Origin of the sequence: Lawsonibacter sp. LCP25S3_E2 (assembly GCF_052117285.1) — a bacterium.
Lineage (GTDB): Bacteria > Bacillota > Clostridia > Oscillospirales > Oscillospiraceae > Lawsonibacter.
On the sequence record NZ_JBQKJL010000007.1, the window covers coordinates 57,672 to 161,393 of the forward strand.

The following is a 103,722-nucleotide window of genomic DNA, read 5'->3' on the forward strand; positions in this document are numbered from 1 at the left end:
GTACAGGTCCTCCACCTCGGCCAGTGTGGCAGCGGAGTCGATGGCGGCGGAGAGCTCATCGGTGAGCTTCCCCTGGTTTTCAATGGAGGACTTTACCTCGCTTTTCCGTGCCTCCAGATTGCGCAGGTATTGCAGCCGGTCGGCGAGCTGGCGCAGAAGCTGGTCATCCATGGAGCCGTGAAGCTCCTTGCGGTAGCGGGCGATGAAGGGGATGGTGGCCCCCTCGTCAATGAGCTTGACCACGTTTTCCACCTGCTGCTGAGTGCGGCCCAACTCTTGGGCCAGGGTTTCGATCATGGGGTCCATGGGGCATTCTCCTTTGCTCGGGCGTTCCAGCCCTGGAAATTTCCATTTCAGTTTAGCGGAAAGAAGGGAAAAAGTCCAGCGCAGGTTTTCTACCAGCGCACTTCCATCTCCCAGCAGTCCAGTTCCGGGTTAAAGCTGGGGGTGAGAGTGGTATCAGACTTCAGATTATTCACCGGGTTTGCATGTTGGACATCAACCGCATAGGTAATGGAGAAGGAGTCGGAGTTGAGAATGGTGATCAAAAGCTCACGATTGGAAAAACCGCATCTGCTGTGGTAAGAGCAGAACCGGGGCGGAGTACTGGCGTGGGCGGGAAGACGGACATAGGCAAGGTGCCGGGAGGGAAAGGATTGCTGGAGCAGGCCCTTGTATTCCCATTGGGAATCCTCCTGGGCCAATACGTAGGGGGAGAGGAGGACGACGGCGCCGGTGGAGAGGCTCCAGAGGTAGGGCTCGTCCCATTTGGTTATTCCCCGGCACAGGGGGCACATCAGCTTTGGGAGGATTACAAGGTAGAAGGCGATCAGCACCGTGATGAGTGTGGCGATGCACAGAACCCGTTCCAATTTGCTGCTTTTGGAAAATAGATGTTTCATAGTCTTTACCTCAATTACATATTTATATAATTTCAATGCCTTAATATGATTATAATTACATAATTATGGTTTTCAATACCTGATAAAAAGAAAATGAAAAGTGTACACTGTAACCAGAGTGAGGTGAGGCCCATGAAAGAGTCTTATCATAGCCTTTATCGCACGATGGGACTGAACATCATGTATTATCGGAACCTGCGCGATTTCAGCCAAGATGAACTAGGTGCTATGGTAGATAAGGATCAAAGTCATATTAGCAAAATTGAACGGGGAAGCGTTGGAATCTCGTTGGACACCCTATTTGACATCGCCAAAGCCCTGAATGTGGACCCCTATCTGCTATTAAAACCCAAGGAATAGGCCTTTGCCTGACGAAAACAGGCGAAGGCCCATTTTTTATCCGGCATACCGTGTAATAAGCTACCAGATAAATGTTACATTTCTGTTAAAATTCACAAAATCCATTGACAGACAAATGGAATCGGTTTACAATAACAATATCCACTGGGGCACACCCCAAAAGTGGCCTGGCTTTGTGATTTTATTGTCTCAGGAAAAGAAATTCTCACTTCTGAATCATTTTTTTGCGAGATTTCATATTCCTGACCTGTGCGGTAAAATTGCGGCCGGTGAAAAGGGTATTCCTTTACAGCCTTTGAAAGAAAAGAATCTTGTTCGATCAAAACTGCCAAGAGGGAGAGAAGCACTAAAATGATTCGCTGGAATTATGTTAAGTACCGTACCCCCTACCAATCAGACGAATGGATTTCCTGTGTTGTATCCCGCTGAGGATAGCTCCATACACAAGCCTCCATCGTTTGTCTGGCAGACGATGGCTTTTTTATACCCTTTTTGAAACAAACAGAGAGGAGGCGACAAGCATGACGATGCCGAAGTATGACGTCAACAACATTTGGTCCAGAGTTCGCAGTGATGTAGATGTGGACGATCTGATTTTTGACGCTGAGGGTTACAGCGCCAAGGAGGACGACAAAGTATGCAGCGACCGGTGACGGCCGAATGTGGTCAGCGTGCGGCTGACGAAGAAAAGTAAACACCGCAGCAGAGCTTCTCACGATCTGCTGCGGTGTTTTTTTGCACTTTTACGGGGGGAGAGAGGAGGGGCAGGGGAGATATTTCTCTGTCCGAAAGAGCACGATTACCCAAAAAGAAGCCTCGATTATTCCACGGGAAGGGGTTGCTTTCTTGGGAAGATTATACTAAAATAAAAAACAAGTGACGATAATCTACTCCCGCAAGAAAATTGCTCGGGGGAGCACTATGGAGGTCGATCAACATGAGAAAAGTTCAGTTTACCGAGACCGTTCTGCGTGACGCGAACCAGTCGCTGATCGCAACCCGTCTGCCTTACAGCAAGTTTGAGTCCATTCTGGAGACCATGGACAAGGCCGGCTATTACTCCGCCGAGGTCTGGGGCGGCGCCACCTTTGATGTGTGCCTGCGTTACCTGCAGGAAGATCCCTGGGAGCGCCTGCGCAAGATCCGGGCCAAAATGCCCAACACTAAGCTCCAGATGCTCCTCCGTGGCCAGAATATCCTGGGCTATAAGCACTATCCCGACGATGTGGTGCGCAAGTTCGTGGAGTATTCCGTGAAAAACGGCATCGACATCATCCGTATTTTCGACGCTCTGAACGATGTGCGCAACCTGGAAGTGGCCATCGACGAGACGGTCAAGCAGGGCGCCCACGCCTCCGGTACCATCTGCTTCACCACCAGCCCCGTGCACACCCTGGAGAAGAACGTCCAGATGGTCAAGGACCTGAAGAGCATGGGCGTCAAGTCCATCTGCATTAAGGATATGGCCGGCATCATGGGCCCCAAGGAAGCCTATGACCTGTCCGCCGCCATCAAGGACGCGGTGCCTGAGCTGCCCCTGGTCATCCACACCCACTGCACCACCGGTCTGGCCTTTATGACTTGCCTGAAGGCGGTTGAGGCCGGTGCCGACGTGCTGGACACCGCCATCTCCCCCATGTCCGGCGGCACCGCCCAGCCTGCCACCGAGACCCTGGCCTATGCCCTGCGCGGTCTGGGCTATGAGGTGGACCTGGACGACAAGATCCTGGTGAAGATGGCCGACTACTTCAAGGGCGTCCGGGCCGATTTCCTGAAGGACGGCACCCTGGATCCCATCTCCATGGCTACCGACACCCAGTGCCTCAACTATCAGATTCCCGGCGGCATGCTGTCTAACCTCATTTCCCAGCTGAAGATGATGAACGCCATTGACAAGCTGGACGAGGCTCTGGCTGAGACCCCCAAGGTCCGTGCCGACATGGGCTATCCTCCTCTGGTCACCCCCACCAGCCAGATGGTGGGCTCCCAGGCCGTGCAGAATGTGCTGGCCGGCGAGCGCTACAAGGTGGTCGGCAAGGAGATCAAGGCCTATTGCCGCGGCGAGTACGGCCGTACTCCTGCCCCCATTGACCCCGCCATCCAGAAGAAGATCCTGGGCGACACTCCCCTGGTGAAGGGCCGCTTTGCCGACTCCCTGGAGCCCGAGTTTGAGAAGACCAAGAAGGAGCTGGCCGGCGTTGCCAAGAGCGACGAGGATGTGCTCAGCTACATCGCCTTCCCCCAGGTGGCCATGGCCTTCTTCAAGGACCGCGAGGCCGGCTTCCCCAAGAAGGAAGCTGCCAAGAAGCCCGCTGCTCCTGCCGCCCCCAAGAAGGAGGATCTGCCTCCCATGCCCGCCTGGCAGGGCCACGTGTACTACACCAACACCCCCGCTGTTACCAGCGCCGGGTACACCGCCCGTCCCATCCAGCCCTTTGCCGCCAGCTATCAGCCCCCCCACCTGGTGATGGGCGCCCGTGATAACTGCCCCGGCACTTACACCATCACTATCGACGGCAAGTCCTATGAGGTGGCCATCGCCTCCGCTGACGGCGCCGCCCCTGCTGCTCCGGTTGCCGCCGCTCCCGTGGCTGCCGCTCCTGTGGCCGCCCCCGTGGCTGCTCCTGCTGCTGCCCCCGCTCCGGCTCCCGCTCCCGCTCCTGCCGCCGCCCCTGCTGCTGCTCCTGCCGCTGTGGCTGCCGGCGAGACCGCTGTGAAGAGCCCCATGCCCGGCAACATCTTTAAGGTGGAGTGCTCCGTGGGTCAGAGCGTTAAGGCCGGCGACGTGCTGGTGGTGCTGGAAGCCATGAAGATGGAGATCGAGGTCTCCGCTCCCGTGGACGGCACCGTGAAGGCCGTGTCCGCCGCTGTGGGCACCGCTGTGAACACCGACGACCTGCTGGTCACTCTGGGTTAAGGCTTTCGATTATTTCAGGCTCTCCGGGAACTCCGGAGAGCCTGCTTTTTTTCCTTGAAAATACCAATTGCCCGTGATACAATTTAAGGTGCGGAATAAGGGAGTCGGAGAAAAAACGGCTCTTTTTTCCCATTTTTCAAACGAAGGATGAAATAAGGAAACGGTTATGCCGTGAAAGGAGGCCCTCCATGAAGGGAATTGTTCTGGCCGCCGGAAAGGGTACTCGGCTCTATCCCATGACCAAGCCGGTGTGTAAACCCCTGCTGCCCGTCTATGATAAGCCGCTGATCTATTATCCCATTGCCATTTTGATGCAGGCGGGGATTTCTGAAATTCTGGTCATTGTCCCTCCCGGTGAGACCAACACGTTCCGGGCCCTGCTGGGCGGCGGAGAGCAGTATGGGCTGAAAATTTCCTATGCGGAGCAGCCTGTGGCCCGAGGCATTGCGGATGCGCTGCTCATCGGCCAGGAATTTGTAGGAAACGACCGGGTGTGCCTGGTGCTGGGAGACAATATTTTCTATGCGCCCACCCTGGGAGCGACCCTGAAGCGGGCTGCCGCCAATGACCGCGGCGCTACGGTTTTTGGCTATTGGGTGGAGGATCCCCGGCCCTTTGGCGTGGTGGAGTTTGACAGGGACGGAAGAGCCATCTCCATTGAGGAGAAGCCCCGTTACCCAAAGAGCAATTATATTATTCCAGGCCTTTACTTCTATGACCACCAGGTGATGGATATTGCCCGGAATTTAAAGCCCTCTGCACGGGGGGAACTGGAAATTACCGATGTGAACCTGGAATATCTCCGCCGGGGACAGCTCCAGGTGGTGCCCCTGGAGAAGAACTTTACCTGGTTGGATGCCGGTACTGCAGACAGTCTGCTGGAGGCGGGTCAGACCATCCGACACATCCAGGACAGCACCGGGCGGTATGTGGGCTGCCTGGAAGAGCTGGCGCTCTATGAAGGCTGGGTCAATGAAGCGCATGTCCATGCCATTGGAAATGAGCTGTCCATGACGCTTTACGGAAAATACTTGCAGTGTCTTTGAGATAGGCGGGGAAGGGGAACATTTTTATGAAGATCATCGGTGCATATTTCAGTCCCAGCGGCGGAACAAAGCGGGCGGCAGAATTGGTTGCCGGGCTGTTTGGTGACTATGAAACATTGGACCTCGGGGGCCGTGAGCGTGCTGCGCGGCATTTTGGTCCGGACGAGCTGCTGGTACTGGGACTTCCGGTGTATGCCGGACAGATCCCGGCGGTACCGGGACTGCTGGAAGGCCTGTCCGGTGAAAATACCCCTTGTGTACTCCTTGCCGCCTATGGAAACCGGCATTATGATGATGCGCTGGCCCAGATGAAAGAGCAGATGGGAAAGCGGGGGTTCCGGTGCGCCGCTGCAGCAACGGTGATTACTCCCCACATTTTTGCGCCCTCTCTGGGCATGGGGCGTCCGGATGAGAAGGACGAGGCGGTTTTGAAGGAACTGGTCCGCAAGGTACAAGAGAAGCTGGCGGGGGAGAACTGGTCTGAGGCTCAGGTGCCCGGAAATCCCAACCCCGCCCCCAAAAAGGCGATACCCGTGCCCAAAGACCGGGACTGGGATACCTGCCTGGGCTGTGCCATCTGTGCCAAAGCCTGTCCCACCGGAGCCATGGATCTAAGCTCTCTGCTGTGGGAGGACAGCAAGTGTATCAGCTGCATGGCCTGCGTTTCCGCCTGTCCCACCGGAGCGTTAGGCTTCAGCGCCGCCCAGCTGGCAGAAAAGCTGACGGCCAATTTCTCCGACCGCCGGGAAATTGAGACCTTTGTAGAGGGCTGAGAACGCATGAAAAAGGTCCTCATGCTGGCCACCGGAGGGACGATCGCCTCAAAAGACAGCGGCCAGGGGTTGACACCGGCCATTACCTCAGAGGAGATTTTAAGCTATGTGCCCGCCATTGGAACGCTGTGTCAGGTGGATGCCATCCAGCTTATGAACCTGGACAGCACCAACATTACCCCGCGTCACTGGCTGGAAATGGCCCAGGCGGTGGAGGAGCACTACGATGCGTATGATGGCTTTGTGATCACCCACGGCACCGACACCATGGCCTATACTGCCGCCGCCCTGTCCTACCTGATCCAGTATTCGCCAAAGCCCATTGTCATTACCGGGTCCCAAAAGTCCATCTGCCTGGAAAATACCGATGCCCGGCTGAACCTCTACAACAGTTTCCTCTATGCCTCTGACAGCGGCTCCCACGGTGTGAGCCTGGTCTTTGACGGCAAGGTGATTCTGGGAACTCGGGCGAGGAAGGAGCGCACCAAAAGCTTCAACGCCTTTTCCAGTGTGGACTACCCCGAGCTGGGGGTGATCCGGGACGGAAAGCTTATCCGTTACCTGGCCGAGCTGGAGTACCGGCCCAGACCGGTTTTTTACCACCGGCTGGAGGAGCGGATTTTGCTGCTCACCCTGATTCCCGGTATGGGAGCCGATGCCCTGGAGGCCCTGCGGGACCGGTATGAGGCAGTGATTTTACAAAGCTTTGGCGTAGGCGGCCTGCCCGGCGGTGCATCGGGTTCGCTGGCCCAGGCCATAGAGGCCTGGCTGGAAGAGGGCAAGACCATTTTGATGATGACCCAGGTGCCCTATGAGGGCAGTGATATGACGGTCTATCAGGTGGGTTACCAGGTCAAGGAGAAGTACCAGCTCCTTGAGGGATATAACATGACCTTGGAGGCTGCGGCTACGAAATTGATGTGGGTCCTGGGCCAAACGCGGGAGAGCGAACAGGTACGCCAGCTCTTTGAGCAGCCGGTGCAGTTTGACCTTATTCGCTGAGCCAATATGTTTCGTTGATTTTTATAGGAAATCGTATGTTCAAGAGCGGAATTCGGGTGAGAAATCCCTGATTCCGCTCTTGCGCATTTGCCTGATTTGTGGCACAATATTGTTCAATACAGTACATTGCCGTGGGAAAGGAGAGAAGGGGATGAAACGATTTCGCGCCGTAGCCGCTGTGCTATTGGTCCTTTTGTGTGTTGCTGCCTTTCTTCCAGGAGCAGCTGCAGAGGGAGAAATCCGGGAAACTACCGTCCTCTTTACCCACGATCTTCATTCTCATTTTCTGCCCCAGGGAGACGGGACGGGAAAGGAGACGGGAGGATATGCCCGCCTGATGACGGCATTGGAGGAGGAGCGCCAAGCGCACTCCAATGCCCTGACGCTGGACGGAGGCGACTTTTCCATCGGTTCCCTCATCCAGACCCTCTATACCACGCAGGCCGCAGAGCTGCGCACCATGGGAGCTATGGGGTATGATGCTGCCACGGTGGGCAACCATGAGTTTGACCACGGAGGAATGGGCTTTGCCCAAATGCTCGCCGCCGCCGTCACCAGTGGTGACAAGCTGCCCGCCTTGCTCATGGCCAACTATAAACCGTCTGCTGACAATCCCGACCAATTGGACATCCAGCGCTCTATGGCTGCCTATGGTGTTCAGGATTACATGCTTCTGGAACGGGGCGGAGTGACCTATGGGATCTTCGGCCTGATGGGAGAGGATTCCCATGACTGTGCGCCTACCTCGGGCTTTACTTTGGGGGACCGGGTGGAACATGCCCGCCGCTGTGTGGAAGCCCTGGAAAAACAGGGAGCCGAATTTATTATCTGCCTGTCTCACTCGGGCACCAATGAAACTGTAAAAAAATCGGAGGACGAACAGCTGGCGAAGAAAGTGGAGGGGATCGACCTGATCGTCTCCGGCCATACCCACACCACTTTGGCGGAGCCTATTTTGGTGGAGGATACCTATATCGTCTCCGCCGGGCCGTACTGCCAGAACCTGGGTTCCATCACTCTCCGCTGGGACGATTCAGGGGAGAAGGAACTGGTAGATTACCACTTGACGCCCATTGACCAGACCATTTCAGAAGATCAGGACATTTCACTTATGGTAGAGGACTGGAAGCGGCAGGTAGGGGGGACCTACCTGGCCCGGTACGGCTTTGGCTATGATGAAGTCCTCACCACTGCGGGATTTGATCTGCCCACTCCAACGTCTGGCGTTCAGGAAGGCAATGCTTTAGGAGAACTGGTGGCTGACGCCTATCTTTGGGCGGTGGAAAATCTGGAGGCAGACAGTCCCGATGTGGAGACGGTGACCGTGAGCGCAGCTGGTGTACTGCGGGCCCCACTTTATGCCGGGGACCTTACCGTTTCCCAGGCCTTTGATGTGCTGTCCATGGGAGTGGGGACCGACGGGACCTCAGGTTATCCGCTGGTATCCTGCTACCTCACCGGAAAGGAACTGAAAGCGGTGGCTGAGGTGGATGCCTCGGTAACTCCGCTGATGCCCCCGGCTCAGCTTTATATGGCTGGAATACAGTATAGCTTCAATACCAACCGGATGTTTTTCAACCGGGTGACGGAGGCACAGCTTTTCAACGGATTGGTGGATACCAAGATCGAAAACGACAAGCTCTACCGGGTGGTCTCGGGGATGTACTCTGCCCAGATGCTGGGGACCGTGAAGGAAAAGTCCTTTGGCCTGCTGTCCATCACCCCGAAGGATGAGAACGGTACGCCTATTACGGACTTTTCTACACGGGTCCTCCGGGACAAAAATGGCAATGAGATCAAAGAGTGGTACGCCCTGGCGGCCTATCTGGAGCACTTTGGACCGGATGGCCTTTCTGATCTCTATGCCAGCAGTGACGGACGCAAAGAGGTCAGCCACAGCTTAAATCCCATCGAGCTTTTGAAACACCCCAACTGGATTACCTTGGTGACCTTGCTGGTGATCATTCTGGTGGTCACTCTGGTGGTCGTTCTGGTACGGCGCTTTGTCTTTGGAAAACGGCGGCGCTATCGGGGCTGGTAAATCTGTGATCTGAGCGGGAAACCGCAGTTCCATATTAAGAATGGAGAAAAGGATGCCGGGAAGAGCGGTTCCGGCGAGCAACCATTAAGGAGGAGAAGCAGTGAAAAAGTATGAAATCGCAAAGAAAAAGACGCTAACCGCTGAAATCAGTCAGATTTCGGTGTATGCGCCTCTGGTGGCTGCCAAAGCCAAGGCGGGCCAGTTCATCATTCTCCGTGTGGATGAAGAGGGTGAGCGGATTCCTCTGACCATCTCCAGTGCGGAGAACGATTTGGTTACCGTGATTTTCCAAAAGATCGGCGGCACTACCCTGGCCCTGGATGAGCTTCAGGAGGGAGATTGCCTGCATGATTTTGTGGGCCCTCTGGGTGTCCCCACCCACGTGGAGGATCTGGGCCGGGTGGCTGTGCTGGGCGGCGGCTTGGGCTGCGCCATTGCACTGCCGGTGGCCCGCGCCCTGCATGAGGCGGGCAACCAGGTGGACCTGATCGGCGGCTTTAAGACGAAGGACATCGTCATCCTGGAGGAAGAGATGAGCAAGGCCTGCACCGACCTGCACATCTGCACCGATGACGGTACCTATGGCTATCATGGCTTTGTCACCGGCAAGCTGGAGGAGCTTATTCAGAGCGGGGTCAAGTTTGACCACGTCTTTGCCATCGGCCCTCTGCTGATGATGAAGTTTGCCTGCAAGCTGACTGAGAAGTACAACATCCCCACCACCGTGAGCATGAACCCCATTATGATCGACGGTACCGGCATGTGCGGCTGCTGCCGCCTCACCGTGGACGGCGAGGTGAAGTTTGCCTGTGTGGACGGCCCTGACTTTGACGGCCACAAGGTGGACTTTGACGAGGTCATTGCCCGGAACAATACCTACAAGGAACAGGAGGCCAAGGCGAAGGAGAAGCACCTGTGCCGCCTGGGAGGAGGTGCCATGAATGGCTAACATGCAGATGAACAAGACCCCCATGCCCGAGCAGGATCCCAATGTTCGCAACCGCAACTTTGAGGAAGTTGCCCTGGGCTATACCCTGGAGCAGGCGCAGAACGAGGCCCAGCGCTGCCTGAACTGCAAGAACAAGCCCTGTGTCAGCGGCTGCCCCGTGGGCATCCCCATTCCGGAATTTGTGGGCAAGGTGGCCGAGGGTGACCTGGCCGGGGCCTATCAGCTCCTGTCCGATGCCAACGCCCTGCCCGCCATTTCCGGCCGTGTCTGCCCCCAGGAGACCCAGTGCGAGGGCAAGTGCGTCCGGGGCATCAAGGGTGAGCCCGTGTCCATCGGCCGCATCGAGCGTTTCGTGGCCGACTGGGCGGCAGAGAACGGCCTGGCCAATGTGGCCACCGCCCCCAAGAATGGCCACAAGGTGGCAGTCATTGGCTCCGGCCCTGCCGGACTGACCTGTGCCGGGGAGCTGGCCCGCATGGGCTATGAGGTCTCTGTGTTCGAGGCATTCCACACCCCCGGCGGCGTGCTCAGCTACGGCATTCCCGAGTTCCGTCTGCCCAAGGCTATTGTCAAGCGTGAGGTGGCCAACCTGGAGAAGATGGGCGTTGATATCGAGCTCAACATGGTCATCGGCAAGGTGCTCACCATCCCCGAGCTCTTTGAGCGGGGTTACGAGGCGGTGTTCATCGGTTCCGGCGCGGGCCTGCCCATGTTTATGAAGATCCCCGGCGAGTCCCTCATCGGCGTCTACTCTGCCAACGAGTACCTCACCCGTATCAACCTGATGAAGGCCTACAAGGAGGGGGCGGAGACCCCCATCCTCCACAACAAGAAAGTGGCCGTGGTAGGCGGCGGCAACGTGGCCATGGACGCGGCCCGGTGTGCCAAGCGCCTGGGTGCCGATGTGCACATTGTCTACCGCCGCTCGGAGGCTGAGCTCCCCGCCCGTGCGGAGGAGGTCCACCACGCCAAAGAGGAGGGCATTGTCTTTGACCTGCTCACCAATCCGGTATCCATTGAGGGTGACGAGACAGGTCATGTCCAGTCCATCACCTGTGTGAAGATGGAGCTGGGTGAGCCGGACGAGTCCGGCCGCCGCCGTCCTGTGGTGATGGAAGGCAGCGAGTTCAAGATGGAAGTGGATGCTGTCATCATGGCTCTGGGCACCAAGGCCAACCAGATGAGCTACGGCGGCACCCCCGGACTGGAGCAGACCCGGAAGGGCTGCGTAGCCGCCGATGAGAACGGCTGCACCTCCTGCCCCAACATTTTTGCCGGCGGTGACGCTGCTACCGGCGCCGCCACGGTCATCCTGGCTATGGGCGCGGGCAAGCACGCGGCCAAGTCCATTGACCAGTACATCAAGAGCAAGCAGTAAGAGGAAACAAACAGCGCCGCATGGTTTTTCATGCGGCGCTGACCATTTCAGTCCGGTTTTTGGGACTGTTTCCGGGGTAGCATTGGTGCAGGAGGAAGGAACATGGTTTATTTGGAAGAATTTCAGCTGCCCAATGAGGAGCAGCAGGCCCGCTTTTTGGCCGGTGACAGCGAGAACAAGCGTACCTGTTACGGCAGCCGCTATCCCTTCGGGCTCTTTCTGAACCGGGTGGTGCCCCCATTGAAGCTGGAGGAAATCACCATATTCTGCGGCGGCAACGGGAGTGGAAAAACCACCATTTTGAACCTGATGGGAGAGAAGCTGGGGCTGGAACGAAAGGCAGTGTTCAACCGCAGCTCCTTTTTCGAACGTTACCTTGCCCTGTGCGATATTAAAGTCAGCCGCAGCTTTACCCCGCAAGTGCAGTCGGGGAGTAAGGTCATTACCAGCGATGATGTTTTTGACTATCTGCTGGACCTTCGCTGTATCAATGAGAACATCGATACCCGACGCCGAGAGCTTTTGGAGGAGTATACGGACGCCCGGTACGCCAATTTTCAAATGCGTTCGCTGGAGGATGTGGACCGGCTGCGGCAGGTGGTGGAGGCCCAGCGCCGCAGCGGCTCTCAGTACGTGAAACGCCGCATGATGAAGGACATACCGGGAAAATCCAACGGGGAGAGCGCGTTTCTCTATTTCACACGGGAAATCCAGGAGGACAGCCTCTATCTGCTGGACGAGCCGGAAAACAGCCTGTCGCCCCAGCTCCAGCAGGAGCTGATGCGCTTTCTATTGGACTGCGTCCGTTTTTACCGCTGCCAGTTTGTCATTTCTACCCATTCTCCCTTTTTGCTGTCGATGCCCAGGGCCAGGATTTACGATTTGGATGGTGATCCTGTGGCGGTGCGGCCGTGGACCCAGCTGGAGCATGTGCGGATCTATTACGAGTTTTTCAAAGCGCATGAACATGAGTTTACATAAAAATGCCTCCGTTCTCAGAAGAGAACGGAGGCATTTCCGTTAGTTCTGGGAGTGCTGTTCCAGCCATCGGACGGCATAGGAACAGGTGGCTTCTGCCTGCCCGCCGTTTTCCTTGATCTGATCCAGCGCGGCCTGAACCAGCTGTCCCGCCGCGCCCTGGCCCCGGAGGGAGGGGGCAACAAAGGTATGGTCAATGGTGTATACGCCAGGTTCGGTCATGGGGAAGGTGATTTCGGCAATCAGTTTGCCGGAATCGTCCAGAGCGTAGATGCGGGTGGTTTCACGGGTCAGTTCCATCATAACGATCCCCCTCATCATAATGAGAGTACTCTATTTTGGCTTACGTTGATCTTGAAATGAGATGTTTTGCGTATTCATAATCCTTTTTATGAACATAGATTTTGTACTCATAGGAGCGATCAGAATCCGTCCGCAGCGAACCTCGGCTGGCTCGTTGGCTGGAATTTTGAAGATTTGTCGTTTTAATTTTATAATCGATGTCATTTGCACTGAGGATCGCACGGATAGCTGCCTGCCGCTCCATTGACAGCGTCAAAATCAATTCTCTGCGGTTCAAAATGGTTACCATAGAAAGCACCTCCCGATTGTCCGATCACATTTGCTGTTTTATGAGATATTGGCAAAGGGAGAAGATGTGCTGTTGAAAGCGGGCAAACAGGCGGAACGATCATTTGACCCGCAGCCGTTTCGCCAGCTCCCCATCCGGGGCGACCTGGGCCGTCTCATAGGTGGTGTAAATGACCATGCCCGGCCGGGCTCCACCGGGCTTTTTTACATAGCGCACCGGGGTGTAGTCCACCGGGACCTTGCCGCTGTCCCGGCCTTGGGAGAACCAGGCGGCCAGTATGGCGGCCTCATTGAGGCTTTGCAGGTCCGGCTGGCTGCCGTCCGTCCACAGGATGACATGGGAGCCGTGAATCTTTTGGGTGTGGAACCAGATGTCGTTCTTTCCGGCCAGCTTACAGGTGAGCAGGTCATTTTGGGTGTTGTTTTTGCCCACGGAAATGCGCATGCCCGTGGAGGAGCGAAACTCCATGGGTTTGGAGGCAAGACGTTTCGTTCGCTCTCTGGCTTTGCCCTGCCGGCGAAGGTAGCCGGTGTCGGTAAGCTCCTGCCGGATTTCCAAAAGGTCCCGTTCTCCTTCGGCCAGGGCGATGGACTCCAGCACGCTGTTCAGATAGTCCAGCTCCTTGCGGCCCTTTTCCAACTGAATGGTGAGCATGGCCTCGGCGGTTTTGGCCTTGTTGTAGTCCTTGTAATATTTGGCGGCATTTTGCTGAGGGGTGAGGAGGGGGTCCAGCTTGATGTCAATTTCCTTCCCCTCTGGATCATAAAAGTCCACCGCCCGCAGCCGGGTCATGCCCCGCTCCATCTGATAGAAGTTGCTGGTGATGATGTCACCCAGCTCCCGCAGCCGGTCCCGGTCCAGAGTGGCGGTAAGCTCCTTCTCCTGGTTGGCAATTTTCCGCCGGGTACGGTCCCTGGCATTGCTGACCGAGCGGATGAGGTCCTGGCCTTTTTGTTTCACCCGGTCCAGCCGTTCCCGCTGCTCATAGAACGAATCCAGAAGCTGGGAGAAGGAGGGCTGAGGCTCTGCCTGAGCGGCCCCCTCGTATTGCAAAATAGGGAGGAACGTAAAGTCCTTTGCCCGCCCATCCATTGAGATCAGAGTGGGTGTATAGGAATTTTCCCTTACAAGTTTCTGCAGCATTTCCACCTGATCCAGCAGCCGTGCACGGCCCTGCGGCCCCATAAGATGAAGGCGTGCATCGGTCTCGCCTCCTGCGCGGTAGGCCAGTTCCCGGCAGATGAGCGGGGAGAGACCGCCAAAGGTATCCAGCAGCCAGCGATCGGCCTGACTCTCTTCCGGGGCCTGGGCCAGGAGCTGCTCCAGCTTTTCCCGGTCCAACGCCAGTGGGTCGGCCTTGGGCTGCGCAGGGGGAAGGCGGTAAAACATCCCCGGCTGAAGGATGCGGCCCATCTGTCCCGTATGGGGATCCAGGCCGGAGTCCACCCTGCGGATGCAATCCAAAATCCGTCCGTCTCCATCCAAAAGAAGCAGGTTTGACTTATGGGTGATGGCTTCCAGCACCAGGGCACGTTCTACCCGGTCCCCCAGTTCATTGAGCGCCTCAAAGCGGAACCGTGCCACCCGTTCCAGCGGGACCTGCTCCACCGTCAAAAGCCTGGCTCCGGACAGGTGCTTTCGCAGGAGCATACAGAACATAGGGGGCTTGTCCGGGTTTTCCAGGGTGAGCTGGGTGAGATGGGCCCTGGGCTGGGCAGGGTTGGCGGAGAGAAGAAGGCGCACATTCCCCTGGACAGGGGAGCGCAGGGCCAGTACGACCTCATCCCGGCCGGGCTGATAGATTTTATCCACCTTTGCCCCCGACAGGGCGGTATTGAGTTCGGATATGACGCCGGACAGACAAAGTGCGTCCAATGGCATGAGTGATCACCTCAAACTTATGGGTTTTGATGGAGCTCCTGGTCCATCATGGCGTGAAACAGCTCATTGAGCCGCTCCGTCCGGCCCTGGAGATAGAGCCATCCAAACAGAGCCTCCAGCCCGGTAGCTGCCTGATAGTCTCCCCGGCTGGCCGCCTTGGGGATGGAATGGGGGGCCGTGTTTCGCCCGCGGCGGAATACGTCCTCCTCCTCCTGGGAGAGGAGAGGGAGAATGCGCTGAAGCAGCCGGGCCTGGGCGGGGGCGGCCACATACTGTACCGTGGCGCGGTGCAGATCCTTTGCCTTGGCCTTGCCCTGAAGGATCAGCCAAGAGCGGACCATTACCTCAAATACGCTGTCTCCCAGATGGGCCAGCCCAAGGGAGGAAAGGGACAACAGGGCGTCCCGTTCCAGGTCCAGATGAAAGAAATCGGTCATGAAAAGACCTCCATTTTGCTTTAAAAGTAACTTTTATCATAGCATAGTTCCCGAAAAATGGCAAGGGAGGCGGTAAGCAGCAAGGAGCGCTTGAAAAATAGGGCATATCGTGGTATTCTAAGTCGAACAGGAGGGGAAGGAGGAGAATGTCCATGCGGGTGCTGGCGACAGGGGCATTTTCCTTTTCTGCCTCCATTTTTGCCGCTGTCTATTTGGAGCTGGATGAGCTGCTGCTGCCTCTTGCGGCGGGGAGTGCGCTTGCGGCGGCAGTGGCAGCCTTTGCTTTGGGAAAATGGCCCATGGCTCAGCAGCGTCTGGTTTTGATCTCCTTTGGACTTGCGATCGGCTTTCTTTGGACCTGGGCCTATACCCAGCTGTGTTTCCAGCCTGCGGTCACGCTGGACAACCGGACGGTAGTACTCCATGCTACGGTAACCGATTACCCGCAAAAGGCTTCTTATGGCGGCTACACCCTGCCTGCACGGGTGGAGGCAGATGGCCTCATACGTCCGCTTGCGGTTCTTTATGTGGATGAGCAGGGAGCGAATCTGCGGCCTGGAGATGAAATCACCACGGTGGCTCACTGCACTTTGGCAGACCGTACCTTTTCCGGAGAGGAGATCACCTACTACACCGCCAAAGGTATTTTCCTGCAGGGTGAGGCCTATGGACGTCTGGAGGTTGACCGTCCGGACCGGATTGCGGTCCAATACTGGCCTGCAGTGATGGCAAGGGCCCTGAAAGAAGGCATTGTCCGCGCCTTTCCAACGAAGGAGGCAGGCATTGTCCAGGGGATCGTGACCGGAAACCGGGACAATCTTACCGATGCCTTTACCAGTTCTTTGCAGCGGGTGGGAATGAGCCATACGGTGGCGGTGTCCGGAATGCATCTGGCTTTTCTGGCCCAACTATTGGTTACCCTGCGGGGCAGAGGGCGGCGGTCCACTGCGGTACTGACCATTGTGTGGGCAGTGCTGTTTAGCGCGCTGTGCGGACATACCCCTTCTGTGGACCGGGCGGCCATGATGATCGTGCTGCTCCAGATCGCGCCTCTTTTGAACCGGGAGCGGGATCTTCCCACCTCCCTGAGCGCCGCCCTGATGGTGCTGTTGTTTTTCAATCCCTTCGCGGCGACCCACACCGGACTTCAGCTCTCTTTTGCGGCAGTGGCGGGAATCGCACTGGTCTCCGACCAGATTCAGGACTGGCTTCTGGGCAAGCTGCATTTGAACAAATGGCCGAAGAGCGGGGTAAGAAGGCGTTTGGAGAAGATTCCCCGTTTCGGTGTTTCCACCCTGTCGGCCACTCTGGGAGCATCGGTGTTAACGGTGCCTCTGGTGGCAGCCTATTTTAATACCTGTTCCCTCATTTCCCCTTTGGCGAACCTGCTGACCCTCTGGGCGGTGGGCTTCATTTTTGTGGGCGGGCTGCTGGTGGGGACGGTGTCCATCGTTCTGCCGGGGCTGGGACAGATCCTGGCTCTGCCGGTGATAGGACTTGTGCGGTATGTGGAAGGCGTGGTCAGGCTGCTGGCCATTCCCAATGTATCTGCTTTGTCCATGGAGTGTTTGCTTTACCGGGGATGGATCGTTTTTGTCTATCTGTTGCTGCTGGCAGCGCTCATTTGTAAAGGAAAAAAGAGATTGGGAATTCCCCTGTACGCAAGTGTCTTTACCTTGTCCCTGTCCATGATTGCCGTTGGAATCAGCGCCCGAATGGGAGATATGCAGGTGGCGGTTCTGGATGTGGGACAGGGCCAGAGCGTGGCGCTGAGCCAGAAGAATCTCTATGCCTTGGTTGATTGCGGCGGCGAGCAGGAAAACGCCGGCGATGTTGCCGCCGACTATTTTCAAACCCGAGGGATAAGCCGGCTGGATTTCCTGATCCTGACCCATCTCCATGATGACCATGCCAATGGGGTCCCACGCCTGTTGGAGCGTTTGAAGGTGGAGAACATTCTCCTGCCGGAGGAGGACAGTCCCCTGTTGGACGAGATTCTCAAGCTGGCCCAGGAGAAGAACATTGCAGTGCACAGGGTGACCGAGGACCTGTGCATTGAGACCGAGGACAGTCAGACCCTCAAGGTTTATGCGCCGGTGGAGGAGACCGGGGAGACCAATGAGCGGGGCCTTTCCATCCTGGCGGATGGGGAAAGCTTCCGAACGCTCATTACCGGAGACATGGGCGGGACAGGAGAAGAAAATCTCCTGAAGCTTACCGGCTTACCCCAGGCAGAGGTGCTGGTAGCCGGTCACCACGGCTCGAATACCTCCACCACCCAGGCACTGCTGGATGCCATAAAGCCGGAGTATGCACTCATTTCCGTGGGAGAGGGCAATCTCTACGGTCACCCTGCCCAGGAGACTCTGGAACGGTTGGAAGCAGCAGGGGCGGAGGTATACCGCACCGATTGGAACGGAACCATAGAAATCAGGAAATAACAGGAGGACGTGCCTATGCCGCCCAAAGGAAAGCCGGATACTGCCGGTTACCAAAAGCTGAAAAAAGATCTGTCCGGCAAGAATCCGGGGCAGTTATATATTTTCCACGGGGAGGAGACCTACCTTCGGGACCATTACCTGGGCAGGCTGCGGGAGATGCTGCTGTCTGGAGGGATGGGGGAATTTAATCTCCATGAGATTGCCGCCAAGGATATGTCGCCCCATGCCTTAGAGGAGGCGGTGGATTGTCTGCCCATGATGGCCGAGCGTACCCTCATCCAGGTCACAGACTATGACCTCTTTAAAGCAGGGGAGAAGGACCGTGAGGAATATATCCATATCCTCTCTCAACTGCCGGAGTACTGCTGTGTGGTGTTCGTCTATGATCTCATTGATTATAAGGGAGATGCCCGAACCAAGCTGGCTGCCGCTTTGAAGGCCCACGGGACGGTGGTCAACTTCATCCGCCAGGACCAGGGGGATCTGGTGGACTGGGTGCGCCGGCGGTTCCATGCCCTGGGCAAGGAGATCGACTCCCGGTTGGCTCTGGACCTCATCTTCCTGTGCGGAGACCTTATGCATAACCTCATTGGGGAGATTGAGAAGATTGCAGCTTATGCCAAAGGCCCCCATATCACCTGGGGAGATATTGAGGCAGTGGCCACGCCCCAGCTGGATGCGGTGGTCTTCCGTATGACCGATGCCATCGGCGAGGGTCAATTTGATAAGGCTATGGGGGTGCTGGGAGAGCTCTTCCAAATGCAGGAGGCCCCCATTAAGATCATGTGGTCTCTGGGCCGGCAGATGCGTCAGCTCTACTCCGCCCGCCTGGCTCTGGAGCGGGGAAAGGGGACAGAGTTTGTGGCCGGGCTTTGGAACCTGAAGCCCTATCCGGCAGATAAGCTGGTGCGCAGTGCCAAACGCTTCAGCCTTCCCTGGTGCCGCCGGGCGGTGGTGCGCTGCGGCCAGGTGGATTTGGCCATGAAGTCTACCGGACAGGACGGGAAGGAGCTGCTCACCGGCCTTATGCTGGAGCTGGCCAACCCTGTGAAGAAGTGAGGAAGCCGCTATGCTGAAAATCAAAGAGGCCATTGTGGTGGAGGGCCGGTATGACAAAAATACCCTCTCCCAGGTGGTGGACACCCTGATTTTAGAGACGGGGGGCTTTCATATTTTCAAGGATCCGGAGCAGATGGCCCTGCTGCGCAAGGCGGGGGAGCGCCGGGGGCTCATTGTCCTCACCGACTCCGATGGAGCAGGGTTTGTTATCCGAAACCGTATCCGGGGTTCCATCCCGGCCCAGTATGTGAAGCACGCCTACATCCCCGATGTATACGGCAAGGAGCGCCGCAAGCGTCAGCGGGGAAAAGAGGGCAAGCTGGGGGTGGAGGGGATGCCGCCCCAGGTGTTGGAGGAGGTCCTCCGCCGGGCCGGAGCTACGTTCCTGGAGGAGAGTTCCCAATCGGAGCAGAGCGGTACCTCCCTTACCAAAGCCGACCTGATGGCCGCCGGACTTACCGGGCGGCCGGACAGCGGGGAGCGGCGTCTTGCGCTGCTTCGGAAGCTGAACCTCCCCGAGCACATGAGTGCCAACGCCCTGCTGCAGGTCCTTAATGGCTGCTACAGCCGGGAAGAGGCAAAAAAACTGTTGGAAGAACAAGCATAAAAAGGCTGTGACCGTATTGGTCACAGCCTTTTGTTTCAGTAAACTTGACTATGTCACCATTTTTGACAGTAAGTCCAGGTGGTCCTCCAACCGTTCCACCCCGCCGTAACGGAAAACGGCCACCTTGCCGCCCTTGCCCACTGCCGCCATCTGCCAGGGTTCATCCTTTACGGTGGCCAGGATCACAAAGTCCAGGCCGGGATGAGGAATCTCCTCATATTCCCACCAGAGGTTTACCAGGCGGTAGCTGTCCATCTGGGCCCGTGCAACAGGCTTGGCCAGGGTGGGGATGAGCAGATGGAAACAGGTCATGTCCAGGCTGGGGGAGTAACGGTACTTCCCGCCCTGGGGATCCGGGGAGTAGCCCTCATAGTGCCCCCCTTCGGCCAGGCAGCTGTCCTGACTCACCTCGTACCAAGTGGGGGAGAGAAGGGAGAAGTGGTTGATTCCCTCGTTTTCCCCTTGGTGGAAGATGGAGTCGCCGAACACTTCTTGGGAACCGACCAGCTCGACCCGTTCCAGCTCCTGCAAGGCTACATAGGGACGGGAAAAGTCCTCCACCGGTATCGCCAGGTCCCTGTGGGTTTCTGCACTTAACAGGATCCAACCGATCACAAGAACGGGAATGAGAATCAGGATGAGGCGCTGTTCCCGGACGATGGCCCGGCTGGAACCGGGGGAGGGAGGCGGCGGCAGGCCGGCTTTCAAAGCCCGGCAGGTGTTTTTCAGAGCAGCTCGGTTCCGCCGCCAACGCCGGAAGGTCAAAGCTGCCCAGAGTAAAAACAGCAGGATTACGGGATGAAACAGCAGCAGCAGAACCATGGGCAAACGGGCAAAGCTTACGGGCTGTACATCGTGGCTGCTCCATGGGATGATCAGGGAGAGCAGAATCCCTGCTGGCAAAAGAGCCCAGCGGGTCATCTTGAGCCCGGAGTAGATCCGGGTCTCTTTCTCCAGCCGTTCCAGGGACATTCCCCGGCTCTCCCAATCGGTGTAAAGTTCTACCGCATCCGGATCAGTGGTGTAAAAGAGAACGTAGGGACGGCAGAGGATGGCTTTATATTCCCAGCCCGCCTGGCGGTAGAGCTCCAGCTGCTCCGGCGGGGGCTCGTTTCCCATCTTGCCCCAGGGCTCCAGCCGGAACCGGGTGCCCGGTACGCCGGTGTCCTCAAAGGTGGCCCAGAACCCCAGGTGAGTGGGGAAGAGACCCTGGTTGGCCTGCTCCTCCAGCCAGGCCTCCAGTCCGGGGATGTCATAGAGGGAGACGGGAATCAGCTTCTGCACGGTTTTCATCAAAGACACCTCCAAATCACGCGATCATGTTAACGATCTCGGTCAAATGGTCGGATAAATCCCCGTGCCCGGTGTATTGGACCACCACGACCTTGCCGTCCAAAGTGGCGGCGGCGGTCTGGAAGGGGGTGCCTTCCCGGTGGGCTACCGCCAGATAGTCCGCCCCGGCCTGTGGGTACTGGGTGACGCGCCAAGTGCCGATTTCGTCCTCCGGGGTAACCCACCAGATGTCCTCGTCCAGGGCCATGGAGTGGTCCAGCTGCTCCTTAGCCATTGGCTGAGCCAGGAAGGAGAGAGGGGCAGGAAGATCATACCAGCGGACTTCCATCCGGTTCCAGGTCCCATCCTCGTCCCATTCTCCGGTCTGTACTGCCTCCCAGCTGTTCCAGCACAACAGATAGTGCTCCTGCCGGGCATAGTTGGCGTAGTCCACATAGCCGTTGCTGGACATGGTATAGGGGACAAAATCCTCCCCTTCCACCTGGGCCAGGGACAGAAGGGGAAAGTCCTGGAGTGCCGACAGAGCCTGCAGGTTTCCCCCGGTGAGGGGCAGGATACATTGGGACAAAATCAGCGCGATCCACAGCAGGACAACGAGGGCGAAATATGCTGCGGAACCTAGGTTCCGTTTTGGGTAAGGAACCCGGTGCTCCAAAGGAGTACCGTCCTCCAGCTGCTGCAGGATAAGCTCCAGGTCCCTTTTTTTCAAAAATACGGAGGGGATATTTACCAACAGGCAGATACAGAGCAACACCACGAGGAGAAGCGAAGAAGTGATGAAGTTGGTGATGGGAATGCCTTGGTCAAAAAGCAGAACTCCTGCGCACGAAATGACAAACAGTGTGAACAGGGGAGTTATGACCGTATCCCTCCGGGCTCTTTTATAAAGTTTCTTCCATTGTTCTCCCTGGATGGCCGGGTCTGTGTGAAGTTCCGGAGCGTTTTCGTCCTGGGTTGAAAAGATGAGCATTTCCCGGTTGATGTCTCCCACGCACTCCCAGCCGTATTCCTCATAGAGATCCAGCATGTCGCAGGGCAGGTCGTCATCCACGGCGCGGCGGCAGGGTTCGATCCGGTACCGGGTTTTTCGGGCCGGACCAGGGGTGAAAGTGCAGAACAGGGAGCGGTACTTTTTCAGATATAGTCCCCGCAGGGCCATGTCCTGAAGCCAGCTCTCCGTCCCCTGAATATCGTAGTCGGAGACGGGAGTGAGCTTATAGACGGATTTCATGCTTTGGGCCTCCTTTCAGGCCAATTTTATAGGATCAGCTCTCCGCTTCCAGCCGTTCCAGGAGCAGGGAGAGAGCGGTATCTGCATCGATTACGCCGGAGCAGTTCAGGACGAACATCCGGTCTCCTGCAAGGCCGATATATACCGTGTGGGCAGCTTTTGTGTCGGAATATTGGTAAGTAAAGCGGGTCAGGCCATCCAGAACGGAGGGGAGCGACTCCTCCTGGAGAAAGTCAAAGGCGTTGGTGTGATCGTGGATAAACGGGGTGTTTTCTTCCCAATTTTTCCGGTACTGCTCCAGGGAATGGCGGTGCTCCTCCACCCGGCCCTCATAGACCAGCCGGGCCAGAGCGGGGGAGAGGGCACGCACATGCTCCTGAGAGAGCCGGGTGTCCGTTTTTGTCCCGTCGGAAAGAGTTACCTCGCCCCCCTGGACTACATCGTACTGCTCCGGGGCCAGGGCCGACCAGGATAATTCATCGTAGTGGAGAAGCTCCTGGTTGTTGTAAAGACGAATCTGTGCACTTGCCGGGATGAGCTCTTCCAGTGTGACGTGGGGGAAGGCCCATTCCTCGGGTCCGGACAGCCGTCGGGAATTAGAGGGGTTGAACCAGAGAAGCGTAAGGAAAAACCCCACGGCCGCCAGTGTCGCCAGCAAGACCAATGCCAAGCTCCGCAGCTCCGGGTAGCTCCTACGGCCCGGAGACGGCCATTCCCCACGCTTGAGGATGGACTGTGTACGGTAGATGCCGCAAAAGACACCCAAATTTGTGGAGATCACCGAAAGAGCCAGGATTACCATGAGGGCATAGATGGGAAGAAGGGTATCTGAGCGCAGGATCATGGACATCAAAAGGGATGCCGGCCGGGTGAAGAGCAAGACCCACTCGTCCCAGAAGGCCGCTCCCAGCCAGAGGACCAGGAGAAAGAGGCTGAACCACACCCGTTTGCGCTGACGTCTCATGGCCAGGGCCATACTGAAGGCATCGTTGTAAAGATCGGGGGCCTGAGGATCATCACAGCTGTAGATAGCGTAAAGCTTTCCTGCCTTACCCTCATACCGCCATCCGGCTTCCTGATAGTTGGAGATCCGGTTTTGCAGCTCCAGCTCTCCGATGAGATCCACCCCTGGGTCCAGGCGGTAGCGGGTGCGGGGGGCGTCCGGATCGGTGCGGAAGGGCACCCGTCCGATGAAGGACCACCCCGGCCAGCCGTTGAGGAGGTACCCTTTTTGGGCCTGCTCATTGAGCCAGTGTTCGATCCCGGCAAAATCCCATATGGGGTAGGGCAGCCATTTTTTTACGATCATGGGGCTCGCCTCCTTTACAAAGCGTCAAAGGTTGCGGCAAAGAGGGGGAGATAGTCCAGAAGGTTCTGTTCTCCGTAGTAGTCGGCAAAGAGGACGGTGGTTCCCCGGCGCAGGATAAAAATCCCGCCGGGCAGGAAGGTGCGTGTTTCCCCGGTCAGCTCATTGGTGTGGATCCACTTCTCCCGTGGGGCATAGCGGATCTCATCCAGCCCATAGGCGGCCTCCAAGGTTTCGTAGTCTCCTGAGCCGTTGATGTACTGCCGGCTCCACTCCTCACAGCGCATTTCGGCAAGGATCTCCAGAGGATAGCGGGTGATGGAGATTTCCAGCCGGGGCACGTCAAAAGGACTCTGGTTTGCGCTGAAGCTTCCGTATTGCTGAAAATACCAATGTTCCGGGTTCAACAAAGTCCCATGGTGGGAGATGTAATCCATGTTATAGAAAGGATCCTGGTGAATGCGGAAATCCGCTCCCTCCAGGTCAGTGAGGGTGACAAATCCCGAGCCCTCCAGATCATAGGGGCGGTAGTCCAGACCGGAAAAGAGCTGAACGGTGTTGATGAGAACGGGCAGCAGAAGGAGCAGTCCCGCCGCCAGCAGCCATCCCAGCCCCCGGTGGCCCCTGGGGGATGTACCGTTTTTGACCGCCTTGCGGTAACGCAGCAAATGAATGAGCCCCAACAGGTAGGACAGGTCAACGAAGAAAAAGCCTAGTGCTGCCAGCAGGAAAGGAATGATCATACCGTCGGACAGGGTCTCCACCGGGTAGTACCGGAGACACACCCAGTCGATTTCCCAGGGAGCGCCTCGCCCGTAGAGCCCCAGGAGCAGGAGATTTCCCAAAAGCAGAAGCAGTCCGCAGGCAAGCTTGAAGTGGAAAAATTTCCGGAGGGCGTAGTCCAGTGTATCCGGGTCCGTGTGGGCCTGAGCGTCCAGGTCGGAAGAGACATACACAAAGAAGCTGCCCCGGAACATGCCCCAATATTGCCAGCCGGATTGCTCATAAATGGCGTTTAGTTCCGGATCTTCCGCCACAGGGCCCTGAATGGGCTCCAGATGAACCTGAACCCGAAGGGGGGTGGAGCGCTCAAAAAGAGCGATTGGCCCCATGGCTGCGGCAAAGCGAAGCCCCTGGGCGGAGCATTCCGCCAGCCAACCTTCCAGACCGGGGATATCAAAGCCGCCGAAGGGAATCAGGCGAACGATGGTATGTTTCATCTCAGCTCCTCCTCTCCGTCCAGCACACAGGCCTTTAACCGTTCCAGCTCCTCCCGGAAGGCATCCCGGCCTTTGTCGGTAATGCGGTAGGTACGCTTGCGCCCGTCCACCTGGGTTTCTTCAATGAGCTTTTCCTCCTGAAACTTCGCCAGCAGGGTATAGAGGGTTCCGGGGCCCAGCCGTACCCGGCCGGCAGTTTTCTGTGAGACAAAGTCGGTGATCTCAATGCCGCACATCTCTCCGTGAAGAAAGGACATGAGCACATAGTACATAGGCTCGGTCAGTCCGCCCTTATCCCGTCCAGGCATCGCACTTCCCCCTTTCTCGAATCTCAATATCGTCTAACGATATTATAACATGAGATTATGAGAAGCACAAGAGCAACAAATGGATCTTCCAACAAAATTAAGAAAAAGTTTTTGCCGCAAGCCCATCAAAATATGACGGGAAGCCCTATCCCGGTTTCGGCCCCTTTCGCCCGGAGAGGTTCCTATAATAAGGACTGCGGGACAGCCTGCCGACAAGTGGAGGAAAGGGGAGAGGTACATGACGGTTATTTATGTGGACACGCTCTTTCTGCTCAACGCCATTGTAGATTATCTGCTCCTTTTGGCTGCCGCCCGGCTGGCAGGGGAACCCCTGCGGCGGCTGCGCTTTGCCCTGGGGGCAGTACTGGGGGGACTTTATGCGGTGGCCATTTTCGTGCCGGGGTTGTCCTTTCTCTCCCACCCTCTGTGCCGGGCGGCATCAGCGCTGCTGATGATGGTGGCGGCCTATGGGGGGAGCCGCAGGCTTCTCCGGCAGGGGATTTTATTCGTTGCCCTTACCTGTGCCTTTGGAGGGGGGGTGGTAGCAATAGGACTGATGGGGGGCACTGGCCTGTCTTTGGGAGGCGGGGTCTTCTATTCGTCCATGGACCTCAAAATGGTTTTGCTGTCCGCGGCGGTGTGCTATCTGGTGATCACGCTGGTCTTTCGCAGACTGGGGCGGCATACCGCCGCAGGCGGGGAGCTGGCCCGTGCTGTGCTTCGATTAGGAGACCGCAGGGTGGAGCTGACTGCCCTGGTGGACACAGGCAACACCCTCACCGACCCGGTGTCGGGACGAGGGGTGATGGTGGCCGAGGGAGATGCTGCTCGGGATCTCTTTCCCCATGACCGCCGCCCCACAGCCGAGGATCTGCGGGATCCCGCCGGAGCGCTGGAGCGGCTGGGAACGGGGCGCTGGAGGGGACGCTTTCGCCTTTTGCCCTACCGCTCGGTGGGGGTGGACCGGGGGCTGCTGCTGGCGGTGCGGGCAGACAGTCTGGAAGTGGATGGATGTGCCAGAGGGCCTGTGCTGGTGGCCCTGTCGCCGACCCCCGTGTCAGACGGGGGCGGATACCGGGCCCTGATCGGGCCAATGGAGGATGGAATATGAAAGGGAAAATGCTTTACATCAAATGGATGAACCGTTTGGCTGGCCTGTTTACCCGGCTGGGCCTTCTCCAGCCGGGTAAAATCATGTACATCGGGGGCAGCGACACCCTTCCCGCCCCTCTGGACCGGGCGGAGGAGGCAGAGCTGATCGCCCGCCTGGAGGCAGGGGATGCCAGGGCCAGGAACAAGCTCATCGAGCACAACCTGCGCCTGGTGGCCTATATTGCCCGGCGCTTTGAAAACACAGGAATCCACATCGAGGACCTGATCTCCATCGGGACCATCGGCCTTATTAAGGCGGTGGGCACCTATCAGCCTGCCAAAAGCATTAAGCTGGCCACCTACGCCAGCCGGTGCATTGAAAACGAAATCCTCATGTATCTGCGGAAAACAGCAAACCAGAAAAGTGAGTTGTCCTTTGATGAACCGCTCAATACCGATTGGGACGGAAATGAGCTTCTGCTCAGTGACATTTTGGGCACAGATGAGGATCTGGTGGTGCAGCCTCTGGAGGCGGATGTGGACCGGCAGCTGCTCCATCAGGCTTTGGAGCGGCTGGAAGAGCGGGAGAAGCATATTATCACCCTGCGCTTTGGTTTGGACGGGCGGCGGGAGTGTACCCAGAAGGAGGTGGCTGACCTTTTGGGAATCTCCCAATCTTATATTTCTAGATTAGAAAAGCGGATTATCGCCCGCCTGAAAAAAGAAATTTTGCGATTGATGTAGAAGCTATGGCCAAAGAGGGGAAACCATGATATAATTTTCCGGGTATTTGGAGGGATACCATGAGAATTGGAACAAGAGAGAGAAAGAGAGGAAGAAAACTATGTATGACGCGTTTCTGAATCTGATCTTGGCAATCAGCGACGCCATGTACAGCTATATCTTGATCATCATGCTGCTGGGTGTGGGATTGTACTTCACCCTGCGGGGCAAGCTGCTCCAGCTGCGCATGCTCCCGGAATCCATCCGGGTGGTGGGGGAGAAATCCAAAGATGAGAACTCCGTTTCCGCCTTCGAGGCTTTGATGGTGTCCACCGCCAGCCGGGTGGGTACCGGCAACATTGTGGGCGTGGCCAATGCCATTGCCGTGGGCGGCTACGGCGCGGTGTTCTGGATGTGGCTCATCGCCATTGTGGGCGGAGCCTCTGCCTTTGTAGAGAGTACCCTGGCTCAAATTTATAAGAAGAAGGACCCCAAGGGCGGCAGCTACGGCGGCCCCTCCTATTACATTGAGGCAGCCCTCCACAGCCGTCTGCTGGGTGTGATCTTCGCCGTGGTGCTCATTGCCACCTATGCCGGCGGCTTCAATATGGTGGCCTCCTTTAACCTGCTGGACAGCTTCACCAGCTATGCCTTCTATGAGCAGGCGGGCTATGTGACCCTGGGCGGCGGTACCTATAGCGTGGTTACTCTGGTGGGCGGCGCGGTGCTGGCGCTGCTGGTTGCCGTATGTGTGCTGGGCGGCGGCAAGCGCATCGTCAAGGTCACCGGTGTACTGGTGCCGGTAATGGGCGTGCTGTATATTCTCATGGCCCTGGTGGTCATGGTGCTGAACCTGAACATGATCCCCAGTGTACTGGCCCGGATTTTCCACGACGCTTTTGATTTCCAGGCCATCTTCGGCGGAGCAGTGGGCTTTGGTTCTTCCGCCATTATGCAGGGCATTAAGCGCGGCCTGTACTCCAACGAGGCCGGCGTGGGCTCCGCCCCTAATGCGGCCGCCGCTGCCAGCGTATCCCACCCGGTCAAGCAGGGCCTGGTGCAGATGCTCTCGGTGTTCATTGACACCATCCTGGTGTGTACTGCCACGGCCATGATGTGCCTGAGCACCGGCATTGACATCAAGGGCGGCCTGAACGGCGCTCCCCTGGTGCAGGCCTCTCTGGCTACTACCTTCGGCAGCGTGGGCCCCTATTTCATCACGTTCGCCCTGCTGCTGTTTGCCTTTACCACTCTGCTGGGCAACCTCTTCTATTGCGAGGGCTGCCTGAACTACATTGCCGGACATACCTTAAAGAACAGCGCCATGAATGTGTTCCGCCTGGTTGCCTGTGTGCTGGTCTTTTTGGGCGGGCAGCTGGAGTTCAGCCTGGTTTGGAATCTGGCGGATGTGCTCATGGGCTGTATGGCCATTATCAACCTGCCGGTCATCGTCATTCTGGGCGGCACCGCTATGCGGGCCCTGAAGGACTATACCCAGCAGCGTCATGAGGGGAAGGACCCGGTATTTAAGGCCTCTTCCATTGAACTGAAGCAGAAGACAGATTTCTGGAATTAAATTGGATAAGTTACGGGGCATGGAGACGTACCATGCCCCGTTTTTTGGGAAATCAGGGGTGCACTGCCAGGGAAAAGAGTTTGACAGCCGGGGAGGGATGGGGTAGAATAACAAAGTATTGTATTAGAGCCCACCGCCTCATAGGGCGGCGGCTATACCGGCTGGGCTGTACTGGCCCGGAGCCTGGGAGACGGAGCGTAGAATGAAACGAAATGCGAAAGTATCCACGGCGGTGATTCGCCGCCTGCCTCGATATTACCGCCATCTGTCGGAATTACAGCGAGCCGGCGTGGTGCGGATCTCCTCCAGTGCCCTGGGAAAGTCCATGGGACTGACTGCCTCTCAGATCCGTCAGGATCTGTTCTGCTTTGGAGAGTTTGGTCAGCAGGGATACGGGTATAAGGTAGATAGCTTAAAAGAGGAAATTGGAGAAATTTTGGGCATTAACCGGGGCCATACGGTGGTGGTCATGGGCACAGGCAACCTGGGGCGTGCCATCATTCAAAATTTTCAGTTTTCCAGCAATGGGTTCCGCCTGTTGGCGGCGTTTGACGTCAATCCGCAGGTGGTTGGCACCAAGATTGCGGGAGTGCCCGTTTACCACGCCGATGAGCTGGAGGCCTTTGTGGCTGCCCATCCAGTGAGTGTCGGTATGCTTACGGTATCCATTTCTGCGGCCCAGAGTGTGTGCGACCGTCTGGTCAATGCCGGGGTGCGGGGGATTTGGAACTTTACCAACCACGAGTTGGCCATCAGCCGGGAAAATGTGGTGGTAGAGTCGGTCCATTTTTCTGATAGTCTGCTGACCCTGAGCTATCTGATCTCTCAGCAGGGAGAGACGGCGGAGGAGAGAGAGGAGGAGCTGCCATGAAGAAATTTCTAAGGCCGCTGGTGCTGGCCGTGGCCTTTGTATTGCTGGCGGCCGGAGCTTATGCCGCGGTATCCGGGGACGGACCGGTGAGCCTGAGCTATCTCGTGGAGAACTTTATGCCTCAGGCCTTCCGAGCCGGGACCGAGGCTGCCTACGGCGCCCTTGAGGATACCTATGATACGGCGAAGTCTACGTTGGATCAGGTCCATGGACAGGTGACCAGCGGGGGAAGCGTTGCCTCCGGGCAGTCCAGTGACACCCTCCAGCGCCGGGAGTGGTATGATGGACAGCGGATTTGTCTGAGTACCGGCAGCGGTGCCCTGATGCTGGAGGGCTATGCCGCCGTCACCCATAACGGTGCGGTGGTGGATGTGACCGCCGGGACCGAGGTCTCCTCCGGCGCTGCGTTAAATGCCAACCACCGCTACCTGGTGGGAGAGGATACCACAGCTTATATCACCATCCAGTCCGGCTATGCCACCATGGGGGTACAGGGAAGCTACACCGTGGAGGGGGGAAACACTGCTGCGGCACCCTTCCTGGATGTGAAGCAGAGCGACTGGTACTATGCGCCGGTCAATTATGTGTATGAGAAAAAGCTCTTCTCCGGGATGAGCGAACATACCTTCGGCCCCAAGGAACCGATGACCCGTGCCATGCTCACTACCGTTCTCTATCAGCTGGCCGGAGCTCCGGCCGGTGAAATGGCCAGTGCCAATGTATCCTTGACTGACGTACCGGACAGTGCCTGGTATGCCCCCTATGTGAAGTGGGCCGTGTCCCAGGGCGTTACGGCCGGCACCGGAAACGGTACCTTCTCTCCCAACCGGCAGGTCACCCGAGAGCAGGTGGTGGTGATGCTCTATAGCTTTGCCTCCAACTATCTGGGGCTCAGCATGGGCCAGGGAGCCGACCTGAGCGGCTATCAGGACCGGGACAAGGTGAGCAGCTGGGCTCAGGAGGCGATGGCCTGGGCGGTGGCCGAAGGAGTGGTCAGCGGCGCAAGCAATGGCGGTGTACTTACCCTTAATCCCCAGTACAACGCCAACCGGGCCGAGGTAGCTACCATGCTGCGTTCCTTCGCGGAAAAGATTTCCTGAAGAACAGACACCCATTTTCTGTTCCTGCCATATGATAGGAATGAGAGCGGCAGACAGCCCTCTTAAAACTTTCATATCAGGAGGTACTCATTATGGGGTGCTGCAATAACGGTTGGGGCGGCAACAGCTGCCTGTGGATCATCATCCTTTTGGTCATTCTGTGCTGCTGCGGCAACGGCAACGGCAACAGCTGCGGCAACAGCAACAACTGTGGCTGCAACAACGGCTGCGGCTGCTGACGGACACAGAAACACTTGCAAACGGGTGCGGAGTTTTCCGCACCCGATTTTTTTGCGAAAAATGGATGAAGGCTGCAAATTATCTTGCATTTTTATGAAAGATGGTGTATGATATTTGCCGCAAGCAGAGCCGGCGCTTTTCCGCACTGATGAAAAAGGAAGGGAAAGCGACGGGTTTTGTCGTGCGCCCGTTCTGTGCGGGCGCAAGGAATGTATCCGCTGCCGCAAGGGGAAGAGCGGTTTTTTTGCCGCTTTGTAAGAGCGGAGAACCGTGTGGTACGGGTACTTCCAAATCCCGGCAGAACAGAATAGGGAGGTCGAAATCTTACATGAGCAAATTTCTCAAACGATCCGCGCAGGGCGCGGGTGTCCCCCACGAGAAACGGACTTCCAACCTGGAAACGGTAAAAATGCCGCTGCCCTCTAAGATTGTGCTGTCTATGGGTCAGCACATCGGTGCTCCGGCGTCTCCCGCCGTGGCCAAGGGTGACCAGGTCTATGTAGGTTCCGTGGTGGGCAAGGCCGGGGGCTTTGTCTCCTCCGACATCCACTCCGGCGTATCCGGTGTTGTGGACAGTATCATCACCATCACCGCGCCCAATGGCGCGCCGCAGACCGCCGTGGTTATCATCCCCGACGGGGAGCAGAAGGTGGACCCCTCCATCGCTCCTCCTGTGGTCACTGATCTGAAGTCCTTCCAGGACGCCGTCCGCGCCAGCGGTCTGGTCGGCCTGGGCGGCGCCGGTTTCCCCACTGCGGTAAAGCTGGCCCCCAAGAACCTGGACGAGATCGATACCCTGGTGATCAACGGCGCCGAGTGTGAGCCCTATATCACCTCGGACAACCGCTGCTTCCTGGAGGATACCCAGTTCATCATGGACGGTATCCAGGCGGTCATGAAGTACTTGGAGATCCCCAAGTGCATCATCGGCATCGAGGGCAACAAGCCCGAGGCCATTGCCAAGATGAAGAGTGTGGCCACCCAGGGCGTAGAGGTCAAGGAGCTGCCCTGCCGCTACCCCCAGGGCGCTGAGAAGGTGCTCATTGAAAATTGCACCGGCCGGGAAGTGCCTTTCCCCGGCCTGCCCTCTGACGTGGGCGTAATTGTTATGAACGTCACTTCTGTGGCTTTCGTAGGCAAGTACTTAAAGACCGGCATGCCTCTGGTCACCAAGCGTCTGACCGTGGACGGCGACATCATCAAGGAGCCCAAGAATGTTGAGGTCATCATCGGTACTCCCGTTCAGGAGCTGATGGACTTCTGCGGCGGCTTCACCGATGAGCCGGGCAAGGTCCTTTACGGCGGCCCCATGATGGGCAACTGCCTGGCCAGCCTGGACCAGCCCATTTTGAAGAACAACAACGCGGTTCTGGCCTTCTCCAAGAAGATGGCCCAGACCCCCAAGGTCACCAACTGCATCCACTGCGGCCGGTGTACCAACGCCTGCCCTCTGGGCCTGTCCGCCAAGGAGATTGTCCAGGCCTATAACGCGGGCAATGTGGAGCTGCTGCAGGAGCTCAACGCCGATCTGTGCATGAGCTGCGGCACCTGCTCCTTTGTCTGCCCGGCCAAGCGGCCTCTGGCCCCCTCCATTGCCCTGGCCAAGATCATGATGAAGAATGGAGGTAAAAAGTAATGGCCAATAAACTGATCGTTACCGCCGCGCCTCACATTACCAGCGCGGACTCCACCCAGAAGATTATGCAGCGGGTGTGTCTGGCCCTGGTGCCCACCCTGATCGCCTCTGTGATCATCTTCGGAGTCAATTCCCTGATCCTCACCGCCATCACCGTGGCGGCCTGTGTCTTCTTCGAGTGGGCCTACTGCAAGCTCATGGGCCGGGAGAACCCTGTGGGGGATTTCTCCGCTGTAGTGACCGGCATGCTGCTGGCCTTCAATCTGCCTTCCACCTTGCCCTGGTGGATGCCCATCGTGGGCGCGTTCATCGCCATTGTCATCATTAAGCAGCTCTTCGGCGGTCTGGGCTATAACTTTGCCAACCCCGCCATCGTGGGCCGTATCGCTATGGCTGTTGGCTTTGCCGGACGTATGTCCACCTACGGTTTCCCCCAGGGTGCGGATGCCGCTACCTCCGCCACCCCTCTGGCTCATGTGGCCGACCTGGGCGCCGGTGACTATGTGACCCTGCTGCTGGGCAACCACGGCGGTGTGCTGGGCGAGACCTGCGCCATCACCCTGATCGCCGGCGGCATCTACCTTATTGTTACCAAGGTCATCAGCCCTGTCATTCCTGTGACCTATCTGGCCACTGTGGCTGTGCTCAGCGTGTGCTTCGGCCTTGACCCCATCGTGCAGCTGCTGTCCGGCGGCCTCATGCTGGGTGCCTTCTTTATGGCCACCGACTATGTCACCTCTCCCACCACCCAGAAGGGCAAGCTGGTCTTCGGCATTGGCCTGGGTCTCATTACCATGATGATCCGTCACTTCGGCACCATGAACGAGGGCGTGTCCTTCGCCATTCTGCTGATGAACCTGCTGGTGCCCTATATTGAAGTGCTGACCCGGCAGGATAAGCTGGGCATCGCCAAGGTGAAAAAGGGAGGCGAGAGCAAATGAGCAACTGGAATCGAGTATTTAAGCCCATCGTGGTGCTGTGTGTCATCTGCATCGTCATCACCGGGGCTCTGGCCGCCACCAACAGCGTGACTGCCCCCATCATTCAGGCGGCTACCATCGCCGCCCAGAACGCCGCCCGCGCTGAGCTGCTGCCCGAGGCCGAGGGTGCCTTCACCAAGGTGGAGGGTGTTGAAGTGGAGAATGTCTCCGACGTCTACACCGCCGACAACGGCACCGGCACGGTCATTACCTGCTCCGGCAAGGGCTACGGCGGCACGGTTACCGTCATGGTGGCCTTCAACCCTGACGATACCATCAAGCAGATCAAGATCACTGAGTCTGCTGAGACCAAGGGTATTGGTACCAACGTTACTGAGAACGCCGAGTATTGGGCCAATTATAACGGTCTGTCTGCGGCTCAGGCCCTGGTGCTGGGCAGCGATGTGGACGCCTATTCCGGCGCCACCATCTCCAGCCGGGCTGTGAACAACGCTGTGAACGCCGCCATTGAGGCGTACAACGCGATCGCTTGAAAGGCAGGTGGAACAAGATGAGTAATAACAGCAAACTGAAAATTCTGACCAACGGTTTTCTGAATGAAAACCCGGTTCTGCGGCTTGTCCTGGGCACCTGTCCCACTCTGGCCGTCACCTCTATGGCTTCCAACGGCATCGGCATGGGCCTTGCGGCCACTTTCGTGCTGATCTGCTCCAACATCGTCATTTCCGCCCTGCGGAAGATCATTCCTGACCAGGTTCGTATTCCCTGCTATATCACCGTCATCGCCGGTTTCGTGTCCGTGGTGCAGATGCTGGTCAAGGCCTATGTGCCCGACCTGGATAAGGCCCTGGGCGTATACCTGCCCCTGATCGTGGTGAACTGCATCATCCTGGGCCGTGCTGAGATGTTTGCCTCCAAGAACGGTGTGGTTGATTCCGCTCTGGACGGTCTGGGCATGGGGATTGGCTTTACCATCACCCTGGTGGTCATGGGTTCCATCCGTGAGATCCTGGGCTCCGGCACCTGGATGGCCGGTCTGGGCAGCCTGATCCCCGCCCTGGGTGCGGACTTTGCCATTCAGGTCATTCCTGAGTCCATTGATCCTTTCACTATCATGACCAGCGCCCCCGGCGGCTTCTTCGTCTTCGGAATCCTGATGGCCGGCGCTACCTGGCTGACCTCCCGCCCCAAGAAGAGCGAGAAGTCTGCTGAGGCTGTGGAAGGAGGCAATGCGTAATGGAAATGGCACTGAAACTTGCCAGCATCTTCTTCACCATGATTTTGGTGGACAACTACGTGCTGGCCAAATTCCTGGGTATCTGTCCCTTCCTGGGCGTGTCCAAAAAGCTGGACAGCGCGGTGGGTATGTCTCTGGCCGTTACCTTCGTCATGGTCATGGCCACTGCCGCCACCTGGCCCATCTACACCTTTGTGCTGTCTCCCGCTTATGCGGCGGGCACCAGCCGTGACCTGGGCTATCTGCAGACCATCGTCTTCATCCTGATCATCGCCATCCTGGTGCAGCTGCTGGAGAACTTCCTGAAGAAGTTCGTTCCCGCTCTGTATAAGGCTCTGGGTGTGTACCTGCCCCTGATCACCACTAACTGCACCATTTTGGGCGTGACCATCCTGAACCTGGACAACGGCTATAACTTTGTGGAGTCCATCGTCTGCGCCGCCGGCGCCGGCATCGGCTTCCTGGTGGCCATGGTGCTCTTCTCCGGCGTGCGCCGCCGTGTGGAGCAGGCCATCACCCCCAAGTGCTTTGAGGGCCTGCCCATCACTCTGGTGGCCGCCGCAGTTACCTCCCTGTCCTTCATGGGCTTCGGCGGTATTGTGGACGCCATCTTCAAGGTTTGATAGGAGGGGGAGTAGAGTATGGATCCGATTATTCTGGCAATTGTTATTGTCACCGTCATCGGCCTCATTGGCGCGGTGATTCTGGTGGCCGCCTCCATCTTTATGTATGTGCCCGTAGATGAGCGTGTGGAGAAGATCACCGCCGTCCTGGCCGGTGCCAACTGCGGCGCTTGTGGCTGCGCCGGCTGTGCCGACTACGCCAAGAGCATCGTGGAGGAGGGCAACGCGGTCAACAAGTGTACCCCCGGCGGCGCTGCCTGTGCCGCTAAGATCGCTGAGATCATGGGTGTGGAGGCCGGTGCCTCTGTGCCTATGAAGGCGGTTGTGATGTGCTCTGGTACCTGCAACCAGACCTCCAAGCGCTATGAGTTCCAGGGCCTGCAGAGCTGCCAGGCGGTCAAGGGCCTTTACGGCGGCGACGGAATGTGCAAATACGGCTGCCTGGGCTACGGTGATTGTACCCGTGCCTGCGCCTTCGATTCCATCCACATCGTGGACGGCATCGCCAAGGTGGACTACGCCAAGTGCGTGGGCTGCGGCGCCTGTGCCGCCGCCTGCCCCAACGCGGTCATCAGCATTATTCCGGAGCACAAGCGTAAGCCTGTCGTCCAGTGTCTCAACAAGGACAAGGGCGCCGACACCCGCAAGGCTTGCACCGCTGGTTGTATCGGCTGCATGAAGTGCACCAAGGTGTGCCACTTCGATGCCATCACCGTGGAGAACAACCTGGCCCACATCGACCAGGACAAGTGCAAGGGCTGCCAGCTGTGCGTGAAGGAGTGCCCCGTGGGGATCATCCACGTGCCTGCCAACAGCTAAGAACGCAAATCAGCATAAAAAATGCCTCCGGCCTAAAAAGCCGGAGGCATTTTTTATAACTCGGATAGAGAACGAAATCAGTCCCGCAGCCAGCTTGGCAAGGTTCTGGCCTTTACACTGGATACCATGCCCATGGCGGCGTACAGAGTGATGACCGAGGAGCCGCCGTAGCTGATGAAGGGAAGGGTCAGTCCCATGACAGGAAGCACATAGAGGCACATGCCCACGTTCAGGGCGATTTGGATGAAGAGCATTGCCGCCACGCCCATGCATACATAGGCATCAAAGGGAGAGCTGGCATGACGGCCTACCCAGATACAGCGCAGGACCACTGCCCCTAAAATGAGCAGCAGAAGCAAGCAGCCAATGAGTCCCAGCTCCTCGCCGCATACGGCGAAAATAAAGTCGGTGTGCCGGGCAGGCAGGGTGTGGGAGTATTCCGACTGGGTGTAGTCCCCCTGGAGAAACCCCTGGCCGAAGAGCTGTCCGGAGCCAATGGCCAGGATGGAACGGGTCTGCTGGAAGCCCCGGCCCTGGGGGTCCAGGTCGTGGTCAAATACCACCCGGAAGCGCATAATGCGGTAATCGGTCCACCATTTTGTCTCCGGAAGGACAAAGAGCCAAAGGATGACTGCCGCCAGAACAATCCCGCCGCCTACCAGAAGAAACCAGCGCAGTTTGACGCCGGAAGCCCAGGCCATAAAGGCGAAGATGACCATATACACCACGCACATGCCCATGTCTCCGCACACGACGGAGATAAGGCCCAGCATGAAAATGGTATGTCCGCCGATTTGAATCAGGGAGGGCAGGGAACTGATATCCCGCTCCTGCTCCTGGATTTTTGTGATCTGGAGACTGAGCAGGAGAATAAACGGAAGCTTGACGATTTCATTGGGCTGCATGTCCACCGGGAAACCGGGGATATGGATCCAGTTAAGGTTGCCGGAGTTATAGTCCTCCCCCAGGGGGGTGAGGAGAAGCAGAATAAATACAACGTTGAAGGCCAGGATATACTTCCAATTTTTTTCTACAAACAGGTGGAAGTCAACCATGGTCAGCAGCATATAGGCCACCACGCCCAACACCACGGCCAGAGCCTGGACCATGATGGGGCGGTTGGAATTCAAGTACCGGGTGGCGGAAAATACCAACAGCAATCCATAGCCGCTGGCCAGCAGACACAGGGATAGCAGGATCAGATCGCCCTTTTTGAAAAATTCCCGCACGGGGGAAAAGAGTGTGGTCAAGACCTCACCTCCTGAAGGGGCCCGGAGAGGGCGGAAGAATCGAATAAAATTGGTCCGATTTATTTTAGCACATTTTGGTGGAAAGGCAAACCATATCGTGGTATAATCTCCTGGATGTATGAAAATTTTCTGTGAACGGAGGGATGGCTTTGTCCGTCCGCTATGTAACCAATACGGAGGAGGAGACCCAAGCGCTGGGGGAACGGCTGGCCGGGCGGCTTATGCCGGGAATGGTGATTGCCTTTACCGGGGACCTGGGGGCGGGAAAGACCGCCTTCACACGGGGACTGGCACATGGACTGGGAATTACCGAACGGGTGACCAGCCCCACCTTTAACATTGTCAATGAATATGAGGGGGGGCGGCTGCCCCTGTTTCACTTTGATATGTACCGCCTGGGCTCCTCAGATGAGCTTTATGACATCGGCTGGGAGGACTATCTGGCACGGGGAGGCGTGTGCGCTGTGGAGTGGAGCGAAATTATCGAGGATGCCCTGGAGCACGACACCGTACGGGTGGACATCCGTCGGGGGGAGCATGAGGGACAGCGCCTGATTGAGATCGGAGGAATTGAACTGTGAATATTTTGGCCCTGGAGTCCTCTGCTCCCGCCTGTTCCGCCGCGCTGATGCGGGATGGGGAGCTGGTGGCCCAGAACTATCAAAACAGCGGCCTGACCCACAGCCGCACCTTGCTTCCTATGGTGGATGACATGCTGCGAAACTGCGGGGAGAGTCTGGAGAATGTGGATGTGCTCGCCGTGGCTGCCGGGCCCGGTTCTTTTACAGGCCTTCGCATTGGCGTGGCCACCGCAAAGGGGCTGGCCTGGGGGCAAGGGAAGCTGTGTGCCCCTTGTTCCACATTGGAATCTATGGCCTGGCCCCTGGCCCATCTGAAGGGAAAGCTCATCATCTGCGCCATGGATGCCCGGCGTAAGCAGGTCTACAATGCCCTGTTCCTGGCCCTGGGAGATCAGCTGGAGCGGCTGAGCCCTGACCGGGCGATCTCTCTGGAGACGCTGGGAGAGGAACTGAAAAATTTCCATTTTCCGAAAATTGTCGTTGGAGATGGCGCGCTGCTGTGCTATAATACCTTACGAGAGCGTGTGCCAGAGATGGAACTGGCCCCCCGGCACCTGCGCATGCAGAGTGCCTTTGGGGTGGCTATGGCGGCCCAGCGCCTGGTCCGGGAGGGCAGGCTGGTGGAAGGCAGCGCTTTGACTCCCGTATACCACCGCCTGTCACAGGCGGAACGGGAGCGACTGGAACGGGAACGGAACTTCACATCCAAATCTAATGATAAAGGGGATCATCACAATGTTTGACGAGAAAGTACACGTACTGGACCACCCGCTGCTGCAGCACAAGCTGACCATCCTCCGGGATGAGACCACCGGCGTGAAGGAGTTTCGAGAGATCGTCTCCGAGATCGCTGCCCTGGAGTGCTATGAGGCCACACGGGATCTGCCTCTGGAGGACGTGGTGGTGAAAACCCCCGTGGCCACCGGCACCTTTAAGCAGCTCACCGGCAAGAAGCTGGCCATTGTTCCCATTCTCCGGGCCGGCCTGGGCATGGTGGACGGCATTTTGAATCTGATCCCCTCTGCCAAGGTGGGCCATATCGGTCTCTACCGCGATCCTGAGACCCACCAGCCCGTGGAGTACTACTGCAAGATGCCCAGTGACATTGCCGACCGTGATGTGATCGTCCTGGACCCCATGCTGGCCACCGGCGGTTCCGCCTCCGCTGCCATCACCTTCCTGAAGGGCTATGGCTGCAAGCACATCAAGCTGATGAACATTCTGGCCGCGCCCGAGGGCATTGAGGTCATCCGCCGGGATCATCCCGATGTGGAGATCTACGTAGCTGCCGTGGACGAGAAGCTCAATGACCACGCCTACATTGTGCCCGGCCTGGGCGATGCCGGCGACCGTATTTTCGGCACCAAGTAAGAATACCGATTTTAATTTTATAAAAAAGCCGCCCCCTGCCGCCGGGTAGGGGGAAGGGACGTTCGCGTTTCCTCCGTTAGGCCGTAGAAGGAGGAAAGACGGGCGTCCCTTTTTGTGCGTTTGGGGGATTGAGAATACATGCAGAATCAACTGATCCGCAGGGAATTTTTCCGTTACACCTCCCAGAACATTATGGGGATGATCGGCCTGTCCTGCTATATTTTGGCGGACACCTACTTCATTTCCCAGGGCCTGGGGGCAGATGGCCTGACGGCGCTCAACCTGGCCATTCCGTTTTATAATTTCATCCAGGGCATCGGCCTTATGCTGGGAATGGGAGGGGCCACCCGATTCTCCATTCTCCGGGGCCAGGACAGGGAGGAGGAGGCCCTTCGGGTCTTTACCCAGTCCCTGATGCTGGCGTTGATTGCCGGCGTGCTGTTTGTCATTCCCGGCGTCTGTTTCCATTCCCAACTGAGCACCTTGCTGGGAGGAAGCGGAAGGGTCCATGGAATGACCGCAACTTATCTGCAGGTGCTGCTGTCCTTTGCGCCTGCCTTTTTGCTCAACAATGTGCTGCTGTGCTTTGTACGAAATGATTCCGCCCCCAGACTGGCCATGACGGCTATGTTGGGAGGGAGCTTTTCCAACATTGTGCTGGACTATATCTTTATTTTCCCTCTAAACATGGGAATATTCGGCGCGGTGCTGGCCACGGGCCTGGCGCCGGTGATCAGCATGATGATTTTGGCTCCTCATTTCCGAAGGGGCACCCTGCGCCTGAAGAGAGAGGGCCTGCGGCTGCGCGGGACGGGAAAACTGGCCGTTTTGGGCTGTCCGTCCCTTATTTCAGAGCTCTCTTCCGGGCTGGTGCTGATTTTGTTTAACCTTATTATTCTCAGCCTGGCCGGAAATTTGGGCGTGGCAGGCTATGGAGTGGTGGCCAACATTTATCTGGTGGTGCTGGCTCTGTTCACCGGCCTGGGCCAGGGGATTCAGCCCCTGGTCAGTTCCGCCTGGGGCAGGAGGGACACCCATTGTGTGCATACGGTATACCGCTACGCCTTGTGGGTGGCGGCGGTGCTGGCAGTGGGGGTTTACGTTCTGGCCGTGGTTCTGGATGACCCCATTGTGGCCGCCTTTAACCGGGAAAACGATCCCCTCCTGCAGGAAATCGCCGTGCGGGGGCTGCATCTTTACTTCATTGCCTTCTTCTTTGCCGGCTTCAACGTAGTGACGGCGGTGTTCTTTTCTTCCATGGACCGGCCCCGTGCAGGCTTTGCCGTGTCGATCCTAAGAGGGTTTGTGCTCATCGTCCCGCTGGCAATGGTCATGTCCCGGATCTGGGGGATGGATGGGGTGTGGCTCAGTGCCCCGGTGACCGAGGCGGTTACGGCGTTGGCTGCGGTGATGTTTCTGAAAACAAGCAAATTCCAATGAAAAAAACCCACGGAGAGCACTGTGCTTTCCGTGGGTTCTTATTATTCCTCCTGCCAGGCCTTGCAGACATCCACCCAGCCCCGGCTGTGGGAGTACTGCTCCAGCTCGCCGCAGGTGAGCTCAATGGCGGAGTTGGAGCTGCCCGCAGCGGGGAAGACGGTGTCAAAACGCTGAAGGGAAATATCCAGGTAGGTGTCCACTCCGTCGGGATTGGCAAAGGGGCACACACCGCCCACCGCGTGGCCGGTCATTTCCACCGCCTGCTCGGGGGTGAGCATTTTGGCCTTTGTGTGGAACAGGTGCTTATACTTGCTGTTGTCGATCTTTGCGTCCCCGGCGGCCACGATCAGCACGCATTTGTCCTCCACCAGGAAGGACAGGGTCTTGGCGATCCGGGCGGGGATCACCCCCACCGCCTGGGCGGCCAGCTCCACGGTGGCGCTGGACACTGGGAACTCCAGAATGTCGCCCTCCCGGCCTAGGGGACGGAAGTAGTCTCGTACCTTCTCGATGGACATTCCTCAGCCCTCCAGCTTCTTGGCGGCTTTGGACAGAAAACGCTCGTTGGTGACAATAAACCGCTCGTGGGTGCCCTGGCCGATAAGACCCTTTTGGTCGTAGGCGGCGACCTTCAGCACCAGGCGCTTGCCGTCCACTTCGGTAATCTCGCTCTCCGCCCAGACCTTCATCCCCACAGGGGTAGCGGAGTCATGGGTGATGTCCAGCTTGGTGCCCACGGTGCTCTGCCCCTCCTCCAGGTGGGGGGCAATGGACTTCCAGGCGGCCTCCTCCATCAAAGCACACATAAAGGGAGTACCAAAGACGGGCAGCGCCCCGGAACAGGCGGCCTGGGCAGTATTCTGATCGTTGACCAGGGCCTCTGCCCGGCCCTTCAAACCGACGGTAACAGACATGGAAATGTCCTCCTTTGTAATAACATTGGGGCTATTGTACTACACCCCGCCGGGAAAATCCAGCCCCTTTCCTGAATTACATCAAGCAGGCAATGTTGGCCGTGGAGGCGAGCACCACCCAGTTTTGGGGGAAAGGCCGGTCCAGGTTCCAATACCCCACCCCGTGAAGGCCATATTCCAGGGCCAGCTTCACCTTGGCCTGAATGCTTCGGGCATCTTCAAACCATACCTCCCGCTCCTGTCCATTTTCGTCCACATACCGGAACCAGGGAGCCTGAGCGGTTTGATCAAAACGGATGGCGGCGTGGCGGTCCCAGGCCAGGCGGACAGCCTGCTGGTTCCCTACAGATACAGCCCGATTTCCCTCTTTGAATGGGATGGGCCAGTTATAGCCATAGTTGGGGATGCCCAGGTAGAGCTGCTGGGGACGAAAGTGAGTGAGGGCATATTCCACCACTTCCCGCACCTGGGGCAGGGGGGCCACGGCCATGGGCGGGCCGCTGACATAGCCCCAGTCGTAGGTCATAAGCAGAGCGTAGTCCACCGCCTGGGCGATGCGGTCATAGTCATGCCCCTCATAGAGCCGTCCGGGCTGGTCATCCCGTGTTTTCGCTGCCAAGGCTGCGGACAGGGGCAGCCCCATGGGAGAGAGGGCTTGGCGCAGGCGGCTAAGGAAGTTAGCATAGTGTTCTGCGTCCTCTCCATAGACATATTCAAAGTCCACATCCACCCCGCGGTAGCCCTTGCCCTGTGCCTGTTTCACAATGGCGGTGATGAGCTTGTCTTGGGCAGTGTCGCAGTTTAATAGCTGATGGACCAGCTGGCTGGAGAAGCTGTCGTTCTCGTCCAGGTTGGCAAGGCACAAAAGCGGTGCCACACCCGACTGGAGAGCGGCAGAGATCAGAACTTCATCCTCCGGAGCGATCAGCGTCCCGTCACTGGTGAAGCGGTGGGCGAAGGGGGTGAGCTGGGAGAGATAGGGGAGAGTGGCGGTGAGCAGTGCGCGGTCGATCCAGGGGTAGGCGTAGCTGTTGACGGTGAGAAGCCCCTGGGGACGGTCCTGGTATTGGATCACCAGCACCTGGCCGGGGTAGAGAAGGTCTTTCCCCTGAAGATTGGGGTTATTGCGCAGCAGGGTGCGGACGGTGGAGGCGTGGGCCTGGGCAATGGACCAGAGGGTATCTCCCTCCTTCACGGTGTAAGTGAGCGCAGGGGTACGGATGACGATGGTCTGGCCCACCACCAGCTGAGAGGGGTCGGGGAGCTGGTTGTCGTGGAGCAGGCGGTCCATGGAGACCCCGTACTGCCTGGCCAGTCGGTAAAGGGTATCTCCAGGCTGTACCACATGAATGTCCATAGGAAAATCCTCCTTACAGCAGGGTGATGTAGTCGGCGTTGGCATAGCCGACGGTGCCGTTGAAGTTTACCAGGTGCCAGCCGTTTGCGGTGTTGATGATGGTGATGGGAGCCCCATCGGGAGCCTGTGCCAGGATGGGAGCGTCGGTAGTTGGCCGGGCGCGGATATTGAGTCTGCCCCAGGTCACATCCACTACGCCGGAACGGCGGTTTTCCGTCTCGAAGAACGGGATGTCGAAATATTCGGTCAGAGCCAGCACCAAAATCCGTGCTACTTCATCCAGGTTGTTTTTGATCCAGGCCGCATCCTCGGGGTTGTCGTGGAAGGCCAGCTCCAGCAAAATGCCTGGGGCCCGGACCTTAGCTACCTCACCCAGGGTGGTGGTGGACTGGATGCGCACCAGATTGGGGTCAGGATAGATGGTTTTCAGAGCATCTGCCACCAGTTCCGCCGCCCGTTTCCCAGGGGCGCTGGTGGGGTAGTAAAAGACAATGGAACCTTTGGCCTTCCCGGCCTGGTCACCGGCTGCGGCGTTGGAGTGGAGGGCAAAGTGCAGGTCATAGTTTCCCGCATTAGAGGCGGCAATGGAGGAGGCGGCGGTCATGTCCGGGGTGTTCCGGGAATAGCGGATCCCTGAGGCATCCAGATAGGGGACCATTTTGTCGGCCAGAAGATTCATGTAATATTCCTCAGTCCCGCCGTTGACATAATAATTAAACTCCTGGGTGGAGGGGGAGAGATAAATAATGGGCATAGAGAAAGCACCTCCTGTTTTTGCCCATCCTATGAAAAAATTTGAAAAAAGGTGCAACTGCTCGGTTCTTTTTTCGTCTAAAGGAATAGAAGACCAGAATGAAAGGGAGGATTACCGTGAAGAAAAAGAAGGCGTTTGCCCTGTGCCTGTCCATGCTGCTGCTTTGTTCTGCCTGCGGAGGGGGAAGCTCTGCAAACATGGCCGCGGGGGATACCACAGCATCCAGCGGGGCCGCGATGGAGTATGGCAACAGCGGTGGGAGTGGGATGGACATGGAGCTCTACGCACCCTCTGCTCCTCAGGAGTCTCAGTCCGCTGCTGCAGCGGCGGAAGAAGATGGGGGAAGCTCCGTCTATCAAAACAGCGGAGCTAAGCTCATCCGCCGGGCGGAGCTGTCCATCCAGACCACTGTGTTTGACCAGGCCGTCCAATCCCTCCAGGATCTGGTGGAACAGTGCGGGGGTTACTTTGAGCGCTCCTCGGTGTATGGGGGCAGCTATCGGGATGTAAACGCCCAGCGCAGCGGAGAGTATGTGGTGCGTATTCCGGCGGAGAAATACCAGGCGTTTTTATCTGCCACGGGGGACCTGGGCTATGTGACCCAGCTGACCGAGAGCAGCGAGGACGTGGGGGAACAGTACTATGACACGGAGTCCCGGCTGAAAACCCAGCGCACCAAGCAAGAGCGGCTGCTGGAGCTGCTGGAGAAGGCGGAGACCATGGAGGATATCATCTCTTTGGAAAATGCCCTCAGCGAGGTGGAGTATCAAATTGAGCAGTATACCTCCACCCTGAACCGCTACGATGCCCTCATTGGCTTTTCTACCTTCAATATTTATCTCAATGAGGTGAGTAAGGTCACGGAAGAGGTGGGAGAGACCGCTTCCCTGGGGTCCCGTATGGCGGCAGGGTTCCGTTCCAGCCTGGAAGGGCTGGTAACCGGCAGCCAGCAGCTGCTCATTTGGGTGTCCTACAACTTCATTGCCCTGGCGGTTCTGGCAGCAGCCGTGGCAGTGGGCGGTACAGTGGGATACCGCCGCTGGAAGCGGGTAAGAAAGGCCAAGGAGCAGCCGAGGGACCCGGAATAAGGGAATGTAAAGATTCCGGACGAAGGGGTTAAACCTGAATTCAAAATCCGTACCGGGACTGGCCTATAATGGGCCGGTCCCGGTATTTGAATTTCGGGCAGACAAAGGAAAGAGAAATAACCCGGCTCCTGACCACATAGGATGGACGGAAGGGAGGACGAGCGATTGATCGGCAGACTGAAATTTACCGCGCGGGGGAAGGGGATCACGGTTCCGGGCAGGCTCTATGGACTCCATGTGCTGTGGGCGGAGGTGGACCCGGAGAGCTTTTGGGCATTGCGGCGGCTGCGGAAAGCGGGCCGGTCCTTCCGCCGGGCAGGGGTGAGCCGCCTGCTGGTTCCGGGAAGCTTTGAAGACTGGAATGTGGTGGGTGCCATGGGCCTTCGTCCCATCGAGACCGAACCTTTGGTCAAGGCGCACAGTGCCCCTCTGGCCTTGGGGAGCCTGGAACGCCGGGGACTTGCCCCCGACCGTGCTACTGTGGCCCTGCGGGGCAGCCGGGCCGACCGGGCGATGCGGCAGGCCGCGGCAGAGCTGTGTCCCAGAGTACGCAACCTGGTGATCGATGTGCCCAGAGGCGGCCGGGAGCTGGCCCAGTGGCTGCGGTGGGAGTTTGGAATGCCTATTTTGCCCCAGGAAATGCCGGGACAGGTAGGGCTCTGTTTCCATCCAGGCAGCGAAGGTGAGGATGAGGAGGATTTGGGCCTTTATGGGCCCAGCCCACGGCTGGCCGGGCTTGCTCTGGCGGCACCGGAGCTGGCAGAGGAGGACCGGGAAAATCTCCCCCTGCTGGCAGCGCTGTGGGAGGGGGGAAAGCTGGGGCCAGAAGACATAAAAATACTTGACAGAACCGGGCCGAACACATATAATGACACAGAATCCATCCTTATGCCCACTGAATGATAAAAAAGCGGGCAGGAAGCGCAAAATATGAAATTTCCGCGCCAATGCGTGTTGCCCGGAGCAGCTCCGGGTCATTTTTTGGAAAGGTGTGCGAGGTACTATGGCAAAGGAATACAAGCTGAGCCCCCAGCGGCTCAAGGAATTGCAGGACGAGATGAATTACCTGAAGACCGTCCGGGAGAAAGAGGTGGCCGAGCTCATTAAAGAGGCCCGTTCCTTTGGCGATCTCAGCGAGAACAGCGAGTATGACGAGGCCAAAAATGAGCAGGGCAAGCTCTATTCCCGCATGGCTGAGCTGGAAGAGATCCTGAGCAACTATGTGGTCATCGAAGAAGAGGAGCAGGAGGGCGACTATGTCCGTCTGGGCTCCACGGTCACGGTGCTGGATAAGGAGTTCAACGAGGAGGAGACCTATAAGATCGTTGGCTCTCAGGAGGCCGATCCTATGAACGGTGCTATCTCTGAGGATTCCCCCTTTGGCCGCGCCCTGCTGGGAAAGAACCCTGGAGAAGACGTGACCGTAGACGCGCCTGCCGGTCCCGTGGAGTACAAAATCCTGAAAGTAGAGCGGTAATATTATACTTGGCCTGTGGGCCGAAACAGATAGGAGTGGTCGCATATGGCCGAGAAGAACAATCAGAATGTCCCTCAGGAGGAGAACCTGTCCCAGCTGCTGCAGATTCGCCGGGACAAGCTCGCCAAGCTTCAGGAGGAGGGGAGTGATCCCTTCCAGGTCACCCGCTATGAGGTGAACAACGACTCCGCCAACATCAAGGAGAACTTCGACGCCCTGGAGGGCAGCGAGGTCTCCATTGCCGGACGGCTCATGTCCAAGCGCGGTATGGGTAAGGTGTCCTTCTGCGATTTGCAGGACAAGTCCGGCCGCATCCAGCTCTACGCCCGGAAGGACGAGATGGATGAGGAGGAGTATGAGCGGTTCAAGAAGTACGATATCGGTGACATCGTGGGCGTCCACGGTGTGGTGTTCCGCACCCAGCGGGGCGAGATGTCCGTGCGGGTGGTGAAGGTGACGCTGCTGAGCAAGTCCCTGCTGCCCCTGCCCGAGAAGTTCCACGGGCTGACCAATACGGAGCTTCGCTACCGTCAGCGGTATGTGGACCTGATCGTCAACCCTGAGGTGAAGCGCAACTTTATCATCCGTTCCAAATTTATCAAGCACGTGCGTGACTTCATGGATGGCCGGGGCTTTATGGAGGTGGAGACCCCCGTTCTCAACACCATCTCCGGCGGCGCCACCGCCCGCCCCTTCATCACCCATCACAACACCCTGGATATCGACATGTACATGCGCATTGCCACCGAGCTGCCCCTGAAGCGGCTCATTGTCGGCGGCATGGACCGGGTGTATGAGATTGGCCGTATCTTCCGCAACGAGGGCATGGACCCCAAGCACAATCCTGAGTTCACCACCATTGAGCTCTACCAGGCCTATGCCGACTTTAACGACATGATGGACCTCTTCGAAGATCTGCTCTCCTCCGCCGCCCAGAAGATTTTGGGCACCTATCAGGTGGAGTGGCAGGGGGAGAAGATCGACCTGACCCCCGGCTGGCCCCGTCTGCCCATGCACGAGGCGGTGAAGCAGTACTGCGGCATCGACTTTATGGCCATCACCTCCGACGAGGAGGCCGTGGCTGCTGCCAAGTCCATCGGCGTGGAGCTGCCCGAGACGGCCGACAAGACCTGGGGCAACGCCCTCTATGAGTGCTTTGACCAGAAGGTGGAGGAGAAGCTCATCCAGCCTACCTTCATCACCATGCACCCGGTAGACGTGTCCCCCCTGGCCAAGCGTTCGCCCAAGGACCCCCGGCTCACCGAGCGCTTCGAGCTGTTCATCTGCCACAGTGAGATGGGCAACGCCTTCTCCGAGCTCAACGACCCCATTGACCAGCGCCAGCGCTTCCAGAAGCAGGTGGAGCTGCGGGACAAGGGAGACGAGGAGGCCGGCATGATGGACGAGGACTTCCTCACCGCTCTGGAGTACGGCATGCCCCCCACGGGCGGCCTGGGCATCGGCATCGACCGGTGTGTCATGCTGCTGACCAACTCTGACAGCATCCGTGAAGTCATTTTGTTCCCCACCATGAAGCCCGAAGGGGTCAAGAAGGAGGAAAAGGCCGCTCCCGCTGCCGCTCAGGCTCCTGTGGAGAAGATCGACTTCTCCAAGGTGGAGATCGAGCCTCTGTTTGCCGACTTCGTGGACTTTGAGACCTTTGCCAAGTCCGATTTCCGTGCCGTGAAGGTGAAGGAGTGCGAGGCGGTCAAGAAGAGCAAGAAGCTGCTGAAGTTCGTTCTGGACGACGGCAGCGGCACCGACCGTGTCATTCTCAGCGGCATTCACGATACCTATGAGCCTGAGGAGCTGGTGGGCAAGACCCTGATCGCCATCACCAACCTGCCTCCCCGGAAGATGATGGGCATCGACTCCTGCGGCATGATCATTTCCGCCATCCACCACGAGGAGGGCGTGGAGAAGCTCCACTGCCTGATGGTGGACGACCATATTCCCGCCGGCGCCAAGCTGTACTAAGCGCTACTGAACCTGTAAAGTGCGATTTTCCGTGAATGCCATGGGAAATCGCACTTTTTTGTCTGAAATTTGAACCGAATCCATGAAATGTAAGAAGAGAGGATTTTTTCTTCCCTTGATGGAGGGAATGTGATATACTTACCCTGTATCATTGGGGACAGGAGGACACTATGATCATCTTAGGCATCGATCCCGGAGTGGCTACCATTGGGTTTGGGGTCATTCGGGCCCAGCGGGGCAAGAATACGCTCATTCAGTATGGCGTCATTACCACCCCGGCGGGACTCCCCCTGTCTAACCGGCTTCTGCAGATTTCCAACGATATGGAGGAGCTCATCCATACCTTTCACCCCGATGAAATGGCGGTGGAGGAGCTGTTCTTCACCAAAAATATCACCACCGGCATCGCCGTGGCCCATGGCCGGGGGGTGATCCTTCTGGCGGCGGAGAAGCTGGGGGTGCCGATCTTTGAATATACCCCCATGCAGGTGAAACAGGCGGTGGCGGGATACGGCGGAGCACAAAAGCGTCAGGTCATGCTGATGACCCAGCGGCTTTTGAATATGAAGGAGGTCCCACGGCCCGACGATGCCGCCGACGCGCTGGCCATTGCCATCTGTCACGGCCGCTCGGCCACCAGCCTGCTCAATACTGAACGGGTCTTTGACCCCAAAAAATATGACACGAGGTAAGCGGTGTGAGAACTGTTTTGAAAAAGCCGGATTCCGCGCCCCCGTACAGCCTCCATGATGCCTATGTCCGGAAGGTGCAGTTGCAGGGAGATACCCTGCGTCTCATCACCCAGAGCGGCTATGTCAGCACTTTGGGCCCCTGCGAGCAGGTGGAGGGGGATGTAGAGATCACCGGCATTGACTGGGACTTTTCCAGTGTCTATGTTATGGAATACCAAAATGTCCTGTGTGGCAACTACGGCTCCTTTACCGGCAAGAAAATGACGGTGGAGGAATTCCTGCGGGAATATCCCGAGATGGGCCTGGACATTATGGATGAGACATTCGGATATCATCAGGTGAAGCTGGATGGCTTTCTGAACCTGGGGAATCGCTGTCTGGAATTTCGTTTAGAACTGTGCTATGACGGAGCATTTCGTTATTTGTTAAAAGACTAAAAGCCGCCCTACGGGCGGCGGGTGGAGGAAACTATGTTTTATTATCTCAGCGGCACCGTGGCCCACATCGAGCCCTACCTGGCTGTCATGGACTGCGGCGGGGTTGGGTATGCCTGCCGCACCACCAGCTATACCCTGTCCGCCTTAAAAAAAGGTGACAAGGGAAAGCTCTTTACATACCTGAATGTTCGGGAGGATGCCATGGAGCTCTATGGCTTTGCCACCCAGGAGGAGCTGAATCTGTTCCAGCAGCTCATTTCGGTTTCCGGCGTGGGGCCAAAGGCGGCACTGTCTATTCTTTCCTCCAATACGCCGGCCAACTTGGCTTTGTCCATCATTACCGGGGACGAGAAGGCCCTCACCTGTGCCCAGGGCATCGGCAAAAAGATTGCCCAGCGGGTGATTTTGGAGCTCAAGGACAAGCTGGCCAAGGGGCAGACCATCAATGGGGCGGGAGAGACTTACGGCGGTACCGGGGTCACTGTCATTCCCGAAAACAAGCTCTCCGAGGCCGGCGCTGCGTTGGCAGTGCTGGGGTATTCCCAGGGAGAGATCAATGTGGCCCTCAAGGGGATCGACTTGGACAGCCTTACTCTGGAGGAGATCATCAAACAGGCACTGAAAAAGATGATGAAGGGGTAAAGGCTATGGAAGAGAAGAAAAGATCCAAGGCCGTGGTGAAAAGCGGGATTACCTTTGGTACCTGTCTGGCTATGGTGATTTCCTACACGACTTGGCACTCGGTGGGCTGGGCCATCTTTCACGGTTTGCTTAGCTGGGTGTATGTGATCTATTTTATCCTGCGGTATTGAGAGGAGGCGGACGTATGGCAAAATTTGAAACAGAACTCCGCGGCGATTTTGATGAGACCCTGGAGTATTTCCATAAAGGAATTTTAGATGCCAGCATGTCTGCCAGCTTCGAGGACGAGAGCTATTGGCAGCGGGCTGGCGTGCGCTGCTGCGTGCGGGTGTATGAGCGCTACAGCTTCGGCGGCGGCAACCGGGTATCCATGGCTTTGATGCTGATGGGGGATGGGGAAGACCTGTTTTTGTCTGCCATTACCTCCGGAGGAAGTCAGGCCATGTTCTTTAAAATCAACACCTGGGGGGAAGAGGCCTTTCTGGATACCCTCCGGGAGCTGGCAGAGCGATATTAGTTCGTCCATTTGAAGTAAAACCCACCGAATGGGACAGGGATGTGACAGTTTGAGTATTGATTTTTCCAATTCGGAATTTGACAGCGAGGAGCTGGAGCCGCTGGTGACCACCTCCCTCACCCGAGAGGACGAGGGGGAGTATTCCCTGCGGCCTAAAACCTTACGGGAGTACATCGGCCAGGAAAAGGCGAAAGGGAATTTGGAAGTCTTTATCCAGGCAGCCAAAATGCGCCATGAGCCTCTGGACCATGTGCTCCTCCACGGCCCGCCCGGCCTGGGCAAAACCACCCTCAGCGGCATTATCGCCAATGAGATGGGGGTAAATGTGCGCATTACCTCCGGCCCTGCCATTGAAAAGGCGGGAGATCTGGCGGCTCTGCTCACCAATTTAAATGAGAATGACATCCTCTTTGTGGACGAGATCCACCGCCTCAACCGTTCGGTGGAGGAGGTGCTCTACCCGGCCATGGAGGACTACGCCATCGACATTATCATTGGAAAAGGGCCTTCGGCCAACTCCATCCGCCTGGATCTGCCTAAGTTCACCCTCATTGGAGCTACCACAAGGGCGGGGCAGCTTTCCGCTCCCCTTCGGGACCGGTTTGGAGTGACGTTAAGGCTGGAGCTTTACACCCCGGAGGAGCTGGCCCTCATCGTGACCCGTTCTGCCGGGATTCTGGAGGTGCCCATTGAGCCGGACGGAGCCATGGAGATTGCCCGCCGCAGCCGCGGAACCCCCCGGATCGCCAACCGGATGCTCCGCCGGGTGCGGGATTTTGCCCAGGTGAAGGCGGGGGGCGTCATTACCAAAAAGGTAGCGGACGAGGCCCTTACTGCCCTGGAGATCGACTACCTGGGTCTTGACTCCATCGACCACAGAATGCTGCGCAGCATTATTGAAAATTACCGGGGCGGTCCCGTTGGCCTCGAGACGCTGGCCGCTACGATCAATGAAGAAGCAGTGACCCTGGAGGACGTGTACGAGCCCTACCTTATGCAGCTGGGCTTTCTGACCCGTACCCCTCGGGGACGGTGCGTTACCCCAAAGGCTTACCAGCACCTGGGTCTTAGCGTTCCGGGTGGACAGGACGGGGCAATGGACCAGCTAAGTTTTTAATTCTTGAGGTTTTTGTGAAAGAAAAGATTCAAAAATTGTTTGTGTGCCTGTTGGGAACCGGGATTCTCTTTTCCCTTGCATTTCTCGTGTTTGCAGTTGTTGCCCAATTGGGTGGCCGCTTGATGGGAATATTCGGTTTTCATTATGAAAGTATGGGACAGCTGCTGATCTATTTTCTCAGTGCTGCGCTTTTTAGTCTGCCTCTGGAACTGTTCAGTACGGCGCTGCCTCGTGCGCTGTACCGGATGGGGAAGGTGAGCCGGCGACAGGGAAATTTACTTTACATTCCGTTGGACACCTTGTGTACAGTGATCAGCTTTTGGCTTGCAGACCAATGGATAAAGGGGGTTTCCGCAAGCGCACTGTCCCTATGTATCCTGGGACTTTCCATGGCTTTGGTTACTCTGCCGATCAAAAAGAAATCTGAGCAGTGAAGAGAATATTTGATGACTTTGGAAGAAAGAAGGAACAATAACATGGGTAAACTGTTTGGAACGGATGGAATTCGCGGTGTGGTCAACGCCGGATTGGACGCAGATCTGGCCTACAAAGTGGGTCTGGCTGCCGCCACAGTGCTGGCCAAGGGCAAAAAGCCGGGGGAGAAGCCCCTGGTGACCATCGGGAAGGACACCCGCATCTCCGGTGATCTGCTGAAGGGTTCTCTTATTGCAGGACTTTGTACCGCTGGAGCTGATGTGCTGGATCTGGGCACCCTGCCCACCCCCGGTGTGGCCTGGGTCACCGTGGACGAGGGGGCGGATGCGGGGATCGTCATTTCCGCCAGCCACAATCCCTTTGAGCATAACGGCATTAAAATCTTCAACGGACAGGGCTTCAAGCTCTCCGACGAGCTGGAGGAGAAGATTGAGGACATCGTCCTCTTCGGCCACAACGATGTGGCCCGGAAGACCGGGGCGGACATCGGCAAGGTGAGCTATGTGGCTCCCAAGGCCTCTGAGGACTATATCGACCATCTGGAGAGCACCATCGACTCCACCCTGGGTGGTCTTCGGATTTTGGTGGACTGCGCCAACGGCGCCGCTTCTGCCACCGCCGCCCGGCTCTTTGACCGGTTCTCCAAGCTGCGTACCGACGTCATTAACGCCGACCCCGACGGGGTGAACATCAATGAGAAGTGCGGATCCACCCATATTGACGGCCTGGCCGCCATGGTAAAGGCCGGCGGCTATGACCTGGGCCTGGCTTTTGATGGAGATGCGGACCGGTGCCTTGCGGTAGACGAGCTGGGCAACCTCATTGACGGTGACCAGATCATGGCCGCCTGTGGTCAAGACCTCAAGAAGAAAGGCAAGCTGCCCGGAGACACCGTGGTCGCTACCGTCATGTCCAATCTGGGCCTGCACCTGTACACCAAGGAGAACGGCATGAAGCTGGAGTGCACCGACGTGGGCGACCGGAACGTGCTGGAGCGTATGCTGGAGAAGGGCTATGCCATCGGCGGTGAGCAGTCTGGGCATATGATTTTCCTGGAGTATGCCACCACCGGCGACGGACAGCTCACTGCCCTGCAGATGCTGGCCCTGCTCAAGGAGAGCGGCAAGAAGGCCTCTGAGGTGTTTGGTCCCTGTCCCCGGTATCCCCAGGTGCTGGTCAATATCCCTGTATCCGACAACGATGTCAAAAAGTCTGTGATGGCAAGCCCTCTGCTGGCCCAGGCCATCCAGCGCGAGGAGGCGGGCCTGAACGGGGAAGGACGGGTGCTGGTGCGCCCCTCGGGCACCGAGGCTCTTATGCGTGTTATGGTGGAAGCAAAGACTCAGGAGCTTGCACAGGAGGTGGCCGACCGGCTGGCTGATTTGATCCGGGGACTGTAAGGATAAAATTGGAAGTTGTAATTTTAAACAGAATATTTCCTGAAAACCCTTGACAAATCTGAACAATTTGTTTATTATGAATAACAATCAATGCGTCGATTTGGAGCATTGGCCCGTTAACAGCCTGACGGACGAACAACTGTCCCAGAGAGCTGCCCAGGGAGATTCCCAGGCAGAGACAGAACTGGTCCAGCGGTATGGCCGGCTGGTCCGGGCTTGTGCCCGCCCTCTGTTCCTGGCGGGGGGAGACAGCGAGGATCTGATCCAGGAAGGAATGATGGGACTGCTTACCGCCATCCGGAGTTATGATCCGGGACGGGATGCCAGGTTCCGCACCTATGCGGAGATTTGTATCCGAAGCCGCCTGCTTACCGCCGTACGTGCAGCCCAGGGTGGAAAGCATGCACCCTTGAATTACAGCGTTTCATATGAGCCACCTCTTTTTGACGGAACCAGTGCGCATCTGTTTTCCAGCGCCGAGAGCCCAGAGGATGTGGTGATCGGCAGAGAGGAACTGAAGGAGCGTCTGGACGCTCTGAAAGGCCAACTGTCAGAGCTTGAAGCACAGATTTTAACCCCTTATCTCAGCGGCCTCTCCTGCGGAGAGATCGCGCAGCGGGTGGGCCGCTCCCAAAAGTCAGTGGACAACGCCATTCAGCGTATCCGCCGAAAAATGGCCCGCAGCTTTTCTTCCGGCGTATCCAGCGAGAGCTGATCGCAATATTACAACCGCCCGGCGTATTGACCGGGCAACGAGTCAAAGAGAGGGAATTCCAATGTACGAAGACAAGATCCTGGTATGCAAAGAGTGCGGCAACGAGTTCGTCTTTACCGCTGGTGAGCAGGAGTTCTACGCTGAGCGTGGCTTCCAGAACGAGCCCCAGCGCTGCAAGCCCTGCCGTGACGCCCGCAAGAACGCTGCCCGCGGCCCCCGTGAGTACTTCACTGCCGTGTGTGCCGCCTGTGGTGGTGAGGCTAAGGTTCCCTTCGAGCCCAAGTCTGACCGTCCTGTCTACTGCAGCGACTGCTTCGCCAAGATGCGTGAGCAGCAGGGCTAATTAATAGCCGACTTAAAAGGGTGCCCGCTGGGGTGCCCTTTTTTATTTATCCTTCCGGGGAAATCACGGAACTTTTTCCAATTTTCCATTGAAAAAGCCGGGAAGATAGGGTATACTATCCCCATCCCAAAATAAATGGAGGATTTCCAATGACCATTACGAAGGATACTATCATCGGCGATATTCTGACCATCGCTCCTCAGACTGCCCCCCTGTTTATGGACATCGGTATGCACTGCCTGGGCTGTCCCGCTTCCCGTGGTGAGACCGTGGAGCAGGCCTGCATGGTCCACGGGGTGGATCCTGACGAGCTGCTGGCCAAGGTCAATGCCATGATCGCCGCCCAGTAAAAACCACACATAGACGGAGAAGGGGAGCGGACGGTCCGCTCCCTTTTCTGTTGCGGAAGCAATTAGCACAGGAGGGATGGTATGAAGCTGTGCATACTGTTGGGCAGCCCCAGAAAACGGGGGAATACCGCCGCCCTGGTGGAAGAATTTCTCCGCCAATGGAAACAGTTTGGAGAAAAGAGCAAGGTCATTTCACTCTATGAGTACCGTATCGATCCCTGTTTAGGCTGCATGACCTGTCAGGACTGTATGGACGGTTTGGGCTGTATCCAGCAGGATGATTTTGCAGAACTATTTCAGGCAATGGCGGACGCGGACCTTCTCCTCTTGGCTACGCCCATCTACGCCTGGTACTGCACGGGACCCATGAAGGTTCTGCTGGAACGGGCCATATATGCCGGGAATAAGAACTATGGTTCTCGAAAGGGTCCTACCCTGCTGGCTGGAACATATGTGGCCTCTTTGACCACCTGCGGCTATCCGCCGGAGAAGGGGGCCGATCTGTGGGAGGAAGGCCTCAAGCGGCTCTGCCGCCACAGTAAAATGAATTATTTGGGGATGTTCTGCGGCCGGGATTTGGGGCGGAGCGTACCCTTTTTGGATGAGGAAAAACAACAGGGGGTCCGGGATTTTGCCCGTGTGCTCCATTCGACCATGGAGGTAAAACATCATGAGCGGATTACATGATCTGTCTCCCCGTTTGCGGATGGTAGCGGATCTGGTGCCTGCGGGGATCAGGTTGGCCGATGTGGGAACTGACCATGCCTATCTCCCTGCGGCCCTGCTGCTGGAGGGAAGAATCCCCTTTGCTGTGGCCGCCGATCTGCGGCAGGGCCCACTGGCTTCGGCAAGAGCCACGGTGCGCCGGGCGGGACTGGAGGGAAAGGTGGCCTTTCGGCTGTGTGACGGACTGCGGGGCATTCGGCCGGAAGAGGTGGACGGTGTGGCGATCGCCGGTATGGGCGGTGAAACTATTGCCGCCATTTTGGCTGCCGCCCCCTGGACACGAGAACAGAATGTGCCCCTGATCCTTCAGCCTATGTCATCTATGCCTGATCTGCGGAAATGGCTGGAAGAGAACGGCTATCAAATTATAACAGAGGAACTTTGCCAGGAAGGGGATACCCTTTACACCGCTATGCTGGTCCGGGCAGGGAAGATGGAACCTCAAAGTCCTGGAGAGCTGTGGGCAGGAAAGAACCGCAACCACCCGCTTCGTGGGGCTTGGCTGAACCAGTGGCTGGGCCGTATAGAACGGGCACTGGATGGTATGGAACAGGCTCAGGGAGAAGGAGTTCGCCCTAAGCGGGAACAGCTGGCCCAGGTACGGGCTGAACTCTTGCATATGAGAGAGGAGTGGGATCAATGGCAACGGTGAACGAAGTCTATGAGGCACTGAATTGTTGGGCTCCCTTTGGAATCCAGATGGACTTTGATAATGCGGGTTTTCTGGTAGGCCGGGGGAACCGGGAGGTAACCAAAATCCTGGTGGCTCTGGATATTACCCAGGACGTAGCTTGCGAGGCTGCGGATTGGGGCGCTCAGCTGGTGGTATCCCACCATCCAGTTCTCTTTCACCCTGCCCGGTCTGTTACCGATGCCGATCCCACAGGGCGGATTTTGCTGGAGCTGATTGAGAAGGGTGTAGCTGCCATCTGTGCCCATACCAATTTGGATGCGGCCCAGGGGGGCGTCAACGACTGCCTGGCACAGGCGCTGGAGCTCAACCAAGTGGGGCAATTGCACCAGGATGGAGTGCTGGACGACGGGACCCCCTACGGTATCGGACGCGTGGGTTTGGTCCACAAACCGGGCCTGTCCCCAGGGGAGTACGCCGCCTATGTGAAAGAGCAGTTGGGAGCGGCGTCGGTCCGGTGTGCAGACGGCGGGAAGCCTGTGGCTAAAGTGGCGGTGGGGGGCGGCTCCTGCGGCTCCATGTTGGAGGATGCTGTCAAAGCAGGGTGTGACACCTTTGTCACCGCGGATGTGAAGTATGATGTCTTCCTCCAGGCCAAAGCCCTGGGAATCAACCTCTTGGATGCAGGCCACTTTGCCACGGAACATGTGGTTTGCCCCAGTCTGGTGAAATTTCTGACGGAGAAATTCCCAGGGGTTGAGGTCCGTCTGTCTCAGCGTCATCAGGAGGCCTATTTTGGAGTGTAAATCCCGCCGCTGGAGAATCTGGGACTGGGGAATGGTGCTGGTGCTGTTTTTGCTTCTGACAGCCCGTGCCTGCGCTTGGGGAGTTCAGTACTGGCCCCAGATCGATGACTATATCCAGCTGTGCAACTATGTGCGCAACAGCACCTTGGCAGCGGTGCAAGAGAGCATAGGCATTTTGGGCGCCCGTCCGCTGGCTGTGGTGGGAGATTTTTACCTGTGGGGCAAGATGTTTTCCTTCCTCATTGTGGGCGTGGCCATGATCTCCCTGATGTACGCGCTCTCCGCTGTCATGCTCCGGCGGCAGCTGGGGCGGTATTTCCCTGTGAGCCCGCTGTTTCTCGTACTGTTTACCCTGCTGCCACTGGGTGTGGAGGGCACCTATTGGATGTCGGCTGCCACACGAGTCGTATGCGGACTGTTCTTTGCGGCTTTGGCATCGGGGGCCTTCCTCAAATGGATGGATACAGGCAGTTGGCTTTGGGCATTGGCCTTTGCACTGCTGCAAATTATGCCCATGGGCTTTTACGAGCAGTCGGGGGTTTTTGCGGTAACGCTGGTGATAGGCCTTGCCATCTTGGAGGTCATTCAAAAACGGCGGCTGAAACGGGCGCTGCTGGCCCTGTGGAGCCTGCCGGCTATGGGGCTTTATTTTGCCGTAACCCCTCTTTTGACGGTGGGGAGCATGTATACAGGCCGGGCCAAGGTTCTCCTGCCCACCGATCCCGCCTGGTGGGAAAGCCTGCTGCCGGAAGCACTCCGACAGATCAAGACAGTTTTTTTAAACGGAAATTTTTATACCCTGGGAAAGGGGTTTTGGCGAGGGGTTCAGGCGATCTGTTCCGGAGAGCTCATTGTTTGGGCGGCGGTGACAGCGGCGCTGTGTCTGCTGTTCTGGCTGCTGTGTGTACGGGGTCCGGGCAGAGAGAAGGGGAGAGTATTTCTCTCACCCTGGCTGGAGCTGACAGCGGGAATCCTTTTGTTTCTTGCCCCGCTGACCATATTCCTGGTGCTGGAAAATCCCTGGTTTTCCTTCCGGGGGGCAGTGACCTCCTTTGCGGGCCTGGCCCTGGTGTGCGATACTGCGGTAACCGCCCTTTGGAGGTGCTTGCCTGGGCGAAAGAGGGGACTGCCTGGATTGGCAGCCCTGCTGGCTTTGATCTTCTGTATAGCGGGAGCCTCTGAGATCGGGGATTACCGGGCCAACTATCAGGCGGATCAGAAGGTGGGAATGGCGGTGGTTCAGGTTTTGGAGGAGGATTTTCCCCGGCCCGGCGATAACGGTTATACCCAGCGCATTGGGATTCTCAACATCCAGCCCACCTACCTTGAGGATCAAAACTACTACTACCACGAGCATATCCATGGCTGTACAGAGAGCAGCTGGGCCTTCCAGGGGCTGCTTGCCAGCCTGGGAGATCAGGGAACCTGGGACGTGACCCCGCTGCCCACCGATCCTATGTATTACCACTGGAACAAGGACACCCATCGGCCGGAGACCTTTGACGTGCTTTATTATTACGATGGGCAGAGGATTTTCCCTGTAGAGCTGGAACAGACCGGAGAGCACCAGTTCCGGGTGCTGGACATGGAGGGTCGGACAGTGGGAAATATTTGGGAAGAGGAAAACCAAAGAGGATACTTCCAGGCAGAGGAATAAGGAGAATTTTTTGTAAATAATCCTTGCATTCACCAACTTTCTGTGATATAATCCCTTAGTCTGAATAACGGGCGGTCCTCTGCGGCGCACCTTCCAGCGGGAAGAGGCACGAGGCCGGAATGAACGCCTATACAACAGGAGGAAAGTATTATGGATCTGATGAAGGCTTTTACCGAGAAGTACACCAAGGCCGAGCCCCCCGTGGCCAATGTGGGCGACACTGTGCGCGTTCACCTGAAGGTCAAGGAAGGCAACCGTGAGCGTATCCAGGTGTTCGAGGGCACTGTGATCGCCAAGAAGCACGGCGGCATTGAGGAGACCTTCACCGTACGTCGTGTTTCCTACGGCGTTGGTGTGGAGAAGGTGTTCCCTGTTCACTCTCCCGCTGTGGAGAAGATCGAGCTGGTGCGCCATGGTAAGGTCCGCCGCGCCAAGCTGTACTACCTGCGTGGCCGCGTGGGCAAGGCTGCCAAGATCAAAGAGGCCCTGTAATTCAAGCGCGAAAAAGGAGCGGTTTTGCCGCTCCTTTTTTCATATAGCGTCCGAGGCCGCGAACAAAGGCCTCGGCACAGCCTTGGGCATAGAAAGGAGAAGTTCCATGTATATCCAGTGGTACCCAGGCCATATGACAAAAACCCGGCGGCAGATTGAGGCAGATCTGAAGCTGGTGGACATTGTAGTAGAGATCATCGACGCCAGAATCCCTATTTCCAGCCGTAACCCGGACATCGATGCCATCTGTGCCGGAAAGCCCAGGCTTGTGGTGCTGAACCGGGCGGACCAGGCCGACCCCGCAGGCAATCAGAAATGGACAGCTTGGTTCCGGGCCCAGGGCTGGGCAGTGCTGGAGACCGACGCCAAAAGCGGCGGGGGAGTAAACCGCTTTTCCGCTGTGATCCAGAGCGTGCTGAAAGAGCAGATCGAGAAGTGGCGGGAGAAGGGCCAGGTGGGACGGCCTGTTCGCGCCATGGTGGTGGGGGTGCCCAATGTGGGTAAGTCCACCTTCATCAATAAAGTAGCCAAGAAGAAATCAGCCAAGGCCAGCGACCGTCCGGGCGTCACCCGCGGCAAGCAGTGGGTGAATGTGGACCAGAGCCTGGATCTGCTGGATACACCGGGAATCCTCTGGCCGAAATTCGAGGACGAGGTTACCGGAATGAACCTGGCCTTTACCGGGGCGGTAAAGGACGACATTATGGATGTGGAGACCCTGGGCTGCCATCTCATGGCCCTTTTGGGAGAGCGTTACCCCCAGACCCTGGTGACCTCCTATAAGCTTCCCCAAGTCCCTGCACGGGAGGAGGGAGAGAACGACGTGGCCTATGGCTATCGTCTGCTGGAGGCCTGTGCCCAGAAGCGCGGCATGCGGATCTCCGGGGGAGAGCTGGACACAGAACGGATGGCGCGGGTGCTGCTGGATGAGTACCGTGCCGGAAAGCTGGGACGCTTTACACTGGAGCTGCCGGAAGAGAAGGAGACGGTTTGATGGATTTCTGGCAATATGAGCGGGAAGCTCAGCAGGCCGGGTTTCGGACGGTGTGCGGCTGTGATGAGGCGGGGGCAGGCCCTTTGGCCGGACCGGTGTACGCTGCTGCGGTGATCCTGCCGTTTGGAGAAGAAATCCCCGGTCTCAATGACTCGAAAAAGCTGACCGAAAAAAAACGGGAGGCCCTGTTTCCCCTTGTGAAGGAAAAGGCGCTGGCCTGGTCGGTGGCCTTTGTGGAGGCGGAGGAGATCGACCGCACGGATATCCTCAGCGCCCGTATGAAGGCTATGCAGCTGGCCATGGATGGCCTGAGCATTCCCGCTGACTTTGCTCTCATTGACGGCAACCGGGACAAAGGAAAGAGCAGCGCTATTACGACCTGTCACCGCTGCATTGTAAAGGGGGACAGCCTGTCGGCTTCTGTGGCCGCCGCATCCATCCTGGCCAAGGTGAGCCGGGACCACCATATGCTGGAGCTTGCCCGCCAGTACCCGGAATACCGCTTTGACAAGCATAAGGGCTATGGTACCAAGCTCCACTATGAGCTTCTGCGTGCCTATGGGCCCAGTCCCATCCACCGCAGAACCTTTTTAAAAAACTTATGAGCGGGCAGGAGAGCAGGCTTCTGGGCCGATGGGGAGAGACTCTGGCGGCGGAATTTCTGCGGCGGCGCGGCTATTCCATTCTCGGTGCCGGGTGGCGGTGCCGGTTTGGAGAGATCGACCTGATTGCTGCGGACAAAACCTACCTGTGCTTTGTGGAGGTCAAGCTGAGAAAATCGGCCGCCTATGGTACCGCCGGGGCCTTTGTGGACCGGCGCAAGCAGGAGAAGCTGCGCCTGACTGCGCAGATGTACCTTTGCCAGCACCCGACCAGCCTCCAGCCCAGATTTGATGTGGTGGAAATCTATGCCCCTCAGGGAATCCAGACGGAGCAGCCGGAAATCAATATTCTGGAAAACGCCTTTTGAGGCAAATTCCCCCGGCTTTTTCCCAAAATCCCTTGACCGTGGGGCGGGAAGCTGGCATAATGAATTATTAGAACGATGCGGACCATGTGCCGCGAGACGACTTCAGTGAAGATGGGAAGGATCGCCATGCAGTATATCAGTACCAGAAACGTAGGCTTCCAGTGCTCTGCCTCCCAGGCCATTGTCCAGGGCCTGGCCAAGGACGGAGGACTGCTGACGCCCTTTTACATTCCCAAGCTGCCCAACAAGGCCCTGGAGGAGATGAAGTCCATGGCCTATCAGCACCGGGCGGTGTACATTATGAAGCAGTTTTTGGAGGAGTTCTCCGTTAAGGAGCTCACCGACTTTGCCAATGCCGCCTATGGGCCGGAAAAGTTTGACACCCCCGCGGTGGCTCCGGTGCGCACGGTGGATGGAAACACCCACTGTCTGGAGTTGTGGCATGGCCCCACCTGTGCCTTTAAGGACATGGCCCTTCAGATGCTGCCCCACCTGCTGTCCGCCTCCCTGGTAAAGACCGAGGAGGAGAAGACCGCCTGCATCCTGGTGGCTACCTCCGGTGACACCGGAAAGGGAGCCTTGGAGGGCTTCCGGGACGTGCCCCGGACCAAGATTTTGGTGTTCTATCCCAAGGACGGCGTGTCTGAGGTTCAGCAGCTCCAGATGGTCACCCAGGAGGGCAGCAACGTGGGGGTCGCCGCAGTGTACGGCAACTTTGACGATGCCCAGACCGGCGTAAAGCGCCTGTTTTCTGATCAGGAGCTGGCAAAGGAGCTGGCGGACAAGGGATATTTCTTCTCCTCGGCCAACTCCATCAACTGGGGCCGCGTGCTGCCTCAGATCGTCTACTACATCTCCGCCTACTGTGACCTGCTCCGGGACGAAAAGATCGAGCCTGGACAGAAGGTCAACGTGTGCGTGCCTACCGGCAACTTCGGCAACATCCTGGCTGCTTACTACGCCCGTGAGATGGGAGTGCCCATCGACCAGCTGATCTGCGCCTCCAACAGCAACAATGTCCTCACCGACTTTATCCGCACTGGCGTGTATGACCGTAACCGGGACTTCTATAACACCATGTCCCCCTCCATGGACATCCTGATCTCCTCCAACCTGGAGCGGCTCCTCTTTGCCCTCACCCAGGACACGGAAGAGGTGAAGGGGTACATGAAGGAACTGGCCGCTTCGGGCCGCTACCAGGTCCGTGACCGGATCAAGGAGAAGCTTCAGCAGCGTTTCAAGGGGTACTTCTGCAATGATAAGGAGACCCAGCGGGTGATCCGGGAGATGTACGATAACCACGGTTACCTTATCGATACCCACACTGCCGTGGCCTTCTCTGCTTTGGAGCAGTACCGGAAGGAGACTGGGGACGAGACGGTGTGCATCGTGGCCTCCACAGCCAGCCCCTTTAAGTTCTGTGACAGCGTGCTGGAGGCCCTGGGGGAGACGGAGATCGCTCAGGGACTGGATGCTCTGGATCAGCTTGCTGCCAAGTCCGGTCAGCCCGCTCCCGCGCCTCTGTCTGGTCTGCGTGACAAGCAGATTCGCTTTACGGAGACTGTGGAGAAAGAGCACATGGTGGACGCTGTGTGGAACATGCTGGGGTGAACTATGGCCCTGTACGCCATTGGAGATACGCATCTATCCCTGGGCAGCGACAAGCCCATGGACGTGTTCGGCGGAGGCTGGACCGGTTATGTGGACAAGCTGCGGGAGGGATTTTCCCACGTAGGGGCGGAGGACACCGTGGTGATCTGTGGTGATGTGTCCTGGGGCATGAGCCTGGAGGAGGCAAAGGCGGACTTTGCCTTTTTGGACCGTCTGCCCGGAAAGCGGAAGCTGCTGCTGAAGGGCAACCACGACTATTGGTGGACGACCGCATCCAAAATGAGCCGCTTTTTTCAGGAGAATGGTTTTTCTACCCTGGAGATTCTCCATAATAACTGCGCCTTTTATGGGGAAATTGCCCTGTGCGGCACACGGGGGTGGTTTTATGAGGAGGAGCGCGGAGAACACAGCGCCAAAATCTTCAACCGGGAGCTTATGCGCCTGGAAACCTCGCTGAAGGCTGGGGGAGAACGGGAGAAGATCTGTTTTCTTCATTATCCGCCCATCTACCAGGGATACCGCTGTCAGGAGATCCTCGACCTGCTGAAGCGGTATGGAGTGAAGCTGTGCTGCTACGGTCATCTTCACGGCCCCAGCCACCGTTTTGCCGTCAACGGAGTGTGGGATGGGGTGGATTTCCGGCTGATTGCCGCGGACTATGTGGGATTTCAGCCGGTAGAGCTCCTTTTTTCGGAAAAATTTCTTTAAAATTTAAAAAATAGTCTGGTCAAACCGCCGCTTATCTGATAAAATATCGTGGCGAAAGTAAACAGGCTCTCCCCAACCTTATGCAAAGGTGGGTTGGGCCGACAGGAGGAAATTAACAAATGAAGGTCACCAATGTAGAGAAGAAAGAAAAAAGCACCGTTGAGCTGACGATTCAGATCGACGCCGATCAGTTTGAGGCCGCCGTGCAGAAGGCTTATCTGAAGAGCCGCGGCAGCATCAACGTCCCCGGCTTCCGCAAGGGCAAGGCTCCCCGGAAGATCATTGAAGGTATGTACGGCTCCGGCGTGTTCTACGAGGAGGCCATCAATGACGTGTACCCCGCCGCCTATGCCGAGGCTGTGAAGGAGCAGGGCCTGGACGATGTGGGTTACCCCAAGATGGAGATCGTGGAGGTTGGCAAGGAGGGCTTCACCTTTAAAGCCCTGGTGTCTGTCCGCCCCGAGGCCAAGCTGGGTGAGTACAAGGGCCTGAGCGCTCCCAAGGAGGAGATCAAGGTCACTGAGAAGGACATCGACGCTGAGATGCAGCCCTACATCGACCGGGCTACCCGTCTGGTGAGTGTCAAGCGTAAGGCCAAGAAGGGTGACACCGCTGTCATCGACTTTGAGGGCTTTGACAACGGCACCCCCTTTGAGGGCGGCAAGGGTGAGAACTACGAGCTGAAGCTGGGCGCCGGCATGTTCGTCCCCGGCTTTGAGGAGCAGGTCATCGGCATGAAGGCCGGAGAGGAGAAGGACATCGACATCACCTTCCCTGAGGATTATCACGCCGACCTGGCCGGCAAGGCCGTTGTCTTCCACGTGAAGGTCAACGAGGTCAAGGAGCCCAAGGCTCCCGAGGTGGACGACGAGTTTGCCAAGGACGTGTCCGAGTTTGAGACTCTGGCCGACTTCCGCAAGGATCTGGAGACCAAGCTCACCGAGCGCCGCACCCAGCAGGCCCAGAGCGATTTTGAGAATCAGGTTCTGGAGCAGCTGGTGGCCAACATGGAGTGTGAGATCCCCGACGGCATGATCGAGGTTCAGATCGACCGCCTCATGGATGACTACGCGATGCGTCTCCAGAGCCAGGGCATCTCCATGGAGGACTATCACAAGATGATGGGCACCAACGCCGAGATGATCCGCGCTTCCGCCCGTCCCACTGCCCTGAAGCAGGTGCAGATGGAGCTGGCCCTCACTGCTGTGGCCAAGGCTGAGAACCTGGAGGTCTCTGACGAGGAGTACGAGGAGGAGATCAAGCGCCTGGCCGAGCAGTACAACATCCCTGCCGAGCAGGTGAAGGCTGCCGTTCCCGCTGAGGACCTGAAGCACGACCTGGTCATGCGTAAGGCCAGCAAGCTGGTTCTGGATTCCGCCAAGGCCACCAAGGCTAAGAAGAAGGCTGCCGCCAAGAAGACCGCCAAGAAGGCGGAGGAAGAGGCCGAGCAGTCCGCTGAGGAGCCCAAGGCTGAGTAAATGAGTCATAACAACCCGGAGCGGCCAGCGGCCGCTCCGGGTATCCCCATATTTATGGGGCAGATATGAACGCAGCGTAAACATTTTCAATAAACCTCCGTTTTTGAAAATCGGGGGTTGATTTTTTGCGGCGAAGCGGTTATGATCATAGAAGAAGTTGGCACTCTGTTGTAATGAGTGCTAAAACAACAGAAACCGATCCATACCAAATCTCTGTTTCTGGATTGTTTTTCCGGGAATGGGGTATACTTTGGTATCTTGCCTGAAAAAAGGAGTATCGAAGATGAGTTTAGTTCCTTATGTAGTAGAGCAGACCAACCGGGGCGAGCGCTCCTATGACATTTTCTCCCGCCTGCTCAACGACCGTATCATCATGCTGTCTGAGGAGGTCAACGACACCACCGCCTCTCTGATCGTGGCCCAGCTGCTGTACCTGGAGGCCCAGGACCCGGACAAGGACATTCAGTTCTACATTAACAGCCCCGGTGGTTCTGTCACCGCTGGTATGGCCATTTATGACACCATGCAGTATGTGAAGTGTGACGTGTCTACCATCTGCATTGGCATGGCTGCCTCTATGGGGGCCTTCCTGCTGTCCGCCGGAGCCAAGGGCAAGCGTCTGGCTCTGCCCAATGCGGAGATTATGATCCACCAGCCCTCTGCCGGCACCCAGGGTCAGATCACCGACATGGCCATCCACCTCAAGCGCCTGGAGGTGGTGAAGAAGCGGATGAACCGCATCTTGTCCGAGAATACCGGCAAGCCCATCGAGGTGGTCACCGCCGACTGTGAGCGGGACAACTTTATGACCGCACAGGAGGCCATGGAGTACGGCCTCATCGACAAGGTGATCGAGAAGCGCTGAGGGCGCAAACCCTGAAAACGAGGTGTAGCAATGGCTCGCAATGACGAAAAAAGCATCCGCTGTTCCTTCTGCGGAAAGCATCAGGACCAGGTCAAACGGATGATCGCCGGACCCGGCGTATATATTTGTGACGAGTGCGTCAATCTCTGCATGGAGGCCATGGGGGCTGAGGGGCTGCTGTTGGATGACGACATGGGCCCTGTGGGGGAAATCCCCGATGCCCTGCCCACGCCAAAGGAGATTCACGCCGTCCTGGATCAGTATATCATCGGCCAGGAGAAGGCCAAAGTGGCCCTGTCCGTGGCTGTCTATAACCACTATAAGCGCATCTATTTTGGTGGGGGAGAGGATGTGGAGCTCCAGAAGAGCAACATCCTGCTCATGGGTCCCACTGGCTGCGGCAAAACTTTGTTTGCCCAGACCCTGGCTCGGGTGCTGAAGGTTCCCTTTGCCATCGCCGACGCCACCACCCTCACCGAGGCCGGTTATGTAGGCGATGACGTGGAGAATATCCTTCTGCGCCTGGTACAGGCTGCCGATTATGACATCGAGCTGGCCGAGCGGGGAATCATCTATATCGACGAGATGGATAAGATCGCCCGAAAGAGCGAGAATACCTCCATCACCCGTGATGTGTCCGGTGAAGGGGTACAGCAGGCCCTGTTGAAGATCCTGGAGGGCACGGTGGCCAATGTCCCGCCTCAGGGTGGCCGGAAGCACCCCCATCAGGAGTTTATCCAGATCGACACCCGGAATATCCTGTTTATCTGCGGCGGCGCCTTTGACGGCATCGATAAGATCATCGAGCATCGTCTGGATAAGCGCTCCCTTGGCTTTGGTGCCGAGATCCAGAGCCGTAAGGAGCGGAATGTGGGCGAGCTGATGAAGGAGATCCAGCCCCAGGACCTGCTGAAGTTCGGTATTATCCCCGAGCTGGTGGGCCGTCTGCCCGTGGTTACTACCCTGGAATCCCTGGACCGGAACCAGATGGTAAAAATCCTCACCGAGCCCAAAAACGCTCTGGTGAAGCAGTATCAGAAGCTGCTGGATTATGACCAGGTGGAGCTGGAGTTTACGCAGGAAGCCCTGGAGGCCATTGCGGACCGGGCGGTGGAGCGCGGCATCGGGGCCCGTGGCCTGCGGGCTGTGCTGGAGGACATTATGACCCGCGTGATGTATGATGTCCCCTCTGATCCCACCATTGTCAAGGTGACCATTACGGCTCCCTGCGTCAAAGGGGAAGGAGAGCCTGAGCTGGAGCGAAACCCCAACCGCACCCAGCGGCCTAAGCTGGGGAAAGCCAGCGTGCAGGTGGACCATGGGCTGGGAATGCCAGGGTCCAGCGCCAGCTAACCAATCCATACAGGCGCCCGCGGTCTCCCCGGAACGGCGGAGCCGGGGGCGCTGTTCGTTTTATGTACCCCTGAGAGGAAGTGAATGATTATGACCAAAGAATGGGAAGTGCTGCATACCACAACCATGCCCGTCATTGCCCTGCGGGGCCTGACGGTGTTTCCCAATGTATTGATCCATTTTGAAGTGTCCAGGGACATCTCCATCAAAGCCCTGGAGACCGCAATGAGTGCGGGCAGCCCCATTTTCCTGGTGGGCCAGAAGGACATCGGGGTGGAACAGCCGGGGCTGGAGGATCTTTATCAGATCGGCACCATCTCCAACATCCGCCAGATTCTCCGCATGCCGGGGGACAATGTTCGGGTGATGGTAGAGGGACAGAGCCGGGGCCGCATGATTCAGCTGCTGCGTACTGAGCCCAACCTGGAGGCAGAAGTCCAGGAAATCCAGGCCCAGGATGCGCCCGCCCGGAGCTCGGCTAAAACGGAAGCACTTATGCGCGCCACCTATGACCTGTTTCAACAGTATGCTGAGCTGGCCCCGAAGCTGTCTCACGATTTGCTCATCCATGTGCTGGCCAGCCAGGACCCCGGCCATATCGCTGACTACATCGCCCAGAATATCCCCATGCGCAACAGTGACAAGCAGGCAATTCTGGAGGAACTGCGCCCCAACAAACGGCTGGAGAAGCTCCATAAGCTGCTGGAGCGGGAAGTAGAGATCCTCGCCCTGGACAACGAGATTCAAAACAAGGCACGGGAGCAGATGGCCGACCACCAGCGGGATTACTACCTGCGGGAACAGCTGAAGGCCATCCAGAATGAGCTGGGGGAGGGAGAAGGCACCGACGAAATTGAGGAGTACCGCCAGAAGATTGCCAAGGCCGACCTCCCTGACCCGGTGCGGGAGAAGCTCAATAAAGAGCTGGGCCGCCTGGCCAAACAGTCCTACGGCTCCTCGGAGGGGACCGTCCTTCGCAACTATCTGGACGTGTGTCTGGAACTTCCCTGGGGGGTCAAGACCAAGGAGAAGATCAGCGTTGCCGCGGTACGCAAGGCCCTGGACCAGGACCACTATGGCCTGGAAAAGGTCAAGGAGCGTATTCTGGAGTTTGTGGCGGTCAAGCAGCTTGCTCCGGAGTTGAAAGGGCAGGTCATCTGCCTGGTAGGCCCTCCGGGTGTGGGCAAGACCTCCATTGCTATGTCCATGGCCCGTGCGATGAACCGGAAGCTGGCAAGGCTGTCTCTGGGCGGCGTCAGTGATGAGGCTGAGATCCGGGGCCACCGGAAGACTTATGTGGGTGCCATGCCTGGACGGATCATCTCCGCCATCAACCAGTGCGGCAGCTGCAACCCCTTAATGCTGCTGGACGAAATTGATAAGCTGGGCCATGACCACCGGGGCGATCCCGCCTCCGCCCTGCTGGAGGTTCTGGATGGAGAGCAAAATTCCACCTTCCGGGACAACTTCCTGGAAATCCCCTTTGACCTGTCTGAGGTCATGTTCATTACCACGGCCAACAGCCTGGACACCATTCCCCGGCCTCTGCTGGACCGGATGGAGGTCATTGAGCTGGGCAGCTACACCGACGAGGAGAAGGTGCAGATCGCCAAGCGCCACCTGCTGCCCAAGGAGCTGAAACGCCACGGTCTCACCAAGGCACAGATGAAGGTGTCGGATGGGGCTTTGCGGGAGATTATCTCCGCTTACACACGGGAGTCCGGCGTGCGTGTGTTGGAGCGGCGGCTGGCTGGCCTGTGCCGGAAGGCTGCTATGAAAGTGGTTACAGGTGATGTAAAGTCTATTCGCATTACAGAAAAAGACCTGAAAGAGTATCTGGGTATCCCCCGGTACCACCCGGAACGCCAGGCTTTGGAGGAGCGTGTGGGCGTGGTCAACGGCCTTGCCTGGACCAGCGTGGGTGGAGAACTTCTGGAAGTAGAAGTCAATGTGATTCCCGGCTCGGGCAAGGTGGAGCTCACCGGCAACCTGGGCGATGTGATGAAGGAGTCGGCCCACGCCGCCCTCAGCTACATCCGCAGCCAGTCCGACCGGCTGGGCATTCCCGCCGATTTCTACAAGGAAAAGGACATCCATGTCCACTTCCCGGAAGGGGCTGTGCCAAAGGATGGTCCTTCCGCTGGCATTGCCATCACCACTGCCATGGTCTCTGCCCTCACCGGGCGTCCGGTACGCCGGGGCATTGCCATGACCGGCGAGGTGACCCTCCGGGGGCGGGTGCTGCCCATTGGCGGATTGAAGGAAAAGACCATGGCTGCTTTCCGCAACGGCATTAAGACGGTGATCATCCCCGCTGACAATGAAAAGGACCTGGAGGAGATCGATCAAACCGTACGGAAAGCCCTCCAGTTTATTCTGGTGGAGCGTGCGGACCAGGTGCTTGCCGCGGCGCTGAACCGGCCTGCCGAGGTGGTGGAGCTGCCTGCGGCGGAGCGGAAGGAGGAGCCCATTTCCATCCCGGCTGCTCCCGTGAAAGGCAGAGATGCCCAGCGCCCCCGGCAGTAAGGAGGGGAAACGATGGCTGTGAACGTACAGAAGGCGGAATTTGTCCTCTCCGCCGTGTCTCCAAAAAATTTTCTGGAGGATGGACTGCCCCAGGTGGCCTTTGCGGGCCGGTCAAACGTGGGCAAATCTTCTGTGATTAACCGGCTGCTAAACCGGAAGAACTTTGCACGGGTGGGGGCTGCCCCAGGAAAAACCATCCATATTAATTATTTCAAAATTGACGGTGCTTTCTATCTGGTGGACCTGCCCGGCTACGGCTATGCTAAAGTATCCAAGGCAGAGCGGGACCGGTGGGGAAAGCTGATGGAGGACTACTTTGCCCGGCCCGATCTGCTGACCCTGGGGGTCATGATCGTGGATTCCCGGCACAAGCCCACCGCCGACGACTGCACCATGGCCCAGTGGTTTCGGGACACAGGCTGCCCTCTCATTGTGGTGGCCAACAAGCTGGACAAGCTGAAGAAAAGCGAGGTCGAGCCCAATCTCCAGCGCATTCGCGAGTCCCTGGAACTGGAGGAAAGCGCCGTACTGATTCCCTTTTCTGCGGAGAAGGGGACCGGACGGGACGAACTGCTCCGGGCGATCCTGTCCGGCATACAGGCATAAAAAACCCCCGGCTCTGTATTTGACGGAGCCGGGGTTTTGATTGATATGACCGAGCATAGAACTGCGGCTGGGAACAGCCGAAAAGAATGGAGGAAAAGGGGTCACGCAGACTCCAGGAAATCATCCCAATATAATTCATACCAGCGAAATTCGGGCGTCTCCTCCGTTTTGCCCAGCAGGAAATAGCGCAGATACCGGCCTTCGCCCAGCTGAGGGCCTGCGTCCAGCAAAGCCTGGGAATAGGTCCAGTCCAGATCGGCCTGAACAATGGCGTATTCGGTCAGCGCATACTGGTCGATATGTTCCAGTAAATCCTCTTTGACATAAGCCGCCGTGTGATCCAGATCCTCAGGGGTAAGGGTATTCAAGGCGTGTATGGTGATACTGGTCATATATTCGCCGTTTTCAAAATTCTTTTGCCCGTTGCGCACAGTGGTATTAAGAACGTCGTTGTTGCCCAGCAGCTTCTCTTGCTGAGAAAAGTCACCGGAGATTTCAGACTGGTAGTTCTGATAGACCAGGTATTCCAGCTCGTTTTCAATGCTGTCTTCCATGACCAGGGTGCGGTCCTCAAATGAAAGGGATGGCTCCAAATTCAGATCCAATGCAGGAAGGGCGGAGACGTCAGTATAACGGGAGACAAGGATTTCCTCGTCCAGGGAAGAGGCGGAGGACTGCCCGGTGGTGCCGGGAGCGGAACTGGAGGCGGCGGAAGAGCTGGGAGAGGCGGAAGAAGAGGACGCATTCTGGGCGCAGCCTGTGAGAAGAACGGCAGCGAACGCGAGTGCGGTCACATAGCGCAGTGCTTTCATGGCATGAACCTCCTGCCAAACAGATTTAGTTGATTCTACAACGATCATATCAGAGGGAACGGATGCGTTCAAGGAAAAAACGGTTACAATAGGTAACAGAACGATCACAACGTTAGGCCGTAAGTACATGGGGCTGAAGTGGAGGCAGTCGTTTCTTTTCCTTGTGTTTTTACAAACAAACTGGTATAATATTCTGAACTGATTTTGCCTGGAAGGAGGCCTGCTTTGTGGAAACGCCCATTTACCACCTGGAAGGGGTGGTAAAGGCCAAAGAAGAAAATCTGGAAGATTTTGTAGGACCTCTGGATTTGATTTTGCACCTTCTGAGCAAAAATAAAATGGAGATCAAAGACATCCAGATCTCCCTGCTCCTGGACCAGTATCTGGACTGGATGAACAAGCGCAAGGAGCTGGATTTGGAGGTTGCCAGCGAATTTGTCACCATGGCCTCCCATCTTATTTATATTAAGACCAGAATGCTCCTCTCCATCCATGATGAGGAGGCTATGAGCGAGATGGAACAGCTCATTGCCACGCTGGAAGCCCATCAGCGCAACGAAAATTATCTGAAGATCAAAGCGGTGGTCCCTGCCATGGACGGCCGCTTCCAAATTGGCCGGGATTACCTGACCAAAGTACCTGAGGCCATCCAGCCGGACAAGACCTACCGCTACGTCCATGACAAGGAGGATCTTCTGCGGGCCATGACGGCGGTCCTCAGCCGCACAGACCATAAGCTTCCGCCTCCGGTGGCGGCGTTTCAGGGGATCGTGGGCCGGGAGCCCTATCCGGTGGCTGACAAGGCAGGGGAGATCCTCCAGCGGCTTTTGCGGTTTGGTGTCACCCGGTTCCGGGCCCTGTTCAAGGGCAACCGCAGCCGTTCTGAGGTAGTGGCCACCTTCCTGGCAGTGCTGGAGCTGTGTAAGGCCCACCGCCTGCGCCTGGCTGGAACCGAGGAGGACTGTACCGTCACCTGTACCCAGGATGAGGGAACAGAAGAAGTCAAGTTTACCGCCGACAGCGAGTAAGGAGGCAGCCCATTGGAACTGAAAGAGTTGGAATCCGCCCTGGAGGGGGTGCTGTTTGCCGCCGGCGAACCGGTGGCGGTGGAACGGCTGTGCCTGGGGCTGGAGGTGGACCGGCCCACCCTGGATGCGGTGGCCCAGCGGCTTATGGACAAATATAGCTATGACCGCCGGGGCATCCGTCTTTTAAAGCTGGATACCAGCTATCAGCTATGCTCGGCCCCGGAGTATGCCCCCTATATCCGAAAGACCCTGGAGAGCCGCAAGCCCGCCCGTCTGTCTCAGCCCGCCCTGGAGGTACTGGCCATCATTGCCTATTACCAGCCGGTGACACGGGCCTATGTGGATCAGGTGCGGGGAGTGGACAGCTCCTATACGGTGGGGCTGCTGCTGGAGCGGGAGCTGATTGAAGAGGCTGGCCGCCTGGCGGTTCCGGGACGGCCCGTGCAGTTTCGCACCACGAAAAATTTCCTGCGCTCCTTTGGCCTGTCCAGTCTGGAGGAGCTGCCGGAGTTGCCCAATTCCTCCCAGGAGGGGAGTCAAATGACCCTGGAGCTGGAGAACAGCCTGGCCCGCCTGCGCCAGGCGGAGCGGGAGGCTGAGGAGGGACCGGAGGACCCGGTCGAAAAGCCGTGACGGGCTTTGTGATCCTGGCCGCCGTTCTGACTGTTTTGTTCCTGATTGGGCAAGTGAGAGTGGGCGTGCGGGGGGAATATACCGCCGCGGGATTGGCCGCCTGGGCCCGCCTGGGCCCGGTGCAGCTGAAGCTCTGGCCCCGGAAGGCGGCAAAACCAAAGCGTTCTCGGGAAAAACAGCAGAAAAAGCCGGAAAAACTCCCGGACAAGCCCTCTGCCGCTCCTTCGGGCGGAGCACTGGACTATGCCCGTGAACTGCTCCCCGTGGCTTTGGAGGCAGCGGGGCAGTTTCGGAAAAAGCTGCGGGTAGATCAGTTGGAGCTGGTACTGCGGGCAGGAGCCCAGGACCCAGCGGATGCAGCCATGGTTTACGGCTATGCCAACGCAGCTCTGGGGGCGTTGTGGCAGCCGCTCACCCAGAGCTTCCATGTAAAGGACGGCAGGGCACGGGTGGAGCTGGATTTTGAAGCGCAGCAGACTACTCTATATGCTTCGGGGTCCATGTCCCTGAAAATTGGCCAGGCCCTTTGGCTGGGACTTTACTTTGGACGGAAGGCTTTATCAAGACTATCTGCCGTCAAGGGGCGGCGGAGCACCAAAGACAAGGAAAGAAAGGCGGTCTGATTTATGGAAAATCAGGAGAAGAAGAATCCCATCGGCCGGCTGATGCAGGACACCATGGAGCAAGTGCGCGCCATGGCTGACGCTGACGTGATTGTAGGAACGCCCATCCAGGCGGAGGGGGTAACCCTCATTCCCGTGTCCCGGATGTCCATCGGCGTGGGCGGCGGCGGCACCGAGTTTTCCACGAAGCAGGCCGGCCCCGATAAAAACTTTGGCGGCGGCAGCGCGGCCAGCGCCAAGCTGGAGCCGGTTGCGTTCCTTGTGATTCGGGACGGGAATGTGAAGCTGCTCCCTGTGGGCGGCGCTCCGGTGACCACCATGGATCGTGTCATCGAAATGGTGCCTGACGTGGTGGACAAGGTGACAGATTTTATCCAGAATCAAAAGGAAAAAAAGGAATTTGAGGAATAAAGCCTCCGCTGCCAGTAAAAATTCCCCTCTATAATTGGGCTCAGGCGCAGCATACTAAGGCTTACCTATGAAGAAAGAGGTGAGCTTATGAAGCTGCGTCTGACTGCGGCGGCGTTGGCTGTAATCTGTCTTTTGGGAAGTGTGCCTGGGGCCGGTGCGGTGGGCACCAGTGCCAAGTCTGCCATTTTGATGGACGCCCACAGCGGCCGGGTTCTCTATGAGCACAACGCCCATGACCGACGGCTCATTGCCAGCACCACCAAACTGATGACCGCGCTGGTGGCGCTGGAGTCGGGAGTGGAGCTTTCCCAGGAAATAACCGTAGTTCCCCAGTGGGTGGGTGTGGAAGGATCTTCCATCTACCTGCGGGAGGGGGAGAAGCTCACCCTGGAGACCTTGCTGTACGGCATGCTTCTGCGCTCGGGCAACGACGCTGCTTTGGCTGTGGCGGAGGTCTGTGCCGGCTCCGTGGAGGCCTTTGCGGCGCGGATGAATGAAAAGGCCCGTGAGCTGGGGATGACCGACAGCCATTTTGTTAATCCTAACGGCCTCAACGATGAGGCGCACTATTCCTCTGCCTATGACATGGCGCTGCTGGCCTGTGCCTGCCTGGAAAATGAGACGCTGCGGGAGATGGTCTCCACCAAATCTGTCTCTATGGGGGGACGGAGCTTTACCAACCACAATAAGCTCCTGTGGCAGTATGAGGGGTGTATTGGCTTAAAGACCGGCTATACGGAAAAGGCGGGGCGTACCCTGGTGTCGGCGGCGGAGCGGGATGGTATGACCCTTATCTGCGTTACACTGTCCGACCCAAACGATTGGGCAGACCACACAGCCCTCTTTGACTGGGGCTTTTCAGCTTATCACGCACAGACCGTTGCTCGTACAGGAGAACCGGTGGGCTGGCTGCCCGTGGAGGGAAGCTTGGTGCCTATGTGCCAACTGACGGTGGGAGAGGATCTGCGCGTTGCCGTGGGGGAAGGGGAGCGGCTGAAGACAGAGCTTGTTCTGGACAGCGCTGCCCTGGCTGCCCCTGTGGCACAGGGAGAGCCAGTGGGTGAGCTGATCGCTTCCCTGCAAGGCCGGGAGCTGAAGCGGGTGCCTGTGGTGACGGCCCAGTCCATCCCCTGTGATCTGGACGAGCACGGAACGATCATCGAGAAAATCCTGGCGCGGTTTGCCGCGCTTTAGAGAAAGAGAAAGGATGGTTTGGTGGAGGAGCGGCTGCAAAAACTGATCTCTGCCTGTGGCCTGGCTTCCCGCCGCAAGGCGGAGGAGTGGATCACCGCCGGCCGGGTGACGGTCAACGGAGAAAAAGCTCATCTTGGGGACCGGGCGGATCTGGACCGGGACAAGATCATGGTAGACGGCCGGCCTTTGCGCCCGGCACAGGGGCAGGTCTATCTGATGCTCCACAAGCCACGGGGCTATGTGACCACCCTCTCGGATGAAAAGGGGCGGAAAAACGTAGCCCAGCTGGTCTCCGGCTGCGGCAGGCGGGTATGGCCGGTAGGGCGGTTGGATCTGGATTCCGAGGGGCTGCTGATCCTCACCGATGACGGGGCGCTGACCCAGCGGCTTCTTCACCCGAGCCATGAGATAGAAAAGGAGTACCTGGTCTGGGTGACGGGCAATGTAGAAAAGGCACTGCCGGTCCTGTCCTCGCCCATGGAACTGGATGGAGAGCGGCTGGCCCCGGCCAAGGTGCGCCGGGGAAGAGACAGCGGTGGAGTACACCAGCTGTCCATCACCATCCACCAGGGGAAAAACCGCCAAGTGCGCCGGATGTGTGCCAAGGCAGGACTGAGTGTGCTGCGCCTGAAGCGGATTCGGGAGGGTGCCCTCCTGCTGGACCGTAACTTGAAACCTGGCCAGTGGCGGAATCTGACCCCACAGGAAGTCCTGTCGCTGACTCCGGAGCAGGAAGAAAAGGAATGAGAGGGATTTTTGCAGGAAAAATGAAATTCCTGCAAAAATCTCTTGCATTTTTTATGGGAACCGAGTATGATTACAGAGACGGTCAAAGCGCGTCTTGCATTTTATAAGAAGAAAACCCGAGCGCTGACCGAGCGACAGGATGAGATACATAGGAAGTGAATTGGTATGAATCGTGATATTCTGGCCGTTATCCAGGAAAATATACATACATTTTCCAAAGGACAGAAGAAGATTGCCAACTTTATTCTGGAATCTTATGATAAGGCTGCTTTTATGACGGCCAGCCGTCTGGGTAAGAAGGTTGGGGTCAGCGAGTCCACCGTGGTGCGTTTTGCGGCGGAGCTGGGTTACGATGGCTATCCGGATATGCAGAAGTCCCTGCAAAAAATGATCCGGAACCGCCTGACCTCCGTACAGCGAATCGAGGTAACCAACGATCGGCTTGGGGATCAGGATCTGCTGTCTATGGTGCTCCAGTCTGATATTGAGAAGATTCGTATGACCCTGGAGGAGTTGGACCGGGACAGCTTTGAGAAGGCGGTGGATGCCATTGTCTCGGCCAAGAAGATTTATATCATCGGCGTGCGTTCTTCCGCCGCGATCGCTGCTTTCCTGCACTTCTACTTCAACTTGATTTTTGATAGTGTATGTCTGGTTTCTGCCAACACTGCCAGCGAGGTGTTTGAGAGCCTGCTGCGGGTAGGGGAGGGCGATGTGGTAGTGGGAGTCAGCTTTCCCCGCTATTCCAGCCGCACGGTCCAGGCTATGAACTTTGCCCGTGACCGGGGTGCCACGACCGTTGCCATCACCGACAGTGAGGCGTCTCCCCTGGCCCCCATTTCCCACTATACCTTAAAGGCCCGTAGTGACATGGCCTCCTTTGTAGATTCCTTGGTGGCCCCCCTCAGCCTGGTGAACGCCCTGCTCGTGGCGGTGAGCCAGAGAAAGAATGACGACCTGGCCCATACCTTCCGCACGCTGGAGGAGATCTGGGATGAATATGGAGTTTATGAGAAGGTGGAGCAGTGACCGGAGGGGATAAAAGGCTGTTTGTAGTAGGCGGCGGTGCCGCCGGGATGATGGCCGCGATCACCGCTGCCCGGTTGGGCTGTCCGGTGACACTGGCAGAGCGTAACCCGAAGTTGGGGCGCAAGCTGTATATTACCGGCAAAGGCCGGTGCAATGTGACCAACCACTGTTCCCCGGAAGAGGTACTCTCCGCCACGCCGAGAAATGGAAAGTTTCTCTACAGCGCGGTGAACCACACTCCCCCGGCGGAGGTGGAGCGTTTTTTCGAAGAACTGGGTGTGCCGCTGAAGGTAGAGCGGGGAAACCGGGTGTTTCCCCAGTCGGACAAAGCCGCCGACATCATCGATGCCCTTTTTTATGAACTGAAACGGCTGAAAGTCCCGGTTCTCCAGACCCGTGTTACCGGACTGGAGATTCAGGAAGATCGGGTCGTGGGACTTGAGACCGAGCAGGGGCAGCTGGAGGCTGGCGCAGTTATTTTGGCTACCGGCGGGCTCTCCTATCCCGCTACCGGTTCCACTGGCGACGGCCACCAGATGGCCGCTCGGGCTGGCCATACGGTGGTGGAGCCGAAGCCGTCTCTGGTGCCGCTGGAGTCGCCGGAGGCCTTTTGCGGAGAAATGCAGGGGCTGGCCCTGAAAAATGTGATGCTGACGGTAAAAAACCAGAAGGGGAAGACCCTATACCGGGAGCAGGGGGAGATGCTCTTTACCCACTTTGGCCTCTCGGGCCCTCTGGTCCTTTCCGCCAGTGCCCATATGCGCAATTTTGACCGGGAACAGTATACCTGCATCCTTGATCTGAAGCCTGCTCTGGATGAGCAGGCTCTGGATGCCCGCCTGGTGCGGGAGCTGAGCCAGGGAGCCAACCGGGATATGAACAATTTGATGGGGGCTCTGCTGCCAAGGCTGATGATTCCGGTTGTCCTTCGCCTTTCCGGTATCCCCGGAGAGAAGAAGGCCCACGACATAACACGGGAGGAGCGCCGCCGGCTGTTGGAGCTGCTGAAGGCTTTCCCTGTGCCCGTCTCCATGCCCCGGCCCATTGCTGAGGCGATTGTAACTTCTGGTGGCGTGAAGGTTGGGGAAGTGGACCCAAAGACTATGGCTTCAAAGAAGGTAAGGGGGTTATACTTTGCAGGTGAACTGCTGGATGTAGATGCCTATACCGGCGGATTTAACCTTCAAATTGCCTGGTGCACCGGTCGGGCGGCGGGAGAGTATGCCTGCAGTTTCCTGAGAGAAGCGTGAAGGGAGCTGTGCCGCTGATCACAGGTGCAGGAAGCATTTCATGGAGAGAGGGATCGTAGAGTTGAAAAGCATTGCCATTGACGGCCCAGCCGGGGCAGGGAAGAGCACCTTAGCCCGGCAGCTGGCGAAGGAATTGGGATTTTTATATGTAGACACCGGGGCCATCTACCGCACGGTGGCACTGGCCGTGCTTCGGGCTGGGATAGCTGCGGAGGACAGCGAAACGGTATCTTCCCTTTTGGAAAGTCTGAACATCCGCATGGACTATGGCCCTGATGGGGAGCAGCGGATGTTTTTAGCGGGAGAAGATGTGTCAAAGGCCATCCGGGAGCACCAGGTTTCCGGCCTTGCTTCCAAGGTTTCGGCCATTCCGGCTGTGCGGGACTTTCTGCTGGACTTTCAGCGCCGGCAGGCCAGAGAGCACAGTGTGGTCATGGACGGCCGCGACATTGGCACTGTGGTGCTGCCGCAGGCGGATGTGAAGATTTTCCTCACTGCCGCCCCTGAGGCCAGAGCCAGACGCCGGCTGCTGGAGCTTCAGCAGCGGGGGCAGCAGGCTGACCTTGAGACGGTGCTCCGGGACATCGTCCAGCGGGACGACCAGGATGAACACCGGGCAATTGCTCCCCTGCGCCGGGCGGAGGACGCGGAGCTTCTGGACACGACCCAACTGAATTTGGAACAGAGCCTGCAAGAGCTGCTCCGTATGGTAAAGGAGAAGATTGATCTGTGAGCGAAGAAATAAAGGAAACCAATCTGCCTCAGCGGGAGGAGGGCGATCTGCGCAGACGAATGGACGCCATGTTCCATGTTCTATATGCGGTGATCTGGCCTTTTTTCAATCTGTTCCGTCCGGTCAAGGCCATTGGGCGGGAGAACATCCCCGATGGTCCCGCGGTGATCTGTCCCAACCATACCACGGCCGGAGATCCCTTTTATGTGGTGTTTGCCTTTGGATATAAATACCCCATGCGGGCCATGGCAAAGATTCAGATCATGCGTGTGCCGCTCATTGGCTGGTTGCTGTCCAAGGCCGGGGTGTTCGGCGTGGACCGGGGGGCGGCCGATATGAAGGCGGTAAAAACAGCCCTGAAATTCCTGAAGGATGGCGATAAGCTGCTCATGTTCCCAGAGGGGACGCGGGTACATGAGGGGGAGCATGTAGAGGCCAAAACCGGAGCTGCTCTCTTTGCGGCCCGGACGGGCGTGCCTCTGCTGCCGGTCTATATCCAGCCGAACAAGCGGCTGTTTCGTTCTAACACCGTGGTGATCGGCAAGCCCTACCATCCCACATTTGCGGGAAGAAAGCCCACCGCTGAGGAATTGCAGGTCATTGCCCATGACCTGCTGGATCGGGTCCATGCCCTGGGGGAGAACGTTACATGAAGGTAATGCTTGCACAATCCGCCGGTTTCTGCTACGGTGTACGCCGTGCTGTGGAGCTGGCCGAACAGACCGCTGCGTCCCAAAAGCCCTGTGTCATGCTGGGTTCTATCATCCATAACCGGGATGTGGTGGAACACTTGGCGGCCCAAGGGCTCTATGCGGTGAAGAAGCCGGAGGATGTTCCCGCAGGCAGTGCGGTCATCATCCGTTCCCACGGGGAAAGCCGGGCAGTCCACCAGGGATTGGAAGAGCGGGGAATTGAGATCCTGGACGCCACCTGTCCCAATGTGACCCGCATTCACCAGATTGTACAGCAGGCGGAGCAGCGGGGACGCCAGCCCGTCATTGTGGGAACACCGGACCATCCGGAGGTATTGGCCATTGCAGGCTGGTGCCAGAATCCGGTGGTAGTCTCCGGGGAGGAAGAGCTGGAAAATTGGCTGGCGCAGGACCCCAAACGGCGGGATTTGCCGCTGACGTTTGTGTCTCAGACCACCTCAACCAAGAAAATTTGGGAGGGGTGCGTGAAAAAAGCAAAAAAAGAGTGTACAAACGCAGAATTTTTTGATACAATATGTGGAGCGACATCAAAACGCCAGGAGGAGGCACGCCAGCTGGCCCAAATTTGCGGCCTGATGGTGGTGATTGGCGACCGGCAGAGCTCCAACACCAAGCGTCTGGGAGAGATCTGCAGGGAATTCTGTCCCCAGGTCCTGCTCATTGAACGGGCTGAGGATTTGGATCTGGGTCATCTGCCCCAGGCGGATATGGTCGGAATCACGGCGGGTGCATCTACGCCCGCGTGGATAATAAAGGAGGTCTATGACAAAATGAGCGATGAAATCATGGAGATCGAAAAATCCTTCGCGGAGCTGCTGGAGGAGTCGATCAAAACTTTAAATAATGGAGATAAGGTTACCGGTACCGTTGTGGCTATCACACCCACCGAAGTTCAGGTAGAGCTGGGCATCAAGTACCCCGGCTACATTGCCCTGTCCGAGCTGACCGATGACCCCAATGCCAAGGTGGAGGACCTGGTGAAGGTGGGCGACGAGATCGAGTCCATCGTGATGCAGGTCAGCGACCGCGACTGCCTGGTGAAGCTGTCCAAGCGCCGCCTGGACATCAACAAGGGCTGGGAGGAGATCGAGGCCGCCCGCGAGAACGAGTCTGTGGTGGAAGGCGTCGTCACCGAGGACAACAAGGGCGGCGTGGTTGTTTCCGTCAAGGGCGTTCGGGTGTTCGTGCCCGCTTCCCAGACTGGTCTGCCCCGTGAGGCTCCCATGACTGACCTGCTCAAGCAGCGCGTCCGTCTGGTCATCACTGAGGTCAACCGTGCCCGCCGCCGTGTGGTGGGCTCCATCAGCCGCGTGCTGCGCGCTGAGCGTGCCGCTGCCGCCGAGAAGGTCTGGGCTGAGATCGAAGAGGGCAAGCGCTACACCGGCACTGTGAAGTCCCTGACTTCCTATGGTGCCTTCGTGGACATCGGCGGCGTGGACGGCATGGTCCACATCTCTGAGCTGTCCTGGTCCCGCATCAAGCACCCCTCTGAGGTGGTGAAGGTGGGCGACACCGTCGAGGTGTATGTCATCGCTGCCGACAAGGAGAAGAAGAAGATCTCCCTGGGCATGAAGGACCACAGCCAGGATCCCTGGACTGTGTTCACCAGCACCTACCAGGTGGGCGACACCGCCAATGTGCGGATCGTTAAGCTGATGACCTTCGGTGCCTTTGCCGAGGTTGTCCCCGGTGTGGACGGTCTGATCCACATCTCCCAGCTGGCCGATCACCGGGTGGAGAAGCCCGGCGACGTGGTGGCTGAGGGCGACAAGGTGGATGTGAAGATCACCGACGTGGATATGGAGAACAAGAAGATCTCCCTGTCCATCCGTGCTCTGCTGGAGGCCCCCGCTGAGGAGGAGGCCGCTGAGGAGCCCGCTGCTGAGGAATAAGCGATCATTTGAGAGGCCGGCTGCCAAAAGCAGCCGGCCTCTTTTGTAAAAATACGCCCATAAAATGTAAAATTTTCCTATATTCCTGTTTCTTACTTGCAATTTTGGGACAAAATTGCTATAATACATCACAGTAGCGTAGAAAATGTGATTTGTTTGGCTGAGAAAGTGAGGTTCCGAGTGTTTCAGGTGGGGGATAAGGTAGTCCACCCCATGCATGGGGCGGGTGTGGTGGAGAGCATCGTGCAAAAGAAAGTGGACGGGGTCATGCGGGATTACTATATCCTGAAGCTGCCCAACCGCTCTATGGTAGTGATGATCCCCACAGACAGCAGCGAGGAAATTGGTGTGCGGCCCATTGTAGATGGGGCACAGGCGGACCGGGTTTTGGCCGCAATTCCGAATATCCAGGTTGAGATGACTGCCAACTGGAACCACCGTTACCGAGAAAATATGGAGCGTATGAAGAGCGGCGACCTCTTTGAGGTAGCTTGGGTGATCAAAGGCCTGACGGCCCGAGATCATGCCAGAGGTCTGTCCACCGGCGAGCGGAAGATGCTCCATTCCGCCAAGCAAATCCTGATTTCAGAAATCGTCCTTGCCAAGAGTGTCAGCTACGAATCGGCGGAAGAAGCGCTGAATACCGCTTTGGCATAATTTCCATAAAGCCCAATATGATAGAACGAGGGGCCCTTCGGCCCCTTCTTTTATGGACAGGAGGTTTTTCCATGGCCGGACTGTTTTCAAAATGGAAGAAAAAGCCCGCTTCTCCCTCATGCTCTGTAGTAGTGGTGGCTGCTGGGTCCGCCCGGCGGATGGAGGGGATCGATAAGATACTGACTCCTTTAGGTGAATTGCCTGTGCTGGTACATACACTATACGCCTTTCAGGACTGCCCCGTGGTCCGTGAGGTAGTGGTGGTCACGCGGGAAGATCTGCTGGTAGAAGTAAGCCGCCTCTGCAAGGATTTTGCTTTGGATAAGGTGAGCAAGGTCATCGTAGGCGGTGCGGAGCGGATCCACTCGGTCCAGGCGGGGCTGCAGGAAGTAGACCCGGAGGCAGAACTTATTGCCATCCACGACGGAGCCCGTCCTCTGGTCACACCACAGGTCGTTGAAGAAGCGGTAGCTGCCGCCGCCCAGTCCGGCGCAGCCGCTCCAGCGATCCCGATCATTGATACCATCAAACGTTGGGAGGATGGCCTGGGGGTGGAGACGGTAGATCGCTCTGTCCTGCGGGCGGTTCAGACCCCACAGGTATTTGAAGCGGGGCTTATCCGGGCCGCCACCCAAAAGGCCTTAGAGGATGGAGAACTGCTCACCGACGACTGCGGAGCGGTAGAGCGGCTGGGCAAGAAGGTGACCCTGACAGAGGGCAGCAGAGAGAACATTAAGATTACGACTCCGCTGGACCTGGTGCTGGGGGAGGCGATTCTAACCGCCAGAACGGAGGGAAGGTTATGATAAATGTTAGAGTGGGACACGGCTATGACGTCCACCGGCTTACCTCTGGCCGAAAGCTGATCTTGGGAGGACAGGAGATCCCCTTTGAGCTGGGGCTGCTGGGCCATTCGGACGCGGATGTGCTGACCCATGCCGTTATGGATGCCCTGCTGGGTGCGGCGGGGTTGGGGGACATTGGCCGTCACTTTCCGGATACCGACCCAGCCTACGAAGGGGCGGACAGCATAAAGCTGCTGGAACATGTAACCGCGCTATTGAAGGAACAGGGCTGGCAGGTTGGTAACGTGGATGCCACCATTTTAGCCCAGAGGCCAAAACTGGCGCCCTACATCCCTGAAATGGGCCGCTGTCTGGCGGCAGCCATGGGAGTGGAGAGAGATCAGGTCAATGTAAAGGCCACCACTGAGGAGAAACTGGGCTTTACTGGGGCAGGGGAAGGAATGGCCGCCCACGCTGTGGCGTTAATTGTTCGATGACAAAATGGCAGGGGACAGCTTGCCCGTATACCGGTCAGGCAAAACGAAATAGCGATTTAACAAAAGCCTGTGCGGTAAAAAACTGCACGGGTTTTTTAATGGGTGATTTCAAGCACCGAAATGTTTGCCTCACAAACGCATACGGCGGGGGGGATGGGCTCCTCCGGCCTGGATCGTGTTTTAGATCCGAAGAGTTTTGAAGCTCGTGATGTCAGTTAAGCGCTGTTTATTGGGAATTTTGCCTTGTTTGGGTTGGGGTTTAATGCTACAATCGGAACGAAACAGCAGCGCAGGCCTGACGGCTGACTCAGGACTAGGCGGCTGCAATAACAGGTGAAGGATTGGTCATTATGCTGAAGCTGCGTACAAAAATTACGTTGCTGGTTTGCTCCGTGATTGCAGCAATCTTGATTTTAAATCAATATCCTGTGTCCATGAGCTTGCGTCAGACGGTGATGGAGACAAGCGGTTCGGCCTTACTGGATGTGGCGCGGCAGTGTTCTGTGGCGCTATCCCATTCCATGCAGATGGGGGATTATTCTGCGCTTCCGGAGTTGGCAGCTCAGGCGCAGGAATGTACCAATTGTACCGGAATTGCCATTTTGGACCGGTCAGGAGAAGTCTGTTATAACTCACCTGGCCATGAAATCGAGCCCTCTGTCCTGGAACAATATGGATCCAGCCTGCCCGGAGAGATGGAATATAAAATTCAAAACAACAAGGACGGGGTAACCACGATTTATGCCGTTGCACCCATTGAAGGGCCGCAGGGAGAAACCTTGGGACGTGTTGTGGCGAAATTGCAGCATGAGCAAATTCCATCGGGTTTGCAGAAGGCCCAGCGTGAGCTGAATACAATGACGCTTTTGGTCATGCTCATTGCATTGCTGTTTGTTTGGGACCTGACGGACAATATAAAGGGAACCATGTTCAATTTGGAACCGGTGGAAATTGCGCAGCTTCTGGTAGAACGCAATGCTTTGATCGATGCGGTACGAGACGGCATTTTGTCGGTGGACGCCCAGGGAAAGATTATCCACGTCAACCGTACAGCCATGAAGCTATGCAGGCAGTCCCTGGAGCAATTCGATCCCAAGACGGATAGCTTTTCCCGGATATTTCCGAACAATTCGCTGGATCATCTGATTCACTGCGATCATCCCCTCTATGACCACGAGTGCCTGATCGGCAGAGACTGGTACTATGTGAACTTTGTCCCCATTAAAGTAGAACAACCGAAACATGAGAGTCTGCTGATTACGTTCCGCCCCAAGCAGGAAGTAGTTCGCTTTGCGGAAGACATCACCGGTGTGAAAAGTTATATTGAGGCCCTGCGCGGACAGATGCACGAATTTAATAACAAACTTCAGGTAGTAGCGGGCCTTGTGCAGGGAAAGAATTATGAGCAGCTGGGGCAGTATGTGAATTCCCTGATTCATCTGAAAAACCGTGAAATGGTAGAGATCAATAAGAAAATCAAAGATCCTATTTTAGCGGCCTTTCTGCTTAGTAAATTTGATCGGGCGGCAGAGCAAAAAGTAGATCTTATCTTAACGGATCATTCCGAAGTTCGAAGCAAACTATCACAGGAATTCCTTCAGGATCTGGTAGTAATTGTAGGAAATTTGTTGGAAAATGCCTTTGATGCGGTGCAGAACAGTGGGATGCGCACGGTTACCCTGGAGCTGATGGAGACAGGCGCAGAGCTGTCGGTATCCGTGTGGAATTCCGGCCCGCCGATTCCGCAAAATCTCATTGAAAAGCTGTTTGATTACGGAGTTACCACCAAGGAAGAGGGACATGGAATCGGGCTTTATTTGGTGCGCCAAGCGTGTAACCGCTACAACGGCTATACTACGGTGGTCAGTGATCCCAAAGATGGGACGGAATTTACCACTCATATCCCGATCCCGGAGAAGACAGGAGGAGAACTATGTACCGAGTGTTGATCGTAGAGGATGATCCGCAGGTGGCCAGCATCCATTCCCTTTATCTAGCGCAAGCGGGTTTTGATGTGGTTGGCATTGCTGGGGATATGAAAACTGCGTTGGAATTGCTCAGCCAGTATCAGGTGCACCTGATATTACTGGACATCTATCTCCCTGGAGGGAGCGGACTACAGCTGCTTCGGAAAATCCGGACGGAGGAACAGCAGATTGAGGTTATCATGGTATCTGCAGCCAAGGACGGAGCTCAAATTCGGGAGGCATTTCGGCTGGGGTGCCTGGATTACATCATGAAGCCTTTTACCTACGACCGTCTGCAAGATGGATTGGAAAAGTTTCAGATTCGTTATCAGATTCTGAACAAGGAGACGCTCAGTCAAAAGGAAGTGGATCTGTTGGCTGAGCGGCAACATGAGTCCCATGTCCCCCTGTGCTTGCCCAAGGGCATCGACAGGCAGACACTGAAACTGGTGTGTGCCGCGGTGCTGAATGTCAAGGCTCCTTTTGGGGTACATGAGGTGGGGGAGGAGATCCAACTGTCCAGAGTATCGGCAAAAAAGTACCTGGATTTCCTTTGTGACCAAAAGCTGCTTCAGCAGACCTATGTGTATGGCAATAAAGGGCGTCCGGCAAATCTCTATCAACTTGCGGCGGCATCGCAGCTGCAGGAGATGGTCGAGCGGCTGGACCACATGTAACGACAGGCTGCTTATTTTAATTACATAATTCACAGAAAACTTACAAAATATTTACTGGCTTTCTTTTGATGATATACTAAAGTTGGCTGTGGAGCATGGGTGGAGGAAGACGATGTCACAGTTATATCGACTGCTGGAAAAACAGTTTCATTTAACTGAAAATGCGACTACTGTGCGCACAGAGGTTATTGCTGGCGTGACCACCTTTGCCACAATGTCCTATGTCTTGGCCACGGTACCGAATATTCTCAGCAATGCTGGTCTGGCAAAGGATTCGATATTAAGCGCAATGATTCTGATGATCATGATTTGCAGTGTTGCAATGGCGCTTTATACCAACCGACCCTTTGCAATGGCCCCAGGTATGAGCTCGGTGGCGGTGATTGGACAGACCATAGGAGAGGCAGGAATCTCTGTGGAGGTGGCCTTTGGGCTGGTTTTTCTCAGCGGGGTCATTTTTGTGCTGATCTCCTTTATCGGACTGCGAGAACTGGTCGTCAAGGTGATCCCCACCAGTGTAAAAATTTCCATCAGTGCCGGAATTGGCCTGTTCATTGCTCTGATCGGGCTGAAGTCCGGCGGCGTTATTGTAGCGAGTGCCTCAGACTCTTTAAATTTTGGAGATTTGACATCTCCCAACGTATTTTTGTTTGTTGTTGGCTTTGTGGTGCTCCTCTTCCTGGAGGCAAGGAAGTTTCGCGGCAGCATGATTGTCTCGATCTTGGTGGTGACGTTGCTGGCCATCCCTATGGGGATTGCCGTGGTGCCGGAAAAGATGGTGCAGCTTCCGGCTTCCCCCATGGAGACAGCGTTCCGGATCGACATTCTTGGCGCATTGAAGCCAGAATATATTCCGTGGCTGTTTACGTTCTTTGTCCCGGATTTTTTTGGAACGATGGGCATCATTCTGGGCATTGCCAACCGGGCCAATTGGCTGGATGCGGATGGCAATATGCCGGAGATTGAAAAGTGCTTCAAGGTGGATTCCCTGTCTACAGTGGCAGGCAGCCTGGTTGCCATGCCGGTTATGACCACCTATCTGGAATCGGTAAGCGGCGTAGAAGATGGGGGAAGAACGGGGCTGACAGGAGTGGTCACCTCGGTGATGTTTGGCCTTATGCTCCTTTTTACTCCCTTTGCGCTGATGATCCCTATTGTGGCTACGGGACCGGTATTGTTTTATATTGGACTGCAGATGCTAAGTGCCATGAAAAACATCAATTACGATGATGTAACGGAGTACATTCCGGCTTTTATTGCCGTTTCTATGACTATTTTTACAAATAATATTGCAAATGGCCTTTCTCTCTCTGTTCTTGCATATGTATTTCTAAAGGTGGCGGCCGGAAAAGGGAAAGAACTCCATGCGGCTATGTACGGCCTGTCTATCTTTCTGATCTATTATTTTTCCACCTTACTCTAACTCGGCAGGAGTGAATCATCCAGGTCGCCTGCCGTGTAAGTTTCATTCGGATTTTTTGTATCGGATGGAGGAAACGATCCATTGCCGTTTCTGCTGTTCGAGCAATAAAAATCACCGGAAAAGCTTTCCGGGCAGCGACACTTGGATATTAAGGAGGAAGAGAAATGAGCAGTTTGAGTACCACGTTAGAAAAACGGTTCCGGCTGAGGGAAAACGGAACCAATCTAAGAACGGAGCTGCTGGCTGGCGTTACCACGTTTGCCACGATGTCCTACGTTCTGGCTACGATCCCCAATATGCTGGAGCAGGCCGGACTTGTGCGAGGAGCCGTGCTGACAGCGCTGATCTTTGCCATCGTAATCTGCAGCGTAGCAATGGCGCTTTATACCAACCGCCCCTTCTGCTTAGCCCCTGGTATGAGTTCGGTGGCGATTATCAGCTCCATTGATTCCATTGGCATGCCATTGGAGACGGCCTTCGGATTGATCTTTATTGAAGGTGTTATTTTTGTTATCATCTCGTTTGCGGGACTGCGCAACATCATCGCTACCGCGATTCCGGCAAGCATTAAGATCGCACTGAGCGGCGGCATTGGACTGTATATCGCCCTGATCGGTCTGAAATCCGGCGGCATCATTGTCTCCAGCCAGAGCAACACCCTGATCTTTGGCGATTTGAGCACGCCCAAGGCCCTGATGTTTGGCATCGGTTTTTTGCTGGTGCTGATTTTTGAGGCCCGGAAGATCAAGGGAAGCATGATCCTTTCCATTATTATTGTGACTCTGGTGGGGATTCCTCTTGGCGTTACTACGCTGCCCACCAGTCTCTTGAACCCCCCTGCGGGTATCAGCGATGTGACCTTCCGCATTGATGTACTGAGTGCTCTTCGTCCGGAATATTTCCCCTGGCTTCTGACCTTCTTTGTGCCTGACTTTTTCGGAACCATGGGCATTATTCTGGGTGTAGCCAATCAGGCTGGCTGGCTGGACAAGAACGGCGATATGCCTGGGATTGAAAAGTGCTTCAAAGTGGACTCTCTGTCCACCGTGGGCGGCAGCCTGTTCTGTATGCCCGTTATGACTACTTACCTGGAATCTGCCAGCGGCGTAGAGGACGGAGGCCGCACCGGTCTTACTTCTGTCACTACGAGCGTCCTGTTTGCACTGATGCTGCTGTTTACCCCCTTGGCGCTGATGGTGCCCGGTGTCGCTACCGGCCCCGTCCTTACCATCATCGGCTTCCAGATGCTCAGCTCTATGCGGAGCGTAGATTACAGCGACAAGACCGAGTGCCTGCCCGCTTTTATCGCTGTTGCTATGACGATCCTGACCTACAACATTGCCAATGGTATGGCTCTGTCTATTATCTCTTATCTGATTTTGAAGATCGCTGCTGGTAAGGCGAAGGAAATTCCTGTCCCCATGTATGTCGTAGGTCTTTGCATGGCGTTCTATTTCTACACGCTCATCTGATAGAGGTTTAGTTGTAAGTACATAAGCAGTTCTGCTTTCTATCGTCCGCCGGAATCTGAAAATTCCGGCGGATATTTTTTGCACTGAGAATAAAATGTTCCTCCTATGAAACAGTGAAACTGCTGGCCAGAAGCACTCTCCAGCCCTTGCCGGTGTCCTTTCCCCTGAAGGGATGGGGAGCGCTTTTTTGTATTTCCGGATGCCTGAATTGTACCGCTGAGAATGGGATCAAACCAGTCATTTTTATACGACCTGCGGGTTGAAAGAGGCGGATTTTGAACAATAAAGGCCGTTCATGTCCGAAAATTAAGAAAACTTAAGAGAATGTTCAGAGGGTTCCTCGGTTTTCTATGGTATGATCTCTTCGATCCGGATAAGAAAAATATACTGAAAATTTATGTCACACTAAAATAAAGCTAGTATTTTGTTCTTATTCTTTTTTAAATACAATAAAGGCGGCGATGGTATGGAGTATATTTTGCAAACAGAAAACCTGTCGAAAGTCTATGGAACAAAAACCGTTCTGGATCATGTGAGCATCCATGTGCCGAAAAAGTCGATCTATGGTTTGGTGGGGAAAAACGGAGCCGGAAAGACTACGCTTATGCGTATTGTCTGCGGCTTAACGCAGCAAAGTGAAGGAAGCTGTACATTGCTGGGCAAGTCAAATGATGCCGCAGTACGGAAGCATATGGGGATGCTGATTGAAAAACCAGGCATCTACGAACACATGACGGCCATGGAAAATTTGCGCTATTTTTCGCTGCTGTTTGGCATCCAATCGAATGATTATCACGGAATCCTGGAAATGGTTGGATTGCAGAACGCTGAAAAAAAGAAAGCACGTCAATTTTCGCTGGGGATGAAGCAGCGATTGGGCATTGCAATTTCATTGCTGGGAAATCCCGAGTTTCTCATTCTCGATGAGCCGATCAATGGCCTTGACCCAGAAGGGGTCTATGAGATGCGCAAGATGCTGGAGACATTGAATCGTGAAAATGGTACCACCATTATGATCGCCAGCCACATTTTAAGTGAGTTATACAAACTGGCGACGGATTACGCTATTATTGATGGCGGATGTCTGATTGATGAGTTCAGCAAAGAAACACTGGAACGTGCATGCAGCAGCGGCGTCCATGTCACGGTGGAACCGGAATACCTGCAAGATGCACAAACACTCATTGCTTCCCGTTATCCGGATGTCCGGTGTGAAGTTCTTTCCAATCAAAGCTTGCGTTTGCATGAGAAAATTGATCCGGCGGACCTGAACCAATTCCTGGTGGAACACAAAGTACGTGTGTGCGGTTTGGGGACAAACGAGGAAGACATTGAGAAATTTTTTGTCGAAAAGCTTTCGGGAGGGCGAGCGGTATGAAAAATCTAATTCGCGGACATATTTATCAGCTGAAAAAAGATCCTTTCTTTTTTGGCTGCCTTGCGCTGAGTTGTATTCTCCTGGTTGCATCGATCCGGCTTTCTCTTTCTCTGGCAGCTGCATTAACCCCTGTTAAGGGGATAGAAGGGCTGTTTCATACATTTTTGGGTGGTGATACCATCCTTTATGTGTTCATGCTGCTGACCGCAAATACGGTTGCAGAAACTTATCGCTCCGGTGTGATGAAAAACATTATAGGGCGGGGGATCACAAAGAAACAATATTATCTCTCCATCGTTTTTACGGTATCCGCTGCATATGTATTGCTCATGCTGATGGGCGGTATCGTTATGGGAGCTCTTGCAGGAAGCCGATTTGGTATAGGGGCAATTTCTTATCCTGGTTACTATGCTCTTTCCATCATAGCGCGTATTCTTTTTACAATGGCCCACATCAGCTTTGCACTTACAATGACGATCTACACCAGAAATGCAATTACAGGTGTTGTTTTCGGCCTTGTGATTCCGAATATCCCGAGAATTTTGGAAATGGTCTTAGGTTTTTTGAAAATTCATATTGACCTCAACTTTATCAAGGTCTCTACGCATATGCCGTCTGTTTATGCGGCCTCAAATGATTTATCATCCTTTTTGCCGTGTTTTGTTGTGTTGAGCGGTTATCTTATTTTATCGATTGTTGCTGGCCTCAGCCTTTTGAAGACGCAGGATATTAAATGATTTGCAATGAAACGCCGGCGTATCGCTGCGTATCTGTTTAAAAATGCAGCTGCCCATCAGTCGAACCGGGGCAGCATAGCCCTAGATATAGGTCGGGGATGGGAAAACGGCAGAAGATGCCAATGCAGATCTTGCGCCGCATAAACAAAAAAGAAGGGTACTCCCAGAAAAACGGGGTACCCTTCTTGTAGTTAAACCAGAAAACCGCCTGTGGTATTTGTTTGGCCAGCGATGGAATCAAGATTATGAAGTTCTGCTTTGACAATAAAAAGCGAGAAAAATCCGCCGTTTTTGCACAAAAACGGCGGATTTTTGGTCCGAGTGTCATTTAAGAGCTTCAGAAAATTGAGAATACGAATAGGTGTAGGCAATCAGTATTTCTCTATTAAAGTCCGATTACACGGTTCCAGTCTGCTATATACATATACATTCTCTGAAACTCACTAGGAAGTAACATGCGATTATGCGCTATAAAGTTTCGTGCTTTTTCAAGTTCTTCCATTCGCTGGATTAACCAATGTTGGGATGGAATTATACTTTCGAAATATTCCCATTTTTCAACCATGATAGTGGCCAACATACCAAAGTCAACAAAACCCAAAGAATCCTCTTTTTCACCTTCAAGCCAGCTATCTTTAAAAGCTGTCTTTTGACGGTTTTCAGCGTGATTTCTAACACGAGAGGATAACTTTGACCACCAATCTGGCCCGTCTTTCTCTAGAAGCGTATCTCTAATTAGTGAGCGGACTTCATTTTCGAAACAATGTAACAATGCATATAATCTAGCCATCTCTAATGCATTGTTGCGACGAGAAACACTAAATGGCGATAATAATTCTGCCAATAAATGTTGATCAGAATTTGAAGAAGATGCCCCAATTTGAATGCCCGCCGATTGAAATCTTTCGGCTTCCGATTCTAGCATAAGTCCCCGAAACAAAAAATCCCTTAAAGAAGTATAATAGTCACTCAAACAAATGCTCCTTTATTGACTTAAATATGGCATTATACACTTCAATGTCTTTGGTCGCCGGCAAATGAATTTCAATATTGTAGTGTAAGCTAGGAACTTTACTATTTGATGTAGGCTGATGGGAGACTGGTGGTGGACTTTGTGGCACCTCGCTCTCGTTAGGATCTGCTTCGACAGAAGGTTGGACGGGAGATGCAGAATTTAGGCGAGGGGATTCAGCATTTAAATCGGCCAATTCCAGAAGAGCAAGGAAAGTCTTTGCTTGTCGCTCTGCAACTAAGTCCGTGGTATTGAATGTACTCTTAAACTTCCCTTGAATTATATCTTTATCGCTTGCCGTCGGCCTTTCCTTAATGACAAACAAATCGGAATAAGCCTCTTTTATCGCAGCGCCCATTACTGCTTTACAAATGGCGCGATTGCGATATTCATGGTATCTTAGCTCACTACGGATAAAGAAGCAAGGAGAGGTTAAAAATTTTTGCCGTTCCCATCCGGCGGGGCCTCGCCGGATAGGTCTGGCTCAATCGTCGGGCAAGTCCACCTTGCCTACAAAAGAATAATAAATCTCGATGTCCTGGTGGCGCGTTCCCTGCTCGTCCTTCCAGCACTCATGCACCACGATCTTCTCCACGAACTCCCGCAGGAGGGTGGGGGTCAGCTCCTCAAAGCTGGTGTACTTCCGCACAACGGCCATGAACTTCTCCACGTTCACAGCGGCCTCCTGCGCCTGCCCCAGCTCCGCCTGTAACTCGGCGGCACGGGCCTTCAGCGTGGCCTGCTCCTGCTCATAATCGGTGGACAACTCCATGAAACGCTCGTCCGTAATGCGCCCGCTCACGCTGTCCTCATACAGACGCTTGAAGATGCCGTTCAACTCTCCGATACGCTTCTGCGCCGCCTCCAGCTCGCGGCGGCGGGCGGCGTTCTTCCGCTTACCGCCGTCCTCGTTCTGTGCCATCAGCAGCTTCATAAACCGGGCCTCATGCTTGGCGGCGTAGCTGGTGACTTTCCGCAGATTTTCCGTCACGCCCGCCGTCAGAAGGTCGGTGCGGATGAAATGTGCCGTACAATCGGCGGTGCGCTTCTTGTAGCTGCCGCAGATGTAGCAGTCCTGCCGCCGCTTGTTCGTTTCATACCTCTGCTGGTACATGACGCTGCCGCAGTCGGCGCAGAACAACAGACCGGAGAACAGGCCAACCTCGCCGTAGCGGTTGGGCCGCTTTCGCTGTTTGCGAAGCTCCTGCACTCGCTCCCAGGTGGCCTCGTCAATGATGGCCTCGTGGGTATGCTCAAAGACCATTATCTTGTCCTCTGGGTTGGCAACGCTGGTCTTGACCTTGTAGGACACCTTCTCCGTCTTGAAGTTGACGGTATGCCCCAGGTACTCCCGGCGCTCCAGGATGTGCGCCACGGTGTTGCTCGACCACTTACAGGGGTAGTCCGGGTAGTAACGGCGGGTGCTGCCGGTGCGCCGGTACTCCATCGTCCCCGGCGTGGGGATGTTCTGCTCGGTCAGCATCCGGGCAATCTTGGTGGGGCCGTTCCCGGCAAGGCACAGACTGAATATCTGCTTTACAACAGGTGCGGCCTCCGGGTCAACAACGAAGTGTCCGTCCGGGCCTTTCAGATAGCCATAGACCGGCTGGCTGGTGATGGGTTTTCCGCTCATGCCTTTAGCCCGGAAAACCGCTTTGATTTTCTTGCTCGTGTCCCTCACCATCCATTCATTAAATAAATTCCGCAAGGCGCTCATGTCGTTGTCGCCCTGGGCGCTGTCCACGCCGTCATTGATGGCGATAAAGCGGACGCCTTTCTTTGGGAAGGTAATTTCTGTAAATAGGCCCACTTGCAGATAATTCCGTCCCAGGCGTGAGAGGTCTTTCGTCACGACCGTCTTGACCGCGCCGCTCTCCACAGCGTCCATCATCTCGGTGAAGCCGGGCCGCTGGAAGTTGGCTCCGCTCCATCCGTCATCCACGAAAAACTGATAGGGCATCAGGCTATGCTCACGGGCGTAGCTTTCGAGGATGCGCTTTTGATTGGAAATCGAGTTGCTCTCGCCCTGCAATTCATCGTCGCGGCTGAGGCGGCAGTACAAGGCGGTGATGGGGGCTTGCATGGGTTGCTGTCTTAACATCGTTTCCTCCAATCCGACAGCCCCGGCCCCGCTATTCCGATGGCAACAGTATAGCACAGGCCGGGGCGGTTGTATAGTGCTTTTTACTTCCTTACAAGAAAAAGTTTTAAGCTGAGGATTATCGCGGAACTACCGGCAGGAGGTCACGGGCCGGGGCTGATCTGGCAGCGGCTTTCGGCCTCCAGGACTTTCGCCATTTTGTCGGCGGCGGTGTCGGTGGTGTCCTGCTTGAAGTAGCCGGAAACGGTGAGGACGGTGTTGCCCATGCGGATTTCAGTCACGCAGTCCGGGCGGCGGGTGGTGGTCTTGCTGGGGGTGTCGGTCATAGGCGGCTCCTTTCAAATTTTTGTTGTGGACATTTAGAGGGCCATTTTCGAGGCCCGGAATGGTAGTACACAGCTCCCCTATTGAGGACGGCCCAAAAGCCCCGTGATACCGGGCTTTTCAAGGGCCTAAACCGTTACATGGCGGCCCGGTGGCGGCGCACCCGCTCACGGGTCTTGCGGCGTTCTTCCTCCTTGGCGCACTCCGGGCAGTATTTGGCCCGGTTGGATTTTGGGATGTACCAGCCACCGCACAGGACGCACTTTTTTCTTTCCCGGCGGTGGAGCAGGGCGGCGCACAGGCTTTCGTCCAGAGGCAGCACAGCCGCCCGAAACCAGCGGCAGATCAGCGAATAGGAAATGCTCTGCGGGCAGACACATTCCTCCCCATCGTCCAGCAGAAGGCAGTTCCCGCCGTCATAGTTGCAGCAGTCATGCACCAATCGCCGGACGGCCCGGTACTGCGGATAGGTCAGCCGGACGGCGTTATCGGTCATGCTCGTCCCTCCGCTGGCTGGGCGCACCGTGAAGCACCTGGTCGATGTTCCGCTTGACGGTCAGCAGCTCGTCCGCCTCCCGCTTACGCTCCTGATACTCATTGTACCCGGCGTTCTTCTCGGACATCAGGGCCTCGATCTCCGCCGTCAGCTCCTTGACGGTGGGCAGCTTGGTGATGCCGTTGGCCTTGAAGAAACGAATGGTGGCCTCGGAGAGGAGAAGATCACCTTCATGCTCCTGCCGGTAGGCGGCGCGGGCCTTGGGCGTTTTCTGTGCGGCGAGGCCATCCCGGACTGCTTTGGTGTTCCGGTAGATGATGATCTGCCGCCGCAGCTCCTTTTTTTCTTTCAAGGCCAATTCCTTCGGCTTCAAGCTGGCGGCGCTGTCACGCACAGCGGCAAAGGCGGCGGACACGGCGGCGTCCAACTCCTCCGGCGAGGAAAAGCCATACTCGGTATAGACGTTGACCGAGTTTGCTATCTGCTTCAGGTTGAACACGGACGCCCATTGCTGGTAGCCGATGCCCTTGCCCTCGGCTTTCTTGGCCTCAATGTCCACCATGCGCTGGACGCCCTGGGGCTGGCGAAGCTGCTCCCGGATGCTGGGCTTGGCTCCCAGGCTGGGACGGGCGGCGTTGCGTTCCAGAGCGGCACCGACGGCGGCGCGGTCGAAATCGTCCCCCAGCTTCCGGGCGGTGATGGGCTTGGCCCGGTCGGGGGTGAGGTAGGACAACCGGCCCCGGCTCTCCTTGACGGTGATGCCCCGCTGTAACAGCCGCTGGGCAAAGTCCTCGAAGCTGACGGCCAGGTTGAGGACGGCCCGGATCTCCCGGCGCAGCTTCTCCTTGTCCGTTTCAAACTTGGTGGGCGGCTTACCCTGGGCGGCGGCTTCGGTGTCCAGAGCAAGCTGCCCTTTCTTCTGCGCCCAATACTCCCGTTCGGTGACACGGTTTTTGCTCCCGCCCAGCAAGTCGATTTGGTACAGCCCCGCCCCCTGGCACAGCTCCATGACCTCGGCCCGGAAGTGGCGCATGGCTGCGGCGGTGCAGCGGTGCTTGGCTCCGGCCTGGGTGTCGCTGGCTCTGTCCATGTACGGTTTGCGCTCCACCTCGGCCACCCGCAGGGAGTTGATAACGATATGGACATGGATGTTGCCGCTGTGGTTGTGACCGTCCGGGTGGGTGCAGACCAGGGCCTGGTGTCCGGGGAACTGCTCGGCACAGAACCGCTCCCCCAGCGCCTGGGCCTTGTCCATTGTCAGGCCGTGGTCGGGGCCGTCCCTGGGGTCAAAGGACAGGATGTAGTGATGGCTTTTCACGTCCTCCCTCTGCTGGTTTTTTCCATAGCGGAGATTGGCCCGCATACAGGCTACGGCGAAGTCCTCCTCGCCGCAATTCAAAGAAGAAATGCGGTAGTCCTGACGGGGGACAAGCCGCCCGTTCTCGTCCAGGATGGGCTTGCCGGTGAACTCGTCATGCTCAAAGGTGAGGTACTGCTCCGCCACGCCGTAGTCGGCATTTTTAGAGCTTAAATGTTTCAGTGTTGCCAATGGCTTCACCTACCTCTCGAAGCACCTGGAACTTGAGGGCAGCGAGGTCGGACAGCTCCGCCCGAACCTCGGCGGCGAGGGTGTTGTACGGTGCTCCGTACTCGTTCAGATACCGGGCAATCTGATTGAGGTTGCCGCCGATTTTCCCATACTCCCCGGTCAGCCTGCCCACGGCGGCAAGCAGCTCGTCATTGACGGGGGACACGATGATGATGGGCTTGACGGTCGCGCCGGTGATGGCCTGCCGGATAAATTCGGACTGGCTCATGCCGTAGGCGGTCAGGCGCTCCATGAAGTCGGCGTGTTCTTCTTCGGTCACACGGGTCTTGATGATGTGGGTGCGGTGGGGCGTGTTGTAGCGTTTGGACAATAAACTTTTACCTCCTGTTTTGAAATTCCCTTTAGGGTATAGTTCGCCCATTATACACCTTTCAAGTTTTCCATATTCAGTTGTCATGGGCGATGTGTTACGCGATGGAAAAGGGAACATCAGGCTTTGGAAAAACACAATGCACCCAGGTGGTCAAGACCATCTGGGTGCAGAGAATTTTACTGATATTCACTTTTTATATCGCTCATCGTTAAGACTATTATAGAGCGAATGTAAAGTATTGTCAATGCGTTTTGAGGTCTAGTTTTGTCGAATTGGCCCGATGGAACAGTACAGACGCAAAGCGGGTGTACTATTCCGGCGGGTGCGCCGCTCTGCGGCGATTGCGGAAACGGCTTCCGATTTCCGCCTGGTCAGGCGAGAACGCAACAGGCGGGGCTGACGGATTTTTGTGGCGCGGCTGCGCCACAACACCGGCGCGGAGCGCCGGTCAGCAGGGTTTGGGGAAGGCACTCCCCAACAAGTAGCAGACCAGGGGAACAAATGAGCGGAGCGAAATTTGGGTCACGGGTCGATACTTGCTCTCGCTCTCGCTCTCGCTCTCGCTCTCGCTCTCGCTCTCGCTCTCGCTCTCGCTCTCGCTCTCGCTCTCGCTCTCGCTCTCGCTCTCGCTCTCGCTCTCGCTCTCGCTTCTCTTTACATTGACAACACAAAGCCCATTTGCTATAATATCGCGAAGAAGAACAGCCATGTTGTTCTAATTTCAGTATCGGAGGTATTCATATGGCAAACTGCAAAAACAGAAACAAGTCTTTTAACGGCGCTTTGGGCACTTTAGGAGGCCTTTTCTAAAATCACTGTTAGAAAGGGCTGAGAAGTTTGCCCTTCCTGCGCGGCAGTCGGGCTTGTTTCACAAAACAACCCACTGATTCGTAAAGGAGAATGTAACTTCATGTTTGCTAAAAATTCAAAGGCATATTCTGTCTACCTGCTGTTCCGATTTGTCTTTTCCCTGGCGGTTTCTATGTCCACAGTGCTTTCCATCGTGTACCACCTGGAGGTGGTGCAGCTGGATGCTTTCCAGCTTGTCCTGGTAGGGACGGTTCTGGAGACCTCCTGCTTTCTGTTCGAGATACCCACCGGTGTGGTGGCGGATTTGTATAGCCGTCGGCGCTCGGTGCTGATTGGAATGTTCCTCTACGGCCTGGGCTTTCTGATGGAGGGTGCGCTACCGTGGTTCGCGCCGGTTCTGCTGGCCCAGGTTGTCTGGGGTTGCGGTGATACCTTCATCACCGGCGCTCTGGAGGCGTGGATTGCCTCGGAGGAAGAGGACAAACCCATAGACAAGGTGTTCCTGCGGGGCAGTCAAATGGGGCAAATCGGCGGCGTTCTGGGCGTGGTGCTGGGCACACTGCTGGGAAACATAAACCTGCAAATGCCTGTCATCTTGGGGGGCAGTTTGTGCTTGTTGTTGGGGCTGGTGTTGGTTCGCATCATGCCAGAAACCAACTTCTCCCCTGCTATTGAGGAACGGCAGGGCTTGCTTAAAGACTTTGTCTGCCTGTTCAAGCTCAACCTGGGCTTTGTGAAAGGCGCACCTGTGTTGCTGGCGCTCTTAGCAATCACACTATGCGGGGGACTTGCCAGTGAAGGCTTTGACCGGCTCTCCACCGCTCATTTTCTGGATGACACGGTAATACCCGTTATCGGGCCGCTGAACAGCGTCACTTGGTTCGGTGTTATCAGTCTTATCGGCAGCGGCTTAGGTATTCTGGCTTCTCAGTTGCTCATCGCCCGCATGGAGAAAAAAGGGACTGTCAGCCGAACCAGTGTGGTCATGTCCACCAGCGCCGGGTATATCCTGTGCCTGGTTCTCTTCGCGGTGGGGCGGAGCTTTTGGTTCATGTTGTTGGTGTTCCTGCTGGCGGGGCTTATGCGCACCATCAAGGAGCCTGTGCTGGCCGCCTGGATGAACGACCATGTGGATGAGAAAATGCGCGCCACAGTCTTTTCCACCAGCGGACAGCTGGACTCTTTCGGGCAGATCATCGGCGGGCCTATTGTGGGGCTGGTAGCCCAGCAGGTGTCCATACCCTGGGGGCTGGTCTGTACCGCTTTCCTGCTGTTGCCCGCGCTGTTCTTAGTGCCGGTGGCGGGAAAGAAGCGGGATTGATATGGCATAGTTAAGTTTACTGACGAGCGGGAGATTACTTCCGCTCGTCTTCATTTAGTAGCGCAAAATTTGAGGACTCTTTATTTCCTTATTCGGTATAGCGGAGGCGGCTGTCAATTCGACATAATTTTCTTGTGATACTTTACCGTACATGAGCATTTGGGTAGGGGTTCCATCCGGCGTTAAAAAACCTAAAGATTTTAAGATTTGGATAAAAGCTCTGTGATTGGTTGAAGTAAATCCAATATCCTTAAGGTGCTGTTGGGTAAATTTTTCAGGCGCTTGCCCTTCCTGAATTTTTTGAAAAAACTCAGGAAGCTGTCCATTTACAACTGTATATGTATTTGGAAGAGCCATATATCTCCCTCCTCATAGAAAATAATATCATGTATCGGCCATTTAAGCAATAAGTTTATAACCTCAAAACTAATTGAGGATACAGCTCAACAGCATGATGAATGACGCTTACTTCGGGACAAATTGTCTTACACTATTTTTCTTCACACGGCTCAGGCGATATATCCCCCGTCGCCGCATATTATTCAGAACAGCCGGGAGCTGTCTGTCAAGGGTGCATAGCACCGCCGTTATACGGCGGCTTGCCCTTGACTGGCGGCCCCCGGCTGTTCTGTTTTCTGGCGGCGTGACGGGGGTATATCCTCCAGAGCCGCCCCCTTTCCCAAGACTGGGAAAGGGCGGGGGGATAGGGTTGAACATCACGGAGGTTTTACTTATGAATTTTACCAACAGCCCCTATGAGCGCATAATGAAAGAAGTCCCTCGTTATAAGAAGTCGCCCCACAAAAGGCCCCGAAAGGATCGCCTTGTGCGGGGTGTCCTTATTGGCAGGGCATCACCTGTGTTTTTTACTATCGAAAGTACCTCAAAAAGTAAGGTTGATAAGTTAGCATTTGTCCATAAATGACGTCCAGTTTACAGAGGGTTCCTTTATAACCCCTATGGATTTGACGGGACTTGTCCGCCTTTTCTTCGTTGACTTTTGCTATAATTTATAGTATTATATTTTATAGTAAAGGAGGATGCTATATATGTCGTCCATTGATTTAGTGATTCTGGGGATTGTGCTGGAAAAGCCCCAAAGTGCCTATGACATTCAAAAAGATATTGAGTACCACAATTTCTCCCGCTGGACAAAAATCAGTATCCCATCTGTCTACAAAAAGGTGCTCCAACTAAAAGAAAAAGGCTATCTTACAAGCGATGTGGTAAAGGGAGAGCGGTTTGCCGAAAAGGCAATTTACTCGATTACCGATGTGGGGAAAGCCTACTTTGAAACGCTGATGGACACCATTGCTGAACAGAATGTGCCGCTTACCTTTGACTTCAATGTGGTGATTACGAACCTCAACAAAATGGATAGGCCCCATGCCCAAGCTCTTGTCAGCAAGCTGCGGAAAAGTATTCTTGCATCTGCGGAAAAAAACGAGGGGTATGCACAGCAATATGCAGATATTCCTTTGGTGGGCCGGACAATCTTTGACCAGCAGCGCCTTTTGTATCAAGTGCTGTTAGCATGGTTGGATTCTTTTTCGGCCCAGTTTTCCGAAGAGGAGAATGCCCTGTAATGGCACGAAGTACCCTAACGGTATTCTTTGAAAATCCATTTTGGGTCGGGGTCTACGAGCGTGTTGACGGTGATCGATATGAGGTTTGCAAAATTACTTTTGGAGCGGAGCCAAAAGACTATGAAGTATGGGATTTCCTACTCAAAAATTGGAGCAAGCTGAAATTCAGCCCACCCATCAAAGCCGAACGAGTTGAGGAGCGGAAGATAAATCCCAAACGGATGCAGCGGGAGATCCACAGCAAGCTGCAGGAGCCTGGGATTGGGACAAAGGCACAGCAGGCATTGAAATTGCAGCATGAACAAAACAAATTGGAGCGTAAAACCATAAGCCGTGAACAGCGGGAAGTGAAAAAAGAACGGCAATATGAATTGCGCCAGCAGAAAAAGCGGGACAAACATCGGGGCCGCTGAATGGGGGTGAGTAACACGGAAAACCGAGCTTGGATTTTATGCCCGGCGTGCGGCAGCAAAACACGCCTGCAAATACGGTCAGATACCGAACTGATACACTTTCCTCTGTACTGTCCCAAGTGCAAGAAAGAGTCATTGGTCAATGTAAAACAGCAAACGGTATTGGTTATCAAAGAGCCAGACGCTTTGACGCAGAGCCGATAACACAGGATCGAATCCTGATGTTGTCGGCTTTTTCATGTTTCTATCGCTTTATTATCTGCCCGGCGGCAGAAAAGAAAAAAACCGCCGTGGGCAGATCATTCATTATGCGCCTTGGATTTGAAATCTGCAGGTATTACGCTGAGTACCAATCGATCTATGGACTTCACATAGATACAGATCACCTCCATCTCCATTTTGCGATCAATACCGTCTCCTACAAAACGGGGAAGATGTATGCCGGTGGACTTTCTGACTGGCACCGACTGCAGGGATATATTCAGGGACTGATGCCCCAGTGGTACGTAGAGCTCAGAGTTTCAAATGGTCGAAACAATGGAGAAAATGATCTGGAAAGTTGATTTCCTTGACTGAAATTGATGGATTACCTATAATAACCTTAGGTTCTTTATATTGGTGGAAATATCAGTCTGAGGCTATGAAATTTGATATATCTGAGGTGGAACTATGGCCATTCCCAAGATAAGCAAGCAGGATGTGATGAAGGCGCTGCAGTATATTGCTGCAAACGGCATCCCGTCCTATCATCAAAGCGTAAAATATGATCTGGTGACGGAGGACGGCAAGAAATATCCGGTGAAGTATGTGGTTGCTGTGGCCAACCACCTTGCAAACGGTGAGGATATTGTTACCACGTCATTTCATGGAACCGAGGCAAGAGCATTTTTGCAGGAGCAGGGGTTTCATATTGAAATGAAACAGGAAAAGTATGAGCTGATTATTACTGCAAACGAAATTACATCGACAGATGAGCGGTTTACCATGAATGATTTAGCTCTTGGGGACAACTATAGGCCGTTGGACATATCGTTTAGACAAGCATCAGGCCGTACCATAAAACGTAATTATAGCAAAGGTGAGAGAAAAAGTTCAAATCAAACTTTGCCGCGCCTTGCCTGTCAGGTATTTGAAAAGCAGTTGGCATCATTGTCGATAGAAGAGAAAGAGAATTTCCCAATCTGCCAATATAAACCGAATACTGAGATTATCCGAGGAATTTACAGCAGCTCAGATGAGTTTAGAAAGCATCGTAACTCTATTGAATACCTGACCTACAACTACGGGGAAGGAATACAATTTATATTTTATTGCTGGAACATGTTCTCTACCTTGCTCTTCGTGCAAGAATGCCTGAAACGATTTGGGCAAGAGGGAGATCAGTTTATTCTACTTTATCGGGATAAAGATGAAAAGGAGACTGCAAAAGAAAAATGGGAAGCAGAAGAGCAAGAGGAACGGGTTCAGCAATTTCAGGGATATCGAAATGGATATTCGTCCATGCTGGTGGAGTCAAAGAATATCATATTCCGGGGAGCTCCCGGTACCGGAAAATCCTATCTGGCAAAGGAAATTGCTGCAGACATTATCAGCAACGGTTATTTTGATGACTACACTCTTTTGACAGAAGAGCAGAAAAAGCAGGTGGAATTTGTGCAGTTCCATCCCAGCTATGACTACTCCGATTTTGTGGAAGGTTTGCGCCCCAAGGTGAATGATGACGGTTCCATGGGGTTTGAACTACAGGATGGGGTTTTTAAGAAATTTATTGCTCGAGCAAGAAAGAACTATGAAGACGCTCAAAAATCCAAAGAGGTCATTGAAAAAGAAGTATCTGCGCAGCAAGCCATGGAGCAATTCTTCTCCAGCATCGAACTGGGCAGCGACCGATTCCAAACCATTAACGGCAACGAATTTTTGATTACCAGTGTAAATGACCGGCACATTAACCTTTCCATCCCTGGGAATGCAACGGTCAATAAGCTTTGCTTGAATGTGGGCGAAATTCGGCAGATGCTGGAATCCGGCCAGAAGTTTGAGAAGATTAAGGACATTACCAACTTCTTTGGAAAACAGTTTGCAACCCAAGGATATTCCTACGATTTTGCCATTTATAAGGCAATTAAGGCGCAAAAAAACACTTCGACAAAGAACATTTCCAGGAAGACCGAGCTGAAAAAATATATCTTTATTATTGATGAGATCAACCGCGGGGAAATTTCAAAAATCTTTGGGGAGCTCTTCTTTGCCATTGATCCGGGATACCGGGGCAGAGCTGGTGAAGTATCTACCCAGTATGCCAATCTCCATGAGGATCCGGATGAGAAGTTCTATATTCCTGAGAACGTCTATATCATCGGTACCATGAATGATATCGACCGCTCGGTGGACAGCTTTGACTTTGCCATGCGGCGCAGGTTTCGTTTTATCGAACTGAAAGCAGACGACCATGTAGAGATGTTGGCGGCCTTGGATAATGATGAGTTGGAGGCGGAAGCAATACGGCGCATGGCGGCGCTAAACAAGGAAATCGCGGAGGTAGAAGAGCTCAATGAGAACTATCAGATTGGAGCTGCCTATTTCCTTAAGCTGAAAACATTGAGCTTTGATCAGCTTTGGACCGATTATCTCCAGCCCCTGCTGCAGGATTATATCCAGGGGATGTATGACGAAAAGGGCATCATGGACCGCTTTGCCAAAGCATATGGATACCAAAAGTCAGATGGTGAGAACACAGATGAAGCCGTTCAGAATTAAAGATAACTCCTCTGTTCCCAAAGAGGCATTTTCTGACGTTCCGCTGCTTACCAAACGAATTGCAAATATAACCCTCACACAGCTGGAGCGGGATGGGGTTTTTGTTTTCCCGGAGTTAATCCGGGAGGCGGAGGACCTGGAAGCGGATCAGATGATTCTCCAGAGCGTAAACGGTACCTATCGCACTGGTAACGTTATGGGATTTTTGGGATGTGGGAGCGAACGACTAGTGATCGAATCCCGCTTTGCTGCTGAAGGCGAGGACTATTTCTTTTCCTACCTGCTGGATCGCGTTCTGGATATTCCGAACATCATAAGCCTGGACACGGATGCAGATCAGGAGAATAAACTCTGTATTCTGTCAAGTAAAAATCCCTGGTTTTGCCAAAGCAAATTCCTTGGTATTGCCACGGGAATTCCCTGGTTTTGCCACGCTATTTTACCCGCATGAGAGCGTTGCGCA

At 56.0% G+C, this 103,722-nt stretch carries 113 protein-coding genes (1 of these 113 cut by a window edge); 87 read left to right on the plus strand and 26 right to left on the minus strand.

Annotation, left to right across the window (positions count from 1 at the left end; all coding sequences use genetic code 11):
- Positions 1-306 carry the 5' end (the start) of a Tex family protein gene (locus tag ACTQ3R_RS07990; RefSeq protein ID WP_441778606.1) on the minus strand. It extends 1,845 nt beyond the left edge of the window, so 306 of the gene's 2,151 nt are visible here — the first part of the coding sequence; the start codon lies at positions 304-306; its stop codon lies off the left edge, out of view.
- A gap of 89 nt (positions 307-395) precedes the next feature.
- Positions 396-902 carry a hypothetical protein gene (locus ACTQ3R_RS07995; protein ID WP_441778607.1) on the minus strand — a complete coding sequence of 169 codons (507 nt, stop codon included), beginning with the start codon at positions 900-902 and terminating at the stop codon, positions 396-398.
- 132 nt (positions 903-1,034) lie between these two features.
- Between ACTQ3R_RS07995 and ACTQ3R_RS08000 the strand changes: the two genes are divergently transcribed.
- From ACTQ3R_RS08000 to ACTQ3R_RS08050, 11 genes are all read left to right on the plus strand, one after another.
- Positions 1,035-1,262: a helix-turn-helix domain-containing protein gene (locus tag ACTQ3R_RS08000; RefSeq protein WP_441778608.1), complete on the plus strand. Its 228-nt coding sequence runs from the start codon at positions 1,035-1,037 to the stop codon at positions 1,260-1,262.
- A 4-nt stretch (positions 1,263-1,266) separates the two neighbouring features.
- Positions 1,267-1,617: a hypothetical protein gene (locus ACTQ3R_RS08005; protein WP_441778609.1), complete on the plus strand. Its 351-nt coding sequence runs from the start codon at positions 1,267-1,269 to the stop codon at positions 1,615-1,617.
- 166 nt (positions 1,618-1,783) lie between these two features.
- Positions 1,784-1,915: a hypothetical protein gene (locus tag ACTQ3R_RS08010; protein WP_441778610.1), complete on the plus strand. Its 132-nt coding sequence runs from the start codon at positions 1,784-1,786 to the stop codon at positions 1,913-1,915.
- A gap of 284 nt (positions 1,916-2,199) precedes the next feature.
- Positions 2,200-4,179 carry a pyruvate carboxylase subunit B gene (locus tag ACTQ3R_RS08015; protein WP_441778611.1) on the plus strand — a complete coding sequence of 660 codons (1,980 nt, stop codon included), beginning with the start codon at positions 2,200-2,202 and terminating at the stop codon, positions 4,177-4,179.
- Positions 4,180-4,367: 188 nt separating this feature from the next.
- A complete protein-coding gene (gene rfbA / locus ACTQ3R_RS08020) occupies positions 4,368-5,225 on the plus strand; it encodes a glucose-1-phosphate thymidylyltransferase RfbA (RefSeq protein WP_441778612.1) in 858 nt (285 codons plus the stop codon).
- Between the two features lie 26 nt (positions 5,226-5,251).
- Positions 5,252-5,998, plus strand: a complete 747-nt coding sequence (locus ACTQ3R_RS08025; RefSeq protein WP_441778613.1) for an EFR1 family ferrodoxin — start codon at positions 5,252-5,254, stop codon at positions 5,996-5,998.
- A 6-nt stretch (positions 5,999-6,004) separates the two neighbouring features.
- A complete protein-coding gene (locus ACTQ3R_RS08030; RefSeq protein WP_441778614.1) occupies positions 6,005-7,000 on the plus strand; it encodes an asparaginase in 996 nt (331 codons plus the stop codon).
- Between the two features lie 151 nt (positions 7,001-7,151).
- Positions 7,152-9,041: a bifunctional metallophosphatase/5'-nucleotidase gene (locus ACTQ3R_RS08035; RefSeq protein ID WP_441778615.1), complete on the plus strand. Its 1,890-nt coding sequence runs from the start codon at positions 7,152-7,154 to the stop codon at positions 9,039-9,041.
- Between the two features lie 100 nt (positions 9,042-9,141).
- Positions 9,142-9,990 carry a sulfide/dihydroorotate dehydrogenase-like FAD/NAD-binding protein gene (locus ACTQ3R_RS08040; protein ID WP_441778616.1) on the plus strand — a complete coding sequence of 283 codons (849 nt, stop codon included), beginning with the start codon at positions 9,142-9,144 and terminating at the stop codon, positions 9,988-9,990.
- Positions 9,983-11,368: an NADPH-dependent glutamate synthase gene (gene gltA / locus ACTQ3R_RS08045; RefSeq protein ID WP_441778617.1), complete on the plus strand. Its 1,386-nt coding sequence runs from the start codon at positions 9,983-9,985 to the stop codon at positions 11,366-11,368. Before ACTQ3R_RS08040 ends, gltA begins: the two co-directional genes overlap by 8 nt.
- 102 nt (positions 11,369-11,470) lie before the next feature.
- Positions 11,471-12,349: an AAA family ATPase gene (locus tag ACTQ3R_RS08050; protein WP_441778618.1), complete on the plus strand. Its 879-nt coding sequence runs from the start codon at positions 11,471-11,473 to the stop codon at positions 12,347-12,349.
- A 39-nt stretch (positions 12,350-12,388) separates the two neighbouring features.
- Here ACTQ3R_RS08050 and ACTQ3R_RS08055 read toward each other — a convergent pair whose 3' ends face one another.
- The 4 genes from ACTQ3R_RS08055 to ACTQ3R_RS08070 form a co-directional block, all read right to left on the minus strand.
- Positions 12,389-12,649, minus strand: coding sequence for a GNAT family N-acetyltransferase (locus ACTQ3R_RS08055; protein WP_441778619.1), 261 nt, complete (start codon positions 12,647-12,649; stop codon positions 12,389-12,391).
- Between the two features lie 40 nt (positions 12,650-12,689).
- On the minus strand, positions 12,690-12,938 hold the full coding sequence (locus ACTQ3R_RS08060; RefSeq protein WP_441778620.1) for a hypothetical protein: 249 nt from the start codon (positions 12,936-12,938) through the stop codon (positions 12,690-12,692).
- A gap of 99 nt (positions 12,939-13,037) precedes the next feature.
- Entirely contained in the window at positions 13,038-14,819 is a 1,782-nt protein-coding gene (locus tag ACTQ3R_RS08065) for an Rqc2 family fibronectin-binding protein (RefSeq protein ID WP_441778621.1), read from the minus strand.
- 17 nt (positions 14,820-14,836) lie between these two features.
- Positions 14,837-15,256 carry a Mini-ribonuclease 3 gene (locus tag ACTQ3R_RS08070; RefSeq protein ID WP_441778622.1) on the minus strand — a complete coding sequence of 140 codons (420 nt, stop codon included), beginning with the start codon at positions 15,254-15,256 and terminating at the stop codon, positions 14,837-14,839.
- Positions 15,257-15,408: 152 nt separating this feature from the next.
- Here ACTQ3R_RS08070 and ACTQ3R_RS08075 point away from each other — a divergent pair, with 152 nt between their 5' ends.
- Genes ACTQ3R_RS08075 through ACTQ3R_RS08085 form a run of 3 tightly spaced genes read left to right on the plus strand, consistent with a single transcriptional unit; the run spans position 15,409 to position 19,363 of the window.
- Positions 15,409-17,697: a DNA internalization-related competence protein ComEC/Rec2 gene (locus ACTQ3R_RS08075; protein ID WP_441778623.1), complete on the plus strand. Its 2,289-nt coding sequence runs from the start codon at positions 15,409-15,411 to the stop codon at positions 17,695-17,697.
- Positions 17,698-17,712: 15 nt separating this feature from the next.
- Positions 17,713-18,756 (plus strand): DNA polymerase III subunit delta, encoded by a 1,044-nt coding sequence (gene holA, locus ACTQ3R_RS08080; protein ID WP_441778624.1) that lies wholly within the window; start codon positions 17,713-17,715, stop codon positions 18,754-18,756.
- A gap of 10 nt (positions 18,757-18,766) precedes the next feature.
- Positions 18,767-19,363 (plus strand): toprim domain-containing protein, encoded by a 597-nt coding sequence (locus ACTQ3R_RS08085; protein ID WP_441778625.1) that lies wholly within the window; start codon positions 18,767-18,769, stop codon positions 19,361-19,363.
- Between the two features lie 48 nt (positions 19,364-19,411).
- Here the strand turns inward: ACTQ3R_RS08085 and ACTQ3R_RS08090 are convergent, their stop codons facing one another.
- From ACTQ3R_RS08090 to ACTQ3R_RS08110, 5 genes are read right to left on the minus strand one after another with little or no spacing between them, the layout of a single operon-like run.
- Positions 19,412-20,656 carry a DUF2812 domain-containing protein gene (locus ACTQ3R_RS08090; protein WP_441778626.1) on the minus strand — a complete coding sequence of 415 codons (1,245 nt, stop codon included), beginning with the start codon at positions 20,654-20,656 and terminating at the stop codon, positions 19,412-19,414.
- A gap of 16 nt (positions 20,657-20,672) precedes the next feature.
- Positions 20,673-21,887, minus strand: coding sequence for a DUF2812 domain-containing protein (locus ACTQ3R_RS08095; protein ID WP_441778627.1), 1,215 nt, complete (start codon positions 21,885-21,887; stop codon positions 20,673-20,675).
- A 34-nt stretch (positions 21,888-21,921) separates the two neighbouring features.
- Entirely contained in the window at positions 21,922-23,196 is a 1,275-nt protein-coding gene (locus tag ACTQ3R_RS08100; RefSeq protein WP_441778628.1) for a hypothetical protein, read from the minus strand.
- 14 nt (positions 23,197-23,210) lie between these two features.
- Positions 23,211-24,413, minus strand: coding sequence for a hypothetical protein (locus tag ACTQ3R_RS08105; protein WP_441778629.1), 1,203 nt, complete (start codon positions 24,411-24,413; stop codon positions 23,211-23,213).
- On the minus strand, positions 24,410-24,721 hold the full coding sequence (locus ACTQ3R_RS08110; protein ID WP_441778630.1) for a PadR family transcriptional regulator: 312 nt from the start codon (positions 24,719-24,721) through the stop codon (positions 24,410-24,412). Before ACTQ3R_RS08110 ends, ACTQ3R_RS08105 begins: the two co-directional genes overlap by 4 nt.
- Before the next feature lie 238 nt (positions 24,722-24,959).
- Between ACTQ3R_RS08110 and ACTQ3R_RS08115 the strand changes: the two genes are divergently transcribed.
- From ACTQ3R_RS08115 to ACTQ3R_RS08170, 12 genes are all read left to right on the plus strand, one after another.
- Positions 24,960-25,832: a sigma-E processing peptidase SpoIIGA gene (locus ACTQ3R_RS08115; RefSeq protein WP_441778631.1), complete on the plus strand. Its 873-nt coding sequence runs from the start codon at positions 24,960-24,962 to the stop codon at positions 25,830-25,832.
- On the plus strand, positions 25,829-26,557 hold the full coding sequence (gene sigE, locus ACTQ3R_RS08120; RefSeq protein WP_441778632.1) for an RNA polymerase sporulation sigma factor SigE: 729 nt from the start codon (positions 25,829-25,831) through the stop codon (positions 26,555-26,557). The genes ACTQ3R_RS08115 and sigE overlap by 4 nt, the downstream gene beginning before the upstream one ends.
- A 100-nt stretch (positions 26,558-26,657) precedes the next feature.
- Positions 26,658-28,112 (plus strand): alanine/glycine:cation symporter family protein, encoded by a 1,455-nt coding sequence (locus ACTQ3R_RS08125; RefSeq protein ID WP_441778633.1) that lies wholly within the window; start codon positions 26,658-26,660, stop codon positions 28,110-28,112.
- A 202-nt stretch (positions 28,113-28,314) separates the two neighbouring features.
- The gene (locus tag ACTQ3R_RS08130; protein WP_441778634.1) at positions 28,315-28,983 is read left to right on the plus strand and encodes a redox-sensing transcriptional repressor Rex; all 669 of its coding nucleotides are present in this window, start codon (positions 28,315-28,317) and stop codon (positions 28,981-28,983) included.
- Positions 28,980-30,083, plus strand: coding sequence for an S-layer homology domain-containing protein (locus tag ACTQ3R_RS08135; protein ID WP_441778635.1), 1,104 nt, complete (start codon positions 28,980-28,982; stop codon positions 30,081-30,083). The genes ACTQ3R_RS08130 and ACTQ3R_RS08135 overlap by 4 nt, the downstream gene beginning before the upstream one ends.
- Before the next feature lie 92 nt (positions 30,084-30,175).
- A complete protein-coding gene (locus tag ACTQ3R_RS08140; RefSeq protein WP_441778636.1) occupies positions 30,176-30,322 on the plus strand; it encodes a hypothetical protein in 147 nt (48 codons plus the stop codon).
- A gap of 329 nt (positions 30,323-30,651) precedes the next feature.
- On the plus strand, positions 30,652-31,959 hold the full coding sequence (rsxC, locus tag ACTQ3R_RS08145) for an electron transport complex subunit RsxC (RefSeq protein ID WP_441778637.1): 1,308 nt from the start codon (positions 30,652-30,654) through the stop codon (positions 31,957-31,959).
- Positions 31,959-32,900 (plus strand): RnfABCDGE type electron transport complex subunit D, encoded by a 942-nt coding sequence (locus tag ACTQ3R_RS08150; protein WP_441778638.1) that lies wholly within the window; start codon positions 31,959-31,961, stop codon positions 32,898-32,900. The genes rsxC and ACTQ3R_RS08150 overlap by 1 nt, the downstream gene beginning before the upstream one ends.
- Positions 32,897-33,433: an FMN-binding protein gene (locus ACTQ3R_RS08155; protein WP_441778639.1), complete on the plus strand. Its 537-nt coding sequence runs from the start codon at positions 32,897-32,899 to the stop codon at positions 33,431-33,433. The genes ACTQ3R_RS08150 and ACTQ3R_RS08155 overlap by 4 nt, the downstream gene beginning before the upstream one ends.
- Before the next feature lie 17 nt (positions 33,434-33,450).
- Positions 33,451-34,137, plus strand: coding sequence for an electron transport complex subunit RsxE (rsxE, locus tag ACTQ3R_RS08160; protein ID WP_441778640.1), 687 nt, complete (start codon positions 33,451-33,453; stop codon positions 34,135-34,137).
- 5 nt (positions 34,138-34,142) lie between these two features.
- Entirely contained in the window at positions 34,143-34,760 is a 618-nt protein-coding gene (locus ACTQ3R_RS08165) for an electron transport complex protein RnfA (RefSeq protein ID WP_441778712.1), read from the plus strand.
- Positions 34,761-34,778: 18 nt separating this feature from the next.
- Positions 34,779-35,579, plus strand: coding sequence for an RnfABCDGE type electron transport complex subunit B (locus ACTQ3R_RS08170; RefSeq protein WP_441778641.1), 801 nt, complete (start codon positions 34,779-34,781; stop codon positions 35,577-35,579).
- A 77-nt stretch (positions 35,580-35,656) separates the two neighbouring features.
- On the opposite strand, the gene ACTQ3R_RS08175 is transcribed toward ACTQ3R_RS08170, so the two are convergent.
- A complete protein-coding gene (locus tag ACTQ3R_RS08175) occupies positions 35,657-36,829 on the minus strand; it encodes an FtsW/RodA/SpoVE family cell cycle protein (RefSeq protein ID WP_441778642.1) in 1,173 nt (390 codons plus the stop codon).
- A 149-nt stretch (positions 36,830-36,978) separates the two neighbouring features.
- Here ACTQ3R_RS08175 and tsaE point away from each other — a divergent pair, with 149 nt between their 5' ends.
- The 4 genes from tsaE to ACTQ3R_RS08195 all read left to right on the plus strand — a co-directional run bounded on the left by tsaE (position 36,979) and on the right by ACTQ3R_RS08195 (position 40,221).
- Complete coding sequence (tsaE, locus tag ACTQ3R_RS08180) at positions 36,979-37,410, plus strand: tRNA (adenosine(37)-N6)-threonylcarbamoyltransferase complex ATPase subunit type 1 TsaE (RefSeq protein ID WP_441778643.1); 432 nt, start codon at positions 36,979-36,981, stop codon at positions 37,408-37,410.
- Complete coding sequence (gene tsaB, locus ACTQ3R_RS08185; protein ID WP_441778644.1) at positions 37,407-38,153, plus strand: tRNA (adenosine(37)-N6)-threonylcarbamoyltransferase complex dimerization subunit type 1 TsaB; 747 nt, start codon at positions 37,407-37,409, stop codon at positions 38,151-38,153. Before tsaE ends, tsaB begins: the two co-directional genes overlap by 4 nt.
- The gene (upp, locus tag ACTQ3R_RS08190) at positions 38,146-38,781 is read left to right on the plus strand and encodes a uracil phosphoribosyltransferase (protein ID WP_441778645.1); all 636 of its coding nucleotides are present in this window, start codon (positions 38,146-38,148) and stop codon (positions 38,779-38,781) included. The genes tsaB and upp overlap by 8 nt, the downstream gene beginning before the upstream one ends.
- 138 nt (positions 38,782-38,919) lie before the next feature.
- Positions 38,920-40,221: an MATE family efflux transporter gene (locus ACTQ3R_RS08195; protein WP_441778646.1), complete on the plus strand. Its 1,302-nt coding sequence runs from the start codon at positions 38,920-38,922 to the stop codon at positions 40,219-40,221.
- Between the two features lie 41 nt (positions 40,222-40,262).
- Here the strand turns inward: ACTQ3R_RS08195 and ACTQ3R_RS08200 are convergent, their stop codons facing one another.
- The 4 genes from ACTQ3R_RS08200 to ACTQ3R_RS08215 form a co-directional block, all read right to left on the minus strand.
- On the minus strand, positions 40,263-40,739 hold the full coding sequence (locus ACTQ3R_RS08200; protein ID WP_441778647.1) for a YbaK/EbsC family protein: 477 nt from the start codon (positions 40,737-40,739) through the stop codon (positions 40,263-40,265).
- A gap of 3 nt (positions 40,740-40,742) precedes the next feature.
- Positions 40,743-41,135, minus strand: a complete 393-nt coding sequence (locus ACTQ3R_RS08205; RefSeq protein ID WP_441778648.1) for a thioesterase family protein — start codon at positions 41,133-41,135, stop codon at positions 40,743-40,745.
- A 76-nt stretch (positions 41,136-41,211) separates the two neighbouring features.
- On the minus strand, positions 41,212-42,492 hold the full coding sequence (locus ACTQ3R_RS08210; protein ID WP_441778649.1) for a LysM peptidoglycan-binding domain-containing protein: 1,281 nt from the start codon (positions 42,490-42,492) through the stop codon (positions 41,212-41,214).
- A gap of 13 nt (positions 42,493-42,505) precedes the next feature.
- Positions 42,506-43,246, minus strand: coding sequence for an SH3 domain-containing protein (locus ACTQ3R_RS08215; protein ID WP_441778650.1), 741 nt, complete (start codon positions 43,244-43,246; stop codon positions 42,506-42,508).
- Positions 43,247-43,362: 116 nt separating this feature from the next.
- Here ACTQ3R_RS08215 and ACTQ3R_RS08220 point away from each other — a divergent pair, with 116 nt between their 5' ends.
- The 30 genes from ACTQ3R_RS08220 to yihA all read left to right on the plus strand — a co-directional run bounded on the left by ACTQ3R_RS08220 (position 43,363) and on the right by yihA (position 69,859).
- On the plus strand, positions 43,363-44,334 hold the full coding sequence (locus ACTQ3R_RS08220) for a DUF4349 domain-containing protein (protein WP_441778651.1): 972 nt from the start codon (positions 43,363-43,365) through the stop codon (positions 44,332-44,334).
- A gap of 165 nt (positions 44,335-44,499) precedes the next feature.
- A complete protein-coding gene (locus ACTQ3R_RS08225) occupies positions 44,500-45,237 on the plus strand; it encodes a hypothetical protein (RefSeq protein WP_441778652.1) in 738 nt (245 codons plus the stop codon).
- Between the two features lie 100 nt (positions 45,238-45,337).
- Positions 45,338-45,811 (plus strand): transcription elongation factor GreA, encoded by a 474-nt coding sequence (gene greA / locus ACTQ3R_RS08230; RefSeq protein WP_441778653.1) that lies wholly within the window; start codon positions 45,338-45,340, stop codon positions 45,809-45,811.
- Positions 45,812-45,856: 45 nt separating this feature from the next.
- Positions 45,857-47,788 carry a lysine--tRNA ligase gene (gene lysS / locus ACTQ3R_RS08235; protein WP_441778654.1) on the plus strand — a complete coding sequence of 644 codons (1,932 nt, stop codon included), beginning with the start codon at positions 45,857-45,859 and terminating at the stop codon, positions 47,786-47,788.
- A 170-nt stretch (positions 47,789-47,958) separates the two neighbouring features.
- A complete protein-coding gene (ruvC, locus tag ACTQ3R_RS08240) occupies positions 47,959-48,480 on the plus strand; it encodes a crossover junction endodeoxyribonuclease RuvC (RefSeq protein ID WP_441778655.1) in 522 nt (173 codons plus the stop codon).
- Between the two features lie 5 nt (positions 48,481-48,485).
- Entirely contained in the window at positions 48,486-48,917 is a 432-nt protein-coding gene (locus tag ACTQ3R_RS08245) for a hypothetical protein (RefSeq protein WP_441778656.1), read from the plus strand.
- Positions 48,918-48,950: 33 nt separating this feature from the next.
- Positions 48,951-49,559 carry a Holliday junction branch migration protein RuvA gene (ruvA, locus tag ACTQ3R_RS08250; RefSeq protein ID WP_441778657.1) on the plus strand — a complete coding sequence of 203 codons (609 nt, stop codon included), beginning with the start codon at positions 48,951-48,953 and terminating at the stop codon, positions 49,557-49,559.
- A 5-nt stretch (positions 49,560-49,564) separates the two neighbouring features.
- Complete coding sequence (locus tag ACTQ3R_RS08255; RefSeq protein ID WP_441778658.1) at positions 49,565-49,729, plus strand: hypothetical protein; 165 nt, start codon at positions 49,565-49,567, stop codon at positions 49,727-49,729.
- Positions 49,730-49,743: 14 nt separating this feature from the next.
- Positions 49,744-50,076 (plus strand): DUF6054 family protein, encoded by a 333-nt coding sequence (locus ACTQ3R_RS08260; protein ID WP_441778659.1) that lies wholly within the window; start codon positions 49,744-49,746, stop codon positions 50,074-50,076.
- Positions 50,077-50,125: 49 nt separating this feature from the next.
- Positions 50,126-51,193, plus strand: a complete 1,068-nt coding sequence (gene ruvB / locus ACTQ3R_RS08265; RefSeq protein WP_441778660.1) for a Holliday junction branch migration DNA helicase RuvB — start codon at positions 50,126-50,128, stop codon at positions 51,191-51,193.
- Between the two features lie 14 nt (positions 51,194-51,207).
- Entirely contained in the window at positions 51,208-51,627 is a 420-nt protein-coding gene (locus tag ACTQ3R_RS08270; RefSeq protein WP_441778661.1) for a YrvL family regulatory protein, read from the plus strand.
- A gap of 42 nt (positions 51,628-51,669) precedes the next feature.
- A complete protein-coding gene (gene glmM / locus ACTQ3R_RS08275) occupies positions 51,670-53,028 on the plus strand; it encodes a phosphoglucosamine mutase (RefSeq protein ID WP_441778662.1) in 1,359 nt (452 codons plus the stop codon).
- A 76-nt stretch (positions 53,029-53,104) separates the two neighbouring features.
- Positions 53,105-53,743 (plus strand): sigma-70 family RNA polymerase sigma factor, encoded by a 639-nt coding sequence (locus tag ACTQ3R_RS08280; protein WP_441778663.1) that lies wholly within the window; start codon positions 53,105-53,107, stop codon positions 53,741-53,743.
- Positions 53,744-53,804: 61 nt separating this feature from the next.
- On the plus strand, positions 53,805-54,086 hold the full coding sequence (locus ACTQ3R_RS08285) for a zinc-ribbon domain containing protein (protein ID WP_441778664.1): 282 nt from the start codon (positions 53,805-53,807) through the stop codon (positions 54,084-54,086).
- Positions 54,087-54,235: 149 nt separating this feature from the next.
- On the plus strand, positions 54,236-54,436 hold the full coding sequence (locus tag ACTQ3R_RS08290; RefSeq protein WP_441778665.1) for a DUF1858 domain-containing protein: 201 nt from the start codon (positions 54,236-54,238) through the stop codon (positions 54,434-54,436).
- Between the two features lie 81 nt (positions 54,437-54,517).
- Positions 54,518-55,123 (plus strand): flavodoxin family protein, encoded by a 606-nt coding sequence (locus ACTQ3R_RS08295; RefSeq protein ID WP_441778666.1) that lies wholly within the window; start codon positions 54,518-54,520, stop codon positions 55,121-55,123.
- The gene (locus ACTQ3R_RS08300; RefSeq protein ID WP_441778667.1) at positions 55,107-55,814 is read left to right on the plus strand and encodes a tRNA (adenine(22)-N(1))-methyltransferase; all 708 of its coding nucleotides are present in this window, start codon (positions 55,107-55,109) and stop codon (positions 55,812-55,814) included. Before ACTQ3R_RS08295 ends, ACTQ3R_RS08300 begins: the two co-directional genes overlap by 17 nt.
- Positions 55,802-56,599 carry a Nif3-like dinuclear metal center hexameric protein gene (locus ACTQ3R_RS08305; RefSeq protein WP_441778668.1) on the plus strand — a complete coding sequence of 266 codons (798 nt, stop codon included), beginning with the start codon at positions 55,802-55,804 and terminating at the stop codon, positions 56,597-56,599. The genes ACTQ3R_RS08300 and ACTQ3R_RS08305 overlap by 13 nt, the downstream gene beginning before the upstream one ends.
- Positions 56,589-58,256, plus strand: a complete 1,668-nt coding sequence (locus ACTQ3R_RS08310) for a hypothetical protein (RefSeq protein WP_441778669.1) — start codon at positions 56,589-56,591, stop codon at positions 58,254-58,256. Before ACTQ3R_RS08305 ends, ACTQ3R_RS08310 begins: the two co-directional genes overlap by 11 nt.
- A gap of 150 nt (positions 58,257-58,406) precedes the next feature.
- Positions 58,407-58,748, plus strand: a complete 342-nt coding sequence (gene rplS, locus ACTQ3R_RS08315; protein ID WP_441778670.1) for a 50S ribosomal protein L19 — start codon at positions 58,407-58,409, stop codon at positions 58,746-58,748.
- Between the two features lie 106 nt (positions 58,749-58,854).
- Positions 58,855-59,742 (plus strand): ribosome biogenesis GTPase YlqF, encoded by an 888-nt coding sequence (gene ylqF, locus ACTQ3R_RS08320; RefSeq protein WP_441778671.1) that lies wholly within the window; start codon positions 58,855-58,857, stop codon positions 59,740-59,742.
- Positions 59,742-60,347 (plus strand): ribonuclease HII, encoded by a 606-nt coding sequence (locus ACTQ3R_RS08325; protein WP_441778672.1) that lies wholly within the window; start codon positions 59,742-59,744, stop codon positions 60,345-60,347. Before ylqF ends, ACTQ3R_RS08325 begins: the two co-directional genes overlap by 1 nt.
- Positions 60,344-60,712, plus strand: coding sequence for a YraN family protein (locus ACTQ3R_RS08330; protein ID WP_441778673.1), 369 nt, complete (start codon positions 60,344-60,346; stop codon positions 60,710-60,712). Before ACTQ3R_RS08325 ends, ACTQ3R_RS08330 begins: the two co-directional genes overlap by 4 nt.
- Positions 60,713-60,838: 126 nt before the next feature.
- Positions 60,839-62,323 carry a threonine synthase gene (gene thrC / locus ACTQ3R_RS08335; RefSeq protein WP_441778674.1) on the plus strand — a complete coding sequence of 495 codons (1,485 nt, stop codon included), beginning with the start codon at positions 60,839-60,841 and terminating at the stop codon, positions 62,321-62,323.
- 3 nt (positions 62,324-62,326) lie between these two features.
- A complete protein-coding gene (locus ACTQ3R_RS08340; RefSeq protein ID WP_441778675.1) occupies positions 62,327-63,031 on the plus strand; it encodes a metallophosphoesterase in 705 nt (234 codons plus the stop codon).
- 119 nt (positions 63,032-63,150) lie between these two features.
- On the plus strand, positions 63,151-64,509 hold the full coding sequence (tig, locus tag ACTQ3R_RS08345; RefSeq protein WP_441778676.1) for a trigger factor: 1,359 nt from the start codon (positions 63,151-63,153) through the stop codon (positions 64,507-64,509).
- A gap of 283 nt (positions 64,510-64,792) precedes the next feature.
- Entirely contained in the window at positions 64,793-65,374 is a 582-nt protein-coding gene (clpP, locus tag ACTQ3R_RS08350) for an ATP-dependent Clp endopeptidase proteolytic subunit ClpP (protein WP_441778677.1), read from the plus strand.
- A 30-nt stretch (positions 65,375-65,404) separates the two neighbouring features.
- Entirely contained in the window at positions 65,405-66,727 is a 1,323-nt protein-coding gene (gene clpX, locus ACTQ3R_RS08355; protein WP_441778678.1) for an ATP-dependent Clp protease ATP-binding subunit ClpX, read from the plus strand.
- A gap of 90 nt (positions 66,728-66,817) precedes the next feature.
- Positions 66,818-69,253, plus strand: a complete 2,436-nt coding sequence (lon, locus tag ACTQ3R_RS08360; protein WP_441778679.1) for an endopeptidase La — start codon at positions 66,818-66,820, stop codon at positions 69,251-69,253.
- A gap of 12 nt (positions 69,254-69,265) precedes the next feature.
- Complete coding sequence (yihA, locus tag ACTQ3R_RS08365; protein ID WP_441778680.1) at positions 69,266-69,859, plus strand: ribosome biogenesis GTP-binding protein YihA/YsxC; 594 nt, start codon at positions 69,266-69,268, stop codon at positions 69,857-69,859.
- A gap of 101 nt (positions 69,860-69,960) precedes the next feature.
- On the opposite strand, the gene ACTQ3R_RS08370 is transcribed toward yihA, so the two are convergent.
- Positions 69,961-70,671: a hypothetical protein gene (locus tag ACTQ3R_RS08370; RefSeq protein WP_441778681.1), complete on the minus strand. Its 711-nt coding sequence runs from the start codon at positions 70,669-70,671 to the stop codon at positions 69,961-69,963.
- A gap of 227 nt (positions 70,672-70,898) precedes the next feature.
- Between ACTQ3R_RS08370 and ACTQ3R_RS08375 the strand changes: the two genes are divergently transcribed.
- The 20 genes from ACTQ3R_RS08375 (at position 70,899) to ACTQ3R_RS08470 (ending at position 90,517) form a co-directional block, all read left to right on the plus strand.
- Positions 70,899-71,699: a segregation and condensation protein A gene (locus ACTQ3R_RS08375; RefSeq protein WP_441778682.1), complete on the plus strand. Its 801-nt coding sequence runs from the start codon at positions 70,899-70,901 to the stop codon at positions 71,697-71,699.
- Between the two features lie 12 nt (positions 71,700-71,711).
- Positions 71,712-72,332 carry an SMC-Scp complex subunit ScpB gene (gene scpB / locus ACTQ3R_RS08380; protein WP_441778683.1) on the plus strand — a complete coding sequence of 207 codons (621 nt, stop codon included), beginning with the start codon at positions 71,712-71,714 and terminating at the stop codon, positions 72,330-72,332.
- Positions 72,329-72,955 carry a DUF2953 domain-containing protein gene (locus ACTQ3R_RS08385; RefSeq protein ID WP_441778684.1) on the plus strand — a complete coding sequence of 209 codons (627 nt, stop codon included), beginning with the start codon at positions 72,329-72,331 and terminating at the stop codon, positions 72,953-72,955. The genes scpB and ACTQ3R_RS08385 overlap by 4 nt, the downstream gene beginning before the upstream one ends.
- 3 nt (positions 72,956-72,958) lie before the next feature.
- Positions 72,959-73,366, plus strand: coding sequence for a GerW family sporulation protein (locus ACTQ3R_RS08390; RefSeq protein ID WP_441778685.1), 408 nt, complete (start codon positions 72,959-72,961; stop codon positions 73,364-73,366).
- An 87-nt stretch (positions 73,367-73,453) separates the two neighbouring features.
- Positions 73,454-74,560, plus strand: a complete 1,107-nt coding sequence (locus ACTQ3R_RS08395) for a D-alanyl-D-alanine carboxypeptidase family protein (protein WP_441778686.1) — start codon at positions 73,454-73,456, stop codon at positions 74,558-74,560.
- A 21-nt stretch (positions 74,561-74,581) separates the two neighbouring features.
- Positions 74,582-75,307, plus strand: coding sequence for a pseudouridine synthase (locus tag ACTQ3R_RS08400; RefSeq protein WP_441778687.1), 726 nt, complete (start codon positions 74,582-74,584; stop codon positions 75,305-75,307).
- A gap of 165 nt (positions 75,308-75,472) precedes the next feature.
- A complete protein-coding gene (locus ACTQ3R_RS08405) occupies positions 75,473-76,336 on the plus strand; it encodes a MurR/RpiR family transcriptional regulator (RefSeq protein ID WP_441778688.1) in 864 nt (287 codons plus the stop codon).
- Positions 76,333-77,586: an NAD(P)/FAD-dependent oxidoreductase gene (locus ACTQ3R_RS08410; protein WP_441778689.1), complete on the plus strand. Its 1,254-nt coding sequence runs from the start codon at positions 76,333-76,335 to the stop codon at positions 77,584-77,586. Before ACTQ3R_RS08405 ends, ACTQ3R_RS08410 begins: the two co-directional genes overlap by 4 nt.
- A 40-nt stretch (positions 77,587-77,626) precedes the next feature.
- The gene (cmk, locus tag ACTQ3R_RS08415; RefSeq protein WP_441778690.1) at positions 77,627-78,319 is read left to right on the plus strand and encodes a (d)CMP kinase; all 693 of its coding nucleotides are present in this window, start codon (positions 77,627-77,629) and stop codon (positions 78,317-78,319) included.
- Entirely contained in the window at positions 78,316-78,972 is a 657-nt protein-coding gene (locus ACTQ3R_RS08420; protein ID WP_441778691.1) for a lysophospholipid acyltransferase family protein, read from the plus strand. The genes cmk and ACTQ3R_RS08420 overlap by 4 nt, the downstream gene beginning before the upstream one ends.
- Positions 78,969-80,924, plus strand: a complete 1,956-nt coding sequence (locus ACTQ3R_RS08425) for a bifunctional 4-hydroxy-3-methylbut-2-enyl diphosphate reductase/30S ribosomal protein S1 (RefSeq protein WP_441778692.1) — start codon at positions 78,969-78,971, stop codon at positions 80,922-80,924. Before ACTQ3R_RS08420 ends, ACTQ3R_RS08425 begins: the two co-directional genes overlap by 4 nt.
- 180 nt (positions 80,925-81,104) lie before the next feature.
- Positions 81,105-81,581 (plus strand): CarD family transcriptional regulator, encoded by a 477-nt coding sequence (locus ACTQ3R_RS08430; RefSeq protein ID WP_441778693.1) that lies wholly within the window; start codon positions 81,105-81,107, stop codon positions 81,579-81,581.
- A gap of 71 nt (positions 81,582-81,652) precedes the next feature.
- Entirely contained in the window at positions 81,653-82,387 is a 735-nt protein-coding gene (gene ispD, locus ACTQ3R_RS08435; RefSeq protein ID WP_441778694.1) for a 2-C-methyl-D-erythritol 4-phosphate cytidylyltransferase, read from the plus strand.
- Positions 82,384-82,863, plus strand: a complete 480-nt coding sequence (gene ispF / locus ACTQ3R_RS08440) for a 2-C-methyl-D-erythritol 2,4-cyclodiphosphate synthase (protein ID WP_441778695.1) — start codon at positions 82,384-82,386, stop codon at positions 82,861-82,863. Before ispD ends, ispF begins: the two co-directional genes overlap by 4 nt.
- Before the next feature lie 350 nt (positions 82,864-83,213).
- Positions 83,214-84,812, plus strand: a complete 1,599-nt coding sequence (locus tag ACTQ3R_RS08445) for an ATP-binding protein (protein ID WP_441778696.1) — start codon at positions 83,214-83,216, stop codon at positions 84,810-84,812.
- The gene (locus tag ACTQ3R_RS08450) at positions 84,797-85,507 is read left to right on the plus strand and encodes a response regulator (protein WP_441778697.1); all 711 of its coding nucleotides are present in this window, start codon (positions 84,797-84,799) and stop codon (positions 85,505-85,507) included. Before ACTQ3R_RS08445 ends, ACTQ3R_RS08450 begins: the two co-directional genes overlap by 16 nt.
- A gap of 112 nt (positions 85,508-85,619) precedes the next feature.
- Positions 85,620-86,930: an NCS2 family permease gene (locus ACTQ3R_RS08455; protein ID WP_441778698.1), complete on the plus strand. Its 1,311-nt coding sequence runs from the start codon at positions 85,620-85,622 to the stop codon at positions 86,928-86,930.
- 164 nt (positions 86,931-87,094) lie between these two features.
- Positions 87,095-88,402 (plus strand): NCS2 family permease, encoded by a 1,308-nt coding sequence (locus ACTQ3R_RS08460; protein WP_441778699.1) that lies wholly within the window; start codon positions 87,095-87,097, stop codon positions 88,400-88,402.
- Positions 88,403-88,868: 466 nt separating this feature from the next.
- Positions 88,869-89,780, plus strand: a complete 912-nt coding sequence (locus tag ACTQ3R_RS08465) for an ABC transporter ATP-binding protein (RefSeq protein WP_441778700.1) — start codon at positions 88,869-88,871, stop codon at positions 89,778-89,780.
- Positions 89,777-90,517 (plus strand): hypothetical protein, encoded by a 741-nt coding sequence (locus tag ACTQ3R_RS08470; protein ID WP_441778701.1) that lies wholly within the window; start codon positions 89,777-89,779, stop codon positions 90,515-90,517. The genes ACTQ3R_RS08465 and ACTQ3R_RS08470 overlap by 4 nt, the downstream gene beginning before the upstream one ends.
- Before the next feature lie 385 nt (positions 90,518-90,902).
- On the opposite strand, the gene ACTQ3R_RS08475 is transcribed toward ACTQ3R_RS08470, so the two are convergent.
- The 8 genes from ACTQ3R_RS08475 to ACTQ3R_RS08510 form a co-directional block, all read right to left on the minus strand.
- Positions 90,903-91,490 (minus strand): Swt1 family HEPN domain-containing protein, encoded by a 588-nt coding sequence (locus ACTQ3R_RS08475; protein ID WP_441778702.1) that lies wholly within the window; start codon positions 91,488-91,490, stop codon positions 90,903-90,905.
- Positions 91,483-92,004, minus strand: coding sequence for a DUF5343 domain-containing protein (locus tag ACTQ3R_RS08480; protein WP_441778713.1), 522 nt, complete (start codon positions 92,002-92,004; stop codon positions 91,483-91,485). The genes ACTQ3R_RS08475 and ACTQ3R_RS08480 overlap by 8 nt, the downstream gene beginning before the upstream one ends.
- A 9-nt stretch (positions 92,005-92,013) precedes the next feature.
- Positions 92,014-93,630, minus strand: a complete 1,617-nt coding sequence (locus ACTQ3R_RS08485) for a recombinase family protein (RefSeq protein ID WP_091132806.1) — start codon at positions 93,628-93,630, stop codon at positions 92,014-92,016.
- 143 nt (positions 93,631-93,773) lie between these two features.
- Entirely contained in the window at positions 93,774-93,956 is a 183-nt protein-coding gene (locus ACTQ3R_RS08490; protein ID WP_091132804.1) for a transposon-encoded TnpW family protein, read from the minus strand.
- A gap of 134 nt (positions 93,957-94,090) precedes the next feature.
- Positions 94,091-94,450: a cysteine-rich VLP domain-containing protein gene (locus ACTQ3R_RS08495; protein ID WP_091132801.1), complete on the minus strand. Its 360-nt coding sequence runs from the start codon at positions 94,448-94,450 to the stop codon at positions 94,091-94,093.
- On the minus strand, positions 94,440-95,999 hold the full coding sequence (locus ACTQ3R_RS08500) for a relaxase/mobilization nuclease domain-containing protein (RefSeq protein ID WP_091132798.1): 1,560 nt from the start codon (positions 95,997-95,999) through the stop codon (positions 94,440-94,442). The genes ACTQ3R_RS08495 and ACTQ3R_RS08500 overlap by 11 nt, the downstream gene beginning before the upstream one ends.
- A complete protein-coding gene (locus tag ACTQ3R_RS08505) occupies positions 95,971-96,369 on the minus strand; it encodes a plasmid mobilization protein (protein WP_177187319.1) in 399 nt (132 codons plus the stop codon). Before ACTQ3R_RS08505 ends, ACTQ3R_RS08500 begins: the two co-directional genes overlap by 29 nt.
- A gap of 451 nt (positions 96,370-96,820) precedes the next feature.
- Positions 96,821-97,081, minus strand: coding sequence for a hypothetical protein (locus tag ACTQ3R_RS08510; RefSeq protein WP_441778703.1), 261 nt, complete (start codon positions 97,079-97,081; stop codon positions 96,821-96,823).
- A gap of 201 nt (positions 97,082-97,282) precedes the next feature.
- On the opposite strand from ACTQ3R_RS08510, the gene tet(40) reads away from it, so the two are divergent.
- Positions 97,283-98,503 carry a tetracycline efflux MFS transporter Tet(40) gene (gene tet(40), locus ACTQ3R_RS08515; protein WP_002578914.1) on the plus strand — a complete coding sequence of 407 codons (1,221 nt, stop codon included), beginning with the start codon at positions 97,283-97,285 and terminating at the stop codon, positions 98,501-98,503.
- Positions 98,504-98,557: 54 nt separating this feature from the next.
- On the opposite strand, the gene ACTQ3R_RS08520 is transcribed toward tet(40), so the two are convergent.
- Positions 98,558-98,860 (minus strand): DUF5343 domain-containing protein, encoded by a 303-nt coding sequence (locus ACTQ3R_RS08520; protein WP_441778704.1) that lies wholly within the window; start codon positions 98,858-98,860, stop codon positions 98,558-98,560.
- A gap of 692 nt (positions 98,861-99,552) precedes the next feature.
- Between ACTQ3R_RS08520 and ACTQ3R_RS08525 the strand changes: the two genes are divergently transcribed.
- The 6 genes from ACTQ3R_RS08525 to ACTQ3R_RS08550 all read left to right on the plus strand — a co-directional run bounded on the left by ACTQ3R_RS08525 (position 99,553) and on the right by ACTQ3R_RS08550 (position 103,710).
- Positions 99,553-100,089, plus strand: a complete 537-nt coding sequence (locus tag ACTQ3R_RS08525; protein ID WP_441778705.1) for a PadR family transcriptional regulator — start codon at positions 99,553-99,555, stop codon at positions 100,087-100,089.
- On the plus strand, positions 100,089-100,502 hold the full coding sequence (locus ACTQ3R_RS08530) for a YjdF family protein (RefSeq protein WP_441778706.1): 414 nt from the start codon (positions 100,089-100,091) through the stop codon (positions 100,500-100,502). The genes ACTQ3R_RS08525 and ACTQ3R_RS08530 overlap by 1 nt, the downstream gene beginning before the upstream one ends.
- Positions 100,503-100,706, plus strand: a complete 204-nt coding sequence (locus ACTQ3R_RS08535; protein ID WP_441778707.1) for a cysteine-rich KTR domain-containing protein — start codon at positions 100,503-100,505, stop codon at positions 100,704-100,706.
- A gap of 17 nt (positions 100,707-100,723) precedes the next feature.
- Positions 100,724-101,065: a relaxase/mobilization nuclease domain-containing protein gene (locus ACTQ3R_RS08540; protein WP_441778708.1), complete on the plus strand. Its 342-nt coding sequence runs from the start codon at positions 100,724-100,726 to the stop codon at positions 101,063-101,065.
- Positions 101,066-101,171: 106 nt separating this feature from the next.
- Positions 101,172-103,259: an McrB family protein gene (locus tag ACTQ3R_RS08545; RefSeq protein ID WP_441778709.1), complete on the plus strand. Its 2,088-nt coding sequence runs from the start codon at positions 101,172-101,174 to the stop codon at positions 103,257-103,259.
- Positions 103,240-103,710, plus strand: a complete 471-nt coding sequence (locus ACTQ3R_RS08550) for a hypothetical protein (RefSeq protein ID WP_441778710.1) — start codon at positions 103,240-103,242, stop codon at positions 103,708-103,710. Before ACTQ3R_RS08545 ends, ACTQ3R_RS08550 begins: the two co-directional genes overlap by 20 nt.
- Positions 103,711-103,722 lie beyond the last annotated feature (12 nt).

Coding starts and splice junctions, on each gene's coding strand:
- ruvA (WP_441778657.1), top strand. CDS start 48,951: ATGTTTTATTATCTCAGCGGCACCGTGGCCCACATCGAGCCCTACCTG.
- ACTQ3R_RS08140 (WP_441778636.1), top strand. CDS start 30,176: ATGGGGTGCTGCAATAACGGTTGGGGCGGCAACAGCTGCCTGTGGATC.
- ACTQ3R_RS08255 (WP_441778658.1), top strand. CDS start 49,565: ATGGAAGAGAAGAAAAGATCCAAGGCCGTGGTGAAAAGCGGGATTACC.
- ACTQ3R_RS08460 (WP_441778699.1), top strand. CDS start 87,095: ATGAGCAGTTTGAGTACCACGTTAGAAAAACGGTTCCGGCTGAGGGAA.
- ACTQ3R_RS08090 (WP_441778626.1), bottom strand. CDS start 20,656: ATGAAAACCGTGCAGAAGCTGATTCCCGTCTCCCTCTATGACATCCCC.
- ACTQ3R_RS08035 (WP_441778615.1), top strand. CDS start 7,152: ATGAAACGATTTCGCGCCGTAGCCGCTGTGCTATTGGTCCTTTTGTGT.
- ACTQ3R_RS08100 (WP_441778628.1), bottom strand. CDS start 23,196: ATGATCGTAAAAAAATGGCTGCCCTACCCCATATGGGATTTTGCCGGG.
- ACTQ3R_RS08525 (WP_441778705.1), top strand. CDS start 99,553: ATGTCGTCCATTGATTTAGTGATTCTGGGGATTGTGCTGGAAAAGCCC.
- ACTQ3R_RS08490 (WP_091132804.1), bottom strand. CDS start 93,956: ATGACCGACACCCCCAGCAAGACCACCACCCGCCGCCCGGACTGCGTG.
- ACTQ3R_RS08330 (WP_441778673.1), top strand. CDS start 60,344: ATGAGCGGGCAGGAGAGCAGGCTTCTGGGCCGATGGGGAGAGACTCTG.
- cmk (WP_441778690.1), top strand. CDS start 77,627: ATGGAGAGAGGGATCGTAGAGTTGAAAAGCATTGCCATTGACGGCCCA.
- ACTQ3R_RS08520 (WP_441778704.1), bottom strand. CDS start 98,860: ATGGCTCTTCCAAATACATATACAGTTGTAAATGGACAGCTTCCTGAG.
- ruvC (WP_441778655.1), top strand. CDS start 47,959: ATGATCATCTTAGGCATCGATCCCGGAGTGGCTACCATTGGGTTTGGG.
- sigE (WP_441778632.1), top strand. CDS start 25,829: ATGAAAGGGAAAATGCTTTACATCAAATGGATGAACCGTTTGGCTGGC.
- ACTQ3R_RS08105 (WP_441778629.1), bottom strand. CDS start 24,413: ATGAAACATACCATCGTTCGCCTGATTCCCTTCGGCGGCTTTGATATC.
- ACTQ3R_RS08290 (WP_441778665.1), top strand. CDS start 54,236: ATGACCATTACGAAGGATACTATCATCGGCGATATTCTGACCATCGCT.
- rplS (WP_441778670.1), top strand. CDS start 58,407: ATGGATCTGATGAAGGCTTTTACCGAGAAGTACACCAAGGCCGAGCCC.
- ACTQ3R_RS08150 (WP_441778638.1), top strand. CDS start 31,959: ATGGCCAATAAACTGATCGTTACCGCCGCGCCTCACATTACCAGCGCG.
- ACTQ3R_RS08535 (WP_441778707.1), top strand. CDS start 100,503: ATGGGGGTGAGTAACACGGAAAACCGAGCTTGGATTTTATGCCCGGCG.
- ACTQ3R_RS08195 (WP_441778646.1), top strand. CDS start 38,920: ATGCAGAATCAACTGATCCGCAGGGAATTTTTCCGTTACACCTCCCAG.
- ACTQ3R_RS08545 (WP_441778709.1), top strand. CDS start 101,172: ATGGCCATTCCCAAGATAAGCAAGCAGGATGTGATGAAGGCGCTGCAG.
- ACTQ3R_RS08010 (WP_441778610.1), top strand. CDS start 1,784: ATGACGATGCCGAAGTATGACGTCAACAACATTTGGTCCAGAGTTCGC.
- ACTQ3R_RS08390 (WP_441778685.1), top strand. CDS start 72,959: ATGGAAAATCAGGAGAAGAAGAATCCCATCGGCCGGCTGATGCAGGAC.
- yihA (WP_441778680.1), top strand. CDS start 69,266: ATGGCTGTGAACGTACAGAAGGCGGAATTTGTCCTCTCCGCCGTGTCT.
- ACTQ3R_RS08530 (WP_441778706.1), top strand. CDS start 100,089: ATGGCACGAAGTACCCTAACGGTATTCTTTGAAAATCCATTTTGGGTC.
- ACTQ3R_RS08370 (WP_441778681.1), bottom strand. CDS start 70,671: ATGAAAGCACTGCGCTATGTGACCGCACTCGCGTTCGCTGCCGTTCTT.
- ACTQ3R_RS08425 (WP_441778692.1), top strand. CDS start 78,969: ATGAAGGTAATGCTTGCACAATCCGCCGGTTTCTGCTACGGTGTACGC.
- ACTQ3R_RS08465 (WP_441778700.1), top strand. CDS start 88,869: ATGGAGTATATTTTGCAAACAGAAAACCTGTCGAAAGTCTATGGAACA.
- ACTQ3R_RS08110 (WP_441778630.1), bottom strand. CDS start 24,721: ATGCCTGGACGGGATAAGGGCGGACTGACCGAGCCTATGTACTATGTG.
- ACTQ3R_RS08395 (WP_441778686.1), top strand. CDS start 73,454: ATGAAGCTGCGTCTGACTGCGGCGGCGTTGGCTGTAATCTGTCTTTTG.
- ylqF (WP_441778671.1), top strand. CDS start 58,855: ATGTATATCCAGTGGTACCCAGGCCATATGACAAAAACCCGGCGGCAG.
- ACTQ3R_RS08000 (WP_441778608.1), top strand. CDS start 1,035: ATGAAAGAGTCTTATCATAGCCTTTATCGCACGATGGGACTGAACATC.
- thrC (WP_441778674.1), top strand. CDS start 60,839: ATGCAGTATATCAGTACCAGAAACGTAGGCTTCCAGTGCTCTGCCTCC.
- ispD (WP_441778694.1), top strand. CDS start 81,653: ATGGCCGGACTGTTTTCAAAATGGAAGAAAAAGCCCGCTTCTCCCTCA.
- ACTQ3R_RS08485 (WP_091132806.1), bottom strand. CDS start 93,630: ATGTTAAGACAGCAACCCATGCAAGCCCCCATCACCGCCTTGTACTGC.
- ACTQ3R_RS08200 (WP_441778647.1), bottom strand. CDS start 40,739: ATGTCCATCGAGAAGGTACGAGACTACTTCCGTCCCCTAGGCCGGGAG.
- ACTQ3R_RS08155 (WP_441778639.1), top strand. CDS start 32,897: ATGAGCAACTGGAATCGAGTATTTAAGCCCATCGTGGTGCTGTGTGTC.
- greA (WP_441778653.1), top strand. CDS start 45,338: ATGGCAAAGGAATACAAGCTGAGCCCCCAGCGGCTCAAGGAATTGCAG.
- ACTQ3R_RS08070 (WP_441778622.1), bottom strand. CDS start 15,256: ATGACCGATTTCTTTCATCTGGACCTGGAACGGGACGCCCTGTTGTCC.
- ACTQ3R_RS08405 (WP_441778688.1), top strand. CDS start 75,473: ATGAATCGTGATATTCTGGCCGTTATCCAGGAAAATATACATACATTT.
- ACTQ3R_RS07995 (WP_441778607.1), bottom strand. CDS start 902: ATGAAACATCTATTTTCCAAAAGCAGCAAATTGGAACGGGTTCTGTGC.
- ACTQ3R_RS08015 (WP_441778611.1), top strand. CDS start 2,200: ATGAGAAAAGTTCAGTTTACCGAGACCGTTCTGCGTGACGCGAACCAG.
- rsxE (WP_441778640.1), top strand. CDS start 33,451: ATGAGTAATAACAGCAAACTGAAAATTCTGACCAACGGTTTTCTGAAT.
- ACTQ3R_RS08445 (WP_441778696.1), top strand. CDS start 83,214: ATGCTGAAGCTGCGTACAAAAATTACGTTGCTGGTTTGCTCCGTGATT.
- ACTQ3R_RS08305 (WP_441778668.1), top strand. CDS start 55,802: ATGGCAACGGTGAACGAAGTCTATGAGGCACTGAATTGTTGGGCTCCC.
- ACTQ3R_RS08295 (WP_441778666.1), top strand. CDS start 54,518: ATGAAGCTGTGCATACTGTTGGGCAGCCCCAGAAAACGGGGGAATACC.
- ACTQ3R_RS08115 (WP_441778631.1), top strand. CDS start 24,960: ATGACGGTTATTTATGTGGACACGCTCTTTCTGCTCAACGCCATTGTA.
- ACTQ3R_RS08135 (WP_441778635.1), top strand. CDS start 28,980: ATGAAGAAATTTCTAAGGCCGCTGGTGCTGGCCGTGGCCTTTGTATTG.
- ACTQ3R_RS08540 (WP_441778708.1), top strand. CDS start 100,724: ATGTTGTCGGCTTTTTCATGTTTCTATCGCTTTATTATCTGCCCGGCG.
- ACTQ3R_RS08450 (WP_441778697.1), top strand. CDS start 84,797: ATGTACCGAGTGTTGATCGTAGAGGATGATCCGCAGGTGGCCAGCATC.
- ACTQ3R_RS08065 (WP_441778621.1), bottom strand. CDS start 14,819: ATGCCATTGGACGCACTTTGTCTGTCCGGCGTCATATCCGAACTCAAT.
- ACTQ3R_RS08550 (WP_441778710.1), top strand. CDS start 103,240: ATGAAGCCGTTCAGAATTAAAGATAACTCCTCTGTTCCCAAAGAGGCA.
- glmM (WP_441778662.1), top strand. CDS start 51,670: ATGGGTAAACTGTTTGGAACGGATGGAATTCGCGGTGTGGTCAACGCC.
- ACTQ3R_RS08025 (WP_441778613.1), top strand. CDS start 5,252: ATGAAGATCATCGGTGCATATTTCAGTCCCAGCGGCGGAACAAAGCGG.
- rsxC (WP_441778637.1), top strand. CDS start 30,652: ATGAGCAAATTTCTCAAACGATCCGCGCAGGGCGCGGGTGTCCCCCAC.
- ACTQ3R_RS08125 (WP_441778633.1), top strand. CDS start 26,658: ATGTATGACGCGTTTCTGAATCTGATCTTGGCAATCAGCGACGCCATG.
- clpX (WP_441778678.1), top strand. CDS start 65,405: ATGGCTCGCAATGACGAAAAAAGCATCCGCTGTTCCTTCTGCGGAAAG.
- ACTQ3R_RS08165 (WP_441778712.1), top strand. CDS start 34,143: ATGGCACTGAAACTTGCCAGCATCTTCTTCACCATGATTTTGGTGGAC.
- ACTQ3R_RS08205 (WP_441778648.1), bottom strand. CDS start 41,135: ATGTCTGTTACCGTCGGTTTGAAGGGCCGGGCAGAGGCCCTGGTCAAC.
- upp (WP_441778645.1), top strand. CDS start 38,146: ATGTTTGACGAGAAAGTACACGTACTGGACCACCCGCTGCTGCAGCAC.
- ACTQ3R_RS08210 (WP_441778649.1), bottom strand. CDS start 42,492: ATGGACATTCATGTGGTACAGCCTGGAGATACCCTTTACCGACTGGCC.
- ACTQ3R_RS08060 (WP_441778620.1), bottom strand. CDS start 12,938: ATGGTAACCATTTTGAACCGCAGAGAATTGATTTTGACGCTGTCAATG.
- ACTQ3R_RS08340 (WP_441778675.1), top strand. CDS start 62,327: ATGGCCCTGTACGCCATTGGAGATACGCATCTATCCCTGGGCAGCGAC.
- lysS (WP_441778654.1), top strand. CDS start 45,857: ATGGCCGAGAAGAACAATCAGAATGTCCCTCAGGAGGAGAACCTGTCC.
- ACTQ3R_RS08495 (WP_091132801.1), bottom strand. CDS start 94,450: ATGACCGATAACGCCGTCCGGCTGACCTATCCGCAGTACCGGGCCGTC.
- clpP (WP_441778677.1), top strand. CDS start 64,793: ATGAGTTTAGTTCCTTATGTAGTAGAGCAGACCAACCGGGGCGAGCGC.
- holA (WP_441778624.1), top strand. CDS start 17,713: ATGCCGCCCAAAGGAAAGCCGGATACTGCCGGTTACCAAAAGCTGAAA.
- ACTQ3R_RS08300 (WP_441778667.1), top strand. CDS start 55,107: ATGAGCGGATTACATGATCTGTCTCCCCGTTTGCGGATGGTAGCGGAT.
- tig (WP_441778676.1), top strand. CDS start 63,151: ATGAAGGTCACCAATGTAGAGAAGAAAGAAAAAAGCACCGTTGAGCTG.
- ispF (WP_441778695.1), top strand. CDS start 82,384: ATGATAAATGTTAGAGTGGGACACGGCTATGACGTCCACCGGCTTACC.
- rfbA (WP_441778612.1), top strand. CDS start 4,368: ATGAAGGGAATTGTTCTGGCCGCCGGAAAGGGTACTCGGCTCTATCCC.
- ACTQ3R_RS08285 (WP_441778664.1), top strand. CDS start 53,805: ATGTACGAAGACAAGATCCTGGTATGCAAAGAGTGCGGCAACGAGTTC.
- ACTQ3R_RS08455 (WP_441778698.1), top strand. CDS start 85,620: ATGTCACAGTTATATCGACTGCTGGAAAAACAGTTTCATTTAACTGAA.
- gltA (WP_441778617.1), top strand. CDS start 9,983: ATGGCTAACATGCAGATGAACAAGACCCCCATGCCCGAGCAGGATCCC.
- ACTQ3R_RS08325 (WP_441778672.1), top strand. CDS start 59,742: ATGGATTTCTGGCAATATGAGCGGGAAGCTCAGCAGGCCGGGTTTCGG.
- ACTQ3R_RS08260 (WP_441778659.1), top strand. CDS start 49,744: ATGGCAAAATTTGAAACAGAACTCCGCGGCGATTTTGATGAGACCCTG.
- ACTQ3R_RS08050 (WP_441778618.1), top strand. CDS start 11,471: ATGGTTTATTTGGAAGAATTTCAGCTGCCCAATGAGGAGCAGCAGGCC.
- ACTQ3R_RS08085 (WP_441778625.1), top strand. CDS start 18,767: ATGCTGAAAATCAAAGAGGCCATTGTGGTGGAGGGCCGGTATGACAAA.
- ACTQ3R_RS08095 (WP_441778627.1), bottom strand. CDS start 21,887: ATGAAATCCGTCTATAAGCTCACTCCCGTCTCCGACTACGATATTCAG.
- lon (WP_441778679.1), top strand. CDS start 66,818: ATGACCAAAGAATGGGAAGTGCTGCATACCACAACCATGCCCGTCATT.
- ACTQ3R_RS08280 (WP_441778663.1), top strand. CDS start 53,105: ATGAATAACAATCAATGCGTCGATTTGGAGCATTGGCCCGTTAACAGC.
- ACTQ3R_RS08055 (WP_441778619.1), bottom strand. CDS start 12,649: ATGATGGAACTGACCCGTGAAACCACCCGCATCTACGCTCTGGACGAT.
- ACTQ3R_RS08075 (WP_441778623.1), top strand. CDS start 15,409: ATGCGGGTGCTGGCGACAGGGGCATTTTCCTTTTCTGCCTCCATTTTT.
- ACTQ3R_RS08170 (WP_441778641.1), top strand. CDS start 34,779: ATGGATCCGATTATTCTGGCAATTGTTATTGTCACCGTCATCGGCCTC.
- ACTQ3R_RS08510 (WP_441778703.1), bottom strand. CDS start 97,081: ATGGCTGTTCTTCTTCGCGATATTATAGCAAATGGGCTTTGTGTTGTC.
- ACTQ3R_RS08215 (WP_441778650.1), bottom strand. CDS start 43,246: ATGCCCATTATTTATCTCTCCCCCTCCACCCAGGAGTTTAATTATTAT.
- ACTQ3R_RS08030 (WP_441778614.1), top strand. CDS start 6,005: ATGAAAAAGGTCCTCATGCTGGCCACCGGAGGGACGATCGCCTCAAAA.
- ACTQ3R_RS08470 (WP_441778701.1), top strand. CDS start 89,777: ATGAAAAATCTAATTCGCGGACATATTTATCAGCTGAAAAAAGATCCT.
- ACTQ3R_RS08130 (WP_441778634.1), top strand. CDS start 28,315: ATGAAACGAAATGCGAAAGTATCCACGGCGGTGATTCGCCGCCTGCCT.